General features: G+C 37.0%; 133 protein-coding genes, 3 pseudogenes and 1 riboswitch (1 of these 137 running past the window's edge). Of the genes and pseudogenes, 113 read left to right on the top strand and 23 right to left on the bottom strand.

Annotated elements, in window-relative coordinates:
- A protein-coding gene (locus tag ACQKII_RS14365) for an amidohydrolase family protein (RefSeq protein WP_427460316.1) crosses the window boundary here: on the top strand, positions 1-635 show its 3' portion. It extends 109 nt beyond the left edge of the window; the window shows 635 of its 744 coding nt (coding positions 110-744); its start codon lies off the left edge, out of view; its stop codon occupies positions 633-635.
- Between the two features lie 218 nt (positions 636-853).
- On the opposite strand, the gene ACQKII_RS14360 is transcribed toward ACQKII_RS14365, so the two are convergent.
- Positions 854-2,053, bottom strand: coding sequence for a Ger(x)C family spore germination protein (locus ACQKII_RS14360; RefSeq protein WP_427460314.1), 1,200 nt, complete (start codon positions 2,051-2,053; stop codon positions 854-856).
- Between the two features lie 134 nt (positions 2,054-2,187).
- On the opposite strand from ACQKII_RS14360, the gene ACQKII_RS14355 reads away from it, so the two are divergent.
- Positions 2,188-2,349, top strand: coding sequence for a hypothetical protein (locus tag ACQKII_RS14355; protein ID WP_427460312.1), 162 nt, complete (start codon positions 2,188-2,190; stop codon positions 2,347-2,349).
- A 326-nt stretch (positions 2,350-2,675) separates the two neighbouring features.
- On the opposite strand, the gene ACQKII_RS14350 is transcribed toward ACQKII_RS14355, so the two are convergent.
- Positions 2,676-3,440: a GNAT family N-acetyltransferase gene (locus tag ACQKII_RS14350; protein ID WP_427460310.1), complete on the bottom strand. Its 765-nt coding sequence runs from the start codon at positions 3,438-3,440 to the stop codon at positions 2,676-2,678.
- A 262-nt stretch (positions 3,441-3,702) separates the two neighbouring features.
- Here ACQKII_RS14350 and ACQKII_RS14345 point away from each other — a divergent pair, with 262 nt between their 5' ends.
- The 9 genes from ACQKII_RS14345 (at position 3,703) to ACQKII_RS14305 (ending at position 11,942) form a co-directional block, all read left to right on the top strand.
- Positions 3,703-4,263 carry a cysteine hydrolase family protein gene (locus ACQKII_RS14345; RefSeq protein WP_427460308.1) on the top strand — a complete coding sequence of 187 codons (561 nt, stop codon included), beginning with the start codon at positions 3,703-3,705 and terminating at the stop codon, positions 4,261-4,263.
- A 182-nt stretch (positions 4,264-4,445) separates the two neighbouring features.
- Entirely contained in the window at positions 4,446-4,871 is a 426-nt protein-coding gene (fabZ, locus tag ACQKII_RS14340; RefSeq protein WP_427460306.1) for a 3-hydroxyacyl-ACP dehydratase FabZ, read from the top strand.
- A 260-nt stretch (positions 4,872-5,131) separates the two neighbouring features.
- Complete coding sequence (locus tag ACQKII_RS14335) at positions 5,132-5,425, top strand: hypothetical protein (RefSeq protein WP_427460304.1); 294 nt, start codon at positions 5,132-5,134, stop codon at positions 5,423-5,425.
- Positions 5,426-5,864: 439 nt separating this feature from the next.
- Entirely contained in the window at positions 5,865-6,605 is a 741-nt protein-coding gene (locus ACQKII_RS14330; protein ID WP_427460302.1) for an N-acetylmuramoyl-L-alanine amidase, read from the top strand.
- A 372-nt stretch (positions 6,606-6,977) separates the two neighbouring features.
- A complete protein-coding gene (locus ACQKII_RS14325; protein ID WP_427460300.1) occupies positions 6,978-8,471 on the top strand; it encodes a S41 family peptidase in 1,494 nt (497 codons plus the stop codon).
- Between the two features lie 85 nt (positions 8,472-8,556).
- A complete protein-coding gene (locus ACQKII_RS14320; protein ID WP_427460298.1) occupies positions 8,557-9,465 on the top strand; it encodes a CobW family GTP-binding protein in 909 nt (302 codons plus the stop codon).
- Positions 9,466-9,659: 194 nt separating this feature from the next.
- On the top strand, positions 9,660-10,211 hold the full coding sequence (locus ACQKII_RS14315; RefSeq protein ID WP_427460296.1) for a hypothetical protein: 552 nt from the start codon (positions 9,660-9,662) through the stop codon (positions 10,209-10,211).
- A 204-nt stretch (positions 10,212-10,415) separates the two neighbouring features.
- Positions 10,416-11,087 (top strand): CAP domain-containing protein, encoded by a 672-nt coding sequence (locus tag ACQKII_RS14310; protein WP_427460294.1) that lies wholly within the window; start codon positions 10,416-10,418, stop codon positions 11,085-11,087.
- 219 nt (positions 11,088-11,306) lie between these two features.
- Entirely contained in the window at positions 11,307-11,942 is a 636-nt protein-coding gene (locus ACQKII_RS14305) for a Ger(x)C family spore germination C-terminal domain-containing protein (RefSeq protein WP_427460292.1), read from the top strand.
- A gap of 27 nt (positions 11,943-11,969) precedes the next feature.
- On the opposite strand, the pseudogene ACQKII_RS14300 reads toward ACQKII_RS14305, so the two are convergent.
- The 4 genes and pseudogenes from ACQKII_RS14300 to ACQKII_RS14285 all read right to left on the bottom strand — a co-directional run.
- A pseudogene (locus ACQKII_RS14300) lies at positions 11,970-12,482 on the bottom strand (MATE family efflux transporter); the annotation flags it as partial.
- A gap of 26 nt (positions 12,483-12,508) precedes the next feature.
- Complete coding sequence (locus ACQKII_RS14295) at positions 12,509-14,386, bottom strand: recombinase family protein (RefSeq protein ID WP_427460290.1); 1,878 nt, start codon at positions 14,384-14,386, stop codon at positions 12,509-12,511.
- 112 nt (positions 14,387-14,498) lie between these two features.
- Positions 14,499-14,924, bottom strand: a complete 426-nt coding sequence (locus tag ACQKII_RS14290; protein ID WP_427460288.1) for a helix-turn-helix domain-containing protein — start codon at positions 14,922-14,924, stop codon at positions 14,499-14,501.
- Positions 14,925-14,942: 18 nt separating this feature from the next.
- Positions 14,943-15,413: a helix-turn-helix transcriptional regulator gene (locus ACQKII_RS14285; protein ID WP_427460286.1), complete on the bottom strand. Its 471-nt coding sequence runs from the start codon at positions 15,411-15,413 to the stop codon at positions 14,943-14,945.
- Between the two features lie 163 nt (positions 15,414-15,576).
- Between ACQKII_RS14285 and ACQKII_RS14280 the strand changes: the two genes are divergently transcribed.
- The 30 genes from ACQKII_RS14280 (at position 15,577) to ACQKII_RS14135 (ending at position 30,624) form a co-directional block, all read left to right on the top strand.
- Complete coding sequence (locus ACQKII_RS14280) at positions 15,577-15,771, top strand: helix-turn-helix transcriptional regulator (protein ID WP_427460284.1); 195 nt, start codon at positions 15,577-15,579, stop codon at positions 15,769-15,771.
- A gap of 98 nt (positions 15,772-15,869) precedes the next feature.
- Positions 15,870-16,058, top strand: a complete 189-nt coding sequence (locus ACQKII_RS14275; protein ID WP_427460282.1) for a hypothetical protein — start codon at positions 15,870-15,872, stop codon at positions 16,056-16,058.
- A gap of 203 nt (positions 16,059-16,261) precedes the next feature.
- Positions 16,262-16,504 carry a hypothetical protein gene (locus tag ACQKII_RS14270; RefSeq protein ID WP_427460280.1) on the top strand — a complete coding sequence of 81 codons (243 nt, stop codon included), beginning with the start codon at positions 16,262-16,264 and terminating at the stop codon, positions 16,502-16,504.
- A gap of 151 nt (positions 16,505-16,655) precedes the next feature.
- Positions 16,656-17,405, top strand: a complete 750-nt coding sequence (locus ACQKII_RS14265; protein WP_427460278.1) for a phage antirepressor KilAC domain-containing protein — start codon at positions 16,656-16,658, stop codon at positions 17,403-17,405.
- Entirely contained in the window at positions 17,402-17,833 is a 432-nt protein-coding gene (locus ACQKII_RS14260) for an AbrB/MazE/SpoVT family DNA-binding domain-containing protein (protein ID WP_427460276.1), read from the top strand. The genes ACQKII_RS14265 and ACQKII_RS14260 overlap by 4 nt, the downstream gene beginning before the upstream one ends.
- 248 nt (positions 17,834-18,081) lie before the next feature.
- A complete protein-coding gene (locus ACQKII_RS14255) occupies positions 18,082-18,345 on the top strand; it encodes an AbrB/MazE/SpoVT family DNA-binding domain-containing protein (protein ID WP_427460274.1) in 264 nt (87 codons plus the stop codon).
- A gap of 6 nt (positions 18,346-18,351) precedes the next feature.
- Entirely contained in the window at positions 18,352-18,507 is a 156-nt protein-coding gene (locus tag ACQKII_RS14250) for a DUF6906 family protein (protein WP_427460272.1), read from the top strand.
- A gap of 21 nt (positions 18,508-18,528) precedes the next feature.
- Entirely contained in the window at positions 18,529-18,942 is a 414-nt protein-coding gene (locus ACQKII_RS14245) for a hypothetical protein (protein WP_427460270.1), read from the top strand.
- 8 nt (positions 18,943-18,950) lie between these two features.
- A complete protein-coding gene (locus ACQKII_RS14240; RefSeq protein ID WP_427460269.1) occupies positions 18,951-19,148 on the top strand; it encodes a hypothetical protein in 198 nt (65 codons plus the stop codon).
- 38 nt (positions 19,149-19,186) lie between these two features.
- Positions 19,187-19,750 carry a hypothetical protein gene (locus ACQKII_RS14235; protein WP_427460267.1) on the top strand — a complete coding sequence of 188 codons (564 nt, stop codon included), beginning with the start codon at positions 19,187-19,189 and terminating at the stop codon, positions 19,748-19,750.
- Positions 19,750-21,000, top strand: a complete 1,251-nt coding sequence (locus ACQKII_RS14230) for a DUF2800 domain-containing protein (RefSeq protein ID WP_427460265.1) — start codon at positions 19,750-19,752, stop codon at positions 20,998-21,000. Before ACQKII_RS14235 ends, ACQKII_RS14230 begins: the two co-directional genes overlap by 1 nt.
- Before the next feature lie 37 nt (positions 21,001-21,037).
- A complete protein-coding gene (locus ACQKII_RS14225) occupies positions 21,038-21,283 on the top strand; it encodes a LexA repressor (RefSeq protein ID WP_427460263.1) in 246 nt (81 codons plus the stop codon).
- Between the two features lie 14 nt (positions 21,284-21,297).
- Positions 21,298-21,528 (top strand): hypothetical protein, encoded by a 231-nt coding sequence (locus ACQKII_RS14220; protein ID WP_427460261.1) that lies wholly within the window; start codon positions 21,298-21,300, stop codon positions 21,526-21,528.
- Positions 21,529-21,541: 13 nt separating this feature from the next.
- Positions 21,542-22,216, top strand: a complete 675-nt coding sequence (locus ACQKII_RS14215) for a DUF2815 family protein (protein ID WP_427460259.1) — start codon at positions 21,542-21,544, stop codon at positions 22,214-22,216.
- Between the two features lie 6 nt (positions 22,217-22,222).
- A complete protein-coding gene (locus ACQKII_RS14210) occupies positions 22,223-22,489 on the top strand; it encodes a hypothetical protein (protein WP_427460257.1) in 267 nt (88 codons plus the stop codon).
- A gap of 136 nt (positions 22,490-22,625) precedes the next feature.
- Positions 22,626-23,144 carry a hypothetical protein gene (locus tag ACQKII_RS14205; RefSeq protein ID WP_427460255.1) on the top strand — a complete coding sequence of 173 codons (519 nt, stop codon included), beginning with the start codon at positions 22,626-22,628 and terminating at the stop codon, positions 23,142-23,144.
- On the top strand, positions 23,128-23,391 hold the full coding sequence (locus tag ACQKII_RS14200; RefSeq protein ID WP_427460253.1) for a hypothetical protein: 264 nt from the start codon (positions 23,128-23,130) through the stop codon (positions 23,389-23,391). The genes ACQKII_RS14205 and ACQKII_RS14200 overlap by 17 nt, the downstream gene beginning before the upstream one ends.
- Positions 23,384-23,896 carry a YopX family protein gene (locus tag ACQKII_RS14195; protein ID WP_427460251.1) on the top strand — a complete coding sequence of 171 codons (513 nt, stop codon included), beginning with the start codon at positions 23,384-23,386 and terminating at the stop codon, positions 23,894-23,896. Before ACQKII_RS14200 ends, ACQKII_RS14195 begins: the two co-directional genes overlap by 8 nt.
- Positions 23,874-24,152 (top strand): hypothetical protein, encoded by a 279-nt coding sequence (locus ACQKII_RS14190; RefSeq protein ID WP_427460249.1) that lies wholly within the window; start codon positions 23,874-23,876, stop codon positions 24,150-24,152. Before ACQKII_RS14195 ends, ACQKII_RS14190 begins: the two co-directional genes overlap by 23 nt.
- 7 nt (positions 24,153-24,159) lie before the next feature.
- Positions 24,160-26,157, top strand: coding sequence for a DNA polymerase (locus ACQKII_RS14185; RefSeq protein ID WP_427460247.1), 1,998 nt, complete (start codon positions 24,160-24,162; stop codon positions 26,155-26,157).
- A 10-nt stretch (positions 26,158-26,167) separates the two neighbouring features.
- Entirely contained in the window at positions 26,168-26,443 is a 276-nt protein-coding gene (locus tag ACQKII_RS14180) for a hypothetical protein (protein ID WP_427460245.1), read from the top strand.
- Positions 26,430-27,035: a hypothetical protein gene (locus ACQKII_RS14175; RefSeq protein WP_427460243.1), complete on the top strand. Its 606-nt coding sequence runs from the start codon at positions 26,430-26,432 to the stop codon at positions 27,033-27,035. The genes ACQKII_RS14180 and ACQKII_RS14175 overlap by 14 nt, the downstream gene beginning before the upstream one ends.
- A gap of 31 nt (positions 27,036-27,066) precedes the next feature.
- Complete coding sequence (locus ACQKII_RS14170) at positions 27,067-27,363, top strand: hypothetical protein (protein WP_427460241.1); 297 nt, start codon at positions 27,067-27,069, stop codon at positions 27,361-27,363.
- Between the two features lie 42 nt (positions 27,364-27,405).
- The gene (locus ACQKII_RS14165; RefSeq protein WP_427460239.1) at positions 27,406-27,603 is read left to right on the top strand and encodes a hypothetical protein; all 198 of its coding nucleotides are present in this window, start codon (positions 27,406-27,408) and stop codon (positions 27,601-27,603) included.
- Between the two features lie 229 nt (positions 27,604-27,832).
- Positions 27,833-28,030: a hypothetical protein gene (locus ACQKII_RS14160; protein WP_427460238.1), complete on the top strand. Its 198-nt coding sequence runs from the start codon at positions 27,833-27,835 to the stop codon at positions 28,028-28,030.
- A 15-nt stretch (positions 28,031-28,045) separates the two neighbouring features.
- The gene (locus ACQKII_RS14155; protein ID WP_427460236.1) at positions 28,046-28,597 is read left to right on the top strand and encodes a hypothetical protein; all 552 of its coding nucleotides are present in this window, start codon (positions 28,046-28,048) and stop codon (positions 28,595-28,597) included.
- A complete protein-coding gene (locus tag ACQKII_RS14150; protein WP_427460234.1) occupies positions 28,575-29,627 on the top strand; it encodes a dUTP diphosphatase in 1,053 nt (350 codons plus the stop codon). Before ACQKII_RS14155 ends, ACQKII_RS14150 begins: the two co-directional genes overlap by 23 nt.
- 52 nt (positions 29,628-29,679) lie before the next feature.
- Positions 29,680-30,060 (top strand): hypothetical protein, encoded by a 381-nt coding sequence (locus ACQKII_RS14145; protein ID WP_427460232.1) that lies wholly within the window; start codon positions 29,680-29,682, stop codon positions 30,058-30,060.
- Positions 30,045-30,431: a hypothetical protein gene (locus tag ACQKII_RS14140; RefSeq protein ID WP_427460230.1), complete on the top strand. Its 387-nt coding sequence runs from the start codon at positions 30,045-30,047 to the stop codon at positions 30,429-30,431. The genes ACQKII_RS14145 and ACQKII_RS14140 overlap by 16 nt, the downstream gene beginning before the upstream one ends.
- The gene (locus tag ACQKII_RS14135; RefSeq protein WP_427460229.1) at positions 30,412-30,624 is read left to right on the top strand and encodes a hypothetical protein; all 213 of its coding nucleotides are present in this window, start codon (positions 30,412-30,414) and stop codon (positions 30,622-30,624) included. Before ACQKII_RS14140 ends, ACQKII_RS14135 begins: the two co-directional genes overlap by 20 nt.
- Before the next feature lie 30 nt (positions 30,625-30,654).
- Here ACQKII_RS14135 and ACQKII_RS14130 read toward each other — a convergent pair whose 3' ends face one another.
- A complete protein-coding gene (locus ACQKII_RS14130; protein ID WP_427460227.1) occupies positions 30,655-31,386 on the bottom strand; it encodes a hypothetical protein in 732 nt (243 codons plus the stop codon).
- Positions 31,387-31,502: 116 nt separating this feature from the next.
- Positions 31,503-32,327, bottom strand: a complete 825-nt coding sequence (locus ACQKII_RS14125; protein WP_427460225.1) for a hypothetical protein — start codon at positions 32,325-32,327, stop codon at positions 31,503-31,505.
- An 89-nt stretch (positions 32,328-32,416) separates the two neighbouring features.
- Between ACQKII_RS14125 and ACQKII_RS14120 the strand changes: the two genes are divergently transcribed.
- The 36 genes from ACQKII_RS14120 (at position 32,417) to ACQKII_RS13945 (ending at position 63,484) form a co-directional block, all read left to right on the top strand.
- Positions 32,417-34,924: a VapE domain-containing protein gene (locus ACQKII_RS14120; protein WP_427460223.1), complete on the top strand. Its 2,508-nt coding sequence runs from the start codon at positions 32,417-32,419 to the stop codon at positions 34,922-34,924.
- Between the two features lie 356 nt (positions 34,925-35,280).
- A complete protein-coding gene (locus tag ACQKII_RS14115; RefSeq protein WP_427460221.1) occupies positions 35,281-35,565 on the top strand; it encodes a VRR-NUC domain-containing protein in 285 nt (94 codons plus the stop codon).
- Positions 35,562-36,929 carry a DEAD/DEAH box helicase gene (locus ACQKII_RS14110; protein ID WP_427460219.1) on the top strand — a complete coding sequence of 456 codons (1,368 nt, stop codon included), beginning with the start codon at positions 35,562-35,564 and terminating at the stop codon, positions 36,927-36,929. Before ACQKII_RS14115 ends, ACQKII_RS14110 begins: the two co-directional genes overlap by 4 nt.
- Positions 36,922-37,377, top strand: a complete 456-nt coding sequence (locus tag ACQKII_RS14105; RefSeq protein WP_427460217.1) for a sigma factor-like helix-turn-helix DNA-binding protein — start codon at positions 36,922-36,924, stop codon at positions 37,375-37,377. The genes ACQKII_RS14110 and ACQKII_RS14105 overlap by 8 nt, the downstream gene beginning before the upstream one ends.
- Positions 37,378-37,578: 201 nt before the next feature.
- Entirely contained in the window at positions 37,579-38,316 is a 738-nt protein-coding gene (gene terS, locus ACQKII_RS14100; RefSeq protein ID WP_427460215.1) for a phage terminase small subunit, read from the top strand.
- 214 nt (positions 38,317-38,530) lie between these two features.
- Positions 38,531-39,805 carry a PBSX family phage terminase large subunit gene (locus ACQKII_RS14095; RefSeq protein ID WP_427460213.1) on the top strand — a complete coding sequence of 425 codons (1,275 nt, stop codon included), beginning with the start codon at positions 38,531-38,533 and terminating at the stop codon, positions 39,803-39,805.
- A gap of 12 nt (positions 39,806-39,817) precedes the next feature.
- Positions 39,818-41,203: a phage portal protein gene (locus ACQKII_RS14090; protein WP_427460211.1), complete on the top strand. Its 1,386-nt coding sequence runs from the start codon at positions 39,818-39,820 to the stop codon at positions 41,201-41,203.
- Positions 41,204-41,364: 161 nt separating this feature from the next.
- Entirely contained in the window at positions 41,365-41,943 is a 579-nt protein-coding gene (locus tag ACQKII_RS14085; RefSeq protein WP_427460209.1) for a hypothetical protein, read from the top strand.
- 119 nt (positions 41,944-42,062) lie between these two features.
- Entirely contained in the window at positions 42,063-43,082 is a 1,020-nt protein-coding gene (locus ACQKII_RS14080) for a phage minor head protein (protein WP_427460207.1), read from the top strand.
- A 4-nt stretch (positions 43,083-43,086) separates the two neighbouring features.
- Entirely contained in the window at positions 43,087-43,212 is a 126-nt protein-coding gene (locus ACQKII_RS14075) for a hypothetical protein (RefSeq protein ID WP_427460206.1), read from the top strand.
- The gene (locus ACQKII_RS14070; protein ID WP_427460204.1) at positions 43,167-43,502 is read left to right on the top strand and encodes a hypothetical protein; all 336 of its coding nucleotides are present in this window, start codon (positions 43,167-43,169) and stop codon (positions 43,500-43,502) included. The genes ACQKII_RS14075 and ACQKII_RS14070 overlap by 46 nt, the downstream gene beginning before the upstream one ends.
- A gap of 6 nt (positions 43,503-43,508) precedes the next feature.
- Complete coding sequence (locus ACQKII_RS14065; RefSeq protein WP_427460202.1) at positions 43,509-43,730, top strand: hypothetical protein; 222 nt, start codon at positions 43,509-43,511, stop codon at positions 43,728-43,730.
- Between the two features lie 42 nt (positions 43,731-43,772).
- The gene (locus tag ACQKII_RS14060; protein WP_427460200.1) at positions 43,773-44,000 is read left to right on the top strand and encodes a hypothetical protein; all 228 of its coding nucleotides are present in this window, start codon (positions 43,773-43,775) and stop codon (positions 43,998-44,000) included.
- Between the two features lie 107 nt (positions 44,001-44,107).
- The gene (locus ACQKII_RS14055) at positions 44,108-44,329 is read left to right on the top strand and encodes a DUF2829 domain-containing protein (protein WP_427460198.1); all 222 of its coding nucleotides are present in this window, start codon (positions 44,108-44,110) and stop codon (positions 44,327-44,329) included.
- A 104-nt stretch (positions 44,330-44,433) separates the two neighbouring features.
- The gene (locus ACQKII_RS14050; RefSeq protein WP_427460357.1) at positions 44,434-44,640 is read left to right on the top strand and encodes a DUF7681 family protein; all 207 of its coding nucleotides are present in this window, start codon (positions 44,434-44,436) and stop codon (positions 44,638-44,640) included.
- Between the two features lie 148 nt (positions 44,641-44,788).
- Entirely contained in the window at positions 44,789-45,451 is a 663-nt protein-coding gene (locus tag ACQKII_RS14045) for a DUF4355 domain-containing protein (RefSeq protein WP_427460196.1), read from the top strand.
- Positions 45,452-45,483: 32 nt separating this feature from the next.
- A complete protein-coding gene (locus ACQKII_RS14040) occupies positions 45,484-46,347 on the top strand; it encodes a P22 coat protein - protein 5 domain protein (protein ID WP_427460194.1) in 864 nt (287 codons plus the stop codon).
- 13 nt (positions 46,348-46,360) lie between these two features.
- Positions 46,361-46,639: a hypothetical protein gene (locus tag ACQKII_RS14035; RefSeq protein WP_427460192.1), complete on the top strand. Its 279-nt coding sequence runs from the start codon at positions 46,361-46,363 to the stop codon at positions 46,637-46,639.
- A 1-nt stretch (position 46,640) separates the two neighbouring features.
- Positions 46,641-46,967 (top strand): phage head-tail connector protein, encoded by a 327-nt coding sequence (locus ACQKII_RS14030; protein WP_427460190.1) that lies wholly within the window; start codon positions 46,641-46,643, stop codon positions 46,965-46,967.
- Positions 46,954-47,277, top strand: a complete 324-nt coding sequence (locus ACQKII_RS14025; protein WP_427460188.1) for a phage head closure protein — start codon at positions 46,954-46,956, stop codon at positions 47,275-47,277. The genes ACQKII_RS14030 and ACQKII_RS14025 overlap by 14 nt, the downstream gene beginning before the upstream one ends.
- A complete protein-coding gene (locus ACQKII_RS14020) occupies positions 47,277-47,702 on the top strand; it encodes an HK97-gp10 family putative phage morphogenesis protein (RefSeq protein WP_427460186.1) in 426 nt (141 codons plus the stop codon). Before ACQKII_RS14025 ends, ACQKII_RS14020 begins: the two co-directional genes overlap by 1 nt.
- Positions 47,699-48,142, top strand: a complete 444-nt coding sequence (locus ACQKII_RS14015) for a DUF3168 domain-containing protein (RefSeq protein WP_427460184.1) — start codon at positions 47,699-47,701, stop codon at positions 48,140-48,142. The genes ACQKII_RS14020 and ACQKII_RS14015 overlap by 4 nt, the downstream gene beginning before the upstream one ends.
- Before the next feature lie 40 nt (positions 48,143-48,182).
- Positions 48,183-48,971 carry a phage major tail protein, TP901-1 family gene (locus ACQKII_RS14010; protein ID WP_427460182.1) on the top strand — a complete coding sequence of 263 codons (789 nt, stop codon included), beginning with the start codon at positions 48,183-48,185 and terminating at the stop codon, positions 48,969-48,971.
- A 65-nt stretch (positions 48,972-49,036) separates the two neighbouring features.
- Positions 49,037-49,540: a tail assembly chaperone gene (locus tag ACQKII_RS14005; protein WP_427460180.1), complete on the top strand. Its 504-nt coding sequence runs from the start codon at positions 49,037-49,039 to the stop codon at positions 49,538-49,540.
- A 113-nt stretch (positions 49,541-49,653) separates the two neighbouring features.
- Positions 49,654-49,818 carry a hypothetical protein gene (locus tag ACQKII_RS14000; protein ID WP_427460178.1) on the top strand — a complete coding sequence of 55 codons (165 nt, stop codon included), beginning with the start codon at positions 49,654-49,656 and terminating at the stop codon, positions 49,816-49,818.
- A 12-nt stretch (positions 49,819-49,830) separates the two neighbouring features.
- Complete coding sequence (locus tag ACQKII_RS13995) at positions 49,831-53,868, top strand: hypothetical protein (protein WP_427460176.1); 4,038 nt, start codon at positions 49,831-49,833, stop codon at positions 53,866-53,868.
- 3 nt (positions 53,869-53,871) lie between these two features.
- On the top strand, positions 53,872-54,792 hold the full coding sequence (locus tag ACQKII_RS13990) for a phage tail domain-containing protein (protein ID WP_427460174.1): 921 nt from the start codon (positions 53,872-53,874) through the stop codon (positions 54,790-54,792).
- Positions 54,793-54,803: 11 nt separating this feature from the next.
- Positions 54,804-57,209 carry a peptidase G2 autoproteolytic cleavage domain-containing protein gene (locus tag ACQKII_RS13985; RefSeq protein WP_427460172.1) on the top strand — a complete coding sequence of 802 codons (2,406 nt, stop codon included), beginning with the start codon at positions 54,804-54,806 and terminating at the stop codon, positions 57,207-57,209.
- Between the two features lie 71 nt (positions 57,210-57,280).
- Positions 57,281-59,065: a phage tail protein gene (locus ACQKII_RS13980; RefSeq protein WP_427460170.1), complete on the top strand. Its 1,785-nt coding sequence runs from the start codon at positions 57,281-57,283 to the stop codon at positions 59,063-59,065.
- Positions 59,066-59,084: 19 nt separating this feature from the next.
- On the top strand, positions 59,085-59,285 hold the full coding sequence (locus tag ACQKII_RS13975) for a hypothetical protein (protein ID WP_427460168.1): 201 nt from the start codon (positions 59,085-59,087) through the stop codon (positions 59,283-59,285).
- Positions 59,286-59,368: 83 nt separating this feature from the next.
- On the top strand, positions 59,369-60,361 hold the full coding sequence (locus ACQKII_RS13970; RefSeq protein ID WP_427460166.1) for a hypothetical protein: 993 nt from the start codon (positions 59,369-59,371) through the stop codon (positions 60,359-60,361).
- A 63-nt stretch (positions 60,362-60,424) separates the two neighbouring features.
- Positions 60,425-60,829 (top strand): phage holin family protein, encoded by a 405-nt coding sequence (locus ACQKII_RS13965; RefSeq protein ID WP_427460164.1) that lies wholly within the window; start codon positions 60,425-60,427, stop codon positions 60,827-60,829.
- Positions 60,826-61,569 (top strand): N-acetylmuramoyl-L-alanine amidase, encoded by a 744-nt coding sequence (locus ACQKII_RS13960; RefSeq protein WP_427460162.1) that lies wholly within the window; start codon positions 60,826-60,828, stop codon positions 61,567-61,569. Before ACQKII_RS13965 ends, ACQKII_RS13960 begins: the two co-directional genes overlap by 4 nt.
- A gap of 132 nt (positions 61,570-61,701) precedes the next feature.
- Positions 61,702-61,923 (top strand): transcriptional regulator, encoded by a 222-nt coding sequence (locus tag ACQKII_RS13955; RefSeq protein WP_427460355.1) that lies wholly within the window; start codon positions 61,702-61,704, stop codon positions 61,921-61,923.
- The gene (locus ACQKII_RS13950) at positions 61,920-62,261 is read left to right on the top strand and encodes an aconitate hydratase (protein WP_427460159.1); all 342 of its coding nucleotides are present in this window, start codon (positions 61,920-61,922) and stop codon (positions 62,259-62,261) included. Before ACQKII_RS13955 ends, ACQKII_RS13950 begins: the two co-directional genes overlap by 4 nt.
- A gap of 188 nt (positions 62,262-62,449) precedes the next feature.
- Complete coding sequence (locus tag ACQKII_RS13945; RefSeq protein WP_427460157.1) at positions 62,450-63,484, top strand: Ig-like domain-containing protein; 1,035 nt, start codon at positions 62,450-62,452, stop codon at positions 63,482-63,484.
- 118 nt (positions 63,485-63,602) lie between these two features.
- Here ACQKII_RS13945 and ACQKII_RS13940 read toward each other — a convergent pair whose 3' ends face one another.
- From ACQKII_RS13940 to ACQKII_RS13930, 3 genes are all read right to left on the bottom strand, one after another.
- Entirely contained in the window at positions 63,603-64,244 is a 642-nt protein-coding gene (locus ACQKII_RS13940) for a cyclase family protein (protein ID WP_427460155.1), read from the bottom strand.
- Positions 64,245-64,322: 78 nt separating this feature from the next.
- Positions 64,323-65,279 carry an SHOCT domain-containing protein gene (locus ACQKII_RS13935; RefSeq protein WP_427460153.1) on the bottom strand — a complete coding sequence of 319 codons (957 nt, stop codon included), beginning with the start codon at positions 65,277-65,279 and terminating at the stop codon, positions 64,323-64,325.
- A 125-nt stretch (positions 65,280-65,404) separates the two neighbouring features.
- On the bottom strand, positions 65,405-66,604 hold the full coding sequence (locus tag ACQKII_RS13930) for an MATE family efflux transporter (protein ID WP_427460151.1): 1,200 nt from the start codon (positions 66,602-66,604) through the stop codon (positions 65,405-65,407).
- A 350-nt stretch (positions 66,605-66,954) separates the two neighbouring features.
- On the opposite strand from ACQKII_RS13930, the gene ACQKII_RS13925 reads away from it, so the two are divergent.
- The gene (locus ACQKII_RS13925; RefSeq protein WP_427460149.1) at positions 66,955-68,031 is read left to right on the top strand and encodes an undecaprenyldiphospho-muramoylpentapeptide beta-N-acetylglucosaminyltransferase; all 1,077 of its coding nucleotides are present in this window, start codon (positions 66,955-66,957) and stop codon (positions 68,029-68,031) included.
- Between the two features lie 72 nt (positions 68,032-68,103).
- Here the strand turns inward: ACQKII_RS13925 and ACQKII_RS13920 are convergent, their stop codons facing one another.
- Positions 68,104-68,652, bottom strand: coding sequence for a GNAT family N-acetyltransferase (locus ACQKII_RS13920; RefSeq protein WP_427460147.1), 549 nt, complete (start codon positions 68,650-68,652; stop codon positions 68,104-68,106).
- A gap of 533 nt (positions 68,653-69,185) precedes the next feature.
- Between ACQKII_RS13920 and ACQKII_RS13915 the strand changes: the two genes are divergently transcribed.
- The 9 genes from ACQKII_RS13915 (at position 69,186) to ACQKII_RS13875 (ending at position 81,607) form a co-directional block, all read left to right on the top strand.
- Positions 69,186-71,213: a diguanylate cyclase domain-containing protein gene (locus ACQKII_RS13915; protein ID WP_427460145.1), complete on the top strand. Its 2,028-nt coding sequence runs from the start codon at positions 69,186-69,188 to the stop codon at positions 71,211-71,213.
- A 128-nt stretch (positions 71,214-71,341) separates the two neighbouring features.
- Positions 71,342-72,016 carry a response regulator transcription factor gene (locus ACQKII_RS13910; protein ID WP_427460143.1) on the top strand — a complete coding sequence of 225 codons (675 nt, stop codon included), beginning with the start codon at positions 71,342-71,344 and terminating at the stop codon, positions 72,014-72,016.
- Positions 72,013-73,398, top strand: coding sequence for a sensor histidine kinase (locus tag ACQKII_RS13905; protein ID WP_427460141.1), 1,386 nt, complete (start codon positions 72,013-72,015; stop codon positions 73,396-73,398). The genes ACQKII_RS13910 and ACQKII_RS13905 overlap by 4 nt, the downstream gene beginning before the upstream one ends.
- A gap of 232 nt (positions 73,399-73,630) precedes the next feature.
- Positions 73,631-76,453, top strand: coding sequence for a 2-oxoglutarate dehydrogenase E1 component (locus ACQKII_RS13900; RefSeq protein ID WP_427460139.1), 2,823 nt, complete (start codon positions 73,631-73,633; stop codon positions 76,451-76,453).
- Positions 76,454-76,548: 95 nt separating this feature from the next.
- Positions 76,549-77,772, top strand: coding sequence for a 2-oxoglutarate dehydrogenase complex dihydrolipoyllysine-residue succinyltransferase (gene odhB, locus ACQKII_RS13895; RefSeq protein WP_427460137.1), 1,224 nt, complete (start codon positions 76,549-76,551; stop codon positions 77,770-77,772).
- Between the two features lie 225 nt (positions 77,773-77,997).
- A riboswitch (Lysine riboswitch) is annotated at positions 77,998-78,183 on the top strand.
- 119 nt (positions 78,184-78,302) lie between these two features.
- A complete protein-coding gene (locus ACQKII_RS13890) occupies positions 78,303-79,154 on the top strand; it encodes a transporter substrate-binding domain-containing protein (RefSeq protein WP_427460136.1) in 852 nt (283 codons plus the stop codon).
- A 199-nt stretch (positions 79,155-79,353) separates the two neighbouring features.
- Entirely contained in the window at positions 79,354-80,079 is a 726-nt protein-coding gene (locus ACQKII_RS13885) for an amino acid ABC transporter permease (RefSeq protein WP_427460134.1), read from the top strand.
- Between the two features lie 12 nt (positions 80,080-80,091).
- A complete protein-coding gene (locus ACQKII_RS13880) occupies positions 80,092-80,823 on the top strand; it encodes an amino acid ABC transporter ATP-binding protein (RefSeq protein WP_427460132.1) in 732 nt (243 codons plus the stop codon).
- A 586-nt stretch (positions 80,824-81,409) separates the two neighbouring features.
- The gene (locus tag ACQKII_RS13875; protein WP_427460130.1) at positions 81,410-81,607 is read left to right on the top strand and encodes a DUF6501 family protein; all 198 of its coding nucleotides are present in this window, start codon (positions 81,410-81,412) and stop codon (positions 81,605-81,607) included.
- Positions 81,608-81,699: 92 nt separating this feature from the next.
- Here ACQKII_RS13875 and ACQKII_RS13870 read toward each other — a convergent pair whose 3' ends face one another.
- Together ACQKII_RS13870 and ACQKII_RS13865 are read right to left on the bottom strand one after the other, a co-directional pair.
- The gene (locus ACQKII_RS13870) at positions 81,700-82,755 is read right to left on the bottom strand and encodes a toxic anion resistance protein (protein ID WP_427460129.1); all 1,056 of its coding nucleotides are present in this window, start codon (positions 82,753-82,755) and stop codon (positions 81,700-81,702) included.
- Positions 82,752-83,402, bottom strand: a complete 651-nt coding sequence (locus ACQKII_RS13865; protein WP_427460127.1) for a 5-bromo-4-chloroindolyl phosphate hydrolysis family protein — start codon at positions 83,400-83,402, stop codon at positions 82,752-82,754. The genes ACQKII_RS13870 and ACQKII_RS13865 overlap by 4 nt, the downstream gene beginning before the upstream one ends.
- 479 nt (positions 83,403-83,881) lie before the next feature.
- Between ACQKII_RS13865 and ACQKII_RS13860 the strand changes: the two genes are divergently transcribed.
- The 3 genes from ACQKII_RS13860 (at position 83,882) to ACQKII_RS13850 (ending at position 85,505) form a co-directional block, all read left to right on the top strand.
- Entirely contained in the window at positions 83,882-84,298 is a 417-nt protein-coding gene (locus tag ACQKII_RS13860) for a VOC family protein (protein ID WP_427460125.1), read from the top strand.
- A gap of 251 nt (positions 84,299-84,549) precedes the next feature.
- Positions 84,550-84,696 (top strand): hypothetical protein, encoded by a 147-nt coding sequence (locus tag ACQKII_RS13855; RefSeq protein ID WP_427460123.1) that lies wholly within the window; start codon positions 84,550-84,552, stop codon positions 84,694-84,696.
- 191 nt (positions 84,697-84,887) lie between these two features.
- Positions 84,888-85,505 (top strand): flavin reductase family protein, encoded by a 618-nt coding sequence (locus ACQKII_RS13850; protein ID WP_427460121.1) that lies wholly within the window; start codon positions 84,888-84,890, stop codon positions 85,503-85,505.
- A gap of 263 nt (positions 85,506-85,768) precedes the next feature.
- Here ACQKII_RS13850 and ACQKII_RS13845 read toward each other — a convergent pair whose 3' ends face one another.
- Positions 85,769-86,071 carry a hypothetical protein gene (locus ACQKII_RS13845; RefSeq protein ID WP_427460119.1) on the bottom strand — a complete coding sequence of 101 codons (303 nt, stop codon included), beginning with the start codon at positions 86,069-86,071 and terminating at the stop codon, positions 85,769-85,771.
- 722 nt (positions 86,072-86,793) lie between these two features.
- Here ACQKII_RS13845 and ACQKII_RS13840 point away from each other — a divergent pair.
- Positions 86,794-87,198, top strand: coding sequence for a pyrimidine dimer DNA glycosylase/endonuclease V (locus ACQKII_RS13840; RefSeq protein ID WP_427460117.1), 405 nt, complete (start codon positions 86,794-86,796; stop codon positions 87,196-87,198).
- Between the two features lie 106 nt (positions 87,199-87,304).
- Here ACQKII_RS13840 and ACQKII_RS13835 read toward each other — a convergent pair whose 3' ends face one another.
- The gene (locus tag ACQKII_RS13835) at positions 87,305-87,478 is read right to left on the bottom strand and encodes a hypothetical protein (RefSeq protein WP_427460115.1); all 174 of its coding nucleotides are present in this window, start codon (positions 87,476-87,478) and stop codon (positions 87,305-87,307) included.
- 694 nt (positions 87,479-88,172) lie between these two features.
- Between ACQKII_RS13835 and ACQKII_RS13830 the strand changes: the two genes are divergently transcribed.
- The 5 genes from ACQKII_RS13830 to ACQKII_RS13810 all read left to right on the top strand — a co-directional run bounded on the left by ACQKII_RS13830 (position 88,173) and on the right by ACQKII_RS13810 (position 91,310).
- Entirely contained in the window at positions 88,173-88,721 is a 549-nt protein-coding gene (locus ACQKII_RS13830; protein WP_427460113.1) for a hypothetical protein, read from the top strand.
- Between the two features lie 129 nt (positions 88,722-88,850).
- Positions 88,851-89,285, top strand: a complete 435-nt coding sequence (locus ACQKII_RS13825) for a GNAT family N-acetyltransferase (RefSeq protein ID WP_427460111.1) — start codon at positions 88,851-88,853, stop codon at positions 89,283-89,285.
- Positions 89,286-89,298: 13 nt separating this feature from the next.
- Positions 89,299-89,778: a nucleoside 2-deoxyribosyltransferase gene (locus ACQKII_RS13820; protein ID WP_427460109.1), complete on the top strand. Its 480-nt coding sequence runs from the start codon at positions 89,299-89,301 to the stop codon at positions 89,776-89,778.
- A 12-nt stretch (positions 89,779-89,790) separates the two neighbouring features.
- Positions 89,791-90,108, top strand: a complete 318-nt coding sequence (locus tag ACQKII_RS13815; protein ID WP_427460107.1) for a YbjQ family protein — start codon at positions 89,791-89,793, stop codon at positions 90,106-90,108.
- Positions 90,109-90,332: 224 nt separating this feature from the next.
- Positions 90,333-91,310: a helix-turn-helix transcriptional regulator gene (locus tag ACQKII_RS13810; protein ID WP_427460105.1), complete on the top strand. Its 978-nt coding sequence runs from the start codon at positions 90,333-90,335 to the stop codon at positions 91,308-91,310.
- Positions 91,311-91,361: 51 nt separating this feature from the next.
- Here the strand turns inward: ACQKII_RS13810 and ACQKII_RS13805 are convergent, their stop codons facing one another.
- A complete protein-coding gene (locus ACQKII_RS13805; RefSeq protein ID WP_427460103.1) occupies positions 91,362-91,790 on the bottom strand; it encodes a DUF5301 domain-containing protein in 429 nt (142 codons plus the stop codon).
- Positions 91,791-91,883: 93 nt separating this feature from the next.
- On the opposite strand from ACQKII_RS13805, the gene ACQKII_RS13800 reads away from it, so the two are divergent.
- The 7 genes from ACQKII_RS13800 (at position 91,884) to ACQKII_RS13770 (ending at position 98,991) form a co-directional block, all read left to right on the top strand.
- Positions 91,884-93,572, top strand: a complete 1,689-nt coding sequence (locus ACQKII_RS13800) for an AAA family ATPase (protein ID WP_427460101.1) — start codon at positions 91,884-91,886, stop codon at positions 93,570-93,572.
- A 420-nt stretch (positions 93,573-93,992) separates the two neighbouring features.
- The gene (locus tag ACQKII_RS13795; protein WP_427460099.1) at positions 93,993-94,505 is read left to right on the top strand and encodes a TetR/AcrR family transcriptional regulator; all 513 of its coding nucleotides are present in this window, start codon (positions 93,993-93,995) and stop codon (positions 94,503-94,505) included.
- 105 nt (positions 94,506-94,610) lie between these two features.
- Complete coding sequence (locus ACQKII_RS13790; RefSeq protein WP_427460097.1) at positions 94,611-95,033, top strand: DUF3995 domain-containing protein; 423 nt, start codon at positions 94,611-94,613, stop codon at positions 95,031-95,033.
- Between the two features lie 55 nt (positions 95,034-95,088).
- Entirely contained in the window at positions 95,089-95,700 is a 612-nt protein-coding gene (locus tag ACQKII_RS13785; RefSeq protein ID WP_427460095.1) for a histidine phosphatase family protein, read from the top strand.
- A 512-nt stretch (positions 95,701-96,212) separates the two neighbouring features.
- Positions 96,213-97,046 carry a D-alanyl-D-alanine carboxypeptidase family protein gene (locus tag ACQKII_RS13780; protein WP_427460093.1) on the top strand — a complete coding sequence of 278 codons (834 nt, stop codon included), beginning with the start codon at positions 96,213-96,215 and terminating at the stop codon, positions 97,044-97,046.
- Positions 97,047-97,056: 10 nt separating this feature from the next.
- A complete protein-coding gene (locus ACQKII_RS13775; protein WP_427460091.1) occupies positions 97,057-97,608 on the top strand; it encodes a hypothetical protein in 552 nt (183 codons plus the stop codon).
- Between the two features lie 114 nt (positions 97,609-97,722).
- Positions 97,723-98,991 carry a polysaccharide deacetylase family protein gene (locus ACQKII_RS13770; protein ID WP_427460089.1) on the top strand — a complete coding sequence of 423 codons (1,269 nt, stop codon included), beginning with the start codon at positions 97,723-97,725 and terminating at the stop codon, positions 98,989-98,991.
- An 82-nt stretch (positions 98,992-99,073) separates the two neighbouring features.
- Here the strand turns inward: ACQKII_RS13770 and gltS are convergent, their stop codons facing one another.
- Positions 99,074-100,258 (bottom strand): sodium/glutamate symporter, encoded by a 1,185-nt coding sequence (gene gltS / locus ACQKII_RS13765; RefSeq protein ID WP_427460087.1) that lies wholly within the window; start codon positions 100,256-100,258, stop codon positions 99,074-99,076.
- Positions 100,258-101,220, bottom strand: a complete 963-nt coding sequence (gene hutG / locus ACQKII_RS13760; protein ID WP_427460353.1) for a formimidoylglutamase — start codon at positions 101,218-101,220, stop codon at positions 100,258-100,260. The genes gltS and hutG overlap by 1 nt, the downstream gene beginning before the upstream one ends.
- Positions 101,221-101,348: 128 nt before the next feature.
- Between hutG and ACQKII_RS13755 the strand changes: the two genes are divergently transcribed.
- From ACQKII_RS13755 to ACQKII_RS13735, 5 genes are all read left to right on the top strand, one after another.
- Positions 101,349-102,233, top strand: coding sequence for a LysR family transcriptional regulator (locus ACQKII_RS13755; RefSeq protein WP_427460085.1), 885 nt, complete (start codon positions 101,349-101,351; stop codon positions 102,231-102,233).
- Positions 102,234-102,465: 232 nt separating this feature from the next.
- Positions 102,466-103,701, top strand: coding sequence for an acyl-CoA dehydrogenase family protein (locus ACQKII_RS13750; protein WP_427460083.1), 1,236 nt, complete (start codon positions 102,466-102,468; stop codon positions 103,699-103,701).
- Positions 103,698-104,474 carry an SDR family oxidoreductase gene (locus ACQKII_RS13745; RefSeq protein ID WP_427460081.1) on the top strand — a complete coding sequence of 259 codons (777 nt, stop codon included), beginning with the start codon at positions 103,698-103,700 and terminating at the stop codon, positions 104,472-104,474. The genes ACQKII_RS13750 and ACQKII_RS13745 overlap by 4 nt, the downstream gene beginning before the upstream one ends.
- Positions 104,475-104,485: 11 nt before the next feature.
- Positions 104,486-105,532, top strand: a complete 1,047-nt coding sequence (locus tag ACQKII_RS13740) for a phosphotransferase family protein (protein WP_427460079.1) — start codon at positions 104,486-104,488, stop codon at positions 105,530-105,532.
- Positions 105,533-106,246: 714 nt separating this feature from the next.
- Positions 106,247-106,462 (top strand): DUF3955 domain-containing protein, encoded by a 216-nt coding sequence (locus ACQKII_RS13735; RefSeq protein ID WP_427460077.1) that lies wholly within the window; start codon positions 106,247-106,249, stop codon positions 106,460-106,462.
- Positions 106,463-106,525: 63 nt separating this feature from the next.
- Here the strand turns inward: ACQKII_RS13735 and ACQKII_RS13730 are convergent.
- Positions 106,526-106,699, bottom strand: a pseudogene (locus ACQKII_RS13730) (tetratricopeptide repeat protein); the annotation flags it as partial.
- 132 nt (positions 106,700-106,831) lie between these two features.
- Here ACQKII_RS13730 and ACQKII_RS13725 point away from each other — a divergent pair.
- Together ACQKII_RS13725 and ACQKII_RS13720 are read left to right on the top strand one after the other, a co-directional pair.
- A complete protein-coding gene (locus ACQKII_RS13725; protein ID WP_427460075.1) occupies positions 106,832-107,407 on the top strand; it encodes a helix-turn-helix domain-containing protein in 576 nt (191 codons plus the stop codon).
- A 349-nt stretch (positions 107,408-107,756) separates the two neighbouring features.
- Positions 107,757-108,968 (top strand): CynX/NimT family MFS transporter, encoded by a 1,212-nt coding sequence (locus ACQKII_RS13720; RefSeq protein WP_427460073.1) that lies wholly within the window; start codon positions 107,757-107,759, stop codon positions 108,966-108,968.
- Between the two features lie 22 nt (positions 108,969-108,990).
- On the opposite strand, the gene ACQKII_RS13715 is transcribed toward ACQKII_RS13720, so the two are convergent.
- From ACQKII_RS13715 to ACQKII_RS13705, 3 genes are all read right to left on the bottom strand, one after another.
- Positions 108,991-110,118 (bottom strand): IS4 family transposase, encoded by a 1,128-nt coding sequence (locus ACQKII_RS13715; RefSeq protein ID WP_427460071.1) that lies wholly within the window; start codon positions 110,116-110,118, stop codon positions 108,991-108,993.
- A 271-nt stretch (positions 110,119-110,389) separates the two neighbouring features.
- The gene (locus tag ACQKII_RS13710) at positions 110,390-111,148 is read right to left on the bottom strand and encodes an MBL fold metallo-hydrolase (RefSeq protein ID WP_427460069.1); all 759 of its coding nucleotides are present in this window, start codon (positions 111,146-111,148) and stop codon (positions 110,390-110,392) included.
- A gap of 167 nt (positions 111,149-111,315) precedes the next feature.
- Positions 111,316-111,642: an antibiotic biosynthesis monooxygenase family protein gene (locus tag ACQKII_RS13705; protein WP_427460067.1), complete on the bottom strand. Its 327-nt coding sequence runs from the start codon at positions 111,640-111,642 to the stop codon at positions 111,316-111,318.
- Positions 111,643-112,030: 388 nt separating this feature from the next.
- Here ACQKII_RS13705 and ACQKII_RS13700 point away from each other — a divergent pair, with 388 nt between their 5' ends.
- From ACQKII_RS13700 to ACQKII_RS13690, 3 genes and pseudogenes are all read left to right on the top strand, one after another.
- Complete coding sequence (locus ACQKII_RS13700; RefSeq protein WP_427460065.1) at positions 112,031-112,252, top strand: transcriptional regulator; 222 nt, start codon at positions 112,031-112,033, stop codon at positions 112,250-112,252.
- Positions 112,249-112,458: pseudogene (locus ACQKII_RS13695) on the top strand (UV damage repair protein UvrX); the annotation flags it as partial. The gene ACQKII_RS13700 and the pseudogene ACQKII_RS13695, both read left to right, overlap by 4 nt.
- 947 nt (positions 112,459-113,405) lie before the next feature.
- Entirely contained in the window at positions 113,406-114,212 is an 807-nt protein-coding gene (locus tag ACQKII_RS13690) for a DUF2326 domain-containing protein (protein ID WP_427460063.1), read from the top strand.
- Positions 114,213-114,740 lie beyond the last annotated feature (528 nt).

The raw sequence follows: 114,740 nt of genomic DNA, 5'->3' as shown, positions 1-114,740 counted from the left end.
TCACTGATTTAAATGTAATAGGTGGTGCTATCGTTTCAGGTTCTTTTCAACAGTTTGATCAATCTTATTTAGTAGATGCGTTACAAACTCTTGGTAAAAACTTTGTCGGTGTAACTCAGTTACCTTATGATACGAGTGATGATGAAATTATCAAACTGAATGAACTGGGGGTGAAAGCTCTTCGTTTTAATGTGAATCGTGGTGGTTCAGAGGATGTATCTCGTTTAGATTATTTCGCAAGAAGAGTACACGAGTTAGTTAATTGGCATACAGAGCTCTACATGAATTCGAACGATTTACCAAGTATCATGAAAATCGTAGAAAAACTCCCTGCAGTTTCAATTGACCATCTTGGTTTATCAAAAGATGGACTTCCTAACCTATTAGCTTTGGTGGACAAGGGTGTTAGAGTAAAAGCGACGGGTTTTGGGCGAATTGATTTTAACGCAAGTGAAGCAATTAGGACGATTTATGCTATAAATCCTGACGCGTTAATGTTTGGAACAGATTTACCTTCAACAAGAGCGAAAAGACCGTTCCAATATTTGGATATAGAACTGATAAAAAATAGTCTTGAAGAAGAAGCAGTAAATAAGGTGCTTTATAAAAATGCACTTGATTGGTATATGAGATAAATTGAAAGTGCTTGGGAAAGAGTAGAGTGATAGAACTTATTGCATCGATTTAAAACCTGGGCATTTCGCAAGATGTTAACTTTAGGTGGGACATATAAACGCTATAAGGACTCTTTCAGCGGGTGATGTTTAGTTAAAGAGCCATTTATAGCGTTTGATTTGTTAAGTTCTCGGGGTTTAGGAATTCTGGAAAAAATGCAAAATGGATGGATTGTCCTTTAATCATATTGTAACATTGAGTTATTCATCGTGCCCAATCCTTTTGTGTTGACTTTGACTTCAATATTGACTGCCAAATCTGGAAATATTGTCGGCCATTCGTCTTTGATCTTTTTCCATTCTTTGTGATCTTCGCGATAAAGTACTTCTCCAAATCCTATTATGTCTAACTGATAATTTTTTTGAATGGTCATCAGTGTTTTTTCGATTTGATCTTTAATCAATTCTGCAGTTTTTTTATTGATGTACGTAATGGTTTGGTTTTCAGTTAGATTAATCGCACATTCAACTTCACCCACATTTTGCTCTATAGTAATTTCAACATCAATTTTTGGCGTATCATGTTCAAACTTCCCCTTAATCTTAGTTGTTGATTTTGTAATTTCTGTTGTTAGTTTCCCTTGCTCGGGGCAAGAAATAATTTCAACGGTACTTTTAATTTTATCTTTCAAAAAATTAAAACTTCTACTTTCCTCTTCTGTTAAAAATCCCATTAATTTATCTTCTTTAAATACAACTAAGCCCACATACTTCAATATGACAGGGGTTTTAATTTTTGCTACATTGGTTTTATCTATACCTAATTGTGTGTCACCCTGTATTTCAATGGCAGGTAAAACAGAACTATTTCCTATACTATTAAGGGCATTTATTAAATCTTCAACATTTACAGATAATGTAGAACCCCAAGCTTTTTCAGATCCAGCTAGAGAATTTATTATTTTATTTGCAGGTATTTTTTCGATAGGGGTTAATACATTTAAAATTTCTTTAGCAGTGGCTTGGTGAGATATGATAACAACAAAATTATTTCTAATTTCTTGGTCTCTCGATAATATATCTAGTGTTTGACTGATTCCCTCTTTAGCTAGATTTTCGCCAACTACAAGTACTTGAAGATGTGCAAAATAAGCCTTCCTTGGAGTTAATGTCGTCATTTTCCTTACCGCTTCAAATACTGAATCTCCTTTGGCATTGTAAGTGATTACTGGTGATTGTCCACTAGAAGGTTTGCTTGAAGATACTTCACTAGGATTAACAATTTGTAAAGAAACTTCATATTCCTCTTCTACTTTATCAACACCCACAGCTACTACAATAGCTAGTTCGTTTAATTCTCGTTTACTCCAACAACTACTTAACAATAAGCTGAGTGAAATAAGTAATAACAATGTTATTGATTTTTTTATCTTGGTCACCCCCAAAATAACCTCGGGTACATTTTTGTGATTTCATTATATAGAAGGATAAACATATTAATGGAACACTAATCAATATTACAAATAAAAACAATGTGTTATGTAGGGGAATTATTGGCGCACTTCCAAGGTGTGTGAGTGACAGAAGAAAAAAACTAGAAGCACTTAAACCCAAAATAGCGATAACTGGACATGGCTTACCGATGATTGGAGAAGAACTAACAAATAACTTACAAAAATTAGCGAATAACTTCGAACAGATTGCTCTACCTAACCATAGCAAATATCTGAATTAACGTAATAACAAAATAAGTCCCTAGCAATTTACTAGGGGCACACACAATCTACATGGACTCGTAGTGGAACAAGCAAAACTACTGATTAGTTAATTTGAACCTCCATTGGTGTTTGTCATTGATAGAATAGGGTCCTACCACAATTTGTTCTGTGTCTACCTTTTTCTCGATGATTAACGATTGAGGTGTTTCGCCTGTAAGCGTAGCAGAACCATTATCACCATGTCCTTTAAATTGAAGAACGGCTCCTCTGTTAAAGGGTAGATTATTATAGACCAGGTTTTTATTTTTGAGCCTGGTCTCATGTATATTTTTTGGAAAAAACCTCATTGTTCTATTTGTAGTTTTGACAGTAATTTATCAAATTTATTAGGACTCATTATTTCATGCGTAATAAATTTTCCATTATAAAACAAACCAAAAGTTGTCCATAGCGTCGGGGCATTTTGCGCTTGTTCTGTCGTTGTTATCCGATGAGTCTTGAAAGGCACCTTATGATTTTCTGCGACTTTTTTAAGCTCGTCCACAATACCAACTGCAAAGGGGCATTGAGCTGTATAGTAAATTGCGATACCTTCATTATTTACATTAGAAATTTTCAATTGCGTTTTGAATGAAGGTTCAACTGCATAATCATGCCATTTTAAAGCCATTAATTGAAAATACGGTTCGGCTTGATCTACGACTTCAAATCCTAAATGTTCAAAAAAGCGATTATCACTTAAATACGGTAGCTTTTTCTTACCAGTGATATGTACAATCCCATCCATGTCCCGGGAAATAGCATCTTCTTTACAGTAATCTATTAATTGTTTTGCATAGCCATTCTCTTTATATTTACCAGAAACCCATAAACAATTGATATACATATAATTAGGTGCTTGGATAGGCACCCATGCCATTTCAGCTGGTATATATTCGATAAATACTTTGGCACGTTCATTTAAGCGATAGAACACTAGCCCCTCATCCATTCGATCCGTCAACCATTGTTTCTTTTCTAAAACGGCCTTGTCATATTGTTTGGCCCCTAAAGCACAACAAATATGTTCATTTTCAATATTGTTTTTAGTGATTTGAATGTAGGACATTTTCTCATCGCCTTTCACAATCAGTTATTACTATCTTATAATTACGATTTTATAAAATCCATCTAACTAAATGGATACTTTTTTTCATAGCTATAGAAAATTGAAATTGATCGTTATAAATCTACAAATTACATTTTTTAATTCTTATGCTGTTATTTCTCACCATGTGGTAAAATCATTTTAAACAAATAGTAGTTCTTTTTCAAATAACAGGCAATTTTTATGGTTACTAAAAAATTGAAACGTAGAGGAGATAAGCATATTGAATCAAGCATTATTAGTGATTGATGCCCAACAACAATTGATGGATGGCAATCAAGAAGAAAAAGAAGTGTTTCAGAAAAAAAGATTAATTGAGCATATTAATCGCGTTATCAATCAAGCATTAGAAGCAGGTGCCTCGATTATTTTTGTTAGAGATAAGGATGTAGCAAATGGTCAAGGGCCTGGTTTTCAAGTTCACAATGAAATAAATATTCCAACTAGTACTGCCATTTTTATAGACAAAGAGGCCACTAATGCTTTTTACAAAACGGAATTGCTGCAATATTTAAAAGAACAACAAATCACTCATTTAGTTATCATGGGCTGTAAGACAGAACACTGTATCGATACAGCCGTGAGAACAGCTACGGTTCATGCTTTTGATGTAACGCTCGTAGGGGATGGACATTCGACGACAGATTCTAAGGTTTTGTCTGCAGAAAAAATAATAGCCCACCACAATGATCTCCTTCATGGACATTACAATGTAGACAATTTTTCTGTTGTCAGAAATGCACATGAACATTTATTTGAGCCTAACCATGATCAATATCGTTAATCCCTTTCAAGTCTTCTACAGTATTTAAATGCTGAATGAAAATTGAGCCACGTTCTAAGAGCGTGGCTTTTTATTGTGTAAAATCGTCTTATCGAATAATCTGTAGAAAGAAAACATAAAATTAGTACCAACTATTGATATCAAGTGATAAAATGTGATGTAAGGTTAAAAGGAGGTTTACAATGCTAGATAGTCAAAACATTAAGGACGTTATTTTGCATCGCTACCCGTTTCTTTTAGTAGATAGAATTTTAGAATTAGAAGCAGGAAAGAGAGCTATTGGTATTAAAAATGTCACTATTAATGAAGAATTTCTAAAAGGTCATTTTCCTAATTATCCAATTATGCCAGGTGTGTTAATAGTAGAAGCATTAGCGCAAGTAAGTGCGATAATCATGTCAACAAAAGAAGGAAATCAAGGCAGGTTAGGTTTATTAGCAGGTATCGATAATTGCCGTTTTAAAAAACAAGTAAAATCAGGGGATCAGCTACGTCTTGAAGTGGAGATTACACGACTTAAAGGTCCTATTGGTAAAGGAAAAGGAATGGCAACTGTGGACGGAGAATTAGTATGTGAGACAGAACTGATATTTGCATTTGGTCATTAATCATCACTATTTAAAGGAAGGATCAGTAGTGCTACATTACACTGCTGATCCTTTTTATATGTGGATGATGTAAACCTAAGTTTTCTGGCAATAAATTGATGACAGGCCTAGTCAAAAAGAAAGTATGTCCTGCCTTGTTTTTGGATTGCTAAACATCTTGGGCACCAAGTAAGGATATCTTTTTAAATAATCAGTTCACAGTAGTTGATACGGCTCCATATGATTTTGAATTACTTACTTATAATTTTAACACTGGAACAGTGAATCCTTATTTTCCTCATGATTGGAGTGAGCGAACGAAGAAATTCAATAACTTAACGATTCTCCGTTCCTTTCAATGCCCATATGTAGATATCGCGACTGAAAATATGGTTGCAGGTGCAAATAAATTAGGCATTGATTTTGACATCATCGACATTAAAAATAGACAAGAGCTAATGGCACTATCGCCGACGCCATATGGTATTTTTTCAGTAGTTTTTAAGGGCCAACTAATTAGCTTTCATCGATTAACCGTTCATTCGGTCGTTAAAAAATTAAAAGAACTCATGTAATGCTATGTTAACAAGCAAAGTTTTTTAACTCAAAAAACTGGATGAATATATATCTTGCTCGTATTTAATGAATGACAAACCATGTTAGCAAAGATGGAGGGATAGTATGCAACCACCTTTCTTGAAAGGAATGGAAGGAGTATTTATTCTAATTAAAGATTCACAAGTGAGAGGGTTCAAAATGTCGATAGAGTCAGCTATTTATTTGTTTAAGAGTAGTGCTTATAAAAACACAGCATCAGCTAGTAAAGATGCATAAAATAGAAGTATCAACTCCTGAAAGGTTGGTTAGAAATACTTACGGCAAGTGACGACACGGTTAGCAGTAAGTTGAATAGAAGTGCTCGTTACAAGGCCGATTACAGTTTATTGTAATCGGTTTTATAATGAGCAAATCTAGTAGAGGACATGGTATTACGAATAGGGAGGAGGGAAATGCTTGGTAACAATTCGACAAAAATTAGTGTCGGCTACTCAGGCAGCTAAAATAACGAATGGTAAAAACAATGCTAAAAAATATATTGTTGTACATGAAACTGACAATACCAGTGTAGGGGCCGACGCAGATGCTCACGCAAGGCTACAAGTAAATGGGAATAGCCGAGATGCCAGTTGGCATTGGCAAGTAGATGATAAGGAAGCTGTGCAATCGTTTGCGCATCATTGGGAATGTTGGGGAGCTGGAAATTATATAGGGAATAATCAAGGGATTCAGATTGAAATTTGTGTGAATAGCGATGGAAATTACGTTAATTCTGTGGAAAATGCTGCGATTCTTATTGCAAAAATAATGAAAGATGAGCACATTTCAATCCAGAACGTTGTACAGCATAACTATTTTAGTGGGAAAAATTGTCCGAGAAATATTCGAGCTGGAAAAATTTCTTGGTCCAATTTTTTGAAAATGATTACAAACGCAGGTACACAACAGCCAGAGAATCCATCAGTAGAGGCGTTGAAATACCGTATTTTAACTGGCACATACAGTACACGGAAAGCTGCAGAGAGCGTTTTAGATGTGATGAAGAAACGCTTTGGTTGGGTTGCTTATATAGAGCAGGATGGAACTAAATATCGAGTGAAAACAGGTACGTTTACAGGCATGAACGCTGCACAGAATGCAGAAAATAAAATTAAAACTACGAAATTGGCGCAAGTTACGTATATTGTCGCTGCATAATTATCATTCTTGGAAGTTATTATTTGACTGCTTTAAAGAATTGAGTACAATAGTAAAGCAGTATCATTATATTTTACACTTAACAGAGGTCAGTGGTACACGATGATTTTTTTATTGTGCTCCTTTCTTTGGTGAAATGCATAACGACAACCTTTTCAACATTCCTTTAGGAAGAGCTGTCTATAAATAGGTCCTTCACTTTTTGACAGCGTGGTGAGAGGTTATTTATTAAGCCGGGTATATGAAGATAGTTTGAAAGGAAGGGCTGTCATGAAATTTTGACAGTCTTTTTCTTTTCGTCTACTCTATAACCTGTTAAGATGGTAATAGTGTGACAACAAGTTAGTGTATATGAGAGTGGTGACAATCAAGATGGATGAACAGAAAAAAGATGATTTAGAACAGCAGGAACAAACACCGCAAGTAGAAGTAAAACCAGCGGGACAATTTATTCAGATGAAACCGTTTAAATTTATTATGCTGATGTTCTTTACAATCTTAATTACCGCAGGTTTAACGATTTTTGCGTTAACATTTGGTGAAAAGAAAGTAGTAGAAGTGAAGGTTCCGATAGAGCGTGCGGAATTTACAAAACTATATGAAGCATTTGATATGCTAAAAAGCAAATATTACAAAGATATTGAAGATGAAAAAGTGGTCGATGGTGCAATCAATGGCATGTTCGACGCGTTAGACGATCCGTATTCTGATTTTATGGTGAAAGATGAGGCTGAAAAATTCAACACAGGTCTTTCGTCAAGTTTCCAAGGAATTGGTGCGGAAATTCAAGAACGTAATGGCTTTATAACAGTAGTGTCACCAATAAAAAATTCACCTGCTGAAAAGGCAGGACTATTACCGAAAGATATCATTTTAACGGTCGACGGGAAAAGCATTCAAGGATTTAGTGCTTCAGAGGCTGTAGCACTCATCCGAGGTGAAAAAGGGACGCCCGTGAAGTTAACCGTAAAACGCGGTGAAAATGCAGAGCCAATCCAATTGACGATTGTTCGTGATGATATTCCTGTCGAAACCGTTTACGGTGAAATGCTTGATGGGGATATTGCTCATATTCAAATTACTTCATTTAGTGAACAAACTGCAGATGAATTGGAAAAAATACTTGCTGAGTACGAAGGAAAAGGCATGAAAGGGATTGTTATGGATTTACGACAAAACCCGGGTGGCTACCTAGATGCTGCGCTTGAAATTTCGAATTTATTCGTTGCAGAAGGAAAGCCGATTGTTCAAGTGCAGGAAAAAGATGAGGAACCGGCTATCAAAAATGCCATCGGTGGTAAAAAATATAATTTACCAGTGACGGTTCTTGTTGACAGTGGTAGTGCATCTGCCTCTGAAATTTTAGCAGCAGCGTTAAGTGAATCCGTCGGGGCAAAAATTGTTGGGGAAACATCTTTCGGTAAAGGTACCGTGCAAAATGTTACGCCATTAAAAGATGGCTCTAATCTAAAATTCACAACAGGCAAATGGCTAACACCAAAAGGCAACTGGATTAATGAAAAAGGGATTGAACCAGATGTGAAAGTGCCATACCCATCGTATGCCTCACTACCATTTTTAGATGCTTCATTTGAAATGAAAGAGGGCTTACAATCAGAAGCTGTGAAAGCGGCAGAAGAAATGTTAGAAGTTCTAGGCTACGAACCAGGAAAAGTTGATGGCGTTTTTGACCAATATACGGAACGTGCAGTGAAGAAATTGCAAGCAGCGAGCAAGCTTGAAGAAACAGGTGTTTTAACGGGCGAAACAACTTATACTTTAATGGATGCTATACGTACAAAAATGAAGTCAGATGATCCGCAATTGTTAAAAGCAAAAGAACTGCTTACTGGTGGTAAAGAGTAAACTAAGGAAACAATAAACTAACAGCTGTCGCAGAAGTCGTCTCGTACGGCCAATGCGACAGCTTTTTTCATAGGAGGGTACAATTGTGAAAGACGTATACTTATTTAGTGGATTTTTAGGGAGCGGTAAAACATCCATGTTGACTGATGTCATTCGTCAACTAAAAGAAAAGGGATTAAAGCCCGCTGTCATTATGAATGAACTTGGAAAATTACCATTCGACTCACAAGCTGTTGAGGAAGATGTACCGCTTAAAGAAATGCTAGATGGCTGTATTTGCTGTTCCGGAGCTGAAAAAACAGAGGCTCAAATTCAATCTCTTCTATTAGATAGTGAATTTGATGTGCTCATAATTGAAACAACTGGAGCGGCACATCCCGTAGAAGCACTAGATGCTGTCTATTCACCGTTATTTGCAGAACAGTTGCATGTAAAAGGCATTGTCACAGTGGCTGACTCAAAGTTATGGCTTAATCGTGAGACGTTAACCCCACAAATACGTTCATTATTTATGGAACAAATTCGTCATGCTCATTTATTGCTTGCCAATAAAATAGACTTACTGACAGAAACAGAGCAAGCTCAGGTAGTATATGAGTTACAAGGCTTTAATCCACATGCCTTTATTTTACAAACGACAAATGGCCGCGTGCCATTACATTTACTAGAAAACTTAACAGCAACGACACAAGTGGATAAACGCGATATTGTGAGCGCACCTATTTCATCGACCCACTTGGGCTCACGGTTAGTAGAATTTAACGAAGAAATTTTTACGCAGGAACAGTTTGAAGAGTGGGTTCGTCAATTACCTGATTCCGTGTACCGTATGAAGGGCTACGTGCCAGTAGAGGGAATAAGAAATCCAATGCTATTCCAATATGCATATGGCATGGTGCAGTGGCTCCCAGAATACGTAAAGATGCCGGCAAAACTTGTAATTATAGGAGAAAATGTTGGAGCAGTGCCTGTGATTGGCGTGGATAATTCATAACAAGCTGTCAGTATAAAGTATTAACTGCCGCTTCACTTTCTATAGCAATATAAAGTTTTTTCGCAAAAAGGGGGCGTCTTAGATTAATTCTGAGGCACCTCCTTTTTAAGCACATACATGCTAAAGTCTTTGCACTAAAAATGATGAATTCTATGTTGTTATTAATTTTGCATGTTATGACAGGGGGTAGTAGATTGAAGAAAGCATTCTCCATATCATTTATCATGTTGCTTATATTGATTGGTTTATGGTTATATCGCTATTATTGGGACGCACCAATAGAACAAGATATATTGTCCGGTAATGGTTATAGAACAACTATTGGTGAAGATTATAGAGCTGTAAACTTCTATATAAAATCTGATTGGTTTAAGTTAAGTTCTAAGGGACCGCAAAGCATGCATGAAGTGGTCGCCCGTATTGGCAACTCTAACATCGTTTTAACAGAAGTGATAGTGCGGGAAGAGGTGCAAGATATTTATTTCACCTTGACCATTGACAATAAATTACCTAGACTGCAAGGTTATTTCTTAACGCAAAACTTAAAGAATGCTTCAACTGCTATAGAAATGCCATTTATTGAACTTCGTGGTGATAATGAACAAGTGATCGAACTTGGCCAATTTACACAAGGGCCGGGAGATTTTTTTAGTTTTGGTATTAAATTAGAAGAAGCTAAAACAAGTACACATGGATTTTCTGTAGGCGCAAGTATTTATTATGGTGTTCAATATGAAAAATATTAGCATAGAATTCACTAGTTTTTGAGGTATGTCAACCCTATTTAAAACGTAAGTATTTCATAGATTGGCGAAACTTGCTAAAATTTATTGCATAAAAACTCCTGTATAACTGGAATCTACTCTTTTGTTGGCGAAGCTAGCAGATGTTGGTAAGAATTTTTATAGATTCATCCTTTACGATAGGTTGCAGAGAGGAGAGATTGCAAAATGAAAAAAACACTCACTGCAATTTGTGTCACATTTCTATTAGCAGCTCCAATTCAGTTGGCTTCTGCTGCATCTAATACTACAGAGGGGAATACAGTCAAACAAACAACAAACTGTACAACTTATTACTATAAATGGTCAAGTAACAATTGGCAGGTGAAAAAACCAGCACAGGCTACAACACCATCAAAACCAACACAAACACAAACAACTACTAATAATACACAAACAACGCAAAAAGAGAATACAACAACAGCACCATCTACTACAACACCGACAACAACAACGTCTGATGTCAATGCATTTGAACAAGAGGTAGTAAAATTAACGAATGCAGAACGTACAAAAGCTGGATTATCTGCACTTCAAACGGATTCAAAATTAATGGCTGCAGCTCGTGAGAAATCACAAGATATGCAATCAAAAAACTATTTCTCACATACGAGTCCAACATTTGGTTCACCATTTGATCGCATGAAAGCATTAGGTATTACGTATAAAGGAGCAGGTGAAAACATTGCCAAAGGTCAACGTACAGCACAAGAGGTTGTGCAAGCTTGGATGGATTCACCAGGTCACCGTGCTAATATTTTAAATGGCAAATTTACGCATATTGGTGTAGGTTATGTGAAGTCAGGTAACTACTGGACTCAACAATTTATTCAAAAATAATCATTCGTATATTACTAGAAAATCTTATTTTAATAACTTCATTCACAGAAATGAATGGACGTCCAAAAAAGTCTTTTATGGCTTATTTGGACGTCTTTTTATGTTGAAAAGACGTTAAGCTGTGGGATAAATAATGCTACAGCAAATTGAACTGTTTGGCGGTCGGAACGTTTGAAAAAAGCTGTTTTTGCCTATACTTCCCTCTATAGGAGGCGTTTTATGGATAAAGTGGAATTAATGATGAAAAGTATGCAGAAAGCCTTTTATCATTCATCTGATTTTACAGTTAGACAAGTAGATTGGCGGAATGGATCATCTGCGATATTATGCTTTTATGCCTCACTAGTAGATGCAAAAGAAGTACAAAGAATTCTCGATACTATTTATGCACGCCTAGATACGGAGAAACCCTATTGGAGTGAAACCTTAGTATCGACGCTTGAACAGTTCACAATGCCGCAAGCAGTTGAACGTATATGTAAGGGAGAAACGCTGATTGTGTTAACTGATTCAGGTGAGATGCTTTCTCTCACTATATTGAATGAGGTAAACCGAAAAACAATAAAGATGGACTATACGATTGATATAGAAGTTGATGAATTTTCGCATGATAAACTTTACGAAAATAACATTCGAGATGATGTTCAAGCGATGATACAAAAAAAAGTACAAGCTGATTTTGAAGAAGTTCTAAAGATATTACAAGAACAAAAATCAGATACTTTAGGAGTTGGACGACATATTCGTTCCTATCATCCAAAAATGTTTAAGGAAGATTGGCACGAGCAATTTGCTTCGCTTACCTTAGAGCCAAAGGTCAAGGTAAAGATTATTCGTACAGGAGTTTTACGTTAAAAAGGAGACGCAAACGCATCTCCTTTTTTATGTCGCGAATTTTCGTTGCACGAGTAGTAAGCGAATTAATAACGTGATGGCGCCTGCAGAAAGGCCTGCTACAAGTCCAATCCAATAGCCGAATGGACCAAAATCTGTATAGGTTGCAAGTGCATATCCGACAGGTAGACCAATAATCCAATACGATATGATTGCCATCATAAAGGTTATCGTCACATCCTTATAACCACGCAATGCTCCCTGAACAGGTGCCTGAATAGCATCTGAAAGTTGGAAAATGGCTGCGAACACTAAAAATTGCACTGCATACTCCAGAACTTTTGCATCTGTTGAATACATATTTGCAACTGGTTCACGTAGCATGAAGAGGATACAAGCGGAGATAAAACTAAATACAATCGCAGTACCTACACAAATAAAACTATAGATTTTTGCACTTTGCATTCGCCCAGCACCTATTTCAAAACCAACTAAAATCGTTACGCCCATTGAAATACTAAGGGGTACCATATAGAGTAGGCTCGTAATCTGTATAAAAATATACTCTATATACATTGATGGGTGTATTAACGTAAATTGAACTCTTTGATATACTTGAGTACAGTCTTTTCACTCATTGAAAGCTCTTTGGCTATTTTTCGTGCACCAATGTCAGGTTGATTAGCTAGGATTCTGCTAATCTCTTTAGCAAGTATTTCCTTGCGTTCTAGGCTACCTTTTCCAAGTTGAAGGTTTTTGTATTGACCGAACCTTTCCTCATCTTTACGAAGCGTACGAGCGTTAAAAGGTGATAGTTTAACTAGCTCAGCGAAAGTTATCATTCTGCCTTGCGAGTTAATAAGTTTTTGTGTTTGCTTGTATCTATCCAGTTGTTCCTCAAGTTTTTCAGCTTCTTGTTTTGCATTTGGGGGATCCAAAATAAGCGGTACGTCCCATGAAATGCCTTCTGAAGCAAGCCTTAATCTTAGATTTAAGGTTTCTGAAGCATCGTCGTATATAGCTTTTTCAAACATGCTATCTATCAAATCCTGGATATCCTGTTCTGGCGCAAGGCCTAGGGAAAGAGCGCTAATAGCGAGAGCATCAGGGATAATATCTTTGTGTTGGATTAACACTTCAAAAGAGTACTGGTTACTTTTTATTAATTTTATCTTTTTAAGATTAGCTTCATAAAGCTCTGTAAGCTTAGATGTTTCGTTTTCAATTTCTTGTTTGTTTTTATCTAGTACATCTTCAGACCATTTGCCACTTAAATAAAGTCCTAAAAGTTTATCTATTTTCTCATTATTTTCTTTAATGTTATTTTCAATTTTCTTCGTTTCAAGCTCCAGATGGTTTAACTTTTCATCGTCCTCAAACTCTAAATCAAAATAGTTCTTAACTGAATCTTCACCAGTTAAATACTTCTCAGCAAATGTTAGCAAAGGGACCTTAATCCTGTCAGTATTAATGCTAGGCAAACTAGGGCAGGGGTTAACATAATCATTTGAATGGCGCAAATAGTGCTTATATTCTCCTTCAACATAGCTACCTTTTCGGATACTTAAAATGTTCCCACAATCAGCACATCGAATCTCAAGTGATTTTAAGAAATGGGGCTCACCTGAACCAATCTTGGTATGACGTTGTTCTAACATTTCTTGTATCCTGTCAAAAGTTTCTTTTGTACGAATAGCAGGGTAGACGTTATCTTCAACAATTGTCTCACCATTGCCAAAAGACTTTCTCAACTGACCGTGATACGCTGGATTCCTTAATTTATTTCGAACCTGAACTGCGGTCCATTTTTTACTTTTTGCTGTTTTACTTATACTGTTTAAATGCACAGCTATCCTTTGCAAACCCATCTTTTCATCAAGATAAAGTCGATCAATGAGCGGTATAATCCATGCGCGATCTTGGTTAACTGATATCTCTTTAGTCTCATGATTGTAAACATACTCTTCTGGCTGCCTTCCCCAAACATTACCTTCACGTGTATATTGGCGTAATCCACGGCCCATTTTTCCAAGTAAATCACGTCTTGATCTACGTGCTAATAGATTCTTTAAATCAGAGAAGAATTCATCATCGGCATTTGCTAAATCTGACATACGTCCAGGCTCTGCAATTTTTACATTATTTTCACGTAACACATCTTTTAAATACTCCCATTTTATCGTATCTAAACGCGATAGGCGATCTTGTTCGATACAAAGGACTATGTCAACTTGTCCATTTTCAACACAATCTAAAAGAGACTTCAGACCGTTTTTATCAAGTTTAGTACCACTATCAACATCTCTGAAAATCTCAACAATTTCCCAACCCTGCTGATTAGCGTAACGAGTTAATTCAACTGTTTGTGCACTTAAACTATATCTATCTTCTTGTAATTTAGTAGATACTCGAATGTAAATAGCTACTCGTAATACTTTAGATGCTTTGGAATCTTTTTCTACCAACTGCTACACAACCTTTCTATAAATTTTCTGAAATTATATTTGGGAACACTTTACAAACACCTGTTCTCATGATATTATTATGACATAAATAAGCGAATGTGTGTTCTGTTTTTTAGAAAGTTTTGTTCTGTTTTATACGCATAGCTTTAATAAACTCAGTTGCTTTCTCTAGTTCTTCAGCAGTAAGAGGTTCACCATCAATAGTGATTTGTGGTTCTCTTAGAGAGAGAACTACATACTCATTTTTGATTGCAGATGGGGTATCATCACCTAGAATTTTTGTAGTGTCAATGATTGCATCTTCTCTTACTTTTAAAGCATCTTCCTCGTCCACATTATAGAAAAAAGCTAGCTTAGCCATAGCGTTAACAGACGGGATACGTTTTCCTTTTTCATACAAGCCTATTGCTTGTGGAGTCATAGCTGTCTGCGACGCAACGTCAGCTAAAGATAATTTTCTGTTTTGACGAAGCTGGAGTAGGTAATCAGCAAGGATAGTACTAAACTGTTTTCGAATATCTACTTTCTTAGGATTCATAAGAGCACCTCCAGTTGATTATTTATTATTAGAATTTTGGTTTTTCATAATACGCAGTGCACGAATGTACTCAGCTGCTTTTTCAATTTCTTCAACGGATAGGGGTTCACCATCAATTGAACTAAGAATGTTTTTAGATTCAATACTAATAGGCATATCATCTTTATAGTAAATCATGTCTGGTTGATAATCTTTTAATTCCTCTGGATAATGGTGAGCAGATTGAACATCTGGAGATTCTTTTGAAATTACAGCATCGTTTCTAATTTTAAAGAATAAGTCTTCATCAACACCTAAAATTTTCGCGTATTCGGGGATTAATTTAACAGAAGGAAACTTTTTGTTATTCTCCCAACTGTTTATTGTTTGTTGAGACACACCTAATTTTTCAGCTAACTGAGCTTGTGTAAGATCTATTTTATTTCGCATTGTTTTTAGGAACGATCCCAAATTTTTATACTTTTCATCGAAAAAGAAGAAAAAGAACATTTTAATTTCCACCTTTCAAAATATTGATATAACGCGTTTTATACGACTTTTATTCCAGAAGTTAAAATTAATTGGTATAAATATGTTGCATTAACAGCTGAAAGCTGTTAGATTTTAAATTAACAAAACAACTTTTGGGTGTTAAAGAAAAAGAGGTGAAACTATGGATACTCAAAAAAGAGAGAATTTAAAATCGTTAAGAATCACTAAAGATTGGACGCAAAAGGAACTTGCAAATAGAATAGGTGCTAGCCAACAAACAGTATGTGCATGGGAGCAAGGTATTAGATCTCCAACTTTAAAGAAAGCTAAAAAGCTGGCTGAACTTTTTGAAGTTCCAATTGAATCTATTTTATAATATGCATAACATCTTTTTGATGTATTACTATATTTCAATGCGTAATTACAGCCAAAAGTTGTTTATTATAGCAAAAAATAAGGAGGTAAATTACCGCCATGTTCAATAAAGATTTAGCAAAAATGTATGCGTACCTGCCAATAAAGCTTAGTCAGCTTTCCAAAGTAAACCCAAATGCAGCCATTGGGATAATCCAAGATTGGGGAGAGGGAAGAAAAGATATCCGTAAACTTTGGAAAGAAACAACTGATTTACTTGATGCGCCAACATCAGATAAATCTGCATAGACTATAGTCAATAAATAGCCTTAAACCTTGTTTATAAAATACAACTCTCAGTTGTTTATATCCTAACATAAACGTGCGTTTAGGTTCAAGTGATTTATGTATTTATTTAATTAATTTTAAAGTGTTTAAAGATATTATTAAAGTCTTTAAAACCTAAAAGCGTTTTTTTTATTCAGTATTCTATTCGAAAGTTAGGTGTATAAATGACCAAATTCATTCAATTCGTATCCAAAATTTTAACAAAGCAAGAGATAAACAACACTTCAGCTAAAGTACTCCCACTAAAAGCAAACATGCTTGAAGCTGTAGCAACTAATGATTATGAAAAAATTGATGCAGTTGATTTTAAGGTTGGAGGGTACATGCTTAGGCAATCAAGACCTGAACACCACAGATATCAAGAGATAGTAGGTTCAACAGCAATATTAGAATCAAAAATCAGTTAAATAGATTGCGAGACACTGTTCTCGCTTTGGGAACTTTAAAGTATTAGAGCTTCCAAAGCGGTACCAGAAACCGTAGGGCTATCAATAGCTCGCAAGGAAATGGACTAGAAATACCTTGCACAGAATCTATTCACCAGAGAGGAGAATGTTAATGAGCGAACTAATCAAAACAACTCAAAATGAAAATGGTGACATTATTGTAAGCGGTCGAGATTTGTATGAATTTTTAGGTGTAAAGGACAACTACACAGATTGGTTTAAACGAATGGTCACTTATGGATTTACTGAAAACGTTGATTTTATTAGTTTATCGGAAAAATCCGAGAAACCTACTGGGGGTCGCCCAAAACTAGATCATGCTATAAAACTAGACATGGCAAAAGAGCTTTCAATGATTCAACGAAACGAACAGGGTAAACAAGCTCGACAGTACTTTATTAAAGTGGAGAAGTTCTGGAATAGTCCTGAAGTGATTTTAAAAAGGGCTATGGACCACTTAAACGCAAAAATTGATTCATTAAGAGCTAATACATTAGTGTTGGAGCGACAGGTATCAGAGATGCAACCGAAAGCACTATTCGCAGATTCTGTGTCAGCAAGTCACACTTCTATATTAGTAGGTGAATTGGCTAAACTACTTAAACAGAATGGAATCGACACAGGGCAAAAAAGATTATTTGATTGGTTACGCGAGAATGGTTACCTGATTAAACGTAAAGGTGCAGATTACAACATGCCAACACAGAGAAGCATGGACTTAGAACTCTTTGAAATTAAAGAGAGAACTATTTCTAATCCAGATGGATCAGCGAGAATCACTAAAACGTCTAAAGTAACAGGTAAAGGCCAGATTTACTTCATTAATAAATTTCTAAAAGAACAGGAGAGTGAAATATCATGAAATCAACAGCCATAACACGGAAATTGGACGAGCTTGGCCGTGTTGTAATCCCAGTAGAACTTTTCCTCAACTTAGGAATCGAGGAAAGGGATTCACTAGAAATTTTCACAAAAGAGAATAACATCATTCTACGCAAGTACGATGCTGCAAGTGTAAGCAAGGTGGGTACACAATTTGACTCTGAAAAACCATTAGGTGTTCCAGCATTAAATGAACAAAAGCAAGTAGCACTAACTCCTTTCGAGTTACCTATCGGTATGGAAATCGTTACAATTGTTTCTAATTTACCGAAAAAGATTAGTCAGTTATCAAAACTTAATCCTGCAGCAGCAATTGACATAATGCAATCGTGGGGCGACGGTAAAAAAGATGTTGAAAAACTTTGGAAAGAAACAAATGATTTACTCGATGCACCAGACAAGGTTTAGTAAAAGGGGTAGCCGAAAAGTCGGCAGACCTATTTTACTACTTGTTACAGAAACGTTGATGGCTGAGAATTCAGCCAAGAAGGTTTTGATGTGCTGAAATTTCAGCAGATGTTCTTATCTAAAAAAGGGGAGGGTGCGCAATTTTGAGCAGACCCATAAGAATTATGGCTGACATCGGGAAATACGACATCAGGATAAGATATAGGTAGCAGTACCCTACTAAATTTAAAAACAAGGAGGATTTAATTATGCAATCAACAGGTATCACACGTAAGCTAGACGAGCTAGGTCGCGTCGTAATTCCAAAGGAACTTCGCGACAATTTCGACATCAAAGAGAAGGATCCACTAGAAATCTTCACAGAAGGTAACAACATTATTCTTCGCAAATTTGAGCCAGTAAGTGAGAGCAAAATGCGTACTCAGTTTGAGTTAGAAAAGCTTCTTGGTGAACTAACTTTGGACGAGCAAAAGCGTGTAATTGAAGATGCTATCAAGCTTTTAAAAAGGTAATAGTTTATGAAGAACGGAAAACGTTTAACAGTTGCCCAACGTAAATACCTAGAATCATTGAACTTGAATAGCGAGAACTGGCTTATCTCAAAATGCACTTCTGAAGAGTGGGAGCTAATACACCGCTATACAGGACAGCCCAAAGTAATACCTGCACCTTAAAACTGAATAGGAGGAAAGCTTATGAATGATTTACAAATCAACACACAAATTCAGCAATCAGAAGCTAACGGTTTATATCAGCAAATCGAAGACATCAAGCGTAAACGTGCAAATCTAAAAGATGAACAGGACAAACTTGAAGGTAAACTGTTTGATCACATTCAAAAGCATGGCAAAGTACTAGCTTATAAGAATAACTTGCCTTATGTACTGACTGTAGGAAACGTTACAAAATCTGTTTTGAATAAAAAGGAGCTTGCTGCAGAACTTGAAGTTCCTCAAAAAGATTTGAACACTCAAGGAATTGCTGAACTTGTAGAAGAACAACGTCTCACTAGTGACATGATTCGTTCAGCTACCTACAGTGAATCAGATGTGAAGTTGAAAGCTCGTAAAGCTAAAAAGTCTGATATTGAATTAATCTTTGGAAAGTAGGTGAGAAGATGAATCAAAAACCACCAACAGATATGTTTGGGAAAGAGATTAAAGAGGGCGATGCTTATTTCGTAGTGAATGACAGAGCAGTCCATCTTGACTCGATGGAAGATTATTTTATTGAGGTATTAGAGGCAACAGTCCATGAACGTAAAAAACCGCTAACTGCTGGAACAGTTAACGGCAATGACAAATCACACCAATGATTCAGTGCTATTGTAGCACAAAAGGAGAGAAAACAAAAATGAAAATTGAAGTTACTCACGTTATTAAAGCAGATTCACAGATTGTAAGTTTAGTTAATGCATTCCTTTCAGCACTTGGTACACAATCAGAAAACTTATCAGTTGCAGATGCAGTTGAACTTACACCTAAAACTTCAGTTGAAAAAGAAGAAACTACAAAGGCATCTAAACGCACATATCTTTTCCATGAAGAATCGGGTGCAGCTATTGTGGTGAATAAGGGTGAGGAATTAACTGAGCATCTTGAAAAGGGTTTAGTTGAAATCTCAAAAACTGAATATGATCGTATTCAAGCTGAAAAACAGACTCGCATCGATAAAGCAAAAGAGCAAACTAATGTCGCTGCATCTCAATCCGGCGATGGACAATCATCTGAAACAGAGGACCACGGTATCACAATGGAAATGATTCGTGCTGAAGCTACAAAGTTGACATCGAACGGTCGTCAAGCTGATTTCAAAGCAATTTTAACATCATTCAATGCGCCAAAGCTTTCAGCTGTACCTGAAGAAAAGTACCCTGATTTACTAGCTGCTATTAAAGAAGCTGTAGGTGAAGTTTAATGACGGGCCATAGCGAGAGAGCGCATGCGCTACTTAGCGCTAGCGGCTCAAAACGATGGCTAACATGTACACCTTCTGCACGAGCAGAAGGGATATTCATGCAAGAACTTGAAGCCCAAGGTATCAAAGAACCTGAAAGTCCATTCGCTGAAGAGGGTACACAAGCACACGAGTACAGTGAAATTATTCTTGATCGTGAGCTTGGCAACATCACGAAAGCTCAAGCAACTAGACGTCTGAATAAGTTCAAAAAAGAAAAGCAATATTACGGTCCTGAAATGGAAGAAATGATTGAAGTCTATACCGACTTTGTCATGGAACGCGTTAATGCTGCAAGGCTTGAAACACCAGATGCACTTGTTCTCATTGAGCAACGATTAGATTTCAGTCAGTGGGTGCCAAACGGTTTTGGTACAGGTGACGTACTCATTGTACGAGACGGTGTACTAGAAATCATCGACTTAAAGTATGGAAAAGGCGTTGCAGTCGATGCCTATGAAAATCCACAGATGAAACTATATGGCTTAGGTGCTATCACCGCGCATGACGTACTTTACGATATTCAAGAAGTGCACATGACAATTGTACAACCAAGGCTTGACAGCATTTCTACTTTTGAAATGTCAGCTGCAGATTTATATAAATGGGCAAATGAAGAAGTGAAACCTAAAGCAGAAATGGCAGACAAGGGTGACGGTGATTATGTACCTGGTGAACATTGCAGGTTCTGTAAAATCAAATCTAGTTGTCGAGCTAGAGCTGATGAAGCACTAGAAACAGCCAAAGCAGAATTTGCAGACGATGGCACCATTGATGTGAACACACCTGAACCAGCAACACTAACGAGTACTGAGCTAGCTGAAATCCTATTTGTTGTCGATGATATCGAGAAGTGGTGTAAGGACATTAAAGCTTACGCACTGGATCAAGCTCTTAGTGGTACATCTTATGAAGGCTTTAAATTAGTAGAAGGTCGCAGTAACCGAGCTATTACCAATGAAGCCGAAGCTGTAAAGCGACTGCTTGAAAAGGGCAGTGTCAAAGAAGATGATTTATATGCACCACGTAAGCTAGAAAGTATTACCAATCTTGAAAAGAAAGTCGGTAAGAAAGCATTTGCCGAAATCTTAAAAGGGGTTATCGTCAAACCACCAGGTAAACCTGTACTTGTCACAGAAGATGATAAACGCCCTGCAATCCAATCAGCTGAATCTGCTGCAAGTGATTTTGCTGAAGATTTACTAGATTAATACCGAAACCGTTGGTTGATAAAAGTGAGGTGACACAATGAACACAACAGCAAAGGGCTTAGGTGATCGCAAAAAACAAATCATTCATTTCATCAATGAATTTAGACAACAGCATACGTTTGCACCAACAGTTCGAGAAATTGCAGATGGTGTCAACCTCACTTCAACTTCCACGGTACAAAAACATCTAATTGGATTAGTTGAAAAAGGTTATATCGAAATAGAACAGTTCAAACCTCGTACAATTCGGTTAACTGAAAAAGCATTAGATACTACAAATTGAGAGGTGGTGGAAACATGAAACGGTATTTAATCACAACAAAAGATGTAAGTGAATTTATCGAGCCTGAGCATACAAGTTTAGCAGCAGATAAAAGTAAAGCATTACTACTGTTAAGTAGCATTACAAACAATGGAGATCAACAACTTGTTTCAGTAATTGAGGTTGACATTGATACTGCAAAGGCTGTAATGCTTGAGCCTTTCTTAAATGAAAAATTCAAATTAGATTTACGTGAAAAACAATAGGAGGGTTTAACTGATGGGTGAGATTGCAGATTGGCATATTGAGCAGTTCACAAGTGGGCGATGGGCAGTTAGCTCTCACAGAACAAAAACAAGAAAACCAACATTGGAGGAATTTATAATGGCAAAACGTGAAGGTACTAAAGTAATTACAAATGAGGCTCGTATGAGCTATGCAAACGTGTGGGAACCATCATCAATTGAAGGTAATGAACCAAAGTATTCGGTTGCAGTACTTATCCCGAAATCGGATACAGATACAATCAAGAAAATTAATGAAGCTATCGAAGCTGCTAAGCAAGAAGGTAAAGCAAAATGGAACGGTAAAATTCCTGGCAACCTTAAAACTCCTCTACGTGATGGTGACGAGGAACGACCTGATGATGAAACATACGCTGGACACTACTTCTTTAATGCCACTTCTAAAAACAAACCTGGCATCGTGAAAAAAGGTACTGGTGCTGTTGTTGAAATTACAGATGAAGATGAGTTCTACAGCGGTTGCTACGGCAAAGTGGCTGTGAACTTCTATCCATTCAATGCTAATGGTAACCGAGGTATTGCTGCTGGACTACAAAACTTATTCAAAACTCGTGACGGTGAACGTCTTGCTGGTGGAGCATCTGCTGAATCTGACTTCGCTGATGAAGTAGATAATGACTTCTCTGAAGATGAAGATCTATTGGATTAATAAATCATGAAAATAGCTGTTGTTAATTTTCCTAGTAGTCTAAGTGCCACAGGTTTTGGAGAAAAAGAGTATCACTACAAAACTTATATAGAAACTCTAAACGAAAATAATTTAGTCGTTGTCGAGACAGCTACAGGATATACCGTTGCTAGATTCAAAAGGTATGTTGATGAAACAGAAGTTAAAGATTTAAAGTACATTGTTCAATTAGTCGGGTTAAAACGCCACAAGCGATTAAAAGAACAATGTGAGATAGATGCATTGCTTGATTAAAACTGCATAAGGAAGGTCTATTTTTGGGCCTTCTTTTCTTTATACCTAAAACACCTATTAAATAGGAAGAAATACAAGATTTTAGGTATAAAGAAGGGAAGGAAATACCTTTAAAAATAATAAGGAGTTGAACTGAATGGAATTCTACAGAGTAAAACCTGAAAGCAAGTACTTCGAAGCTATTCTTGCTGCACGTGAAGCTGAAAAGAAGTTATTAGAGATTACTCATGCTGTTTGTAAGGAATTTAATTTACCAGAATGTGACCAATACAGTGTGTCACCTAACTACTACTATCATGATGTAGATGTACTAGAGGGAGAACAACTAAAAGCATTCACTCAAAAAGGTATGCCGAAGAAGAATAGCAAACTTGGCAAACAGATTATTGCATTCTATGACAAACTTGTTGAAGAATCTAATCTCAAAGCAATTGAACCTGAAAGATTAGTTAACTTTTCTTATGGCGTTATGAGACGCCAAGGTGAGACACTTGAACGCTTAAATGGTGTAGATACTATGTACATCAAATCCGATGCTGAATTTAGATTTGGGGCTTTGGATTACTTAGAAGAAGTCACTGAAGCTGAATATGTTAAAGCTTATCTTGCTGCTCTTGAAGCGAAAGAAGGTGTTAAGAATGAAACCAAAGTTTGATATCAATCAACGTGTATGGGTATCAGTTCGAAACACTGTAGAACAATCTAAGCCCTACATTACTGAACACATCATCACTCGTATTGAAAAAGGTGCCATTTACGCTCAACCTGTGAATCATTTACACGAACGTCGCTTTCATATTCATACACTAACAAACAAGCACAAAAACAGTAAGTATGAATTTAAGCTATGGGCTAGTGTGGAGGACTTCTGGAAAGCTGTAGAGGAGGGGTTTTATGCGTGAGATTAAATTTAGAGTATACGGCGAAATTTACAGTTATGAAAATCAAATGGTTTATTTAACTGACGATGATAACTTATTCATAAGTAGCGAAGGTAAGCTATGTGAGGTCATACAGACGGAAGGTGGCTGCCATTACACAGAACCTGATCATCAAGTATTAATGCAATTTACAGGAATTAGAGATAAGAACGGCAGAGAGATTTTTGAGGGAGATATTGTTAAGTATACATTCATAGATGGAGAGCATGAGAATACTAGAGTTGTAAAAATTTATAACGATGGAATGCATTTCAAAATGTATGAACTGTATCGAGATTATTGGTTAAAGAAAATTAATGGTGTCCTTCAAGTAATACATGGTCACTTAACTATTTATAAAGGTCAAACCCAACTGCTCTCTAATATAACGGGACTTGTAATCTATTCTTACGAAGTCATAGGCAACATTTACGAAAATTCTGAACTACTGGGTGGTGACAGAAATGGCTCGATTAAAGTCCATTAGGATAAGCACTATTAGTTGGAATGTACAATTTGAAGATGTTGATGGTAGCTATTATGACTATGTTGCATCGCTGTATTCCAACAACAATGAAAGTCACCTAAATATTATTCGAGAATTACAAAATAAAGGTTGGCGTTCAATAAATACTTCCGATAACGATATATCAATTCTCGAAAAGGATAGACATATTATTCGATTATCAAAGTTATGGGTTGATGAAGAATCACACCTAGCGCTATTGGAAGATTGGGGGTGAAACTTAAATGCAAACACTCAATATCGACATAGAAACCTATTCAAGCTATGACCTAAAAAAGGTTGGTGTCTATAAATACTGTGAAGCACCTGACTTTGACATACTCATCTTTGCTTATTCCGTGGATGGGCATCCAACAAAAACAGTCGAGCTTGCTAGAGGTGAAACTATCCCGCCTGAAATTATTGAAGCTTTGGTAAATCCGAAAGTTTTGAAGAAAGCATTTAACGCACAGTTTGAGCGTGTTGCTCTTAGTGCATATCTTGCAAAAGAATACATCGACTTAACTGAAGGTTTTGGAGAAGGAAACTACCTAAATCCTAAACAGTGGCGCTGTACGATGGTTGACGCTATGAAAGCCGGATTGCCAGCAACACTTAAAAATACTGCTCTTGCATTGGAGCTCAATGAACAAAAAGACAGCGCAGGTACACACTTGATTAACTTTTTCAGTAAACCACGTAAGCCGACAAAAAACGACAAGCGTACTCGCAATATGCCAGAGGATGATTTGGAAAAGTGGAATGCTTTCGTTGAGTATTGCCGACAGGACGTAGAAACCGAAAAGGCAGTCGGCTATGCAGTTGATCCGTATCTTAATCTCGGCAGTAAGTCAGACCGTTTCGAGATGGCGCTGTATCATTTGGATCAAGAGATTAATGATCGTGGTGTCCTTCTAGATATGAAAGTTGTTGAAGGAGCTCTTGCAATCGATGAAGCCTACAAAGCTACATTGATGAAAACTGGACAGGAAATCACTGGATTAGAGAATCCCAATAGCCCTAACAAATTGCAAGCATGGTTCAAAGAGCAAGGCTTAGAGCTTCCTAACCTTCAAAAAGAGACAGTGAAAAAAGCAATTAATGAAACGGATGGCGACATCAAAACAATGCTTGAAATCAGGCAGGAACTATCTAAAACGAGTACTGCCAAGTTCGTAACCATGAAAGCTGCTGTTTGTTCAGATGGAAGAGTAAGAGGATTATTACAGTTTTACGGTGCTAGCCGGACTGGTCGTTGGGCTGGACGCTTGGTACAGGTGCAGAATCTACCACAGAACAAGATCACAGATTTAGATATTGCTCGGGAAATAGTTGAAAATTCCGACTTGTTCACTCTTGAAATGCTGTACGATCAAGTGCCATTTGTTCTCTCACAATTAATCCGAACAGCATTCATCCCCTGCGAGAAAAAAACATTTGCAGTAAGTGACTTTAGTGCAATCGAGGCTCGGGATATAGCGTGGTTAGCAGGCGAGAAATGGCGCCTAGAAGTGTTTAATACACACGGTAAGATTTATGAAGCATCAGCAGCACAGATGTTTAAAGTACCAATTGAAACGATTGATAAGGGTTCACCATTACGCCAAAAAGGTAAAGTGGCAGAACTAGCACTCGGTTATCAAGGTGGAGAAAATGCATTAATAACAATGGGTGCACTTGATATGGGTATCACACAAAAAGAACTTAAACCATTGGTTGATGCATGGCGCAAGGCGAACCCTAAAATCAAAAAGCTTTGGTGGGACATTGAAGCTGCTGCAATGAGAGCTATCGAAAATCCTGGTGAAATTATTCCTTTCAACAAAGGTATGAAGTTCTTCATGCTTCATGGTTCTCTCATGATGCAACTGCCAAGTGGTCGTAGACTTTGCTACTACAAAGCTAGATTACGAGATCATCAAAAGTTTGAAGGCAAACAAGAAATCGTCTTTTGGGGTGTTGATGGTACCACAAAAGCTTGGTGTGAGACGTCAACATACGGAGGGAAATTAGTCGAGAATGCGGTACAAGCAATCGCTAGAGACTGCTTAGCCTTGTCGATGCTACGCCTAGATAGAGAAGATTATCCAATCGTAATGCACATCCATGACGAGGTTGTCGTGGAATCAGAGCCGGATACGATTGCAATCATTGAGGAAATCATGGGCCGACCTATCAGTTGGGCTGAAGGGTTACCTTTAGAAGCTGACGGCTTCGAAACCACATTCTATAAAAAAGATTAGGAGGATTTATATGTCAATGGATTTTGGGTTGGTAGGAGTAAATTGTAAAAGCTCACAAATAACAGATAATTATAAACTTATTGACCTGGTAACTGCTTATAACCAAATCAGTTTTGATGCATCTCAAGATGAAATGGACGGGGCTGTCCTAGGTGCTGAAATTGCAAACCTTGAATTTGCAATGGACAGGGTGCTTGATGAAGGTGATAGATATATGTTCCTTGTTCTATCTGGAAAACTGAAACTGTTGTTAGCAAAGGCTCGTGAAGCAAATGAAGCGTTTTGAAACACTCCTGAAGCACGCTAAGAATTTTACTGATTTAGACGCTGAAAAAGATGCATGTCATGTCGTTCATATTGATGCTGAAGGAAATTTGTTTATGACGAGTGCAGTTACTGCTGTTCTAGCTAATAATGTGTGCCCAAACGAACCAAATCGCACAATTACGATAAATGGCAAACCTTCAAATGTGCCAGTGTATGAATACTCGAAGTTCTTTAATTTTGAAATTACAGAAACACTCGAATTAGATGTGAAAGAAATGCTGCTCTTAACTCAAGCACTTGAAGCAGTGAAAAAGGTTGAGGGTGCTTCACCTTTAGGGGTATTTCGGTTTGAAACAGAGGGCGACCAATACAAAATCTACTACCAAGGAATTGAGTTTACTAGCACTTATCATCTGATGGGTAAAGGTCCTAACCAAAGCGAAGTTAACATCCATTTTGATGTATCGCTGTTAGCAAAGACGTTCAAGCTTTTGAATGACTTAGGTTTATTGTCTTGTAAAATGCAGTTTACTGACAAGATGCATCCATGTTATTTCAGTTCAAATGATGAGGCAGTAAAGGTTGCTATGATGCCTTGTAGGACTTATTAGATAAAAAATGCGAAGTAAGGGAGCTACTAAAATGAGAAATGTAATTTTTGACGTAACACCAGAAACTGTTCAAAAGGTAGCAGAACAGATTACTGAAAATAATCCTGATAGCATGGCAGTTTTAGCGCCAATGTCTGGTAATTGCTCTGTACATGCACCAAGTAAATCGGGTAAACACAAAGGTTATCATCGAATTAAATTAGAAGTGTGGATACCAGAGGATGCGATAAAAGGTGAAAATGCATTGCATGATTTTGGATTAGTAACTTTGCTACGATTGCCAAAATCCAGAGTGCAACCACATTTAATTCGTAATGAAGATGAATGACCACTGGATAAATTTTGTTCAATACGAAGGGAGAATGAAATGATGGAAAAATGGCAATTAGATGCTCTTAATTTTGAAGTAAAAGCGATTGAAACGTTTTTAGGTTTTAAATTTGAAGGTGAAACAATTGAAGAAAAACAAGAGTTTGTAGCAGCCCATAAAGATAAGCGTACAGAGGTTACAAGTGAATTATTAAGACAAGCCTATGAGGATTATGTTAAAAATCCAACACAATCATAATGAACATTTTGAGTAAAGATTTGAGGTGATAATTTAATGGTTTACTCAATAGTATTTTTCGTCATCATACTATCAATTTTCATCCAAGATTTAGGTCTTATTTATGCGCTGATCGCTTTTTGTGGTTTGGCGGTATATAGCGAATTATTTCGAATTAGAATCGTGTTGCAAAAAAAATCTAACTAAATAATCTGAACAACAATCCTATAACCATAAAGGGGCTGAACCTATGAAACAGATGATAAAAATCATCCGCAAAATTGATATTGAACGTGAGTATCGACACATGTTAGAACTTGAACAAGATTACGAGCTTGCTAGTTTATCTAAAGCACTGAAAGATAGCGATAATGCTGAAATCATTCGCAGTAAAAAGCGACTGTCAGAAATTCATAGTGATCTTGAGGAAATGGCAAATTACAGTTAGAAAGTGGGTGGCTTTATGGATCGCAAAGAGGCTAAAGCCAAACGTAAAAAGCTTGGATTACAAGAACGTAGATTGAAAGAGAAGCATTGTGACGATTGCTCAATGAAAGGTCAAGATGTAACAGCTTGTGAAGGCTGTCCTATTTTTAACAAAATAACTGTGCTTGGTGAAAAGTATATAGCTGTTACACGCCAATACCGTAGAGCTAACAATATTAAAGAGATTGATGATTCCATTATCGCACCAATAGAACCTAGGGTTATAACGGCAATAGGACAGGCTTGGAATGAGTGGAAGCAAACCGCAAAAGAGCATGGTGTAAGTAGAAGTCTTTTTAACACTCGTATGAAGAAGGGCTTGAGCCCTGAAGATGCAGCAACTCATCCTGTACGACAAAGACGATTTACTGATGAACAAATTGCTATTGCGCTGAAGAACGGATTACCGTATGGAACAATCGTCACTCGTCTAAAGAGAGGTTGGTCAGTAGAGGATTCCATAACAGTACCAGCGCAAAGAGCACAGGCAGGAGAGGATATTGCCAATGAAATTAATAACTTTGCATAACCAACGTTTATCGATGCTACGGCAGGTCGATAAGCTGACTGATAGTAAAAGTGAAGACATATTAGCGTACAGTACTATCGGTGATTCGTTAATGGATAATCTGAACCAAATAAGAACATTCCGTGTTGCACCTGTCCAGCCAGAGCCTGTTTACACAGTGAAAAAGCAGTCGGTAAAAATGAGAATTAATGAAAGCGAAGGTGTAATGATGACTAAGCAATTAACGGCAGAAATGTATCATGATTTCAAAGCACAAAGGTTAACAGATAGAGCGATTCGTGAAAAAGTAAAGCTTGATAACAATAAGTTCTATAAATTTAAACAAGATAACGGACTTATTGGCGTTTACGGCAAAGTAGCTGAATCAGAAGACAAGCAAGAAAGTGCTTCAACTTCACAAGAAAAAAGCGTTAAGGTGCCTGCTGTTGATTCCGACCGTATCACAATTCTTGAAAAGGAATTAAATGATTTTAAGGCACAGTTAAAAGATGCTATGACATTCATCGAGTCGTTAAAAACTGAAAATACTTCACTGAATGAACAATTATGGGGCAATCGTCTTCAAGTGTTGTATGCGAAACAGGCTGAGCTTGAAACCTTTATTGCTAACAAACATGGTATTTCAATTCATGACTACCTAGATGAACAACAGCTTGCTATCCTAGTGGAACTTGCTGAATCGGCTAATGAGTGGCAAGGCTTCAAGTATTGGAAGCAGAACAAGAATATAGATCGCGAGAAGTTACTTGAGGAAACAGTCGATGTACTACATTTAATCTTAGCTCGCGGGATTGTTCTTGGTTGGCAGGCTGCAACTGTTAAAGCGATGAAGAATCAATCCATTACAGGTCAATACAAAGCACTTATGCAGTCTATTGTAACTGATGAAGAAAGCAAAATTACGTACGCTATAGCAGTTAACTTGTATATTGGATTAGTTGAAATGCTTGGCTTCACATGGCAAGAAGTTGAAACAGCTTATGCCAAAAAACATCAAGAGAACATTGATAGACAAAACAACGATTACTAGTTTTGATAGGATGATTTCGTAAACCGTTGGTTGATAAAAAGGGGCTGAAGCCATGCACCAAAAAGAATATGACAACCTGTTACTTGATGTAAAACGGCTTCGAGAAAAACTTGTACAAATGGATGCTGAACTACGACATTACCGTACTCGTACTTACAAGGGGTGCGGTAATGAGGGCATAGAAGCTTATGAGGAGTTTAAACGTCGCGAAAAACTACGCGCTGAGGTCCGAAATGAGCTTAAACATAAGAACGTACGTATCTCAGAGCTTCAAAGACTGATAAACCAAAAACGCCAAAAGAAAAATGAAAGACGTTCAAATCTGTTTCTACAACGATTTAAAGACAACACAAGATTGGTCATTAGTGATGATCAATACGAGCTTATTTTGAAAATGACAATGGATGGTGAAAACCAATGCTTGAACAAATGAAAACGTGGCTGTCGGATAAGTTGAAGCCCAACACAAAACAATCGGCAACAGCGGTAGCAGAGCATTATACAACTGATTATTTCCGAGAGCTTATTCAATCTCAGACGCATCAGATTGTACAGTTGGAGGCAAAGGTTGCTGCTTTTGAAGCACAGCAATCAAACGATATTCTATCAGAGGTTCAGTCAATCTTCATGAAGCAGACGGAAAAAGGGATCCGCAAGTATGGTGAAACTGTACGAGTCAATAATCTTTCACAAGTGGAATGGTGCCAGCATGCTTTAGAGGAACACGCTGATAGCATGGTTTACTTAATGGCTTTGAAAAAGTCTTTAGAGGAGAGTGAAGCTAATGGACTTGAAACAAGCTGAAGCTGTAATTGAAGGTCACGAAAATGGAGATTCCGTGTACGAACAAGAGTACATTGACGCTTTGGAAGTAATAAAAGATTACATGGCTAAACAGGTTTCACATTGGAAGACAGAAGCCCTGTCGGCTCGTACAGCATTGAAATATGCACAAATGTATAGTCGTACGAGCTTTCAGGACTGGAAAAAAGCTTGATAAATAGCACTAAATCGAATAACAAATATATTAATTAAAATTAAATTGTAGTTCTTCCAATATGAAGTTTTCTCTTCTGAAGTCTAAACTAGCCATTAATAAAAAGGCTCTTAAATAATAAGCAAATACATCTCGTTCGTTGGGTGTAACTTTGATATTAATTTCTTCAGTAGCATCTGAAAACGTAATATTTATTGAAATATTTGGAGTTTCTTCAAAATTATATTTAAATGTCAGGGAGTCAAAAGAGTTATCAGTTGAAACTAGCCAAAGTTTGTTGTGTCCAGTTATATTGGCAGTTGCCGATTCTATTACTGAAATACTTGCTGAAACTAAATCATAATAAGACTCTAAATCTTGAATAATGGGCACTTTATATTCATGCTCCATTCTATTTCTAAGTTGGTTTAACCTAGACATTGATCTAGATTCGATAATTCCTGAGTTCCTTAGGAAATCTAATTTATGATTAAACCTCAAATTATTACTTTTTGAAAAATTGAATAGATTTATCTGATATAAAAATAAATCAAATTGGCAATCTAAAGCTCTTTTCAGGTGAGAGACACAATTTATTATATGGATAGAATTGTTTATATCATGTGAAGTTATACTATTTAATTCTATTCTTGCAAATCTTAAAAAGTCACGAGGAAATATTTCGAAATTAGGAAACTCAACCCCTATGCCACCTGAACCATCATATTGGATATTATGAAAGTTAGATGTTAGAAAATCTCTTAATATTTTAATTTTGTCCATTTATTGATAATACTCCTTTAATTAAGGTAACTGGCCAATTCTTTAGACTATAGAATTGAAAGAAAGCGATGAGAGAGTTATTAACAAACTTTACTAAATTTGTTTTTACAATCGTATTATTTTAATATTGTTGCTGCTATTGAATTTAAACTTGTTTTTAGCTCTTTGGTTTTAGCTTCCTTTTCTAACATAACAAGTTTTTCATCAAGAATTAGCTCGATAGCATACTTCGTAATTTCGAAATATTCTTTACATTCATCTTCGCTTAATTCATGGATACCTTTACTCAGTATTCCATATAATTGAGGAGTTTCAATTAGTATGCTCGGCAATTTATGCTTTAACTCTTTAATCTTTTCTTTCATTCGTAAGTTACTGAAATCTTTAACATCCCAGTCATCATCATTTTGGGCTTCTAGGTGTTTTTCTTCAATTAAGTCTTCAAAGATTCTACGTAAATAAACGTAGGACCCAGCTCCGATACCGTGAGAACGAAGCCCAATTGCTGTATTAAGGTTAGTGTAGTCTTTCTTCAATAGCTTTTTATATCTTTCTATATCATTTTTTTCCAAAGCAGCAACTGCAGGAAATTGTCCGATTTTAAAAACACTAGTTTCATTAAATTTTAATGTGAAAACGTAACTGTGTTTGATATCCCTGCTACAGCTAAAATAAAAATTATAAACATTTCCATCAAGGTAATTATTTTCTATAAATGATTCGTGATAAGGTATTACAAATTGATAGCTATCTATTGCAGTGGGCTTATTAGTCATATGAAAAGTTGAATCTTTCTTACAATGAATACAGTGCATATCAACATTTGTTTCTAATTTATTTTGTAAGAAAATTAATAATTCTTCGTTAGTATCATTTTTAAATGAGACCTCTTCATATAGCCCTGTTTTTGTTATTAAGTCTTCAAAAGTATGAGTTTCCATTGAGTTACCACCTTATTTGAAATAATAGTTATATTATACTAACTGTTTCCAAATAAGGCACTATTAATTTTAAGAAAGGGTTGAACCTCATGCAAGAGCCAGTAGACAACGAGAAAAAAAGAATAAACATACAACATGATGGGTTAGTTACAATCGCAACGGCAACTAGCCGTAGAAGTACAGCATGGAAAAACAATGACATGTCGTACAGTGACTTCCTGAAAAAGCTGTCTACGACTGTAAGAACAAAAGAATCGCTAGCTGAGTATATGAAGCTCTCAAAGGATGAACAAGGCTCTATTAAAGATGTCGGCGGATTCGTGGCTGGTAGCTTAAAAGGTGGTAGACGTAAGGCTGATACCGTGGCTTGGCGTCAACTCATTACATTAGATGCTGACTTCATCCAAGGCGACTTCTGGGACGGTGTGACAGCCTTTTTCGATAATGCCTGTGCAATTTATAGCACGCACAAGCACATGTCTAATAAGCCTCGTATCCGTTTAATTATTCCACTGTCACGTCCAGTGTCAGCTGAGGAATATGTAGCAGTAAGTAAGAAGTTGGCTGAGCAATTTGGTATCGATTATTTCGATGATACAACCTATCAACCACATCGTCTGATGTACTGGCCGTCTACTGCAAATGATGCTGAGTACGTGTTTGATTATCAAGATGCACAGTGGTTAGACCCGGCTGAGATTCTAAAGCTTTATAAAGACTGGCGTGATCCTAACGAGTGGCCTGAGTCCAGTCGTCAACGCGAAAGCCGAAAGAAAATGGCGGACAAGCAAGGTGATCCATTAACAAAGCATGGTATGGTGGGAGCGTTTTGTCGGACCTATTCAATTACCGAAGCCATTGAGACATTCCTGTCTGATGTTTACACAGATGCAGGGGATGGACGCTATACGTTTAATGGGGGTTCAACTACTGGTGGCTTAGTCTTGTATGATGATGTATTTGCCTATAGTCACCATGGCACAGATCCAGTCAGTGAACAGCTTGTAAACGCCTATGATTTGGTACGGTTGCATCTATTTAATGATTTAGATGAGGATGCCAAAGAAGGTACGCCAGTCAATCGTTTACCTTCAGCAAAAGCCATGAATGATAAAGTACGTGCGCTTGATAGTGTGAAAGTGATGCTTGCAGATGAACGGATTAAAAGCGCTGCTGAAGACTTTGACCTTGAAGATGATGTATCGGATAGAGAAGAAAAGTCACAAGATGACGGATTATGGAAAGCTAAATTCGATATTAATAAAGCTGGTGAGCTTGAAGTTACAGCAAAGAATCTCAAGCTGATTTTAGAAAATGACCCGCACTTAAAAGGTTGTTTTGCTTTCAATGAGTTTAGTAGACAACCTGAAGTTCTAAGAGACTTGCCATGGCGTAAGAAAGATAAAGGTGTCGGCTGGTCCAATGGTGATGATGAGGATTTACGCAACTATTTAGATATGGTGTGGTCGATTACAGGGAGTTCTAAAGTTGCGGATGCACTTGGCGGCGTGCAGCGTTCGAATACGTTCCATCCTGTGCGTGACTATTTAAATAGTCTAGAGTGGGACGGCGTAAACCGTACGGATACTCTACTTATCGATTTCTTAGGGGCTAGTGATACGGAGTACGTTCGAACAGTGACTCGCATGACGATGGTTGCAGCAGTTGCACGCATCTACGAGCCTGGTTGCAAGTATGATTTCATGCTGACACTTGTGGGTCCCCAGGGTCTTGGTAAATCCATGCTGTTTAACATGTTAGGTCGCAATTGGTTTAGCGACAGCTTGACATCTATTCATGGTAAAGAAGCCTATGAGAGTTTGCACGGAGTGTGGATTATGGAAATGGGAGAGCTTGCTGCAACTAAGAAAAGTGAAGTCGAAACAATTAAACAATTCTTGTCTAAACAAGTGGACCGTTACCGGGTTGCTTATGGTAAACGACCTGAAGAGTTTCCACGCCAATGCATCTTTATTGGTACGACGAATGAGCATGAGTTTCTTCGTGATCGCACAGGAAACCGTAGATTTTTACCTATAGAAGTACAAACAAATAGTAAGCGTAAGTGGAAAGAACTTGATAGTGAGAAGGGACTCCTTGAAATCGATCAGTTATGGGCAGAGGCAGTACATCTGTATAGAAGTGGTTCGCCTTTATACTTGGATGAGGCGATGGCGTCCGAGGCACTTAATATGCAGTTAGCCCATACAGTAGAGTCGACGTATGCAGGACAAATTCTGAGTTTCTTAGAAAAACCAATTACATCAGATTGGTATAAAAAGTCGATTAACGACCGCAAATTAGCCATGCGTGAAAATGAATTTGCTGACGATTTTACAGAGGAAGAGGAGGAGCTTCTAGAAGAAAATGAAGCACTAGAAACGCAAAAATCAGATGTGAAATTACGTGAAAAAGTATGTGCATTAGAAATTTGGTGTGAGTGTTTAGGGAAGGATAGAGGGTCATTTCCTATGCATGAAAGTCGGGAAATAAATTCGATTTTGGCGACCTTACCAGGTTGGAAACCTCATAAATCTACACTAAAATTTGGTGCAGATTACGGCACACAGAGAGCATTTATACGGACAGAAAAGTAACAATTCTTACAGAATGTAGGGTAAACAAACTCTAAAATTAACGGCAACAAAGTCAGAAAACGGCAACAAATCACAATGCACTAGTTCGTTAAAGTGAGTAAACAAAGACAACAAGGGTAAACAGTCTTTGTTGCCGATTCTTGAAGCCGAAAACCCTTGGGGTTACTGGATTTATATACTAAGGTAAACAAAGTAAACAAATAATATCTATTGAGATGTATTTTATATATTAGGTATATAGTATAGGTAATATATGTAAATAGCATATACCTAATACGCCTAATTCAATAATACTCTATATACGTATGTGTAATTGTTGCCTTGTTTACCTTTCAGCTTGGAGGTAAAAATCAGATATGAGAGAATCGCAAATTGAAAATTATTTGAAACGAGAAATTGAAAAACTCGGAGGACTTTGTCTTAAATTCGTCAGTCCGGGAAATAAAGGTGTGCCTGATCGAATCATTATCTTGCCAAACGGCCAAGTGATTTTTGCAGAATTAAAAAATGAAACAGGAAAGCTTTCAGCACTACAAGTTAAAATGCAAGAAACATTAAAGCAGTTAAATTGCAGAGCTTTGGTGTTGACTTGTAAACCGTCGGTTGATAAACTAATAGTCGAATTGAGGGATGAACTATGACGAACTTCATTCCACACGCATACCAAAAGGTTGCAATTGAGCGCATTATTGAAAACCCAGCATATGCCTTACTACTGGATATGGGATTGGGTAAAACAGTATCAACGTTAACAGCGGTTGATGAATTGAAAAATGACTACTTTGATGTCGAGAAGGTGTTAGTCATTGCACCTAAACGTGTTGCAGAAGATACATGGACACGTGAGGTTGCCAAATGGGAGCACCTGAGACATTTAAAAATAAGCAAGGTTCTTGGAAACGAGCAACAAAGACGAAAAGCCCTTCAAAAACAAGCCGACATCTACGTGATTAATCGTGAGAATGTAGAGTGGCTTGTATCTTACTACGAAAACGGCAAGACTTGGCCTTTTGACATGATGGTCATCGATGAGTTATCGAGCTTCAAGAATCCCAGTTCGAAAAGATTCAAGGCACTACGAAAAGTGCGTACACGTACAAAACGAGTGGTGGGTTTAACTGGTACACCAGCACCAAATAGCTTGATAGACTTATGGTCACAAATCTATCTAATCGACATGGGCGAACGATTGGAAAAGACGTTTACGGCATATAAGCGAAATTATTTTATTCAGGATCCATATCGTATATATCACACGGAATTACGTGAAGGTGCTGAACAGCAAATCTACAGCAAGATTGATGATGTCTGTCTGTCCATGAAAGCAAAAGACTACTTGAAAGACTTACCTGCTGCGGTCATGAATGTGGTTGAACTTGACTTAGCGCCAAAGGAAAGAGAACTCTACAATCAGCTAGAAAAAGATTCACTACTGCTATTTGCAGATGGTGATATTGTTGCAACGACAGCTGCTGTTTTAAGTAACAAACTATTACAACTATCCAGTGGTGCAGCATACAACGATAACGATGGTGTGCAGATTATTCATAGTGTAAAACTGGATGCGTTAGAGGAAATCGTTGAAGGCGCGCAAGGTAAGCCTGTATTAGTTTTTTATAACTACAAGCATGATGTAGAACGCATAAAGAAGAAGTTTAAACAAGCAAGGGAGTTAGTAGATTCTAGCACAATCGAGAAATGGAACAATAGAGAAATTGAATTACTTTTAGCGCACCCTGCATCAGCCGGGCATGGTTTGAATATGCAAGACGGTGGTCACACCATCGTATGGTATGGACTAAATTGGTCACTAGAGTTGTACATGCAAGCTAATGCAAGGCTTCACCGTCAAGGCCAGAAAGAAACAGTCGTAATACACCACTTAGTGTTAAAAGACAGCATCGATGAACGAGTGATGTCTGTTCTGCAAGGTAAAGAACAGCAACAGGAAGCACTGATGGAAGCCGTTAAAGCCCGTATGAGCGAGGTGTTAGGCTTTGATTGATTTAATACTTGAATATAAACGTGGCAAGAAAGAATTAACTAAACTTAAATTTGACGATGAACAAAAACAGAAGCTTGTGAATGAGATGATTGCTGACATGGATTTTGCAATTGAGTGGATGCGGATAGGAAAACGACCTAATTTCCAAAGCAAAGCCATTGAGCAGAAATCTGCCTATGAACGTAGACAGTTAATTAATATGGATTTATTCCCATGCTTAGAAATAGTACCTGAACGCACAATTAGTGAATACCGGAAAAAAGCAGTTATGCAAGTATTAATGGCCTTATCCGAACGTCAAATGAATTGTTTTTTGCTTCACACTGCACATATGAGGAGTATGGATGAGATAGCATTTGAGTTAGGAATTAAGAAAGCAACGGTTCAAAAACATATTGAACTTGCAAGATTGAAAATCGATGAAATAGCAAAAAGTATAGCAATCTAAAGTAAACGGTTATAAATCTTGATACTTGAAAGCATCATACGATAATCATACGCACCCCCTGTATTAGTGAAGGGGTATAATATCGACGAAATGATGAACGCCCTACACATAAGCCATTCACGCATAAAGCGTGGGTGGTTTTTTCGCTAAAAGGAATACATAAAAAATCCTAATCAGGAATGGAAGTGAGTTGTTTATGATATGACAAATTGGGACGTTATTCGAAACGAATGGGAAACTTCAAGAATCACATTAATTGAGCTAGCAGAAAAGCACAGTGTAAAAGAAGGCACACTTAAAAGCAGGAAGAGTCGAGAAGGGTGGAAAAAGGTTGCAACTAAAAAAGATGCATCCAAAACGAAAAAGATGCAACCATCTAAAAAAAATGCTACTTCTAATGCACCGAGAAAGCGAAGTGGCAACCCGAATCCACAGAATCAATTTTCCAGTCGGAACAACCCTAAACTAGATCACGGACTGTTTGCAAAGTATCTTCCTGACGAAACGCAGGAAATCATCGAAGCAATGAATGCAAAGTCTGCTGCTGACTTAATGTGGGATCAAATCACGATTCAATACGCTGCAATCTTACGAGCTCAGAAAATCATGCATGTTGAATCAAAAGACGAAATGATTAAAGAGCTCAAACGAGAGAAGCTGCAAGGTGGTAAAAATCCATCACAAGAAACTGAGTACGAGTTTCAATTTGCTTGGGAAAGACAGGCACAACTGCTTACAGCTCAATCAAGAGCCATTACTGAACTACGTACCTCCATTAACCATTTTATTAAATTAGCTGATGAAGCTGACGAGCGTCGCCTGAAACTAGAACAGATGCAGTTGTCCATTGACAAGACGAAAGTTGAAATTGAAAAGCTTGGTTCAGATGACGAAACAGGATCGTTCGAAATTAAAATTGTCGGCAAAAAAAGAGAATAATTTTATGCAAGAAATACCGGGAAATAAAAAATAGTAGTTCTTGTAAAGCTTGATAAATCAACAATGTATAAAATAATGCATAATCAATAAAAAGTGGAGTTAGAAGAACGTTGATATAGCAACGTTTGTGAATTGATTTACTTCCGAAAACTGAAATTATGTAAACCCAAAACGAATAATAAATTCATGAAATGTATAAGGAGCTGAGTGAGATATGACTCTTTCAGTCGAGAAAGAAGTGAATCCGCATTTTGAAGATTTCCTTTTCGACTGGCGTTGTAAAACTCAACTCCTTGTCGGTGGATACGGTTCTTCGAAATCTTATCATGTAGCATTAAAAATACTTTTAAAGTTGTTAGAAGAAAAACGTACAGCTCTAGTCGTTCGTGAAGTTTACGATACGCACAGGGACAGTACGTTTTCTTTGTTTACAGAAATCATTGAGGACCTCAGTTTATCTGGAAAGATAAAGACAAGTTCGTCACCAATGACAGTGAAGTTTCCAAACGGATCAAAGATAATTTTCCGAGGCATGGATAAGCCTGAAAAGCTAAAATCCATCAACAACATTTCACTCATCTGGTTAGAGGAATGTAGCGAGATTAAATATGCTGGCTTCAAGGAATTACTTGGTCGTTTACGACACCCAACATTAGAGCTCTTTATAATCCTTTCAACGAATCCAGTTTCAAAAGGAAATTGGGTGTACAAGCATTTCTTTAAAAACGAAATGGAAGAATACTTTGTCTTGGATGATGAGGAACTTTATAAGCAACAAACAATCATTGTAAACAACACTTATTATCATCACTCAACAGCAGACGATAATTTGTTTCTACCAGAGAGCTACATTGAGCAGTTAGATGAGATGGCTTTATACGACCCTGACTTACACAGGATTGCACGTAAAGGGCGCTTCGGGGTGAATGGTATTCTTGTCCTGCCACAATTCGAAACAAAGCCACATGATGAGGTAATGGCTGAGATAGCACTGATTAGAAAGCCATTACGTAAAAACGGGATGGACTTTGGTTTTGTAGATTCCTACAATGCTGTTTTGCGTATGGTTGTTGACCACGAAAATAAATGGCTGTATATCTATTGGGAGTACTACAAGCGTGGTATGACAGATGATAAAACTGCTGATGAACTAGAAGTAGAAGGGTTAAAGAAATCAATTATCAAAGCTGATAACGCTGAACCTAAAACTATCGCTTACTTTAAGCAGCGCGGATTTCGCATGTATTCTTGTAAAAAGCTGACACGACTTGAGAACACAAAAAAGATGAAACGTTTTAAAAAGATCATCTGCTCTGATGCATGCGTGAATACTATTCGAGAATTGAAGGAGCTTACCTTTAAAAAGAATCCCAAAACTGATGAAATTATAGAAGATGAATTCAATATAGATCCGCACACATTCTCTGCAATGTGGTATGGACTTGATGACTATGAAGTGGCTAGCGTGAAAGGTGTCAATTCAAAATAAGGAGGCGTGAGCATGAACGAATACATCACATACATCGACGAAAAAGGCGTTACGCCTCTTCTGCTTGATAAATTAGTTACAGAAACTAAAGCTGAACGAAATAAACGTTTACTCAACTACAATCGGTACAAAGTTGAACTATCTGCAGTACCAATTTTAACACGTAAACCAACTGATTATGCGCAAGGTAATGATCATGTGGTACGAGTTGACGACAAGGTGAATAATACCCTAAACAATCCACTTGATGCTGAAATTGTAGACACAAAAGTTGGCTATATGTTTGGTAATCCAATTTCATATGTGGTAGATAAACAAGCTCATAACCTCTCAAAATTAGCAGAGGTAATTGAGCTTTTTAATTTGCGAAATTCCGTTGATGATCTTGATAGTGAGTCGGGTAAGAAAACAGCTATTTGCGGCTATTCTGCACGGCTGTTGTACATTGACACTGATGGAAATGAACGAGCAATGGTAATTGATCCATGGGAAACAATTATCCTTTCACCTACAGATGTGAGCGAGCCGAAATACGGTTTCCGCTATTTTAAGAGTGCTGAACTGGATGCTGAAGGCGAAAAGGTAGAAATAGAGCAGCTCGTATTTTACGATGCGACAACTGAAAGGCTTTATACTCGCGCTGATAAAGATTCACCATTTGTACTGAAAGATGAGCGTAAGCATTTATTCGACTACTGCCCGTTATTTGGTGTTCCAAATAACGAGGAACTACAGGGTGATGCTGACAAGGTGTATAACCTGATTGATGCTTATGATCGAACGATATCCGATGCCTCCAACGAAATTGAACAGTGGCGCTTAGCTTACATGGTACTAAAAGGTATGGGAATGGATGAAGAAGATGCCCAAAAAGTAGCACGTACTGGTATTTTCGAGCTTATGGGCGAGAATGACGACATTAAATACCTAACCAAAGAAGTTAATGATCAAATGATTGAGAATCATTTAAACCGTCTTGAAGAAAACATCATGCGGTTAGCAAAGAGCGTAAATTTCAGTGACGATTCCTTTGCAGGAAATGCAAGTGGAGTTGCAATGAAGTACAAGCTCATGGCGCTTGAGAACAAATGCAAAACGATGGAACGAAAGTTTATAACTGCATTACGATACCAGTTTAAAGTATTGTGTAGCGCATGGGCCAAGAAGGGTATCTGCCAAAAGGATGATTACTTGAAAGTTTGGTATGAGTTTAAGCGTAACTTACCTGTTGATTTACTATCTGAAGCACAGGCTTCACAAGCAATGAAAGGCCAAGTGTCAGAGCGTACACGTCTTTCTAAGATGTCTATAGTAGATGATGTTGAATATGAACTTGAAGAGATGCAAAAGGACACTAAATTGTATGGTAATGGTTTGGAGCAATTAGACGATGAATAATCTACTTCTCCTACGTTAAATAGTTTCAATTAATAGACAGATAGTGAAGCACAAATATTAATACCTGAGCACTTTTAATATTGTCTGTAAAACTGTGAAGCGATATTGACGATATTAGTTAGTGAGATGTATTGAGATCATATAATTCAGGTGGTGTTGTAATGAGTAAAAGTGTAAAAGTATCGGTAGGTATTGTGCTTGGACTGGGCATTGCATTTTATCTATTAATTTATTTATATGGAGATAGATACAATGATTATAGCCGTGCTGTTGATTCATATGAGGAAAATGATTTACAGAGTGCATATCGATTATTTAAAAGAGCAGATGGTTTATTTAACTCTGAGAAGTACATGAAAGAGATTGAGGAAATCATGTACGCTTATTTGAAAGAACATGAAAATGATGAAAATTATAAACCAGAATTTGATTGGTATCAAATTGAATTGGAAGAAGTACCTAGATTTGCTGAAGAAGCAAAGATTTGGGGGAAGAAATATGATGATTATTTGGAAGATAGACATAAAACTGAATTAGATAGGTACGAATCGTCACCTCCCTATGAAGGTATGTCAGCGAATTATATTTATCAAACTTTATGGGGGGAGCCTCATGTTGTTGATAGGCACCCTATTCATGATGATTTAATAACATATTATTGGTATGGAGATGGACGAGAGGTAAAAGTGGTTACTGTATCGGATGGAAAAGTTATAAAAGTGAATGATTGGTCAGAGTAGAGCGCGAAAACAAACATTGAAAGGTGTTTGTTCTTTTTTTTATTTATTTGTAAAAAGTGTACCGTACAAGATAGTTTGTTTAATTACCGATTTGTCAGGGGTCTGGAGGCGAAGCAAAAGTGAACCAACAAGAAATCAATAATATCCTTGATGAAATGATGATGAAAGCTGAAAAGGATATTGAGGTTGTCTTTGCTAAGCGATTGAAATCCATACTCGACCAAATGCTTCAAATGCATAAGAAGTTTGGCAGAAACGGTGAAGCTTCCTGGACGGATGTAAATAAGTACAACCGTTTCAATCAAGAGATGAAACTGATTGCTGAACAACTAAATGCTGACTACAAGAAAATCATCAAGCTAATACAGGAATCAGAGGAACGACTATATGTAGAGAAATACTTAATGATGGCTTATCTTCTGCAGCAATCTACTGGTGAAGAAATGGGCTTTAAGATTCCATCAGTTGAAACAGTTGAAGAAGCACTTGTTAATCCTGTTGAGTTTTTAACTCTACCTAAGATTTTCGAATCTCATCGGAATGATATTATCAGAAGCTTGAATATTGAGATTGCCCAAAGTTTACAAGCAGGTGAAAGCTACACAGATATGGCCTATCGCATTGAGCAATCAATGGGGTGGACAAAGAAGAAAGCTATTCTTGTTGCTCGTACAGAAGGTGGACGTGTACGTTCTGAGGCTGACTTAGCTGTCGAGGAACAAGCGAGTAAAACTGTTAACCTTACTAAAGTCTGGATGTCATCACTTGATACGAGAGTACGAAAATCTCATAGAAAACTAGACGGGCAGAATGCTGATAAAGATGGCTATTTTCACTATGGGTCATGGAAATCTAAAGCTCCGAGGCTTTGGAGAGTTGCAAGTATGGACATCCAATGTCGTTGTACAGTTCTATATCTTGTTAATGGCAAGCTTCCAGAAGTTCGGCGTGGGCGAGATTATATGGACGATAAGTACCAATCTAAATTAGCTGCACGAATTGAAATGTACATGTCAGATATGGGTTTGACATACAAACAAGCATTTAATAAAGCTTACAAAGAGGTAAATCCACCAAGTGTTACAGTGCCTTTTGTTAGTTATAAGGATTGGAAAAAGAAATTTAGCGGAGAGGGTTGATTGAATGCCTGAACTAAAGCATTTAGCGTTTGCTAAAATTCATGAACGACGATTGGAAATTAAACAAGAAGTGGGTACGGTCACATGGGGGATGATGCAGTTGCCGCTAGTAATGAACTTAACGCACTGATACATCAAGCCTTGGAAGTTGTAAACGTCGAAAGAGATTATAAAGCAGAATTAGAAAAATTACACTTGCGAATAGGTGGTAAAGGTGGGCTAGTCAAAGAAATGGAAGGGCTTAACCCAAAAAAGTTTATTGGTGAGTTAAAGGCATTGAATGGGTTAACTGATGAAAATTTGAAGAAGTATTTAAAGCTCAAGAAGAAAGTGGAAAAACTAGTTAGAAAACAATACCTTGAAACTGTCCCAGTTGAAATTAGAGACGTAATTAAGAAGAAATTTAGTAGAGAGGGTTGATAGATCATGGATGAACTCCAAAAGCTCATATTATTAACAACGGCTTTAGCTGGGATGAACATAGCTGGAATAAAGCCGAAATTGAAAGCTAGTGAGCTAGCATTACTTCAATTTAAAGTAACTAAAAGTATAGAAGAGCATGGTGGAGAAGCAGAAGCTGAAACATTGTTTGAAAATGCTCTAAATGAAGCTGTTCAACAACTTTATAGCGATATTACAAAGGCGTAGTTTATACGGCTTTTTTATTTTGCCTATAAGGTGGTGATTAACATGCTAGGATTCATCGGATTTCTATTTTTAGTCTGCACAGGAGTGATTATAGCACTTATGGTTAACGGAATTATCGTGGCTGGTCGAGGACGTTCATTTTCTTCTGCTGTATTTGATCAAGAAATGTTTGTAGTGCATGAGCCAGTTCTTGCTGATGTGCCTAAACGAGTAATTGCTGACACGCATTGGCACGTAAAAGCGTTTATGAGACCAAGACGAAAAGGTTGAATCTGTTTACGGTGATATACCGAGAAGGGATTGTGATCCTTATGAGAAACATCGTATCTAGCTGCTAGAGCTTATCTAGAAAATAACTTTGAGAGTAGGAAACTGAAATGAATTTTGGTCAAGCAATTGAAGCATTAAAAGAAGGCAAGAAAGTAGCGCGAAAAGGATGGAACGGCAAAGGAATGTACGTTCAACTACACAAAGGAACTGATTTTGAACATGCCATTATCGAACCATTCTTTGTGATAAAAAATGTTAAAAACTCATTCAATACATGGGTTCCTAGTATTAGTGACCTATTAGCAGAAGATTGGGAGGTAGTTCAGTAATGAACATCAGAAATAAATGTTTTAATCCAGATTGCAACAACAAAGCTGAGACGGAATTTTGCTCTGCCTGATTAGCAAATGGTGGTTTAAAACCTAAAGATTTTATCAACCCAGCACTTGAAAATAGCTACTCATACCATCCGCCAAAAGGTGACCAAACTGCAAGATATGAAGCTATTCGGAGCAAGGCAAAAGAATTGGCACACATGATTGATGAGCTATGCCCAAATAGTCGTGAAAAATCAGTGGCTCAAACCAACCTTGAGCAAACAGTTATGTGGGCGAATAAGTCGATTGCATGCAATGAGTAAATGGGCGTAAAGGGCACTTTGAAGTAGGTCCAGACGCATTATTTTGTCTTTCCTCTCGCAGACGTTATAAAGAACGGGAAACTAATACACTTTTGAACGGTTTAGGGGCTTTACGAGGCAACTGAATTGGGCAAGGAGGAAAAATAACATGAGCAAATTCACTATTTTAGACACACCTTTTAAAAGTTACGTAATTTTAGATATTCAGCATTTTGCAGATTCAGAGCCAACGCCTGAACCTACACCGGAACCAGCACCACCAGGAAACGGTCAAGGGGCTTCGTTGACACTTGAATCGGTTCAAGCATTCCTAAATGAAAGCGCAGAAGGTAAAAGTTACTTACAGTCGTTTGCTGATACACGTGTAACTGAAGCGATTAAAACGTATGAAACTAAAACTCTTCCAAAGAAAATCGAAGATGAAATTTCGAAACGTTATCCGCCTGAAAGTGAAGAAGCAAAACAGTTACGTGAATTGAAAACGCAATTTGAGCAGTCACAAAAAGATGCTGGACGTGAAAAGCTTGTGAATCAGGCGTTATCAACTGCAACAGAAAAGAGCTTACCAGTTAAGCTAGTTGACTTCTTTGTAGGGGATGATGCAGATACCACGACAGCTAATTTAGGTGTACTGGAAGCTGAGTTTAATGCTGCAGTGCAAGCAGAAGTAGAGAAACGCTTTAAGGATGGTGGTACGGTTCCACCAAAAGGAAACCCACCAACAGCATTGACGAAAGAGGCTGTTCTGAAAATGACACCTGACGAAATCAATGCGAATTGGGAAGAAATCGTAAAAAATAAACTACTATAATTCCGCACTAGCGGTAAGGAGGAAATACCTTTATGACAATTTCAAATTTTATTCCAACAATCTGGTCAGCCCGTTTACTTGCTAACCTACAAAAATCTTTAGTATTCGGTCAAGCTGGAATTATCAATCGTGATTACGAAGGTGAAATTAAAGCTTACGGTGACACAGTAAAAATCAATGGTATTGGTGCTGTATCAGTAGGTGACTACACTCGAAATGCTGATATGACAGATCCAGAAGAACTATCAGATAACACTCGTAATCTAGTGATTGACCAATCGAAGTTCTTCAACTTCCAAATTGATGACTTAGATAAAATTCAACAAAATCCAAAGCTGATGGATGCAGCTATGAAAGAAGCAGCTTATGCACTTTCAAATGTAGCAGATCAATTCATCGCTTCTCACTATGTTCATGCGGCTAACACAATTGGTACTGATGCAACACCAATCGAAGTAACGAAAGCAAATGCTTATGAGTACCTTGTAGATTTATCTACTAAATTAGACGAATCGAACATCCCAACTCAAGGTCGTTTTGCTGTCTTACCACCATGGTTTGAAGGTTTACTGTTAAAAGATGATCGTTTTGTAGGTTCAGGTGCTTTACCAGCTGACGAGCGATTACTTAACGGTGTAGTAGGTCGTGCTGCAGGCTTCCTCTTAATGAAATCTAATAATGCTCCTTCTGTAGCAACTGGTGCAGGAGTAGTAGCTAACTCTAAAATAATTGCAGGACATAATATGGCGTGGACGTATGCAGAACAAGCAGCACAAGTGGAAGGTTACCGCATGGAGAAACGCTTTGCTGATGCTGTGAAGGGTTTACACCTATACGGTGCAAAAGTTACTCGCCCAGAAGCGTTAGCAGTGCTATCTGCTAAACGTCCATCATAAGGAGGGAATATAAATGTTAGTTAAAAACTTAAAAACTAATGTTGTGTGGGCAGTTACCGAGAGACATGGTGCTGCTCTTTTACGTTCGGAGGAATTTGAGGAAGTACAAGCACCAAATCAGAAAAAACAAGTTGAAGTTGTACCTCTTACTGAGCTCCCAGAGTACGAAAAAATTACAGCTAATCAGATAAAAGATGATTTAACTATTCGTGGAATCGCCTATGCTGAAAAAGCTGAAAAGCAAGAACTATATGCATTACTGAAAGAGGCTTTTGAGAAAGTTGGAGACTAATATGTGGCAACCAACGCAAGAAGATATAGAACAGCTAAAACTCTTAAATGGTGTTAACGGAGCTAAGCATGATGAGTTTTATCGTGCGATGGCTCCTATTCTTTATGATGTGGCAAAAGTTCATTGTAATGGGAAATGGGAACTTGAAAAGGTTCCAAGTGGAGTAATGCTGTTCATCGCTAAAGCTATTCAGTTCAATATGACACCAACAGGGTTGCAAGGGCGTTCAATGGGAACCGTATCCTATTCTTATGACACAGAATTTCCAAAAGCCATTTGGACATATCTTCGCCCGTATAAGAAGGTGAAGTTCCATGCCTTACGATGAATTTCCCCACACAGTCGAAGTAGTCGAGAAAAAGCGAATCTCAGATGGTGCAGGAGGCTTTAAAACAGATTGGAGTCCTATTGATACCATTGAGGCTTTTGTAGACACACCAACATCTAAAGAACGATATTATGCATATCAGACAGATAACCCATTAGAGCGCTATATGTACTATCCATATCGGACTGATTTAACAGCGTTCATGCGATTACGATTTGAAGGTGAAATATATGCCTTTGCTGGGCGTCCAGAAGATCAAGGTGGTATGCATGAAAAAATGCGAGTGGCTTTAAAGTTGGTGACTGAATAATGGCGAGAATAAAATTCGGTGGTCGCGAATTATTACGTGCAGCTAGACGTTTTGAACAGGATTTACTCAATGAAGTATCAGACATTGTGTTTGAAACTGCTAGGCTTATACAAACTCAAGCAAAGGCTCTAGCTCCAGTAGATGACAGTGGTCTTAAAGATTCTATTGAAATGCGTATGGAAGGCAAATATCTAGCCATTGTTACTGTGGGAGTGCATTACGCAATATACGTTGAGTATGGTACCGGCATTTATGCTGAAGGACCAGGAGGAAGTCGAGCAAAGAAGATCCCTTGGTCATACTACAGTGAAAAGTTAGGACGTTGGGTTACAACTAAGGGTATACGTGCACAACCATTCTGGGGTCCGGCTGTTGAAGCTGGTCAAGATTATTTTAAATCAGAAATGAGGCGATTAGGCTTATGACAGATTATTATGCCTTGCCTTACTTTGAGTTACAAAAAGCGATTTATCAAAAGTTAACTGCAAGTGAAGCACTAATAAGTATCACTCGTAAAGGTGATGAGGATTTAGGTGTGTATGATGCAGTAGACGAGAATACACCTTATCCATACGTAACTATCTCAGAACCGTATTCATCACCTAATGACACCAAAACGAGCAATATAGAAAAGATCACTTTTACGATACATGCTTGGTGGAAAGATAAAGATGATTATAGTGGTAAACGTAAGGTTTACGAGATGTTATCAGCTTGTCAGAGAGCTCTAATGACACGTAATTACGTTATTCCAAATGCATCTGTATTAAGTGTTGAAAGACGAGAATCGCGGGTTATAGACGACAATAGCCCTGGTGTAAAGCATGGCATTTTAACAATGCAATATATAATACAAAACATTTAACAGTCCTCAAGGGGGCTGTTTTTAATTTAGGAGTGATAAAATGGCACGTTTAAATGGTAAAGACAGTTTGCTACTAGTACAACCTTCTGATAATGCACTTGGTGCTGCAGGCTTTTTAATCGGTGATCAAACCGAACATACGCATTCATACGAACGTGAATTAACGGATGAACAAACGAAATTCGGACGTATTTTAGGTCCTGGACAGTTATCAGAATCATTAGATGTAACTTTTTACGGTAGCACTGATGATCCAGGACAAAAAGCAGTACTTGATTCAATTCGAAAAGGAACGCAACTAAAAGTATGGGAAGTCGAAAAACTTCTTAATAAAAACGGTAAACATCATTCGTTATTCGCTTACACTTACGTGGAATCACTTGAAAAATCAGCACCTACAGATGGATTTTTAGAAATATCAGCTACTTTACAAGTGTTGAACACATCTAAAGAAGGTGAAATGAATCCTCTACCTGACGATGTGCTGAACTTTGGTGATTACGAGTATGAAAATCCTGGTGAAAAATCAGGTGAATTTAATGGAGAAGAAACTGATATTAACCCACCTACACCAGTGGCAGTTACAGGTGTGTCAGCAAACCCTACGACTTTATCTGTTGCTGAGGGTGATACTGAAAATATTGTCGCGACTGTAGCGCCAGCGAATGCTACGAATAAAGCCATAACATTTAAGTCTAGTGACGAAGCAATTGCTACAGTTAATCCTCAAGGCGTTGTAACTGGTGTTGAAGAAGGTTCAACAACTATTACAGCAACAACAGCAGATGGTGGATTTACAGCCACTACAGCAGTAACTGTAACTCTATAGATAAGAAAGAGGGCTAATCAGCTCTCTTTTTTTAATGAAAACAAACATGAAAAGGATGATTATATATGGCTCAATTAATGATTGGTGAAGACACTCTTACTGCAAAATTCACTTTTGCTTTTAAAAATAAGGCAGATAAAGAATTCAATGAAATAGACGCGAAAGGTAACCGACCAGGTGGGTTTAACCAAATATATCAAGGGATATTGCAATTTGATTTAGATGCATTACGTGCATTTTGGATGTGTGGACTAGCACATATATCTAAACAACCAAATCGAGCTGATATTGAAACGGCGTTGGAAAAACGAATTGAAGAAGATGGGGATGTTGAACCTCTATTCCAAGAGGCATTTCGTGAAATAGATGAATCGGGTTTTTTCAAAAAAGCTGTCAAGACGTTCTGGGAGAACTTAGAACTATTCGAATCAGTAGCATCAGAGGAAGAAAAAGAGCAGGCCAAAGCAGGAATCGAAATGATGAAATCAGCGAGAATCGAATTATTAGGGAACAAACAGATCGAGTTGGAGAAATCCAACAAATCTATCGAGATGCAGCAAGATATCTAAAGGTCTATGATCCCGAGTTAATTCTATCTTGGCGTCCAAGTGAGTTTCGGGCTTTCTTAGAAGGTGCTCAAGATGCTCGTATTGACTATTATCAAACGCTAGCAGACGCAGCTATGTTTAATCGAGTGGCTAGTAATAAAACACGTATCAATCCAAAGCGTGACTTATTTGATGCTGAAAAGATGAGAGAGCCTTTGAAACATAAGGAACTTAGCGCAGAAGTTAAAAAACGACAACATGCAAAAGCAGTTCTAGCACTGAAAAATTGGAAACCATAGGAGGGAGATTGCATGAACGGTAGCTTCTCAGCTAGAATTGGCGCTAAAATCACAGAATTTATGGCACGAATGCGTCAAGTGCGCGAAACAATCCGTAGTTCAGCTAACGACGTGCGAATTGATATTGGCGCTGATATTAGTGCATTTCGTCGTCGTATGGCTGAAATTCGTGCTCGTATAGCAGCGTTAGTTCGTGAGCGAGTCATTATTAAAATTGAAGCAAGAATCGGAAATTTCCAACGTTCGATTCAAAGGATTGCTACTAACATACGTGCGTTTGGCGAATTAATGCAACACACCTTAATGGGGACGTTAATAGCTATTCTTCCAATGATTGCACCACTAATTGCAAATATTGGTGTCGCTATAGCTAACCTCGGACCGATGATTGGAACCGTAGCTGGTTCAACTTTTGCATTGGTTGGGGCATTTGCGGCAGCAGGTGCAGCAGCAGTGGCATTTGGTGCAGTTGCAATTCCTACTATCAAAGATTTATTTACTGAAACAGGCCCTCCATTCACAGCATTACAAAAGAATGCCTGGAACGCTTTTGAAAGTGTAAAGAAAACATATCGATCTCTTGTAAAAGAGACTGAAAAACCAGTCTTGCAAGCATTCACAAGTGCTATGCAAGCAACAAATACCATACTCCAAAAGTTGCGACCGTTATTTTTATCAAGCGCACAAGCAGTAGCAAACTTGATGGCTCAACTCAACACAGCAATTGCATCTCCGCCAATTCAAAAGTTTTTGGATTATCTGAATACAACAGGCGGACCGATGTTAGAAACCTTATCACGTTCAATTGGCAATGTGTTCAAAGGTCTCGCAAGCATGTTAGTAGCCTTTGCTCCATTAACAGCAACCACTGCAAAAGGTTTTGAAGAAATGACTGCACGTTTCGCTGAATGGTCAAACGGTCTATCAGGTAGTGCGAAATTCCAATCTTTTATGGATTACGTGAATACAAACATGCCGAAAATTAGAGCGATATTCCGTGATGCAACGGCAGGAATCATGTACTTCTTTGCTGCATTTGGTAGTTCGTCTAGTTCGATGATGGATGGTTTAGTCAATATGATGGCTCGTTTCAAAGAGTGGTCAGCTAGTCTATCGCAAAATCAAGGATTCCAAACTTTCTTATCTTATGTACAACAAACAGCACCAAGTGTCTTAGCGTTAATTGGCAACCTCATAACGTTCCTTGTGAATTTAGGTATTGGCATGGCTCCTGTGGGCGCTGGGTTAATGAATATGGCCAATTCAGCATTAGAATTTATGAATAGCTTAATGGAGAATAACAGAATCATTGGCGTTCTTATTGCGACATTCATTTCATTTGGTGGTGTAATGCTTGCATTCTTGCCTAACTTTATTGCATTCAGAGAGTTATTTAAAGGGTTAGGTCCAGCTATCACAGGTGGTATCGGAAAAGCTTTACCTATTGTGAAGGGTTTATTCACTGATTTCAGTGGAACCATGGCCTCATTGGGAACTAAAATTACGAATTCCGCTAAATTAATAGGGAAAGCGTGGGGTTTTATAACGGGCCCTATTGGATTAGTATTACTAGCAATCGCAGCCTTTATCGCAATCCTTGTGAAAACCTATAAAACCAACGAGGAATTTCGTAACAAAGTCGATACAGCCTGGAAAGCCATTGTTAAAGTAATTACTTCGGTGGTTAAAGAAATCCAAGCAACAATCGTATCTGTATGGAGCAAGATTACTAAGTTTTGGGAAGATAACCAAGAGAACATTAAACGAATTGTTGATACAGCATGGAAAGTTATAGGCATTCTTATAAATACTGTAATGAGTAACATTGTAGCAATCTTCCAAGTTGCTTGGCCAATTATTTCAGGTGTAGTTACAATCGCGTGGAACGTTATTAAAACAGCTGTAGAAATCGGTATTAATTTAGTGATGGGGATTATCCAAACGGTCATGCAATTAATTAACGGAGACTGGGAAGGCGCATGGAATACCATAAAATCAACAGGTGAAAGCATTTGGAATTCAATCGTCGGATTCTTCGAAAAAGTGAATCTTTGGGATATCGGTGTAAACATCATCAAAGGCCTGCTAGATGGTATTAATTCAATGTGGGAAAACGTCAAATCTGCAGCTGCTGGCATAGCTGATTTAATTCCAGATTGGTTGAAGAAAAAGTTAGGTATCCATTCACCATCAAGGGTTATGGCAAGTGTGGCTAAATGGATTCCAGCGGGTGTAGCAACTGGTATTTACGGCAACATGGACTATATCAAGCGTTCTGCTGATGCAATGGCCAAAGCTGCTATTCCTGATTTTAGACAAACAATTGGTGCCACAAACGCTATGATGGACGATGCCCGAAAACTCGTATCTGCTAAACTTCGTGAAGTAGAAAAAGAAGTGAAGGCAGTAGAGGACGAATACGCGAAGAAACGTGCAGAAGAAACGAAAAAATCTATTGATAAAATCGCAGAAATTAAGGCGAAAGCTAATGATAAAAATAAAAAGCTAACGGCTGCACAACAACGACAAATCCTGAAAATTCAACAAGATGAAAAAGTAGCGCTTGAAAAAATCGAGAAGGAAAAAGGCAAAAAGGTTAATGAAATTCGAGCGAAAACTGAGAAGGAAAAGTTCGATTCATTAAAAGAGTATGCTGAACGTCAAATCGCACTTGAAAAGTGGTCTGCTAAAGAACAAGCTTCTTATTGGCAATACATTACGAAGACGTTTAAAGAAGGTACAGACGAACGCATACAGGCTCAAATCGAGTACAACAAAGCAATGTCTGATTTAACGAGCGAACAATTCGGTAAAGAACAGGACTACGTCGAACGTCGTAAAAAGTACAACTTGATGTCATTAACACAAGAGTTAAAAGCCTATGAAAAATACGTGAAAGCATACGCAGTTGGAAGCGAACAACGCATTCACTACGAGGACAAAATTGCTGAAACAAAGCTAGCGATTCATGAGCGTTTAATGACTATTAATGAGGAATATATCTCAAAAATCAAAGAAACCCAACAGGCTGAAATTGATGGTGTAAAAGAAATAAAAAAGGCTTATCAAGATGCCGAAGATGCAAGAACACAATCTATTGCTAGCGCTATTGGTACCTTTGATGAATTTGAACGTAAAACAGATGTGGTGGGATCTAAATTAGTTGAAAACTTACGTAGCCAAGTGGATGCTATGCGCGATTGGGCAACCGATCTACAAATGCTTGCCGCTAAAGGTGTAGACAAAGGCTTAATTGAAGAATTACAAGCTATTGGTCCAAGTGCTCAAGCCGAAATTGCAGCTTTAAATAAATTAAGTGCAGGCGAATTAAACGAGTACGAAAAATTGTGGCAAGAAAAAACAAAGATTGCCCGAGAACGCGCTCAATTTGAATTAACTGATTTACGTAAAGATACTGCAGATCAAATTACAAAGCTTCAAAACGACACGAAAACACAACTTGAAACTTATCAAACAGAGTGGGTAGAGCAAATTAAGAAAATTCGTGAAGGTACTAAAAACGAATTTAATCCTATGATTAGTAGCATGAAAGAGATAGGGATTAATGCGATTGAGGGCTTACGTAATGGACTTGCTAGTCAAGTACCAGCTTTACAAACGCAAGCAAATGAAATTGCTAATACCATTGATAAAACAATTCGCAAGGCTTTACAAATCAAGTCACCTTCTAGGGTTTTAATGAAGTTAGGCGGTTTTGCTGGTGAAGGACTTGCTGAAGGGTTAGCGGATACGAAGGCATTAATTTCAAATGCAACATCTATGTTGACGGATTCTATACAAACTGACATTTCAGCAGCTACGGTTGGATTAAATACATCATTGAGTGGCGGAATGGATACAAATGCATTTAACAGTTATGAAGTTACAACAGGTCAAGATCAAGTAAGTGCATTACGTCAAATCGCATCATTAATTAGTCAATTAGACTTTAGAGTAGAGCTTGACGGTGATGTTATCAGTGAGTATGTAGATGAAAACAGAGGTCGTCGAGTATCTTCTAGAAGGACAACAACAGGAAATGGAGTGTAGTCAATGGATACATTTATTGAATATGTTACAGGGGCTACACTTTCCCTTGTTAAAGAGGGCTATATTACGCAAGACATGGTGATTAAACCAATTGAAACTAAAACATCAAGTATTGACGTTGATGGACGGCCAGGTGTGGTCAGGGAATCAGTCAACCATGGTGTAAGGGTTATTGTTGTACCAATTACTTTTATAGCAACAGATGAATTAGATTTTGCTCTAAGACGCGACAAATTGTTTTCAATTTTTAGCGACTTGGAGCCTTTTTATATCTACGAAGGACGGCCAACCTACAAGACAAGTACTTATGAGTTTGAGTTACCTGGTCAAACGTGGGGCGAGAATCCACAACTACCAACCAATATCGAGATATTGAAAGGTAAACGCTACAAAGTAATCCGTACCAATATGAATGAAGTTGATCAACGTGGATTGTTAGGCAAGGTTGATATTGAATTTGAAACATATCAATTACCATACGCTGAATCACCAGGTACAACGTTAGACGAACTAACATTTAATAAGGCTGTATGGCAAACAGGGCAGGGTTTAATTGCTGTGGATCCTACAACCTTAAAATATGTATTTCAAAATCAAACGACCATTCAAGTTTACAACGCTGGTGATGTTCCTTTGAAAACGAACATACGAGACATGCTTTTTGAAATTGAATTTCGTGGTGCTAGTAACAACTTAAATATTAGAAACGCTACAAACGGTTCGACGTGGCAATACACAGGTGCAAGCAGTACCAATGACATGATTAAGCTAGAAACGCCTACTAGATTTACTAAGAATGGTTTAAGTATTTTCAAAGAAACAAATAAAAAAGCCCTGACATTATCACCAGGTTGGAACACTATACAAATTTCAGGCGCAACCCAATTCTTAGTTTCTTTTAAATTCAAATTTTATTACAAGTAAGGAGGGCTACAATGGCACGTATGCGTACAATCGGAATCTCTTTAGATAAAGGGTATCGGGACGATTTAAACTATAATTTCGGGCTGTTAGAAGCCTTAATCGGTGAAGCAAATGAACTGACAGATGCTTTACGTGAGGAAATGTTAGGTCAAATCAATAATTTACAACAGCAAATCGACATGTTAACCGGTGAGAACATTGGTGAATTACTTGCTCGTCTGAACGATTCAATTCAACAAGCTCTAACAGCTGCACAAGATGCAAGAATGGCTACGTCTGCAACGGAACAAGCAACAGCTTTAACGATAACTGCAACAGAGTTAGCGAAGGCAAGTGCAACACTGGCAGAGGAAAAAGCGAATTACGCAGAAGGGAAGGCTATTTTAGCACAAGAGGCTGCCGACAATGCCAACCAAGAAGCCTCGAACTTGTCTCAATTAAAGATTGATGTTGTACAAGCTACACAACATGCCAACACAGCTACAGGTAATGCTAACCAAGCTACACAGGCAGCTCAGACAGCTACAAACGCTATTAATGTAGTTTTGCCGAATGTAACAGGCCTTGTCAATTTAAAAGAATGGACCATAGACACTCAGTATAAAAAGAATAACTTTGTTACTTTAGAAGGCAACGGTTATATGGCTCTACGTGACAATAAAGGTGTTAGACCGCCTTCATTGCCAGTGCTCTCAAATGCCGATTGGGCAATGTTTGTTCAAAAAGGTGAAAAGGGTGAACAAGGTACAGGTGTAAGGATATTAGGAACGCTTGGTGATGAAAGTGCGTTACCACCTACTGGCGAACCAGGGGATGCATACTTAATTAATGGTGACTTGTATGTATGGTCAGAAACCACAAATGATTGGACAAATGTAGGGACGATTAAAGGTCCAAAAGGAGATACAGGACCTCAAGGACCAGAAGGACCACAGGGACCGCCAGGACAAGATGCTGACCTTACAGAAGTTAATCAGGAAATAGCAAATTTACAGCAAGAGGTCACTGATAATAAATCAGAAGTTACTGCGCATTTGGCAGAAATTGCTACGGTAGATAATCTTGGTCACATTAAGCCAGATGGTATTACAATCTTAGTAGACCCGCTCACAGGTGTTGCAAGTTCGAGTGGTGGTAATGGAGATATTTATCAAGATGGCGTAATACGAGGTGAAAAATCGAATGCAATAGGTTCATATACATTTGCAGATTCAGCAGTTTTTGCTACGGTAGTAACAGGGGTAAATCCTACTCAGAAATCCTTATCATTACTTAGTTCTACGGGAAATGGATTATCAATAGGTGACTCAGTTAAGTTAAAAAAAGAAGAAACAGGAATTTTATTTGACGCTACGATAAATGCTATAAATGGAGATATAGTAACCTTGAATGAGGCATTTGAGCTTAACCCTAGAATATCTCATGTTATTACTTTGGGAGGTACTAACACTAATCAAACCGCTATAGGACATAGTACGGTTGCTACTGGTTCCTATTCTGTAGCTCTAGGTCATAAAAGTACATCTACTGGAATGTATTCATATTCAGACGGATGGATGAATGTGGCTAGTGGCACAGTTTCTGCTGCTAGAGGGGCAAATACTAAAGCTACTGGCAATACAGCAATTACTGAAGGGTATGGAAGTCACGCTAGCGCAACTTATTCTAAAGCAATGGGATATTTTACTACAGCAAATGTCTATGCCGCAGTTGTTATGGGGTATTTTAATAAACAGTTAACAGGGAGTCCATACTCTTCCTCTGTTACAGCTGACCTATTCGTAATAGGTAATGGAGCAAATTTAAACTCTAAAAGTAATGCATTCAGAGTAACTGCTGATGGTAAGACTTATGGACTGTCTTCTTTCAACTCCGCAGGAGCAGACTACGCTGAATACTTTGAATGGATAGATGGGAACTTCGACGTGGAAGACCGAGTTGGATATGTCGTTTCTTTAGAAGGTTCTAAAATAAGAAAATCGAAAAATACAGATGATTTTATTTTAGGAATAATATCATCTAATCCATCTGTTATAGGTGACAGTTATCAGGATAGCTGGCAAGGTATGTATCATACAGACGAGTGGGATAGGATTAAGTATGAATGGGTAAATAAGCCTTACGAGGAAGTTGGTGAGGACGGTAACATTACTAGTATCAATAGACCTACTTATTGTCCGGTTATTAATCCCGACTTTGACCCTGACGACATTTACATTCCTAGAGAGCAAAGAAAAGAATGGTCTGCTGTTGGCTTAATTGGTAAGTTATTAGTTCGTGATGACGGTACTTGTATTATTAACTCATATGCTAAGGTTAGCTCAGTAGATGGAGAAGTTACTGCATCTACTGAAATTACAAATATGAGAGTCATAGAACGAGTAAATCCTAATATTATACGTGTTTTTATTAAATAATCGTTCCATATTGTTCAGTAAGCGCTACTCTTTTCGAGTAGCGTATTTTTATTAAAAAAGAAGGTGATGCGATGCTATCAATCACTAACTATGATGGCACATCAACAGAGGCATTGGTTTGCAGAGGAAAGCCTATAGCCAGAAAAAACATTGATGGAGTATTCGAATTAACGTTAGATGCAAGTGAACATGATAATCCGTATTCATTCCACCTCATTACAGAAGAAGGCATAATCGAGGCTGGTGGTTTCAAATTCCGGATTAAACAGATGCAAAGGAAATCGAGAGGAAATGTAAAGTCTGCACTTGCTCAACATATCTTCTTCGATAACATTTGGCGCAGGCAAGAGGGTACAAACGGAGGGCATCGAACCTTGAATGAATTTGCCACTTTTGCATTGCGTAATACTGGATGGACATTCACAAGTGATTTTAATGGAGACGGCCATATTGAGTCTTTTGGTAACGACAATGTAGTGAAGTTAATCAATCAGATCTGCGCAGCTTTTGAATGCGAATTTGAAATAACATCAAATAGCAACATTCATTTTAGTAAGATGCTTGGTCCTGACAACGATTTTGTATATCAATACGGTGATAATATCATTGAATTATCTAGAACTGTGAATACAGACAATTTAAGGACTCGTATTAGCGCTAAAGGAAAAGATAATTTAGTGCTACGCTACACATCTCCACAACACGAAAAATGGGGCATCCGTGATGCTGATGATATAAGTGATGAACGATTCTCTGACGAAGAAAACTTACTTGATAAAGCTCGTAAATCTTTAATAGATCAACCAGAGGTATCGATTGAAGTGGACTCTATTGAACTCTTGGATAGAGAACTTGGGGAACGTGTATGGCTGATCTATGAGCCTTGGAATTATGAGATGCAATCACGTATTTTAGAAGTGACGCAATTCATAGATGAAACGACTGACACATTCCACACAGTTTCCGTTGTCATTGGCAATGCTTTACCTAAGACACTAACTGACGAATTAACAGAGACACAAGAAGTAATAACTGAAGCGATTAAAGAGTATCGATCAGCCATTATACAGACAGACTCAAACATCCGGTTAGAGGTTGAACGTATCGGTAAAAGTATTGCTGCCATTGATATCAAAGCTGACAACATTAACCTGAGTGTTAATGACCGAATTACTAATGAGGTTGCTCAACTCAACATACGAGCCAACAGCATTTCTGCCGAAGTTACAAGGGTTGACCGTAAAGCAGACAGTACTCAAACACAGGTGTCCTCTTTGGTTATTGAAGTTGGTCAAATATCAAGTCGTGTATCTAATGTAGACAATCGATTAGGCAGTACGGAAAGTACAATCGTGCAACAGGCTTATCAAATTAGTCAAAAAGTTAGCACAACAGACTATAACGGAAACACGATAGCATCTTTAATTAATCAGACATCGACAACTATCGACATCCAAGCATCTAAGATTAATTTAGTTGGTGCAGTGAATGTCTTGTCTGACATTACAGGAAATTTAGGGACTATAACATCTGGAAATATTGACATATATAATGATGTTAAAATAGGAAACGATCTTTATCTTAGAGGATCTGGCGGTAATGCAATTATATTTGGTGAAGGTTCTAGATTAGTTTCTTACAATGGTGATCTAGAATTAACGACTAATAACAACCTGAATATACAAGGGCAAAATATAACGTTTTATGGTTCGTCTGTTGATTTTTCTAATGTAGGTTTTATCAATGGGGTAGCTAAAGGGCACACGCCTGGTATCGGTATTGCATACAGCTCTGCTGCGAAACGTTTATACGTGCGTATGAACGGCTCAGATGTGGGCTATGTAACATTAACATAATTAAAGGAGAATGATAGATATGGATTATCAAGTACAACTAAACAACGGACAGGCAATAAACTTAGCAAATGCGGAGTTTGATGCTGCAGCATTTACAGCAACATTAAATGATCAAAAAATTAACTTTGTAAATATCGGTGGGGCTATCATTAATAAACACATTATTGTGAGTGTATTACCAGTTACAGCTACACAATCAGAAACAGAAACGCAAGCTTAGGCTTAGCGTTATTTTTATTGTCTAACAAAGAAGGGAATCCTTTCCTTTTGTCGAATTGAAGTAGATGAAGGAGAGGGATTTAGATGGATTATTTATTAACTACATTGCGACATTTAAAAATAGTTAATTACAAAGAGAGCATACTTTTTCCGTTTGAAACGGATAAAGATTACTTTACTTTATTAAATAATAGCGATGAAGATCTAGAGGGAATAGTAAAAAGTTATGGCTATATAGAAAATTTTGGTTTAATGCACTCAATGCAGGTGAAGGATAATTTCGCATGTGTAGTAAAGTATAAAGATTGTCCTTCGGACTTATCAATAAGAACTCAAGAAATGCATTATCATCATTTGAAAAGTAAATACTTCACAAATTCTCTTTGGTTCATTAAAGATAACTCGGTAATGCCGTATTTTACAACAATATCTAGTGATGGGGTGATTCCTCCTCAAATTCTTAGAACTGGTGATTACTACAGTTGTTCTGATGGAGGAATTAAAGATGTTTCCTTTACTTATGATGAAATCAAAGAGGCTGAATATTGGGTTCAAGTACTTATAACTCATGCTATTAAGTTAAGTGGTAAGAGAGAAATAAAAGCCGATAAAATTGAAAATATTAGTTTATTTCCTTACAGCGAAACTACTAGTATAAGTAGAGCATTTTTGTATTTAGATATTGTTAGAAGAGAAACGTTTTTACCTGCGAAAATTGCCAGCTATATTACGATATTAGAAATATTATGTGCAGTGAATGGTGAAAATACTTATAAAGTTTCTGAAAGAGTAGCAGCTATATTAGGAGGGAATTCTGATGAGAAAATGAGTCTCTTTTACAGTGTGAAAAAGGCATATGATTTTAGATCAAAGTTCGTTCATGGATCACATATAAATTATAACGACATTTCAAAAGTAAGTGAGATAAGTACAGGTTTGGATGAAATAGTAAGAAAAGTTATAAAAAAAATTATAAAAGATTATTCAAATCTAAATTATTCAAATAAAAAGAAAGAAGGATTTTCAAATTTTGAAGAAGTTGATAAAGAATTTGTAAAATTAGTATTATCTAATTAAATCTAAATAATTAAGCACTCTCAATTGAGGGTGCTTTTATTATGCAAAAAAGGAAGTGTTGTAATGGAAAAATGGATTGCTGCAGTAAGTGGATTAATTGGTACGTTGGTGTCTTATTCTGTGGATGGATTAGGAATGGCAGTAACTGTTTTAATCGGATTTATGGCGATTGACTACTTTACAGGAATTATGGGCGGAATCGTGAATCGAAACTTAAACAGCCGTATTGGTTTTAACGGCATCATAAGAAAAATTTATTACTTAATGCTAGTCGGCTCAGTGTATTTATTATCAATAGTTATTCCAGGTATCGAGTACGCAGGTGATGGTGCAGCCATTGCATTCTGTGTACTCGAATTTATTTCTATCACAGAAAACGGTACAAAGATGGGCTTACCAACACCGGAGTTCATTAAAAATATTTTATCAATTGTAAAAGATAAATCAGGGGAGGGAGAAACAAAATGAGTACAATTCGAAAAAAGTTACTGACTGACTCACAAGCGAATAAGGTCACTTATGGCAAGGGTAATGCTAAAAAATATATCGTTGTTCATGAAACAGATAATACACGTTCAGGCGCAGATGCAGACGCACATGCACGCTTACAATACAATGGGAATAGTCGTTCTGCATCGTGGCATTATACAGTTGATGATAAAGAAGCTGTACAATCTTTTGAGCATACATGGAAATGTTGGGCTGCAGGAAGTAATACAGGAAACAATGAAGGAATCCAAATCGAGGTTTGTGTAAACAGCGATGGCAACTATCAAAAAGCAATGCAAAACGCTGCAGAATTAGTTGCTAAGGTTATGAAAGAGGAAGGGATACCAATTAGTAAAGTGGTCCAACACAACCACTTTAGCGGTAAAAATTGCCCTCGTAATGTACGTGCTGGTAGAATTAGTTGGAATCAGTTTATTGCAATGGTAGTCGCTTGCACTGGGAGTGTTCAGCAACAAAAGCCAATCGCAGACAATAATAAATATCGCGTCATGACAGGCACATACAGCACGATTCAAGCTGCAGAAAATGTACTTGATGTATTAAAACATCGCTTTGGTTGGGTAGCTTATATTGAGCCAGACGGTAAGCTATGGCGAGTTAAAACAGGAACTTTTACAGGAATGGTAGCAGCACAGGCAGGAGCAAATAAAATAAAGACAGCTAAGCTTGCACAAGTTGCAAACGTTGTAGCTGCATAACAGCAAAGCCCAGGTACTCAATTAATTTTGAGCCTGGGCCTTTTTTATTTCCACAAATTTCACTTGATAAAATACAAACATTTGTTCTAAAATAATACAAACGAATGTTCCAGTATCGAGGAGTGTGGAATGATGAAAGAACAACTGATTAAAGCAATGCAGCGTAACCAATTTTTAAATATGATGTATATGGCCAAAGATGGCACCGTGTCAAAAAGGCGTATCAAGATTATTAAAATTGTTGGTAATTCGTTTCAGGCATATTGTTTTACAAGGCAAGCCAAGCGTACATTTACTATCATTAATGTTTTAGCAATTGTTCCAATCATCCACAAGGGGCGCTCAGTTGTATGATAAGTTTCGAGCAAAGGCGACTACTTCATAAATTTGTGGTTTATGATATGGCTGTTCAATCATTACAGCGTGACTACAAGGTGATTGAAAACCTTAAAATGAGCAAAGTCTATTTGCCGATACTTGATAAGCTTTTAGACGACATATCTCAAGAATGTTATAACTATAAGAGATTGTTGGCCAAAGATAAAATTAGAGTCGTGAAGTGGGAAAAGAATAGTGAATACTTTAGTGATTTGACTGTTGCTACAGCTGGGGAAGACCTAGTTTTGACGTATGCTAATCAAGCCTTGAAAACTCAGGTTGAAAAATTATTAATCAGTCACCAAAATAAATAACCAGGCGCTCATTTTAAAAGTGGGTACCTGGTTTTTTTTGTTTCTATGAAGGAATTACCAATCGTTTGAGAAGTGGTATTATTATTGTTTAGTTAGTTTTTAGGAAAAAATACATTGAATTGAAATATATGAGATGTTATATTATTTTATAGTTCTTTTTACATAAAAAAACATTAGGGGGAGGAAATATGAAAAAATTTTTAGTAGTTTTAACAGTAATCGTAGCTATCTCATTTAGTTTTAATGTAGGTACTTTCAACAAAGCTGAGGCAGCAACTGTAAATCAGCAATTAACACAACCAGAGGAAGGTTGGAAAAGGTTTAATAATGATTATAAATCTTTTAAGTATAGCAGTAATATGATTACATCCACAGATTCAAAATCATTTCAAGGAGATCATCAATTAGTCCCTGATACAAACCCTGGAAACGGGCGTCTTGAATTTAAATTCAAAGGTACACAATTTAGAATAATATCTCTAAAAATTCGAAACGGTTATACTTTTGCTAGTTCGAATGTGAAGGTTAATATTGACGGTAAAACAGAAACATATAACCCTATAAATGGTAATGATTCTTATGAATATCAAATACTATTATACGAGAAAACTGGTTTGGAAGATGCTGTGCATTCAGTGGAAATATACACGGATGATAATAAAACTCTAGTAATAGATGCAATAGACATAGATGCTGATGGTGAAATTTATCCTCCAGATACAATTGCTGAATCTTTAAAATTAAACAAAGAAGCCCTTGAATTAACAGTAAGTTCAAGTGAATCCTTAGTTGCAACAATCACACCTGAACATGGAACAAACAAAGTAATTCAATGGACAAGCAGTGATCCTGAAATTGCTTCTGTAGATGACAATGGGAATGTAATTGGTAAAAAGCCAGGTAAAGTAACGATTACAGCAGAAACTACCGATGGTAGCAACTTATCAGCAACAGCAGAAGTAACAGTAAAAGAGTCTGAAACAGCGGAGATTGGAACTAGAGCAATTTTAAGACTTACAATGACAACTAAAGATATTCACGAGTATGATTTATCTTTATCAGAAATTGATCAGTTTATGAATTGGTTAGATGGCCGTGAAGTTGGACAAGGGAAACCGTACTATAAATTTAAATTAAATGTAACGATTGGAAATATAGTTTCAAGAACAGAGTACATTATGTATGACAAAATTGTTAGTTTTACAGTTGATGATTATAAATAATTTAGTATTTTGCAGTTAGTCTTTTAAAGGATTTAGTTTTGATAAAGTTTATTCAAAATAACCAGGCTCTCATTTTCAAGTGAGTACCTGGTTTTTCACGTTTTTAAACTTTGAATAGCTAGCCATTTAATATTGCGATTGCACGTACAGGAGCACCATCTGCATTCTCGTATTTCATTGGTAGAGCACAAAACGTGAATAGTTCATCACCGAGTTCTCCAAGACCTGTTAAATTCTCAATGATGACAAAATCAGTATCAGCTAATACTTTCTTATGAATTTTTAAACTTGTCATTGAGTCAATGCTTATGACATCTAGACCAACACCTTTTTTCTTACTCTGAAGCAAATAATCAGCAACTTCTTCAGTCATGTATGGGTAGTTACCAAAATACTTCTCTGTTCCCCAGTATTGATCCCATCCAGTATAAAATAAAAGAAATTCAGCTTGATCAGCCTTATCTTTTACTTTATTGATTCGATCTATTGTTATTCTCTGACCATCTTTAAGATCACTGCAATCGATAACTAAACCTTTACCTACAAATTGTTCTGCTGGGATTAAATCTAAAGTAGTTCTGTGTGCGAAAATGTGGTTAGGCGCATCCATGTGAGTGCCAGTATGTGATGCCATCGATAGCGAGGTTTCTTTAAATCCATCAGTTTCATGATTACATATTATTTTTAATGATGGTTGGTCTGTTCCAGGGAAGACTGTCATTCTTTCTGTTATTGTGTGAGTTAAATCGATTATTTTCATATTAAAACCTCCCTGTTATTGATTAAGATTTAATAATTGTACCATTTAAAAAAGCCACCTATACAAAGCGGCTTAAATTTATATACCTAAAAGCTGTTTCTTTTTTGTATCAAATTCATCTTGAGTTAATATACCTGCATCTACAAGTTCTTTTAATTTAATCAATTCTTCAGTTGGAATTGATGTTGTAGGAAGGGGAGTGACTGTTGCTTGGATAATCTCTTCCTCTTCAGCAACGATTAATAATGAAAGCTTCTCTAAATCCTTTTTGTCACATTTAATAACTAGAGGTACCTTGTCTCCATTTTCTCGCTTTAGGAATAAAGTGGCTACAGATTTATCCTTCCCAATATTAGCTCCCATTGCTCCTGCAATAGCTCCAGCATTCCCGAAAGCACTACCGATTACCGCCCATCCAGCAATACTAGAAGCACTCTTTTGAACATTTTCAACTCGTTCCCATTTAACAAGCTTAAATGTCTCAGCCTCATGATGATCAACTGAAATCGCCACAGTACCAGGCTCATTTTGTGCTAATTTATAGCCAAAGCCTTTTTCTTTCAACTGTTCTTTACCATTGAGTATTTCAATATTCATTTTGATTGCCTTCATTACACGAACAACTTTTCTTTGATCAGTTTCTTCTTTAACTTCTGGTAGTATTTCTAAAGCATTTTTAACATCAGATAAAAAATTCATCCTTAACTCTATATTATCGAAAACAAGTGTTTGTTCTTCGTTTTCATAAGTAAAACTCATTACAGTAGTGGTGAATTTTTTTGTAAAATTAACATTACTAATATTATCTAAATCAAAAGATATAAATTTCTTCTTTTTATCTGTAGTTAATATTCTATTCGGTGTCAATACAGCTAAGTACTCTTTTAGTAATCCTCTTGAAGCTACACCAGCTTTTTCTACTGTCTCATCATCTTTAATTTGTTCTGCAATAAGGTTTATTTCTTTTTTAAAATTGCTAATAAGGATTCGACCTTCAGGTTTTAAATATTCCTTAATTTGTTCTATTGCGTACATTGAAAAGCCACCTTCCACATCTGTATTTTCATGCTTAAACTATACCACTTTTTACAGATGTTAGGGTAAACAAACTTTGAAAATAAGGGGCAACAAAGTGCAAAAGGTAAACAAATGTTAGTGCTTTAAAGTGTTAAAGTGGGTAAACAAAGGCAACAAGGGTAAACAGACTTTGTTGCCGTTTCTGTGTATACCAAACCCTTGCGGTCAATGGATTCTTTTATATAAGTAAACAAAGTAAACAAATAATATCTATTGAGTGTATTTATATTATATAGGTGTATATAACGTATATAATATAAGCCTAATACGCCTAATACACATATACTATATACGTGAGTGAATATTTGTTGCCGGATAAAATAAAAATAACCACCAAGCGGATAACACAGACTCGTTATCGTCAGCTCAGCGGTTATAAAGTAACTACGCCCATAAAAGTATAAAGAAGATATATGTATAACATTAAGGCTCGTAAAATTTAATGCAATTTGATGTGCGGCAATGATTTCTGTACTAAAACGGCTCATCATCATGGTCACTGCAGAAAAAATACTGGTTTCAGCAAATAAGGATATGCCTATGGGTACACCGATAATTAAGATTTCCTTCCAACGTAGCCATTCAAGCTTTGGCCACTCATGAAAAATACGAAAGCGTTCAAAAGGTAAGCGCTTCGCAACAATCCATATGGTGATAAAGAAAATTAACCAGTAGGTAATAGCAGTGGCGACACCAGCACCAATGCCACCTAGTTCAGGTGCACCAAACTTACCAAAAATAAATAGGTAATTTAACAAAATATTAATCGGTGTAGCGAGCAAAGTAATTATCATCGTTATCCTTGTTTGACCAAGTGCATCGATGAAGCAACGTAGTACAAAAAATAAAAATAGTGGTAAAAGTCCAACACACATTGCATAAATATAAGATTTAGCGATGTGATGCACTGTAGCTTCTAATTGCATAATGCCTAGAAATCGGTCAATGCCTGTGATTAAAATAATTAAAATAATAATTACGATCAGTATGGCTACATACAATCCTTGTTGTACGGCCTTTTTCGCATCCATTGCTTTTTTAGCACCAACAAGTTGTGAGACAATGGGTGTAATTGCCAATAAAATGCCAGAAAGTCCTGTATAGACAGGCATCCAAATAGATGAACCGATTGAAACACCGGCTAAATCAGATGTGCCATAGCGACTAGACATTAAAATATCGAAAAACGAGATTAAATAAATGGCCACTTGCGTTACTAAAATAGGTACAATCATTTTCAGCATTAATGCATATTTCTCTTTTAACGTAGTTGTTTCGTACATAGTATATCTTCCTTTTATTTTATTCAGTTGAAAATAATGCTGTCTTATAAGTCCTTATAAAAAGAATTTAAAACAGTAAATATAAAAAACTGCTCATTTCGCGCGGGTAATCTGTAAGTATGTATTTCTATGCATACTATAAATACGCATTCTTACTTGAAGGGGAGAGATACCAGTATAGTTGCTGAAGAGCTTTTAATCATAATGAACTAGTATAGCATATAGATAGTGCAATGGAGGAAAAATAAATGGCTTCATCTATATCTTTTCGTCCGCATATAGTAAAATAAAAGACTGTAAACGAAAAGTAGCAATTGCTACTATGGCTTTTTAGGAATAGGAGAATTTACGTGAAACAACAAACAATCATTTTAACCGGTGGTGGGACAGCAGGCCATGTATCACTCAACCAAGCGATACTACCGTCTTTACTTGAACTAGGTTATGATGTCCACTATATTGGTTCAGAGCAAGGTATTGAAAAAGAATTAATGGGCGAGGCGTTTCCCGATGTTCCGTTTTATGGAATATCAAGCGGGAAATTGCGTCGTTATTTCTCAATGAAAAACTTTACGGATCCTTTTAAAGTGCTTGCTGGAATCATGCAGGCTTTTCGTATTATCAAAAAAGTAAAACCTCAGGTCATTTTTTCAAAAGGTGGCTTTGTCTCGGTACCAGTCGTGATGGCTGCAAAAGTTGCAGGCGTTCCGGTCGTTATTCATGAATCAGATGTAACACCTGGGTTGGCCAATAAAATCGCCTTACCATTTGCCTCACATATCTTCACTATCTTTGAAGAAACGCTGCAGCATTTACCACAAGAAAAGGCTACTTGTACAGGTTCGATTATTCGCCAAGAGCTCTTTACGGGTAATAAAGCAAAGGGGTTATCAATTTGCGGCTTTACAACGTCAAAACCTGTACTGCTTGTCATGGGAGGGAGTCTAGGATCGGTTGTCTTAAATGATGCCCTCCGTCAAAACTTACCGGAACTTTTACAAACCTTCCGAGTGATACATTTATGTGGCAAAGGAAATAACGATCAAGCACTGGAGTCACTACCAGGCTACAAGCAGTTTGAGTATGTTACAACGGAATTACCGGATTTATTACATGCGGCAGATTTTGTCGTATCGCGTGCAGGATCTAATTCGATTTTCGAATTTTTAGCACTTCATAAGCCAATGTTGTTAATCCCACTTTCTGCACAAAAAAGTCGTGGTGACCAAATTTTAAACGCCAATTTATTTAAAAAACAAGGCTATGCAGAAGTATTACAAGAGGATGAATTAACAAAGGAATCGTTTATAAAATCTGTGCATACGTTATCAGCTCGTAAATCAGAAATGACTGCAACGATGGAGAAAACGCAAAGACCGAAAACGCCAGATGAGATGGCAAAATTAATTTTGCAATTTAAAAAATAACAAAAGCTATGTGTTCCGTCATACTCGACAGAATACATAGCTTCTTTCGTTGGTAAAAATCAAATTTTTAAATTACATGGCTTGTTCTTCGCCTTCTTGCAATTGATTTGCAGTTGTAAGGTAGAACAAATCACGTGGGATTTTATATAAAGTAAATTGTGCTTCTCCACCATTTACTTGTGCTAATAATGTCGGATGACTTTCGTTAGCACTGATGACGTAGGGGAGTTTTAAAGCTGCACGCTGAGATTTTATATTTTCAACTCGAATACGGAGAAAGACCGTATGAAAATTATAATCAAAGAATAATTCATTCAAAAAAAGCATTTTAGCCTTTTGGTTATAACCTTGACCCTGATAAGGAAGTCCAATCCACGTTCCGAGAAAGCCAGCACCGTCCTCTACATCATGAATGCTAATGGTGCCGATTGGTTGACCCCAATCATCAGTTATTGTCCTAGAAATAGCGAGTCCTCTCGCTTCTTCTTCAATCAATTGTTTTGTCATAAACCAGTACTCGTCAGCAGATGTGGCTTTTTGACGGACAAAAGGGAAAACAGAAGGCTGTGATAATAGCTCATAAAGCTCTGTACATTCATGTAGGTCTCGATGTTTAAGCATACGAAACGCCTCCTTTACTAGGGTAGTAAAACAATTCCGTTGAAGCATAAAGAAGAAAACTAAAAATCGTACTGGAATTAAAAACCCAAAGAACTAGACGTTATAACTATGAAATCCATAATCTCCCGCTGTCTTACTGATTTTGCGACCATACCGAAAAATGGCTAGTTTTTTTAATATAATATAACATACCTACTGCTTGATGCAATAATTTTGCTCGTTAAAACAAAAATTAAGTTTAATAATTTATGAATTCTGAAAATTATCAAAATTCAAAAAGTGTTATGGGTGTAAAGTCCATAGTAGGTATTCTATCCAATTAATTGATTAATATAACAATTCTTTTGTATTATATAATAAACTTAATAAACTGGATATCATCAAATTTCATCCAGAAAAGGATAGAAATTTTCTGATTAAAGAAAGTAATCTTCTGTAAATATGTTATAATAGTAGCATTGATTTTTTTGTATAAATTAGTGGTTTTATTACGATTCTATAAACAACAACGACTCTTTATGGGAGGTGACAGCATGGAGTATTATTTAAGTGAAGCGCAATTTAATCAACTATTCATCGGCAAAGATTTTGTCTATCTCATGAAAAGAGTACAAGATGATTATCAATATATTCGCTTAAATCAAACAGCGCAATCTCTGTTATCAAAAGAAGCCATAGGAAAAATGCTTTCTGCAATCTCCTCTAGTCGTAATTTTGCAATTATTCAAGAAAATTATCATCTAGCAATTGCGCTAAATAAACAGATCGACTATGTGGATTATGCATATATTGAATCTGAAGTTCGGAAATATGAGACATCTGTTCGACCAATTATGTTCGGTGATGAACACTATATTTTAGCTATTACAAAAGAACTCTTATATGACCGAAATATTGAAGATAAGTTTTTGATTATGCGATCTATGTTTGATCATGCTTTCTTTGCGACGGTCATTTTATCAACTGATGGTGTTATTTATGAAGCGAACTCTAGCTTCATGGAGGATTTCGAGTTAGGTAACGAAAAATTGAAACATCAACTTTTTATTGATTTACCAATTATTCCGAAAGACGAAATTGAAAAAATACAAAATTATTTAAAAAGAGCCGCTTTGGGTGAAAATATCGGGGAGAAACTTATTAAGCTTCATACATTGGAGAAAAAAGACCGCATTTATTTAGTTTCACTTTCTCCAGTTATGCAGGGAGATAATTCTTTTGCGATATTTCTCATCATGCAAGATTTCACACAATTTACTGAGCAAAAGGCGGAATTGCGTTCGAAATCCCATGGACTTGAAGAATTTAAGGCCGCTTTAAATTCCGCAACATCTATTGCGATATTAGATATTGAAGGTAACATTGTTGAAGTAAATGATTTGTTGTTAAACGCTTCGGGATTTACAGCGGATGAGCTTATTGGTCAACCCTATAATTTAATTGAACCGCGTTATCATACAGAAAACTTTTTACAGACTATAAACGAAACACTTGATGTGGGGAAGATTTGGCGAGGAGAGTTGTGCTACCGTACTAAATACCATGCTGATTACTGGGTAGAGGCAGCTATTGTACCATTGAAGAATGAATTTGGTAAGGTCGAACAATATTTATCCATTAACTATGATATTACGGACAAGAAAAGAATGTTAACGGAATTAAAAAATATTGAAAGAACATTTCGTCTTATCACTGAAAATACAAATGATTTAATTGTTATTACGAACGAGGATGGCATTATTATTTATGCGTCGCCTTCTTATCGGATTTACTTAGGCTACGAAATTGTGGAATTACAAGGTCAGTTTTACAGTAGCATTGTCGATGAGGAGAGTAAGAAGGCATGGCAATCATTTTTAAATAATTTTACTGGTCAAACAGATACACAGCTTGAACTTTTACTGAAGGCAAAAGATGGTACACCTGTTTGGACGGAAGGGAATGTGACTGTTGTTCATGATCCAGAGCGTGAAACGGTTTCGCAAATTATGATGGTTTCACGTGAAATCACCCACCGAAAAGAGCGGGAAAATGACTTGCTCTATTTAGCCTATCATGATAGTTTAACGCAGTTACCGAATCGTCGCTATCTATTGAAGGAATTCCCGAAAGTATTAGCAGAAGCGCATACCAATAATGTGTGTTTAGCCATGCTTTACATTGATGGGGACGATTTTAAGGATGTAAATGACCAATTTGGACATGATACAGGCGATGAGTTTATCCGTAATGTTGGCAATGTATTAATCACATCGGTTCGTAGTCATGATTTAGTGATCCGCATTGGTGGGGATGAATTTATTGTCGTTTTAACAGGGTTAACGAGAGATACTGAGGCAAGAAATGCCCAGATGATGCATATTATTAACCGTATTCGTCATGAATTGAAAAAGGGGTGGACAATTGATAATCATCATTTTGCTCCAACTGCTTCTATAGGAATTGCGTATTATCCAGATCATGCCAAAACATTGGACTCACTTATGGACTTAGCGGACCAAGCATTATATAAAGCGAAAGAATATGGGAAAAATAAATTTTATATAACAGAGACTCATTAAAAAAGTCTGTACGAACGAGTATTTACTTGTGGTACAGACTTTTTACTTGGTGTTATGCTATAGCTGTGGTAATACCAACAATCCTCTTTGTTGAAAGTATCAGTTATTTTGAATAAGAAGGTGATGACATGCCTAAAAAGATATTATTAGTAGAAGATGAGAAACATATTGCACGTTTCGTTGAGCTAGAGTTGCAGCACGAAGGATACATCGTCACAGTCGCTTCTGAAGGTCGCGAAGGATTGGCTCTTGCTACTTCTGAAGATTTTGATGTGTTATTATTAGATGTTATGCTTCCTGGCATAAATGGTATAGAAATCTGCCGCCGTGTACGCACGCAGTCCAAAGTGCCGATTATTCTATTAACAGCACGTGATGCCGTAATGGATCGAGTAGCAGGCTTAGATGCAGGAGCCGATGACTACATTGTAAAACCATTTGCCATTGAAGAATTACTAGCAAGAATACGTACAATTTTGCGACGTATTACACCGGAAGAAAAAACAGGTGTTACGTTAGATTTTCGTGATATAGAAATTGACATTGCGGCTTATGCAGTTTTTGTACAAGGTGAAAAGCTTGACCTAACAAAAACCGAATATGATTTGCTTAAACTATTAGTAGAGCATAAAAACAAAGTATGTACACGCGAACTGATTTTAACTTCCATTTGGGGGTATGATACAGATATTGAGACGAATGTGGTTGATGTCTATATCCGGCACTTACGTACAAAACTGCCGGGAGATATGAATGCCTATATCGAGACGGTCCGTGGAGTAGGGTATGTGATGCGTGAATGAAGAAATTAAAAGAATATGCTCTCAATCTATCATTGCAGAGAAAATGGATGCTCACTTCTAGTGCTGTTATTTTTTTTAGCTATGCGATTATTTGTATAGTTGTGTATGTCTCACTACATACATGGTTATTAAATGATGAAGAAAGTAAAGTGAAACGGACAAGCGATGATATAGTGTCTTTTTTAGAGTCACAGGGGCCAAATATTTCGATTCAACAAATACAGCAAAACACTGGTTTATTAAACTCGATTGTGGACCGAGATCAGTCCGTGAGACTATTTAATATAGATGGTATTGAGGTCTTGCGCATCAATGATGCATCTTCAGCAGCACCACTTACTTCAATGCGAGAAATCGTACAAATGACAGTTGACAAAAAAGATGTCTTTGTAGCAAATGAACCTATTCGGCTTGGCTTTTTCCAAGGCTATATTCAAGTCATTCATCCGCTAACAGGCTTTGAATCATTAATGAATTATTTGTTGACAGCTATGCTGATTGCGGGAGTTGGAGCTCTGATATTATCAGGTTCAATTGGTTTTTATCTCGCGAATTATTTAATGAAACCACTTCATGCACTACGCTCGTCAATGAAAACGGTAATGGATAAGGGGTTTAATGAACCAATACAACTTTCGTATACATCACAGGATGAAATTGGTGATTTGTTGAAAATGTACAATGCGATGATGAATGAACTACAAATCTCATTTACGCAGCAGCAACAATTTGTTGCAGATGCTTCACATGAGCTTCGTACGCCTATTCAAGCAATTGAAGGACATCTTTCCCTCTTGAAAAGATGGGGCAAGGATGATCCGGAAATTTTAGAAGAGTCCATTGATACTTCACTAACGGAAATTGCACGTATGCGTAAGATGATTGAAGAGCTGCTAGAACTTGCGCGTCGTGAGGACAAGGACGACATGAGTGAGGCCGATGCAATGGTAGTATTAGAAGGAGTCATTGCTGAAATAGAGCGATACCATCCAGAAGCTCGAATAACGCTGTCGAACGATGGAGAAATAGGTCTTTTATTTATAACTGAAAATGCACTTAGTCAAATTGTTCGTAATATAATAGAGAATGCTATTCGTTATTGTGAAAAAACTCCTGAAGTCAATATTTCGGTTTCGGCAGATCACAAAGAAGCGCATATACAAATAGCTGATAATGGGATCGGTATAGATGAGGAAAACCTTCCCTATATTTTTGATCGTTTTTATCGAGTGGATGAGGCAAGAAATCGCCAAATTGGCGGTACTGGCTTAGGACTAAGTATTTCAAAAATGTTACTTGAGAAATATAATGCATCTGTAGAAGTCAAGAGTGAGAAGAATGTTGGAACCGTTTTCTTTGTGAAAATACCGCTGAAATATTAAGGGAAATATGCACTTTATTCCGTAATTCTATTCTTTGGGAAAAAAATTGCTTAATTTACTGAAAAGAGTTGTATTTTCTGTGAAGAGTAGTAAGATTGAGATGGAAAAAACGTTCTTTAAATTATGGATAAGTTGTGTCAAACATCCTTTTAATGAGCGAAGAAATATTATATAATTAATTGTAATTTAATTAATGGAACTGCCGATAGGCAAAATTTGGAGGTCATTTTTCATGTCGAACAACGTTACAACTGTAAGTTCTCCATGGTCAGCTTTCTCAGGTCCTAACCTAGGATATGTGATGGAGCAATACGACTTATTCTTACAGTCTCCTGAAGAAGTAGAACCGGAGTTAGTATCATTATTCCAACAATTTGGTGCACCAGTAGTAGCAGATGGTGAAGTAGCTGTAGTTGGTAGCTCAGCCGCTCCTGCAGGCGACTATAAAAAAATATTAGCAGCTGTTAAATTAGCTGATACAATTCGTGCACACGGTCATTTAGCAGCAGATATCTATCCTCTAAAAAACCGAGCACTTCAAACCGCTCAAATTGAAGAAAGCGCGTTCAACTTAAGCTCAGCAGATTTAGCTGAAATTCCTGCTGCTATCTTCTTCAAAGATGTACCAGCAGGCGTGAAAAATGGTAAAGATGCAATCGATTACTTAAAATCTGTTTATACAGATAAAATGGCATTTGAATATGGTCATGTAGTAGTGACAGAAGAACGCGATTGGATTCAAGCACAAATTGAATCTGGTTCTTTAAAACAAACATTAGCTTCTGACGAGAAAAAAGCGTTATTAGACCGTTTAACACGTGTTGAAAACTTTGAAAAATTTATTCATAAAACATTTGTTGGTCAAAAACGTTTCTCTGGTGAAGGTCTTGATACACAAATTGTCCTTTTTGATGAAATTTTAAAAACTGCAGAAACAAGCAACGTTGAAAATGTGCGTATCGGTATGGCGCACCGTGGTCGTTTAAATGTACTTACGCACATCCTAAATAAACCATATGATATGATGTTTTCTGACTTTGCACACGTTTCAAACGAGCTATTTTTACCACAACATGGTCGTCTTGAAATTACAAAAGGTTGGACTGGCGACGTGAAATACCATATGGGTGCTTCCTATAGCCGTGAGTCAGGTATGAATGTAAAACTTGCCTATAACCCATCTCACTTAGAAGTTGGCAATCCGGTTGTTTTAGGTTCTACTCGTGCAACGCAAGATGATACGTCAAATCCAGGCCAAGCTGTTCATAACCCAGGAAAAGGATTAGGAATCCTTGTTCATGGTGATGCGGCGTTCCCAGGTCAAGGGATTGTAACAGAAGTGTTAAACTATTCGAAAACAGAAGGTTTCTCAACTGGTGGAACAATTCATCTCATCGCCAACAATATGATCGGCTTCACTACGGAGTTGCATGACTCTCGTTCATCTGTTTATTCTTCTGACCCAGCAAAAGGTTATGAAGTACCTGTTGTACACGTTAACGCAGATAGTCCGGAAGCAGTTGTACAAGTGGGACGTTTTGCTGCTAGCTACCGTCAAAAGTTTGGGAAAGATATTATCGTCGACTTGATTGGTTACCGTCGTCATGGACATAACGAAACGGATGATCCAACTGTAACAAATCCAGAAGTATATAAACTTGTCTCTAAACACGAAACTGTACGTGCATTATATGGTGCACAATTAGTTGCTGCTGGTGTCGTTTCTAAGGATGACGTAACTGCACTGGATACAGCTATCTATGCAGAAATGCAAGCTGCTTATGATCATGTGAAAGAAATGGCAGATAAAGATGAGCATAAGCATTTGGAAATGCCAGAAGAGTTAAAAGTGGAATTCCCACAAATCGAAACAGCTGTAGGTGCTGAACGATTAGGAAAAATTAACGAAGAACTTCTAGTATTTGAGCAAGACTTCCAACCACAAAATAAACTTGGCAAAATTTTAGAAAAACGTCGTGATGCTTTTGCATCTGCAAAAATCGACTGGGGTCATGCTGAAACTTTAGCATATGCTACAATTATTCAAGATGGCACACCTGTACGTTTTACTGGTCAAGACGCACAACGTGGTACGTTCTCACAACGTCACTTAGTGTTACATGACAAAAACAATGGTAATGTATTCACACCACTTCACCATATTTCTGGTGCAAGTGCATCATTTACAGTTCACAACTCACCGCTTACTGAAGCAGGGGTAGTAGGATATGAATATGGTTACAATTTAGAAAGAGGTAATGTCTTATCAGTTTGGGAAGCACAATTTGGTGACTTTGCCAATATGGCACAAGTGATGTTTGACAACTTCATTTCAGGGGCACGCTCTAAATGGGGTCAAAAATCTGGTTTCGTTATTCTTTTACCACACGGTTATGAAGGTCAAGGTCCTGAACACTCTTCAAGTCGTATGGAACGTTACTTACAAATGTCAGCTGAAAATAACTGGTTTGTAGCAAACTGCTCGAATGCAGGGAACTACTACCACTTACTACGTCGCCAAGCAGCAATGCTAGAAACTGAAGGGGTACGTCCACTTGTTGTTGTATCACCAAAATCACTACTGCGTCATCCATTGGCAGCAGCGAATGCTGAACAATTAGCAAATGGCTCATTCCAAGAAGTAATCGAGCAACCAGGCTTAGGTGCAAAAACTAAATCTGTAGAACGTATTTTACTAGGTACTGGTAAAGTAATGATTGATTTAGCAGACCGCATAAAAGATGGAGAAGGCTTCGATCACATACACATTGTACGTGTAGAACAACTTTACCCATTCCCATCAGCGCAAGTAGCTGATATTATAGCTAAGTACCCAAATACAAAAGAGATTGCTTGGGTACAAGAAGAGCCTAAAAATCAAGGTGCTTGGAATTACGCATTAGAAACATTATATGAACTTTCTGAAGGTAAAAAACTTCGTTATGTAGGTCGTCCTGCAATGAGTTCGACTTCAGAAGGCGATGCAGATTCTCATAAAGCAGCTCAGGCAGCAATTATTGATGAAGCAGTTGCTGAATCGGTAAAAGTGAAATAATCATATAGTTATTACTGAAAGCTGGGCTATTTGCCTTAGGCGGTAGCCCTTTTATGTGCATACTTTATGCACGTTAATCAAAGGAGGAAATGAAAGTGGCTGAAATTAAAGTCCCTGAGTTAGCAGAATCGATTACAGAAGGTAGTATTGCACAGTGGGTAAAAAAAGTGGGCGACCGCATTGAAAAAGGTGAATTCATCGTTGAACTTGAAACAGATAAAGTAAACGCTGAAATCATTTCTGAAGAAGCGGGTGTGTTAACACAAATTTTAGCTGAAGAAGGCGATACTGTTCTTGTTGGTCAAGTTATCGCAGTTGTAGAAGCTGGCGAAGGTGCAGCTCCTGCTCCAACAGCAGCAGCAACACCTGCAGCACCACAAGCAGCTCCTGCCCCTGTAGCAGCAGCTCCAGTTGTAGAAGAAACTTCTGGTGAGCGTGTAATCGCATCTCCAGCAGCTCGTAAACTTGCGCGTGAAAAAGGCATTGACCTTGCTGCTGTATCTCCAGTAGACCCACAAGGCCGTGTACGTGTACAAGATGTTGCAGCTCATGGTACAGCACCAGTGGCAACACCACAAGCAGCTCCTGCAGCACCTAAAGCAGTGGTAGCTGTGGACGAATCACGAGTGACAGTTGAAAAAATGAGCCGTCGTCGTCAAACAATCGCAAAACGTTTACTTGAAGTTAAGCAATCAACAGCTATGCTAACAACATTTAACGAAGTCGACATGACGAACGTTATGGCATTACGTTCTCGTAAAAAAGATCAATTCTTTGAATCAACTGGCTCTAAACTTGGATTCATGTCATTCTTCACAAAAGCAGTAGTTGCAGCGCTTAAAAAATACCCATATGTGAACGCACAAATTGCTGGTGATGAAATTCACTTAAACAACTTCTATGATATCGGTGTAGCTGTATCAACGGAAGAAGGTTTAGTAGTACCAGTTGTACGTGATGCTGACCGTAAAAACTTTGCTGAAATTGAAGATTCAATTGCAGACTTGGCGAAAAAAGCACGCGACAAAAAATTAGGTTTAAGCGACCTATCTGGTGGGTCATTCACAATCACTAATGGCGGTGTATTCGGCTCATTAATGTCAACACCAATTATGAACGGTACACAAGCAGCGATTCTTGGAATGCACTCTATTAAAAAACGCCCTGTTGAAGTTGATGGAGAAGTAGCTATCCGTCCAATGATGTATCTAGCGTTATCTTACGATCACCGTATTATCGATGGTAAAGATTCTGTAGGTTTCCTTAAAACTGTTAAAGAATTACTTGAAAATCCAGAAGATTTATTGTTGAATTCTTAATAATAGTAGTATACTCCTCCATCACTTTGGAGGAGTTTTTTATCATGGATGAGTAAATATATGGTATTTTTTTAACTAACAACATTTGGATATAATAGAAAAATACTAGAAAATATCCGTTGGAATTAAAACATTAGTCTGAAAAATGATAAAACTTTCTTGACGCATAGACTATTTTTATAGTAGTATCTAATTATCAATTAAATAAACAAACCTCACGTTCCTTTGTGAGGTAGAGGCGCGATATTTATTAGTTCATTGTTGAGTTTAAGCAAGCGAGGACGCAATGGAGAAGGAAATGTCGCCGAAGTATAAAAGGAGCTCATACTTTTATGCTGGGTCTGCAGTGAATAAGTGCAGGACTGTCCTAGTAGATATAATTCCAGTTTACTAGGTTGTGCTATCTCGGATACATGGAAATTATAGTGAGGATTTGGGCAACTGTCAATAAAGGTACGACCTAAGTTCTGAACTTAGGTCGTTTTTTTGTACAGTTGCTTTATTTTTTTACAGAAAAGGGGGAGTTTTACATGAAAAGAAAATGGTTGTTATTTATGTTAGCCGCTATGACTGCAATTTTATTAGCTGCATGTGGTACTAGCGACAAAAAAGATAAGACGACTGGAGATGCTGGTACAGATGAAGAAGGTGGCGAATTCCGTGTAGGGATGGAAGCTGGCTATCCTCCATTCAATTGGACACAGCAAGGTGATGCAAATGGTGCTGTGAAAATCGCTGATAATGCTGAATATGCAGGCGGTTATGATGTACAAATGGCGAAAAAAATGGCTGAAGGTTTAGGAAAAGAATTAGTAATTGTGAAACTTGAGTGGGACGGTCTAGTGCCAGCTTTACAATCAAATAAAATTGATGCCATTGTAGCGGGGATGTCTCCTACAAAGGAACGTAAAGAAACAATTGACTTCACAGAAAACTACTATACATCAGATTTTGTTATGGTTATTAAAAAGGGTAGTAAATATGAAAATGCCAAATCAATCCAAGACTTTTCTGGTGCAAAGGTTACATCTCAATTAAATACTTCTAACTACGAAGTTATCGATCAAATCAAAGGCGTTAACAAACAAACAGCAATGGAAAACTTCTCAGCAATGCGTGTGGCGTTACAAGCTGGAAAAATCGATGGCTATGTAGCTGAACGTCCAGAAGGTATTTCAGCTGCAGCTGCAAATGAAAACTTTGCATTTGTGTCATTTGAAGAAGGATTTGATACAGATATCTCAAATACGTCTATTGCAGTTGGTTTACGTAAAGGTGATGCTAATTTAGATAAAATCAACGAAATCCTAAAAGGTATTTCTGAAGATGATCGACAAAAAATTATGGAAGATGCAATTCTTCAACAACCAGCAGCACAATAATATGGATGCACGGGCTAATCAGTAGCCCGTGTAATCTATCTTTACTTCTATTCAGTGAATCCACATTGAATAAGTAGTAATGTCTTGGGTAATTGTCACATAATTTGAAAGAAGCATGCACAATTCAAATTTAAGACTCGATTAAGACCAGGGCATAAATGATATGAACAAGCAACAAGAAGTTGTTAGGAGGAGCATCATGAGTTTTGAATGGATTATTTCTATAATAGAAAACAACTGGCAAATGTTTTTACGGGGCGCTTATTATACGTTACTTATTTCAACAATTAGTACAATTATTGGTGCATTCATCGGATTTTTCATCGGAATTATGCATACCATTCCGACACGTAAAAAGAGCGTAAAGCATTACATTTTAAAGCTTTTAAACTTTATACTGACATGCTACGTTGAGTTTTTCCGTGGTACACCAATGATTGTACAAGCAATGGTGGTATATTACGGATTAGATATTGCTTTTGGTATTGATATGCACTTTATTACAGCTGGTATTTTAGTAGTTTCGCTCAACACGGGTGCATACATGGCTGAAATCGTGCGTGGTGGGATTGTCTCTGTTGATAGAGGACAGTACGAGGCAGCATCTGCAATTGGTATGAATCATTTCCAAATTATGATGCATGTCGTATTACCACAAGTTGCTCGTAATATTTTGCCTGCTACAGGTAATCAATTAATCATGAATATTAAAGATACAGCGGTATTAAATGTTATTGGTGTTACGGAATTATTCTTTCAAACAAAATCTGTTGCCGGCAATAATTTCCGATATTTTGAATCGTTCTTCGTCGCATGTGTGCTGTACTTTATCATGACATTTACAGCATCTCGTATTTTACTATATGTAGAAAAAAGACTTGATGGCCCAGATGCTTATCAAAAAGAACAGAAAGAGACATTATAGGGGGACGCACAAATGGCAGTCATTCAAATTGAACATTTAAGTAAATCATTTGGACGTAACCAAGTGTTAAAAGATGTGAATTTTCAGGTAGAAAAGGGAGAGGTAGTTTGTTTAATCGGTTCTTCAGGATCAGGCAAATCAACACTACTTCGTTGTATTAATTTACTGGAAATACCAAGTGGTGGCGAAATTATCTTCAAGGGCGAAAATATTTTAGATGAGAAGCACAATATTCAAAAATATCGTACACATTTAGGCATGGTGTTCCAGCAGTTTAATTTATTTAATAATCATAATGTCCTTAAAAACTGTACAGTTGGTCAAATAAAGGTGTTAAAACGCTCGAAAGAGGAAGCGGAGAAAACGGCTTTAAAATACCTTGAAATCGTTGGTATGGCGCAATATGTTAATGCGAAGCCTCGTCAGCTATCGGGTGGCCAAAAGCAACGTGTCGCAATTGCACGTGCTCTATCCATGAATCCTGAAGTAATGCTATTTGACGAACCGACTTCAGCACTTGATCCAGAAATGGTAGGCGAAGTATTGAAAGTAATGCGTCAATTAGCCGATGCGGGCAATACAATGCTTATCGTGACACATGAAATGGAGTTTGCGAAGGAAGTTGCAGATCGTGTCGTATTCATGGATAAAGGTGTCATTGTAGAAGAGGGCTCACCATCTAAAGTATTAGTAAATCCAGAACACGAACGAACAAAAGAGTTCTTAAAACGAACTTTGAAATAAAGTGAAAGTTTTCATCGGATGTTGTCAAGGGATAACCAATACCTCGGTGCCGATTTAGCGAGACGGGTAACATGAAAAATATGAATAAGTGAGCCGTTTTACAGGCTCACTTATTTTCTAGAATTCCATTCTGAATACAAAACAAAGCAAATCACAAATGCAATAGCAATGATAAAAAACCATTGCGGTACACCACCAAAGCTCATTAACAAACACCTCTTGTATGAATTGTATCAGGTTTAAATGGACATGCAAACAGTCTTTGCAGACAAAATATGAACTTCTATGGTTTTTTTCTCCACAAAAGCACGAAAATCGTATAAAATAGAGTGAAACATAATCGATGGGGTATTATTCATCACTCCAGCGATTATATTTAGGAACTTAGGTGAAGAACGCCACATCCGGTGGCACCACCTACGTGACCAACATCTTGTTGGCCAGAACCAATTCGGTACTAAGGGGTGTTTGATTGCCCAGTTCGAAGTATTACTCATACTTCGTGTTAAGTGAGCACTGAACACTCATTCGTGCAGGATAAAAATTTGACGTTAGCCAAGTGCTAGTAAAGAGAGGTAAAGAGATTATGTTACATTTAAAATGGAAAGATGCACCAACACTACGCACAGTCACTTGCAAACATACTAATGCATCAAAATACTTAGTTTCAAACGTATTAACAGTAGGAAAAGAATATGAAATAAAAAATGAAACAGAAGAATTCTTATTCATTATCGACAATACTGGGAATATTGGCGGATACTATAAAGATTATTTTGGATGAGTAAATAAGAAGGGGTGTCTCAAATTTAATGTTGAGACACCCCTTCTTTCTATTTAAGGTGTATATGCACTTATGATGATTACGTTGCGCTACTATCTCTTCAGTTCAGTTACATCCTGGAGCTGCTGCTTTTCTTTTTCTGTCGCTGTATGCAGTGCAAAGACATCTTGAATAGCTGATCGAAGCTCGCGTTGTGTTTCTTTAAACTTCGTTACCTGTTGTTCAAAGCTAGAGCTAGTAATGCGATCATTTGTACGTGCCAGTCTTTCCTCTAGTTGTGCATAATGATTATCCATATTCATCGATAACATCATTGCCAGTTGATTTTTCCAAAGTGGAATCAGTGTGACAATTGAAAATTCAATTTTTTCTGCGAGTGTATGATTCGCTTTCTGAATCATACGTATTTGTGGTGCTGTTTGTAGGGCTACCTGCTGAGAAACCTGTAAATCATAAATTCGTTGATCAAGACGTTCAATTTGTTCAGCAAAATCATTGAGCTGTTGGATAATAAGCGGTTGTTTATTCGTTTCAGCACTTGCTACTTTTGCTGGCAATTCTTTTTCGATAACTTGCTGCTTCTTCATTTGCCCTGCTGCAATGGCAGTGGCTAACTCCTCAAAAAATCCTTTATTATGCGAATATAATTGTTCGAGCATGTCTACATCATCAAAGAGTTGGAGCTGAGCACGCTCCAGCTGCACACCAATACGCTCCACTTGAATACTAATGCGTTCAAACTCAGTTAACGTTTGTTTAACTGTAGGACCCGTTTTACTAAACATTTTTTTAAAGAAGGACGGTTTCTTAGGTTCTAAGGCAGCGGGATCGACACGGTCCAACGTTTGCATTAAAGAATCAAGCATTTGGCCGATCTTTGTGACGTCCTTTTGTTTAACCTGCGCAAGCATGCGATCGGCAAATTGAGAGAGGGAACGCTGGGAACCTTGCCCTAATGATAAAACAGATTCGAAATTAGCAAGGTCAATTTGACTAGCAGCTAGCAGCGCGCGACTTTGCGCAAGAGGCGATAGCGTTTCATATGTCGCCATCGCCTCCTCAGTTGTTGCTTCTAAATAGGTATGCACTAGTGGTGAAACACCTTGTAAGGTATCTAAATGAAAAATACGCTCGCTATTTGCTGTCACTTATCATCGCCCCGCCATTCTAGCTGTGCTTTCCGTTTACTAGTGGAACGATTAGCGAATTCAATTTCCATTTGAAGATGATCGATATCATTTGAAAGCGCATCTTTTAAGTCAATTTGAATGGTATCATTTAAATCCGTTAATGTTTCTCGTGTCTTTGACAAGGTGATTTGGATTTCTTTATCCTTTACAGGTTGTTTTGAAAGCATTGTGTATTTATCAGTTAATTCTACTGCCGAAGGAAGGTGCGCATAAAAAAATTGTTCAACATTATAAAACTTACGAGGGTCTGTCTTGACCATTTTGACAATATTTTTTGAAATTCGTGTCATTTCAAGTAATTGTTTAAAGGCTGCAACAGAACGAACGCGTAAATAGTTTTGACTTAATGATTGAATATGCTTATTTGCTGTTGAAATTTGTGAATCAATATGTTTGTATTCTTCCTTTGAAATACCTGCTAATTGCATGACTTTCTTTTTTTGGCTATGTTTCAGCAACTTGGTACTCGTTGCGTAAGTTCCAGCGAACAATAAACCACCAAGGAAGATTCCTGGATTTGCCGCAATTGCTGCGATAGAAACAGTTGATAATGATAAAATTAAGCTAGCGGTATGTCTAGATAAAAACTGTCCGACACTGAGCATAGTTTCTTCCTCCTTGCTTTTCAATATGTCTAACTAGTTATACGAAAAATTCGACATAAAGTTTCAATGAAATAACCCTTACATAAATTTTACTTCTATTTGCTGAGTTTCTCAATGATAATACCTAATATAAAAATGAAACTTTCACCTAACAACCATAATATCCAATTGGACAAATCTAACTTTTATATGTAAGTAGTAATACTATCACGTGACTAACTGTTAAATACAGCTTCATTGGCTGGTGAGTTAGCTGCTATTGCCGCGATGGAATTAGTGCAAGTTTGCCATAAGAAAGAAACAACTAACATTGAATTGGACCATCTATTTCAAAGCAATTATTGCCGCATGCTTTAAGTGATTTGCTAAAGCTTATTATTGAATCGTAGTGTGGTGTTTCTGCAATATATGAAAAAGCTCTTTCACAATTTTGACAGAGCTTTTTTGCCTGTGATAATGTTAACAGGAGGTGATAATAAATGGCATTTCAATCCCAAAATATCTTTATCAATTTACCGGTGAAAGACCTGAAAAAGTCTACTGATTTTTTCAAAGCGCTAGGTTTTGCGTTCAACTTACAATTCACCACTGAGGACACAGCAAGTATGATTATCAGTGACAATATCTTTGCTTTGTTAATGCTGGAAGAACGTTTCAAAGCGTTTAGTAAGAAAGAAATTGTGGATACTACTACTTCGGCACAAGCGATTTTCTGTTTATCAGCTGAAAGTCGAGATCAAGTGAACGACTTGGTTAATCAGGCACTGTCATCTGGCGGTAAATCTTCGAGTGACCCTCAAGATCACGGATTTATGTATGTATGGGGTTTTCAGGACGTAGACGGTCATTTATGGGAAGTGGCGTATATGGATGAAAGCGCAATGACTCAAGGATAAAACGCGGGTTTTATTTGCTAAGGATGATGTCTTAACAGGTATCATCTTTTTTCTTTGTATTTTTGGATGAACAGTCTTTAATAATAAAAAAAGACCTGCAATAGCAAGTGCTTGTCAAACATCTCTCCAAAAATCCATAAATCAGGTAACACAACATCCTTTTTTGGCTATGAACGAAAACATACATCCTTACATAATATAAATATGAAATATTTTTTAAAAGGATGATGTAAAATGTCATTGATGAAATTATGAGTATTGCAGTCAAAAGAACGGATACCTTGGTTCTTGGTGGAGAAATACCTGATGGCTGGGGCGATGATGGTTGGGACATTGATCGTTGGGAGAATGACGGTGGTAGAAGTCTTAATACAAGACATGGCAGCGTTCGTAAGTGATAAAGTTAATTTACTACATTTAAAATTTTGGACTGTGAGGGAGGCGACCTGTCTCCCTTTAAAACATTGTACGCACAAATTTCCATTGACGACTGTTCATATTTCTTATGAAATCCATATTTCGATGATAATCTAAATGTTTATATCCTATTATAAATATTGAAGAAGATATGGATAGGAGAGAAGTAAAAATGGAAAAAATGACGCAGGTTCCTCACACAGAAATTATTAAGCCTAAAATTCTCTACTACGGAACACCCGTGATTTTATTAAATTCGCTAAATGAGGATGGATCCGTAAATATTAGCCCCCTTTCATCATCATGGGCATTAGGAGATTATATTATTTTAGGAATTGGCCTTGGGGGAAAAACGATTGAAAATTTAGAACGACATCCTGAATGTGTAATTAATGTTCCAAGTCCTTCTTTATGGGAAAATGTTGAGAAATTAGCTCCTTTTACAGGGAAAAATCCCGTTCCAGAATATAAGAAAAAGAATGGATTTACATTTGAAAAAGAAAAATACGCTATTAGTAAATTAACTCCAGCTGAATCTAAAACAGTAAAACCTACACGGATTAAGGAGTGCCCTATTCAAATTGAGGCGATAGTAAAACATATTCGTATGCCTGATTATTCCACTGATTTTGCAATTGTTGAAGTACAAGTTATACATGTACATGCGCATAAGGATATTCTGACTGGCGAAAATTATATTGACCCCAATAAATGGAGCCCGCTTATCTATAATTTCCGTCATTATTTCGGTCTTGGTAACCAGTTAGGTAAAACCTTTAGAGCTGAATGATAAAAATATATTTTCTTTAAAGTAGTGCAGATAATATCACAAAAAGAGCAGATCCTCAATTACATTTGAGACTGTTCTTTTTTTCATCTCTTCTTTCCGCTCATCAAAATAATTTGTGGAGAAGAGGGATTTCACATGGAACAATGTTAGGATATCAGCACTGAGATTACGATGAAGGATGGGTGAGTCTTATAGCTTTAGAATTACCACTGGTTGGAATACGTTTTTAATCTAAGATGGAGGGGCAAGTGACCAGAAGACTCTTATTTAGGTGATGATATTGATTTTTTGTTTTTTTGTCTGTAAGCAATGAGCGTAGTTTTTAAGGATGCGTAACTTCCAATAGCTGAGTATCCATAAAACCAACCCATAAATATGCCTGCGAGTAGATTATGTCGATGACTAATAAAAATTGAAATAAGTAAACCAATTATTAATGCTATTGAAGGAACCCAAATTGGTTTGATATGAAAAAATTTCTTTAAAAGTTGAGTAAGGATCATAATCACAGGGATAGCTATTACGGCATCCCAAAAATTTGTATGTATAGTTGGAAAGTGTTCCATAAATACACCTCAATTTTATTTTTATTATTCATTGTTTGTTTTTATCAATTTTTTATACTACTCTAATTTAGAAAAAGAAATATGGTTTCTAATATTGACTAATCGAAAAATTAAGACATTTTAGGGAATTCTTCTGGAGTAATGTTTTTAGCCTCATATGAAATCACTTTATTCTTATTTGTAAAGTCATCAGCAGGGAAATGAACAGGCTCATAGTAAGCGCCTAAGGACATCCATTTCAAACGACTATTATCGGAATGGTGAATATAAGGCGTATGCCGAAATTTCTTTATCCTTGTGAAAGTAGGGGAACAGTACGAATGAAGCGAGTAACGATCGTGGCGGCATAGCCCTACATCTTACCCTTTGAAAACTAAATCAACTAAATGAAACTCACAGGGTCGAGTAAGATGATGGGACTTTTGTTATGAAAGGAGTACCAATCCATCGGTGAGTACAACACTACGACATGCGGAATATGTATGGTAAACAATTAAAGAAATTAAACCAATTTCGTTGCTTTAGTCTAAAGGAATAAGATGGAACGCCGTATGAGGGGAAACTCTCACGTACGGTGTGGAGCAGGGGAACAGATGGAGAACTTCAAAGTCTTACCTATTGCTATATAATGCAAATATTTATAGAAAATCAATTCAATGTAATATTTTTGGATTGATAATTAATAATAGAACCGTATTATTAAAAATAAGGAGAAATAAAGAATGAGATTATGGCATGTGGATTTATTAGCGTATCTACCAAAAGGACAACTACTTTCACAGTGGAGAGAATTAAATAGTATATTTGCCAAAGAAGATAAGCACATATTAATTAATTATATATACGAATATCCTAAAGACGATTTGTATGTTTATACAGAAAAAATAATTGATGAAATGAAGAATCGTGGTTATAAAATTAGGACATATGAAAAAATGAATAAATACTTTGAAGATTTAGAATCAGTTAAGAATGTTAAACCTTTTAAAAATCATCACGACAAGGAATATCTTCAAATTTGCTATTACAATCTAAAGGAAAAATTTATGCGTGGTCAGAAAGATTATGAAGAGGATAGGTACAATAGTTTATGTAGGTACGTAAATGATACACTGTTGTCTCAGTAAAGAATTATGCCAATTGTAACATAAAAAAGCCGCAGCTTCTTCACATGCTACAGCTCAGAAAAAATATTGCAAAGAAAAGTAGAAAGTGGGTTTGTATGAAAAAGCCTCAGCATTGAACTGGCAACTTACAGAGTTGTTTAATCGCAGCAGCAATAATGGCTAAAGCTCCAGGCAACGACTTTACTAAAAAAGAAGAATCTTTTTTTACAAGCCACCACGTAATCGTCAAAATTAGAATTCCAGGTATAAGAGCCATCAGTAAAGGTCCTACAAGCATCATTAAAAAATCAACCTCACTTATTTTTTGGTGTTATTTAATGGATTAAATCTGCCTAATGTTTATCTTAACGACTATCAAAATTCATTTATGGTAAGATGTTCTATTTAATATCTCTACTATATAGGGCAGCAACAATCTTTTAGAAAACAGTTTATGAAAAAGACTTATTTCAGCTTATTTTTTCAAGTTCTTCAATTCTTTTTTCTAATTTCTTAATCTTCATGTCATTAAGCACAGAAATGACCGAAGCAGTCATAGCAAAGGTAAAAGCTGCGAATACACTCATTGGAATACCCCCTAATATTTGTTAAAATAATGATAACATAAAAAAGCCACAGCATTTGTAGATCGAAGGACGAACTCGATTCTTTAACGAATGCAGCTGCCAGGATAATTTGGTACCTCAAGCATCCAGAAAAAAATTGAGTGTACCCTAAATTCCCCCCACATAACAATACAATGAATGACATATAAATAAAGTAGTGAAAAATTAGGAGCTTCTAAACGTTGATAGAATCGAATCTATCATTTACTAAATACGTGCAAATATAGGTAAAACTTAAGAAAATCTTCAGGTTCTCGAAAGGAAAAACTTAAGATTTAAATTGTATGCTTGAAAAAGTAGAAAATACGAAACCAAATGAAGTGCTAATACGTATTTGTAATAGCTGAGAATATTGGAGTAGGTGAAGATATGGCATATACCATTTACATAGTTTTAACAAAAACAGGTACATTATTGTCAAAAGCTATTGGCATGTATACCGGCAAAGAGATGAATCATGCATCTGTTTCATTTGATGACGGCCTCTTTGAAATGTATAGCTTCGGGCGAAGACAACTAAATAACCCTTTAAGCGGAGGATTTTTACGAGAGGATGCAGAATCAGGATTGTTTGAAGCCGCTGACTGCGTTATTTATCGTTGCAAGGTATCACATTATCAGTATTTAGAAATGATGCAAATCGTCCAGTATATGCATTGGAATCGAGATCGTTATAAATACAATTTTATTGGGTTATTTGGTGTTATGGTACAAAAGGAAGTGAGAAGAGAGCGTGCTTACTTTTGTTCTCAATTTGTAGCGATGCTTTTAAAAGCCGGGGGGTTGAAGGTCTATCAAAATCCGGCGTTAATGACACCGCATTGCATCGCACAATTGCCTTATTTAGAGGAAGTATTTGCTGGGAAACTTGCAGAATATTTACAAAGTGTACGTGTACCAGCAATGTTATATGGTTAGGGAGAATGCTGTATACTTTTCTAGCCTAGCTATCAATTACGCCTCGGCGTAATTAGCAAAATTCTTTGCCCACGAAGAAAAAACCCTTTTCTGCTATAATTAAGATGATGAAGATAGGGGTGATAAAGAATGCATATCGTTGCGATAGAGGGTGTACCATATGCTTGGCTGAACCAATTGCAGAGCATTCATGCCCATGTATTTAATGGAGCAAATCTGCCTCTAGCGAAACTAGAAAGTAAAGAAGGGTTACTTTGTTTATTCGCAGTAGAGAATGAGCATATAATAGGTTTTAAGTTAGGTTATACACATCCCGATGGTGTTTTTTATAGCTGGCTAGGTGGCGTTCATGAAGGCATGCGTGGTCAAGGAATTGCAAGTCAGTTAATGAAAAAACAACACGAAAGAATACAATTACTTGGTTATAAAATTGTACGTACATATGGTAGAAATGTAAGGAAAGCTATGCTCATAACAAATATTAAGCATGGTTTTGACATTGTTTCTACATTTATTGACGACAAGGGTCGACATAAAATAATTTTTGAAAAATCGCTACTTTAAGGAGTTAATAGTTATGAAGGCATATTTAGCAAACGGGTTATTTTCTTTAGGAGATCGTTTAGTCAACGAGCAACTCGCAGCAGCAATTCGACAGGCTGTACCAGGCATTGAATTATACGTACCACAGGAGAATGATGCAATAAATGATAAAACAACATATGCGGATAGTTTAGCGATTGCAGAGGCGGATTTAACGATGCTGCAAAGTAGTGATGTATTAGTTGCGGTATTAGATGGTGTAGAAATAGATTCAGGTGTTGCAGCTGAAATTGGTGCTTTTTCAATGCTCAATCGCCCAATTGTTGGCGTATTTACGGATGTTCGTCAGCAAGGGCGAGAAAATATGATGAAAATTGAAGCACTTGTTCGAGATGGTATCGAAAACCAGTTTGTTTATCGTAATTTATTTGTAATCGGCTTGATTAAACGCAATGGCATTATTGCTTCTTCCATTGAAGAGGCTGTTCAAGCAATTGTAAAACTGAAATTATAGGGGGAGTCGCGGATGCTAATGTCTACAACGGATGTGATTATTGGAAAAGACATTGATGAAACGCTCGGCCTAGTCAAGGGGAATTCAGTGCAATCTAGAAACTTTGGCCGTGATATGATTGCAGGGCTCCGTAATATTGTGGGTGGAGAAGTGAAGGCGTATGCAGAAATGCTTGTTCGCTCCCGAGAAATTGCCACAAAGGCAATGACAGAAGAAGCCCAAAGATTAGGCGCAAATGCAATTGTTGGTGTAAGATTTTCCACATCGTCTGTTATGGATGGTACTTCCGAAGTATTAGCATATGGTACAGCAGTGAAATTAAAGCTATAATTTATACTAGGGCTTCAGTCATATTGATTGGAGTCTTTTTTTGTCTTAATATTGTTAATTATGACAGAAAAGTGGTATGTTCAGTCTGTTTTATGATGTTTTGTTGTTAAATTAGTATAGTACCAATTATACCAAAAATATAGAAATTCTATAGTTAAAAGGACTAATGGTGTCCATCTCGTTTAGTATAATGAGAACGTAACTATGGTGAAAGAGTGGGATATATGGTGGATTTACAACAAAATAAAGGCTATCGTGTCATTTCAATGTTTGACAGACTGATGGATGGCCGAGGAATAAGCAAAAAGCAAGAAGCATTTACACATAAAGTTGGTGAAAAAACCATACAACGTGATTTAGATCAAATCAGAGCGTATATTGAACAGGCTAAATTAGATTGTCATTTAGCCTATGTGCGGACAGAAAAGGTATACAAGCTAACGAATACTGGAAAAAATATTTTATCGAAAGAGCAAGTGTTAGCGATTGTTAAAATACTAATCGAATCGAGAGCATTACTCAAATCGGAAATGAGTGATATTATTGATAATCTCATTTCTATTGTAGCTGCAGATAAACAGGAGCTTATTCATAATATCATTTTAAATGAAAAACACTTATACGTGGATTTGAATCATAGAAAGTCCTTATTGCATCTAATTTGGGCTATTTCAGCGTCTATTCAAAAGAAGAAGTTGATTAAAATTGACTATTTGCGTGAAGGCGAAACAATTCCTTCTGAAATAATCTTAAAGCCACTTGGCGTTATTTTCTCAGAATATTATTTTTATTTAATAGCTTATGATAGTAAGCATGAAAAGGATTTGCCAATTGTGTACCGCATCGATCGTATACAACATTATCTTGAGCTTGATAAGAAATTTCAAATCCCCTATTCTGAGCGTTTTCAGGAAGGGGAGTTTCGCAAGCGTATTCAGTTCATGCACGCTGGTGAGCTCATGCATATGAAATTTATATTTAAAGGCTTATCGCCACAGGCAGTATTAGATCGATTACCTACGGCTAAAATGCTGTCAAGTAAAGAAGGTCAATGCCTATTTGAAGCAGAAGTTTTTGGACACGGTATTAAGATGTGGTTATTGAGCCAAGGTGCGAATATTGAGGTGCTAGAGCCACTTGAATTAAGAGAAGAAATGATTGGCATCATACAATCTATGCAACAAAACTATCGTTATATTTAATAAATGAGGGGGGCTGTCTTTACTTTTTGGACAGCCCTTTTCGATTTGTCCTCAAAATAAATCTTCGAAAAATGTTAAATCAATGTCATCTAATAACTTGTAATCCTTCATATAATTTTCCTCGTATAAAAAAACGTATAGATGCTTTGCATCATCCAGACGCATGCCAATTGATCGTTCATCATTAATACGTAGTGTTAGCCAATAAGCCTCTTCAAAGTCTGGGTTGGAAAAACGTACTTTTCTGAGGGGTTGGTCATTCAAGTGTTGCATGATTTGATCAATCCTAGCTGCATCAGAAATATTGATTGTTTTTTCGTCGGATGCTCGAATGATTTCAATTTCTTTAATATGTTCGATATCGAGTGGTTCCAATACCTCCTTATCAAAAGTTGAATCTCTTGTAAGTAGCATTGTTGCTACATAGAGAATAATAAGGGGGAGTAGAATGACGAAAAATATTTTGTATCTTTTTTTCATGTTGATCTCCTTAAATTCTAAAAATTCGCTCTTATGTATTCCATTCCACGCTATAATTGAGCATATACTGAAATGATAAAGGATGGCAATGAAATGACACATAATTATGAAGAAAAAGAACTTTTTTATCCAAATGGCATCGTAATGTATCGTGGTGGCGTCAAGAAAAATGATTTTGGTCATGACATTTATGATGGGAAGGGTACAATTTTTGATCAGGACGGTGAACGATTGTTCGAAGGTGAATTCCTCAATCATATGAAGCAGGGCAACGGCATGATGTATTTAAAAGGCCAAATGATTTATCAGGGTGAATTTATTCAAAATAAGAAACAAGGAAATGGCATATTATATAAGGATGGCAAGAAATATTACGAAGGTCATTTTCGTAATGATTTAATGGATGGTTATGGCATTTTGTATTATGAAGAAGATGTGATTGCTCCGTATAAAGAGCTTCGTACGCAATATACGCAGTTGAATCATCCGCAATTTGAGGGTGATTTTGTGCATGGCATGAAGAAGGGCAAGGGCACACAATATTACCCAAATGGTTTTTTGCAGTACGAAGGCGATTTTATGTGGAATCATATGCAGGGTGCAGGAAAGCTCTATTATACGCCCGAAACGCCTACTGCCGAGGAGCTTGCAACCGGTGTAACGAAACTACAGTATGAAGGTTATTTTTTTGAGGACATGAAACACGGTAAAGGAAAAGTCTATTCACGGCAAGGTTTGCTTGAAGCAGAAGGACAATTTAAAGAGGATGCTATGACTGGAAAAGGTACTCTCTATTATGTAAATGGACAGGCTTCCTATATTGGTGAACTTGTAAATGGAGACAAGCATGGCCGTGGGGATTATTACAATGAAGAAGGCAAGATTATTTACAGCGGTGAATTTATACATGGCGAACGTTTGCGAATTACGCCAGAAGTCGAGCGGGAGATTGAGAAGCTTCAGGCGCAGTTAGATGGATTAGTAGGGCTCCCGAATGCTAAAAAAGAATTACATAATCTCATCAATTTTATTAAAATTCAAAGTCTTCGTGTAGACCATGGTTTAACAAGTTTCCCTATTACCTATCATCTTGTATTTTCAGGTAACCCAGGGACAGGGAAAACGACAGTAGCTCGTATAATCGGCCAAATCTATAAACACCTCGGTGTACTTTCCAGTGGACATTTTGTAGAAACTGACCGAGCTGGCTTAGTAGCAGGATATGTTGGACAAACAGCGTTGAAGGTACAAGAAGTCGTGAAAAAAGCGACTGGTGGTGTGCTTTTTATTGACGAGGCTTATTCGCTGATTAATGATAAACAGGATGCATTTGGCAAAGAGGCTATCGATAGCTTGTTAAAAGCAATGGAAGATTTACGCGATGATTTAGTCATTATTGTGGCAGGTTACACAGAACTGATGGAGGATTTTTTACAAGCCAATCCTGGCTTTAAATCGCGCTTTAATCATTTTGTACAGTTTGATAATTTTAGTACAGACGAGCTATATGATATTTTTGCTATGCTATGCAAGCAAAACGATTATCAATATGGCGAAACATTTGCTCATCATATGAAAACAAAGTTACATCAAATTCCTGTTGAATCCATTACTAATTTCTCAAATGGCCGTTATATCCGAAACTTATTTGAAAAGTTGGTGACCATCCAATCGAATCGTTTAATCCAGCAGCAGCATATTTCCAGAGAAGAGCTGATGTCGTTTATTGAAACGGATATTCTTCAAGCTATAGCAGAAAACCTTTTTAATCGTACATTTTAATAAGTGCAATAGACAAAGATCAAAATGCAACTGCGTTTTGGTCTTTTTAATGATCATATATTCATATAAATAGTAGTATCGTTAGTAGATAATTTTAGATAATAAAGGAGAAAATGATGAAAAAACTAGCCTCTGTGATTTTGTTCATGGCTTGTATTTTACCAACATTTTTGCGCATAAATATTACTGTTAACAACAATATTCATATTAATAAAGAACATAAAGGTCAAGAATAGGAAACTAGAACAAGCCTCTATTTGCCCCATACTGTTTATGCTGAGCAGGATTTGTTGGTGTATCCACTATTATAGGTATTTAATGAAATGGTTTGAAGATAGATGAAATTAAATTGACAAAGTTTTGATTAAGAAGTATTCTGATAGAAACATACGCTACCGTATCTTAATGTAGAGGTGAATTATGCAATTAACGAGAGAAGATTGGGTAAAGGCTGGTTTAAACCAATTAGCCGAAGCAGGAATACATAAAGTTCGCATCGAAGCACTTTCTCGTTCACTGAAAATAAGCAAAGGGAGCTTCTATCACTATTTTCGTGATCATCAAGAACTATTAGATTCGATGATCGATTATTGGGAAATACATGCAACACAGCGAATCATTCAGAGTATGGAGCAAAAGGATGCATCATTAGAGCAGCTATTACGAATAAGTTTTTGTCATGATAAAAAAATTGAAGTTGGTATTTATGAATGGGCAAAATTCAACACACTTGTGGCAGCTCGTTTAGTAGAAATAGAGGAACAAAGAATTAATTGCGTGGCACAATTATATCAAAAAAAGGGCATAGCCGATTCACTAGCTATAGATCGAGCGAGACTTGCTTATTTAACATATGTAGGATGGATGACTAGAATTGACGCAAATCCAAATTTTGATATAGAAAAAATGTTTGAGCTATTACTAAACATATAATAACGAATGTCCCTAACAAGTTGTATAACCTGTAGGGACAAATTAAATATCATAACATACGGTAGTGTATGTTCTTGGAAACTAAATGATATTGGAGGCAAACAAATGAAACTGATGTTGATTCTATTAGCGGTAAGTGTGTTATTCCTGATTAGTATGCTACATGTTTATTGGGCTTATGGGGGCCGTTGGGGCTCTGACGTTGCCATACCTGTAAAGGAGGGGGAGCAACGACCCGCTTTTGTTCCTAAGAAAACGGGGACACTATTGGTGGCAGTCTTTATTGTCATAGCGGCAATGCTGATGCTTGTGCAAGGCGGTTATTTACAAAGCATTCAAGCAAACACCATTACCAGAATTGGCTGTATTGTTGGTTCTTGTATTTTCTTTATCCGAGCGATCGGTGATTTTAAATATGTTGGGTTTTTCAAAAAGATAAAACATTCTCAGTTTGCAAGAAACGATACATGGTTTTATAGCCCACTCTGTTTGTTCTTGGGCGTAGTATATATGTTTGTACTGTTTTGATTTAGCTGTACAATCCGATTATAATAATTTGTGAATTGTAAAGGAGGAATCATGATTGAATCAAATTATTTACTTACTTCGCCATGGAGAAACGGAATTTAATACAGAAGGGCGATACCAAGGGGCGCTTGATTCTCCTTTAACAGATGTTGGAATAGCTCAAGTACGACAAAATGCCGATATGCTGAAAAGTCTAATCGGAAATCCTAACGAGTGGAAAATAATTTCAAGTCCATTAGGAAGGGCCTTAAAAAGTACCGAAATTATTTGTGAAGCAATTGGCTATGATGTTAAAAATGTAGAGATGGACTATCGATTAATCGAAGTGGATGTAGGGGATTGGGCTGGGTTAACCACCAATGAAATTGAAAAATCTTGGCCAAGCCTTTTAAAAAATTCAGATGTCTATAATTGGTATTTTAATGCGCCAAATGGAGAAAGCTATGACGCAGTAGTAGGTAGACTAACAGATTGGCTCGTTAGCGTTAAACATGAACCAAAAGTGATTGCTGTTTCTCATGGTTTAACAGGACGGATTTTACGTGGAATCTACGCTGGGTTAGAAAAGGAAAATGCTCTAAAGCTAGAAGTAGCGCAAGATGTGTTCTTTAAATTATCAAATAAAATGATTAAGAGAATTTCCTTAGACTTCGATGATTTTTATTGATTCGACGAGAACACTAAACTGTATTTGTAGGCTTTAGGGTCTTGGCCATAATTGCAATTCATCACGCTCTTTTATCGCCCATTTTCAACTTCCCATCCTGATTGTGAATGTAAAGCTAGTGATTGCCTTACGTCAGTAATTTATGTTTTGAAATTGTCGTGTGGTTGGTAATATGTCCATTAACGAGAAGTACATAAATAATTTGCTGGTGCAATGAATGCTCACCATTTTGGAAATGCTAAGGATAGGAAGATAGGTGTTTTTACCTAATTTCTAAATTATTTGCGGATAAACGAAGTAAAGAGCGACTCAACTATCGCTCTAAAAAATTCGATAAAAAATGTTTTTGAACAAGGAATTTAGGTAAATTTTAACACGAAAAGCCGTAGCATGTGACGGCGCTACAGCAAAATTGTTTTATACCCTTTTAAGTCTTAAGAATTTCTTCATAAATTTCCTACAGGAATATTCAGATTTGTCCCCTATTATAATTAAAATGGGGGGCGTTTTTTATGAAGAAATTTATTTTACTTTGTTGTATATGTGCTGTGGCATTCTATTTTTATTCCAATCAATCGTCGGAGCAAGCTGTAATTGAGCTACCTTCGTTACATAGTAAAAATGCTTTACTACTAAACGAAAAAGGTCAAGTGTTATACGAAAAAAATGCAGACGCCATTATATATCCAGCGTCGTTAACGAAGATAATGACGGCAATTGTAGCCATCGAGGCGAGTGAGGATCTTCAAATACAAACTATGGTTGCACCACAAACAATCACGGAGTTTACCGCACAAAATGCCTCCATGGCTGGCTTTAAGGCAGGAGATTTAGTGACGATTGAAGATTTATTATATGGAACATTACTTGCTTCGGGAGCAGATGCGACAGCTACGCTTGCGCATGTTATTGCAGGTAGCGAGTCTGAGTTTGTTACACTTATGAATGATAAAGCGCGTGAACTAGGGTTAGATGATACGCATTTTGTTAATGCCAGCGGGCTACATGATGCTGCACATGTATCCAGTGTTCGAGATATTAGTAAGTTATTTCGTTATGCGATTGAAAATCCATATTTTTACCAAATTTTGACTACAAAAAGTTATACAACATATATTCCCGATAAACTTACGATAGCAAGTACGCTTTATAGTAAAATGGCAGGTGTTGAGGATGCTATTCTAGGTGGAAAAACAGGGTATACGCCTGAAGCAGGGCTTTGCCTAGCATCTGTTATCGAAAAAAATGATGAAGTATTTATTTTTGTCACGACGAATGCAACTGGTCATGTTCGGACAACACCATTCCATGTTGAAGATGCACTTGCTGCGTATGCTGCTTTATAGGAGGAAAAATATGAAAAAAATAATAACTTTTTTTATACTTTGTATCGTCTTATTAACAGGGTGCACAGCAAATGCACCTGCAATAGAGCAGGCCGTTTGGGAGCCTTATGTCGGTACTTATATTGGCGATCATCTGAATGTCAGTAAGATAGCTGGCACTGTATTCATGCTTGGGGATACAATCGACCAATTCGATTTGAGAGGGGAGGTGCTGCGCGTTATTTATCGAACAGACAATGAGGCGTTGAGTAAATGGTTTACTTCTTCTACTTCAAGAGAGGAAGCAATTGTCTATAATGCGATGATGGCTACTATTTTAGTACCAAATGCCAAGGGCTATGCTTTTAGTATCGATGGTGAGATGTTTGAGCTTTCTAGAGAGGTATTAATCAATGAGATGGAATCCATATTTCCCACATTACCTCAAGGAAATGACTTTTTTGATGGAGAAAGGGTGAAAGCATTTTTACAAAAATATGAAGGAACCATACAACAATATGCCGTTGATACTAGCTATCAAAATACATTCATTAAACAATTTTTAATAACTAAATCTAGTTGATTTATACTATTTTCTGAAATAATCTATTCTTCTATAATAAGAATCAGATCCTATGTTTTTCAGAATATTTTACACAGAAAAACGACATCAGTGATTGTAAAAAGGCGGTGTAGAATGATGAAAAATTTGTTGCCCTTTGCTCTATTTTTGACATTTTTGATAAGTGTCGTGTTTGTAGGACAGGCTTCTGCAAATGCTGAGGGTCCATCAGTTATCCAGCAAGTTATAAACAATGCGACGGTTTATGGAGAAGCTTCTACAGAAAGTGCCATAATTGGTCATGTTGCACAAGGCAGTTTTGTGAAAGCTACTCCCGTTAATGAGGAATGGACACATATTCAAATGCAACAATTAGAAGGGTATGTGGCAACGTCTACATTAACAAATCTTACGCCAGAGAAGTTAGTAGTGGCGAAAAAGGGTGGCACGAGTTTATTTACATATCCGAGTCCTAGCGCTCAAAAGACAGGACAACTAAATGAAAATACTACCGTTCTTATGTATGGAACAGCACCCGGTGGTTGGTCTTTTGTCCAATATGGACATGAAACAGGATATGCTGCAACAAATACATTCAAGAAACCCACTGTCACTAAGAAGCGGGTAAATGTTGTTAACGGTGCTGTGTTACATTTGACAGCTAGCCCAAGTGGCGAGGTTATTGGTACAATTGCTCATCAAACAATTGTGCAACAATATGCCATACTTGCAGGTTGGGCATATGTAGAAGCAGGCGAACAAAAAGGCTACATAAAGGCATCAGAACTGGCGAATCTCATGATTCTTGATAACAAAGTATATAATAAAGGTGTTACGGTAGCGAAAGGTGCAAAAAAACGAGTGGCATTAACATTTGATGATGGACCTGATGCAAGAGTAACCCCACAAATTTTAGCGATTTTAAAGAAATATGATGTAAAAGCAACTTTCTTTATGGTTGGTAAAAATGTTTCTAGAAATCCAGCGACCGTAGAGAAAGTCTATGCGGATGGTCATGAAATCGGTAACCATACTTGGAATCATCCGAAGCTAACAACTTTAACGAAAGTAAATGTTAAGCAAGAGGTTGACCGCACGAGCAATGCTATTTACGCAGCTATCGGCCAATACCCGACAGTTTTTCGACCACCGTATGGCGCGACCAGTGAGCAAGTGCGTTCTGTAATGTCGATACCTTCTATTTTATGGTCAGTAGATACGCTTGACTGGAAACATCGTAATGCAGATAAAATATTAGCTTATGTCAAAGCTTCGGTGAAAGACGGAAGCATTATTTTAATGCATGATATCCATCAATCTACAGCTAATGGACTTGAGAATGTAATACTTTATTTGCAACAGCAAGGCTATGAACTTGTAACTGTTAGTGAAATATTACAATAATCAAATACTATAAAATTTGGGCTATATTAAGCGTTAAAAAGCCGTGCAACTGTCTGTGAAGACGATTGCACGGCTTTGTTTATTATTTAAATAAATTGATTGTTGTAATAATAATCGGAATTCCGAAGACATCGATTAAAAATGCACCTACAATCGGTACAACGATAAAAGCTTTTTTCGAAGGTCCAAAACGTTGAACAACGGCGGACATATTGGCCATCGCATTCGGTGTTGCACCTAAGCCATGTCCGGCAAAACCAGCAACCATTACGGCAGCATCATAATTCTTACCGAGTAATTTAAATAATACAAAAGTACTAAATAACACGATAAATAATACTTGCACAAAAACAATAACAAATAGTGGTAGTGCTAAATCTGCAATTTCCCATAGTTTAATGCTCATTAACGCCATTGAAAGGAAGATTCCTAGTGTTACATCACCGATTAAAGAAATGCTTTTCATATTAATAGCGTCAGGTTTTACTTTGTCCAAAATATTACGGACGAATACCGCTACAAACATCGCACCCACATAGCCTGGTAGGACAAAGCCTGTAGCTTCTGAGAATAATGTTCCAACATACGTACCGACAGCCATACAAAATGTAATTAACAATACCTGTGTAAAGAATGAATCGGATGTAATTTGTTCTTTTTTATTTTCGTATTCAACTTCCTCTGTTTCCTGCTCGTCTGGTGTTAAATTATATTTACCCACTAAATATTTGACAATCGGTCCACCGATTAGACCCCCAGCTACTAAACCACATGTTGCCGCCGCTGCGCCGATTGTCATTGCTGATGATATACCTAAATCTTCTAATGTTTGTCCAAATGCTGCTGCTGCACCGTGTCCACCTTCCATAGAAACAGCGCCAGCCATCATACCGATTAACGGATGAATACCCATAAGTGAAGCAAGTGATACGCCAATCACATTTTGCATTAGTGCTAGGAAGCCACATGCCAACCAATAGATGACTAAAAGTTTACCTCCTAGTTTCACGAGTTTAAAACTTGCCCCTAAACCAATTGTTGTGAAAAATGTAATCATAAATAGGCTCTGTAAGGAAGTATCGAGCGTAATTTCTAAAACGCCAGTTGTCTTTAAAATTGTTGCTAACGCGGCGAAAAGTAAGCCACCAACAACTGGAGCTGGAATACAGAAACGCTTTAAAAAGTTTATTTTATTGATGAGCAAACTGCCCAATGCGAAAAGTGCTACTGCTAAAAAAATTGTTGTTATTTGATTCAATTCGATCATTAACCATTCCCCCTAAGTAAGTTATTAAGTGCTTCGTAGACAAAATAGGCACCTAATTTGACTGTTCGTCCATTTTCATCAAGTAATGGATTTACCTCACAAATATCAAAGGACTGTGTATTTGGATGGGAGGTTACTTGTTGAATTAGTGTTCGTACAAATGTTGGATCGAGTCCAAACGGTGATGGAGCACTTACGCCCGGTGCAACTGCCGCGTTTAGGACATCCATACATAAAGTTAACAAAATCGTATCATGACTATCCATAAATTGTTGTAAGTCATTCATTATTTGAGGTTTACTTTCTCGTGTTAAATCTTCTTCTAGAACATATTTCACTTGTAGTTCACGTGCTTTGTCAAATAACTCCTGCGTGTTACCATAACGCTGAATACCTAGTACAAAGTAATTTACGTTTGGATCTTGCTCTAAAATCTGGCGAAACATTGTGCCAGACGATGGTTGCTCATCGTATGGACGTAAATCAAAATGCGCATCGATATTTATGATGCCGATTTTGGCATCGTGTTGTAATGCAGCACGAACACCTAAATAATGTCCATAGAGAGTTTCGTGGCCTCCGCCAAGTACGATACATTTCATTTTTTTCTTTCGTAATATTTCGACAATCTCCCCAAGCTCACGCTGTGCATCCTCTAAAGCATGATTTAGGCAAAGGATGTTTCCAACATCGACAATTTGCTGGTCACCTTCGAATGTCCATGGCAAGCTTGCTAATGATTCGCGAAGTGCATTTGGCCCATTTGCGGCACCCACTCGCCCTTGATTGCGACGAACGCCTTCATCACATATAAAACCTACAATTCCTGCTTGTTGATGATTTGAAGCGCTTACATCATTAATAGGAATTCGAGTTACTTTTTGATGTAATCGGAAACTGCTCGTATTTGTTGTTGAGTCTATTCGGCCTTTCCATTGCTTTTTATCTGTCATCGTATACATAACTTTATCAACTCCATTTTCAATATTCATGTAGTGTAAATTCATTATATATTCACATAATTATAATTACTAATATATAATTATTATTAATCTATAGCTATTAGCTATAAATGAGGAGGAGTATTGTTATGGATTTTAAGCAATTGCAATATTTTATAGCAGTGATTGAACAAATGAATTACTCGAAGGCAGCCGAAAAACTACATATATCGCAGCCCTCTCTCAGTAACGCTATAAAGAAACTAGAGCAAGAAATTGGTTCGCAACTACTCGAAAGAAATACGAGAAATCTTCATTTAACAGAAGCGGGCCAGCTCCTTTATGAAAGAGCAAAAGTGATTTTAAAAAATATGGAGATATTAAAAATCGAAATGGATGAAGTGGTTGTGCATGGCACTAGTGAAATCGCTATTGGCGTGATGGAATCTATCAAGCATTGGTTACCCCAAGTTATTACTGTTTATAAGAAGGTATATCCGCAGATGAAGATTCATCTAGTAGATATATTGGGAAGTAAACGTGTAAAAAAATCGCTTAGAAGTTATAAAACACATTTAATTATTACGAATCAGTCGATTGATGAAGAGGATTATGAAGTAAAGTGCTTATATGAGGAACGACTCGTTGCAGTTTTACCATTAGGTCATCCATTAGCGGCAAAAGATAAACTAACAATTGCTGATTTAGGCAATGAGCCTTTTATTATTAGTACAGAAGGTTTTCAAACGAGACGAGATATTTTGAATACTTTTGAAAAGGCAGGTATAGACATAAATATTCAATTTGAAATTGAGCGTTTTGAAACTGCGGTGTCACTTGTTCGAGAAAGTTTAGGTATCACAATTCTACCTGAAAATTATTTGCAAGGGCCAACTGCGAAAACTATCGTACAAAAAGAAATTGATTGTCCAACTTTACGACGAAATGTTTACTTGGTGTATTTGAAAAATCGACATCTTCCTTTTGCGATTCATCAATTAATTGACGATATTAATCATTTTTTCGATGAGTAAAAGATAGTATTAATGTTATTTTGATAAAATTTTATGTTCGTTCAGCTCTTTCAATGTAAGGGGAAATCTATGCGTGTGTTTATGCTGTTTTTTGTATGGATTTTCTCTTTAATTCAAATTTTTGTTAAATAGATGATTGATTTACGAGAAATATAGCGGTAACATTTAAGGTAAGAATAAGAATGAACACTCATTCATTTTAAATCGAAGTTCAATCAAAGGGGGCTTTCCAATGAATTTTTCTTATAGTGAAAAAGTGGTGGAACTACAGGAGAAGCTGACAAATTTTATGGAGCAGCATGTTTATCCAAATGAAGCAGTGTATGCTGCACAAGTGGAGGCAATGGAGGATCGTTGGGGGGCAATTCCACCGATTATGGAGGAATTGAAGGCGAAGGCTAAGGAAGCGGGCTTATGGAATTTGTTTTTGCCCGATAGCGAGTATGGTGCTGGTCTCAACAATTTAGAATATGCGCCTTTATGTGAAATTATGGGGCGTTCACTGCTGGCACCGGAAGTATTTAATTGCAATGCACCTGATACAGGCAATATGGAGGTTCTAGTTCGTTACGGTTCTGAAGAACAGAAGAAGCAATGGCTAGAACCATTACTTCGAGGGGAGATTCGTTCCTGCTTTGCGATGACAGAGCCAGCAGTGGCGTCAAGTGATGCAACAAATATTGAGGCAAGTATCGAACGTGATGGCGATCATTATATATTAAATGGTCATAAGTGGTGGACGACAGGAGCTGGGGATCCACGTTGTAAAATTGCTATTTTTATGGGGAAACATAAAGATTCCACGAAGCCAATCCATGAGCAGCAGTCGATGATTTTGGTGCCAATGGATACGGCAGGCGTTAAAATTGAGCGGATGTTAACAGCATTTGGCTATGACCACGCACCTGAAGGACATGGTGAGGTTACATTTACGAATGTTCGGGTACCAGTAGAAAATATATTATGGGGTGAGGGTAAGGGCTTTGCCATTGCACAAGGACGATTAGGGCCAGGCCGTATTCATCATTGTATGCGTCTGATTGGTGCTGCTGAACGCGCTATAGAAGAAATGTGTGTACGTGTGCAGGAGCGAAAGGCTTTCCATCGACCACTGGCAGACCAAGGGGTAATGCGTGAGCGTATTGCAGAATCTCGAATTGATATTGAGCAAGCGAGACTCTTAACATTAAAAGCTGCATATATGATGGACACGGTTGGTAATAAAGAAGCAAAGGCTGAAATTGCGATGATTAAAGTAGTTGCGCCAAATATGGCATTACGTGTGATTGACCGTGCAATTCAAGCATTTGGTGCTGCTGGAGTGGGGCCAGATACAACCCTTGCTGCACAATGGGCAAATTCTCGTACATTGCGTCTAGCAGATGGTCCAGATGAGGTACACCGAAATACTGTTGCCAAGCTTGAACTGAAAAAGCATGCTAAAAAACAAGAGGAGCTGGTGAAATGAGCGTACTAGACCTATTTAGCTTAAAGGGTAAAACGGCTATTGTGACAGGGGGCGGGCGCGGACTTGGCGCACAAATTGCACAAGGTTTTGCAGAGGCAGGGGCTAATGTCGTGCTCTGCTCACGTAAGGTTGAGGCGTGTGAAGAAGTAGCGCTAGAACTAGCAGCACTAGGCGTACAAACATTAGCACTTGCATGTGATGTGACAAAACCAGAAGAAGTTGCGAATGTAGTCGCAAAAACGAAAGAAACGTTTGGCCGTATTGATATTTTGGTCAATAACAGCGGTGCATCTTGGGGCACACCTGCTGTAGACATGCCATTTGAAGCTTGGCAAAAGGTATTCGATGTCAACGTCAATGGTACGTTTTTAATGAGTCAAGCAGTTGGAAAAGAGATGCTTGGACAGCAGTCTGGAAAAATAATTAATATCGCCTCGATTGCAGGGCTTGGCGGCACACTACCTGACTTCATGGATACAATTGGCTATAACGCAAGTAAAGGCGCAGTCATCACCTTAACGAAAGATTTAGCAGTGAAATGGGGGCCTCACGGTGTGCATGTCAATGCGATTGCACCTGGGTTTTTCCCAACGAAAATGTCCAGCATTTTAATTGAGCGTGGACAAGATTATTTAATGGGTGTCACACCGTTAAAACGTTTAGGGTCGGAAAATGATTTAAAAGGGGTAGCGCTATTTTTAGCAGCGGCAGCTTCCGATTATGTCACAGGGGATGTCATTGTCGTGGATGGTGGAATGAGTTCAATCATTTAGGGGGGGATATCATGGATACGATGCAAGTAAGGGCAAGTGAACGTATTGATGCAGAGAGACTTCATGCATTTTTAAAAATACAATTTCCAGATTTACCAGAGGGCAAGCTAGAAATTACACAATTTAGTGCAGGTCATTCAAATTTGACCTATTGTCTGAAGATTGGGGATTTTGAAGCTGTTCTACGTCGGCCACCTCTTGGACCAGTTGCGAAGAAAGCACATGATATGAAACGTGAATTTACTATTCTGTCGGCGTTGCAGCCATTTTTAGCCATGGTGCCAACACCTTATGTCTATGTCAGTGATGATGCTATAATTGGCAGTGATTTCTTCTTAATGGAACGCAAGAAAGGCATCGTACTTGATACTCGTTTTCCGCTTGGAACAGAAAATACAGAGGAACTAGCACGCGAGCTGTCCGAAAAGATGGTCGATTCGCTTGTTGCACTACATGCAATACCATATGCGGAAACGACGTTAAAAGACATGGTGAAGCCAGAAGGATTTATGCAGCGTCAAGTGCATGGCTGGATAGAACGTTATGACAAGGCAAAAACGGCACAGTTTGCAGAAGTAGAAGCGCTAACGACTTGGCTCAAAGAAAATATCCCGACGAACGCTGAGGTGACAATTATTCACTATGATTATAAGTTAAACAATGCGATGTTTTCCGAGGACTATACTGAGATGATTGGGCTTTTTGATTGGGAAATGACGACTGTTGGAGATCCTTTAGCAGATCTTGGTGTAGCGATGAGCTACTGGATGCATGCAGATGATCCGAATATGCTGCTATACGCACTTGGAGAACCGCCAATTACGATTTTACCAGGATTCTATTCACGACAAGAATTCATTACCCGTTATGCCGAGAAAAGTGGGCGAGATGTTTCATCCATTAATTATTATATTACATTTGCATACTTTAAATTAGCAGTGATTTGTCAGCAAATCTATTATCGTTATGTGAAAGGGCAGACGCAGGATGATCGCTTTGCACAAATGGATAAAATGGTAGCGGCACTCATCAAACAAGCATCTAAAGCCATTAACTAAGAACGATTGCATACATTTTTGGGGCACCACGCACGAACGATCAATCAATAAAAAAGTACGGTTGCTAGTTACTGAGCAGCCGTTTTTATATAGCCTTACAACAGATTATCCGACATTAATAAGTATATTTATCAATTAGCTATTCGCACCTTATTACTTTTTACAACCAAATCCTTTCACGAGAAGTACTAAAAGAGTGCGAATACATGTTCTTATTTTAACATACGTTCATTATTTTACAAGCATTTTGGGTAAATGACATAAGTTTGATTCTTATGATTCGAAAGGAGAGGGGTTTTAGGGCTGAAGTTGTTGTTTTGCTTGCACAAGCTCTAGAAGACTCGATAACAGCTTATTCTTGCGAGCAATCGATAAATATGAAATGAAATACAATAATCATTTATTGTTTTGCGATAAAAAATTATTGACTGGAGATTTATTTTTGTTTAATATAGCAATAGGAATTAAGGGAAGTAGTGATACATGAATAGAAAAAATTATTTGCTTTACTATTGCATCTATGTTGGATCAGCAACCGGAAAAGAGCAAAACGAGTGTTACAGAATGATTCGAAAAGTTAGGCATTACAATGGCTAAGTCTCAATTTTAAACTATCAAGTTTTCGACTTTAGAAAAAACATGAAGCTTTAGACTGTCAACCAGACGACATTTTGGAATATAAAAAAATGAATGATTAATGGAGGGAAATAGAGTATGAAAAAATATCTAATTGCTGCTACACCGATTCTTTTAGGAATAATCTGTTTTACTGTTAAAGCTATAATAGGGAGTGAAGTAGCACCAGACGGCACTTTGATTGAACCGTTCTTCTTAATTCCAGTGGGCTACCTATTTTTCTTTACGGGTATTATTTTGCTATTATTTGTGACAATCTTTTCAACTGTTAAAAAGATAAACCTTGCTAAATGAAAAGACAAAAAATCAGGTTCTCATAAGTGAGCCTGATTTTTTGATGATAGCTTATGTCAATTATTACGCCCAAGTTTGATCTAGCTTATCGCTGTAAAATTTAATAGCTTTGCTGTACTCTTGTATGCCCTCATGATTGGTTGTGCGTATCAAACTATTTAATAATGTTTCCATTGCCTTTGAACATTCACCTAGATTATAAAGTGTCATCGCATGGAAGACCTTCATGTGCTCTGCAATAAGCTTTTTGTTCGTAATTAACAATCATCATGTATAATAAGATTTACTTATTATTATTTTGCCGACAATAGTCGATAATATTATGCTTTTGCTTTTTTTTGTAATCTATCCTAAAAAAGGAGAGTTGAAATGACTATGGGCACTGATGATCACAAACAAGTTGTTTTACAAGTCGGGGCAGTACTAAAAAGGCTTCGTAAGGATAAGCAATTGAGTCTTGAAGACTTATCAAAAATTTCTGGTGTGAGCAAGCTAACACTTGGAAATATTGAGCGTGGAGAAACAAATCCTACATTAGGTATGCTGTGGAAAATTTCGAAGAGCTTATCTGTACCGCTTATGGAATTATTCGCTGCTGAAAACAGTGTGAGTCTATCTAGAGCCGGGCAAGGATTAAGTATTGCTGAGGAGGGAAGAAATTGGGTAATTGAGCCGATATTCCAAAATATAGGCAATGAAACAGAGGTGTTTAGAGCTTATTTACAACCAAATAGCTCCTACTATCCTGAGAAACATCACCCTAATACAACTGAACTAGCTACAGTCATGTCTGGAAAAGTTAAAATTAATGTTAACAATGAGTCTTACATTCTGAATCAATACGATGCTATTAGTTTTCGCGCAGATGGCACACATTCGTATATAAATGAGTCTAATGATGTTGTGGTCCTCCACATTATATTGAAATATGCGCCAAATAATTAACTCCTATATCAACAACTGTGCAGTACAAATATGGTGCTGTCCTAAAAGTATAAAATACTATGCATGCTAGGAGTATTCCTGGTATGCTTTTTTTTTGTAAAAAAGTAAACATTTCGCCTAGATTCCTGGGAATCGTATTTGCAGCGAAAGTGTAACGGGTTTTTACGCTTTCGGCAGATGGTCGTTATTGGTTGAAGGTCTTTTTAGATAGCTCTGTTTATAAACTATTGATATATTTTATTGTGCTTTATTAATTTTATAGTATATTATAATATACTTAATGAGGTTTAGAGAGAGTTGTTATAGTCATATCGACATTTCAATATGTAAAAATAGCAGGAGGAACATCATGCGTCAAATGAGTAATAATCAAGAAATAAAAAAATCATCAGTATGGGTGATTATTGTAGGCATCATATTTGTTGCAACCAATTTACGGGCTCCCTTAACCTCGGTAGGACCTTTAGTGGGTGTTATTAGAGACAGTCTGCATCTTTCAAATACATTAGCAGGCATGATTACTACGTTACCTTTACTGGCTTTTGCACTTTTTTCACCTTTCGTGCCTAGATTAGGACGAAAATTTGGCATGGAATTTCTTATTCTAATTTCAGTCATTTTTCTTATGATTGGTATTATTTTACGTTCTCTATCAGGGGTGGCTACTTTATATGTCGGTACAGCAATTCTTGGACTAGCTATTGCCATCTGTAATGTATTATTGCCTGGCCTTATTAAGCGAGAGTTTCCGACACAAATGGGCTTAATGACAGGTGTATATTCGATCTCTATGAATTTGTTTGGCGCAATGGCTTCTGGGATTAGTGTACCTATTGCCGTTAGCTTAGGCTTTGGGTGGCAAGGTGCTCTGGGAGTTTGGGGAATTCTGAGTTTTGTAGCAATTCTATTGTGGTTACCTCAAATGAAACGTATAAAGGGACGTACGACTTCCGTTCCAAATCAAAAAGCTGACGGTGGAGTAAATTTATGGCGTTCAGCTCTTGCCTGGCAAGTAACTTTGTTTATGGGTTTACAATCTATGGTGTTTTATGTATTGATCACATGGTTACCAGAGATTTTAAAGCAACAGGGAATAAGTTCAGATCAATCTGGTTGGTTACTTTCTATCATGCAGTTAGCTTTACTGCCAATTACATTTATAGTTCCAATCATCGCAGGACGTATGTCCAGTCAACGTTCTTTAGTTACCATTGCATCAATTTTGCTGTTAACTGGCACTCTAGGATTACTTTATGGAAGCTTGAATTTTATTGTTCTGTGGGTTATTTTACTAGGCATTGGTGGAGGATGTGCGTTTGGATTATCGATGATGTTTTTTGGCCTACGTACAGTAAATGCACATCAAGCGGCAGATTTATCAGGCATGGCACAATCAGTCGGTTACCTGCTTGCTGCTACTGGACCAACACTCTTCGGATATTTGCATGATGTATCTAATAGCTGGACTTTTCCACTGCTACTATTGGTTTGTGCGTCAGTCTTGCTCTTTATATTTGGTCTAGGTGCAGCTAGAAATCGACAGATTGGTTCTTTAAATTAACACGCGTGTTGATTAACCAAAATCATCCAGTATTCTCTTCGTGAAGCTTCCGGTAAAACGCCAAAGTTTTGTTGATGTACAAGCGCCATTCAAAAGGCAAGGCAGCACAAAGAAACAGGCGTGTAAAACCTGCAAATGACAGGGATTTTGGGCCTTTTTTCTTTTGACCTTGCTTGTGTAAAAAATTCAATAAAACATACGCAATCAATGCAGCGAATAGTTGATTAAATACCGCATTGGGCGTTGTGCCGAAAAAAGTCGGCACGTTCAAATTTTGTTTAACCCAGCGGAAAAATGATTCGATTGCCCAGCGTGATTTGTATATGTCCGCAATCTCTTCTGGTGTGATGTTCCTCAAACTAGTCACGACACGCATCGATTTGCCTTCGTAATCGATAAATTCCACGACCCGATGGCGTTTTTCCGTTTGTTTTTGCGAGGTACCCATTGTACACGTGAAATCAGCTGTAACGTGGGAATCCTTACTTGGCGTATATTTCAATGATTTTTTCTGATTCAAGTGAAGGTTATCTTTTAAACGAATGACAAAATCCTGTTTTTCTTTCACATAGCGATCGACTTTATCAATCGAAAAATACGCACGGTCACCAACCAGAATAAATCGTTTGTCTTCTAGGCTTTCGCCGATTGGACCATCATGTTTTAAGCCAGTTGTTTCCACGACTTTTAAAGGCATGGCGCTTTCATTAGTGAAACTGACATGGAGTTTGATTCCTGAGCGCTCGCCGTGATAAAGTGCCCAGGGTAATCGATTTTTCCCCACCGTAATCGTTGTCGAATCGACAGCTAACAGTTCTTTTTTCATGGAAAGAGAACGTTTCGCAGACCGATTGAGCTTGCCACTGACCACATCGAAAATGCGTTTCATGATGTGGTAATCCAGGTCTTTAAATCGTTTCGATAGCGAAGAATGATCGACCGAATCGAGCCCAACACTCGGTGCGACATCCGCTGCGTGACGCAAGCTTTTCCATTCGTGGGTCGCAGCGCCAACTAAATAGGAAATGAGTGTCGAAACGGTACATTTTCGCGCCGTATCAACGAAATCGAACTCCGCTAAAATCGCTTGAAGCTCGGTTTCCGGAAGAAAGTTTTGAAGTAGCGTAAAAATCGTGTTATTCTTGGGCAAGAGAGATTCCTCATTTCGTAAACAGTTGTTGTGGTGACTACTATTTTACATGAGAATCTCTCTTTTTCTATGCGATTTTATTGGAAGAAACTAGATAATCAACAGGCGTGTTAAATTAATAGAATATATAATTTGAATAATAACGCGGATGTAACCTTGGTGCATGTTAGTAAAAAGTCTAAATGAATAGCTGCTGAAGGAATTTCGCTAGAAACAGTCTAACTGAAAGGAAATTCTGCCTATCAAATTTAGACTATGCACTTGGTCATAATCAAAAAGAAAAAACCTCGCCGTCTTTAGGAACCCAAACAGAACGTTCCAGATTTTGTTCTTTTAGAAACTTGATAAGGTGATCTCTGCTCAATTTACAGTGGTTAATAGTATCTAAATGAACTGCAAGAAACTTGGTCTTCGGTGACAAACGGGCGATGCTTACAATATCTTCACGTGTCATAGTGATTATGGTTCCCCACATCATTTCCGCCTCCGAAGCATTTAAAATGGCTATGTCTGGTACTAACTCGCGAAAAGCTTCTTCAATAGCAGGTGTTTTAATACAGTCTCCTACGATATAAATAGATTCTTTTGTCATTGTTTTCAGAAAAAAACCAGAAACAGGACCTAGTAACTTGCCCGTAAGACCTGGAGCATGTTGCCCCTCAATGCGTTTCATTTGTATACCTTCCCATTCAAATGAATTATTAACTGGTATTGCTCTCGAGAAACCAGCAGCTTGTAATGAAGACTGGTCTTTAGGTTGACAAAATATAGGGATATTTTTATCGAGAATGGAAATAGATTTTTTATCCCAGTGGTCAAAGTGACGATGAGTTAAAAGTATAGCATCTACATCCTCGAAAATGTGGAGTGGAACAGACAACGGAATTAATGGATTTCTGCGATAATTTCGAGTGAAGGGCACAGGCGAAAGTTTACCTGCATCACTCAACATCGGATCAACCAGCATACGTTTGTCATTTATCGTTATAATCGATGTAGCGTGTCGAATATGTTGAACGGAAATAGGCATACTAAAGCAACTCCTTTAGTTAGTTGTACTAGTAATCTATCTCTTTACACAATCAAGGGTTGTGTAAAGAGATGAAACCATTGCTTGGCATGTTGCACAAGCTGTGATGTCAAAACTAAAAGGATTGAGTTCAGTACTGAATTCAGTCCTATATGAAAGGTTGACACCTACATTTCATATAGGTAATCACGTTCTACTTTACAAATGCGTAATGCAAATCGGCTATACCATTCTTTTTTGCCACGTTCTTGAGCAACTTGATGAGCTGCATGCTCTTTCCAAGCAGCAATATCCTCAAGTGTTTCCCAGTAAGAAACGGTGATCCCTAAATTTGCATCTCTTGCACTTTCGGCACCTAAAAATCCTCTTTGTTTACTTGCCAATTCGTCCATTTTTGTCGCCATTACTCCATAACCATTGTCGCCTACTGTTCGTTCTGAAGCAAAGACAACTGCATAATAGGGTAGCTTATATGTATGTGCTAAGTTACTCAATCCAACCAGCTCCTTACTGCCCGATACTCGGGTAAATCTAATATTTATTATAATACCTTCCTTAAAAAAAGCCATTATTGCTTTTGAAACAATACCAAGCATTTCTTTTTATGTGCATATGGGAACAATCGATTATGTTCCATTAAAATGCCAACGTAATCGATTGTGAATGAAAATCCAGATAACATTTCGATGATTAAAAATGGCTAATGATTCACATAAGGGCTAGCAAACTACACTTACATATAAACGCAGACAATAGCTCATTGTTAGCTGCTGCTGAATGAATGATCAATATTTAGTAAAAATCACCACTTCTAAAACGAACGTACGTGCGTATAATATAAGAACAAAGGTTCTTATATTATTTGAAAAAGGAGAAGCTGGCATGAAAGAGCAACTGGTAAAAGCAATGCAACGTGGACAGTTCATTAACATGATGTATGTATCTAAGTCGGGTGAAATCACAAAAAGGCGCGTGAAAATCATTAAAGTTGTTGGGGATTCCTTTACAGCATTTTGTTTTACAAGGCAGGCAAAGCGTACTTTTATTATGAATAACGTTCTCGCTATTGTTCCAGTAGTACGTAAAGAGCGTGGTGTGGTATGAATTACGAGGATATGCCAAATCGACCTATTATGTGCATTGATATGAAATGTTTTTATGCTAGCTGTGTAGCAATGTTGCATGGGTTAGATATTCTTGAAACGCCAGTCGCAGTAGTAGCGAACTTTGACCAACCGGGCAGCGTTGTACTTGCAGCATCACCATTGATGAAAGAGAAATTTAAAATCAAAACGGGCAGTAGACGTTATATTCATGGATTTTTCGGAGATAAATTAAAATAATTTTGTTTATCAATACTTATCTTAATTTTCCTCTAGAAGATAAAATAATTAGCGGGAAATTAACTTAAAGGGGGTAGAGTGTGCCTAAATTTTTGACGTAGATCCAGTTTCAATCAATTTGAGTAATGTAGATATATTTAGGATGCGTGAATTTTTTGCTCAACTCTGTATGGACACGAAGAAAAAAATATCTAAGGTAAATTTAGAACAGCAATTGAAAAGCTCGAGCCAAATTAGTTTGACTCGAGCTCTTCAATTGCTTCTTTAATTTCTTGGGCTACTACCTCTAATCGAGATTTGGTTTTTTTCTCCTTTTCAATGTCAGTAGGACGTTAATTTCCGAATGCTCAAACCCGACCGTAATCTTGACAACCTTCATAGGAAGTATATGAAACTATCAAAGCAAGAACTTGTCCAAAGACTGATACTTACTGAACAGTATATTTCAGAAAACGAAAATAAATGGGTTACAGCTCATTTAAAATCATTTAAATAGTAATAAGAGACAGCGATTGCTGTCTCTTATTATAGTGATAGGTAAGCCTTTGACGTTATCTCCAGCTTTTCCCCATCTTACACCATACGTGCGAGTTTTCCAGCATACGGCTTTCCCATTAATCCAATTTATTCAAAAAATTGAAAAAGATATTAATGCTATAAATATAGCGAAACAATACAATGTGAAAATAAAAGAATATAATAATCTGAAAATAGAATTGAATACCATTTAGCAGAGACTTTTTAAGTTACAACATATAAAAACACAATATCAAAATAATATTGAAAATCTTAAAAAGAAATCGCAAGACATTAAAGAATTAAACGATCTTGAAGAATTTTATAACCAGTTAATTGGATGGTTCCCAAATGATATAAAAGAAAATTATGGACAAATCACTCATTTTTATGATTTTATGGTTGAAAATAGAGGAAGCTTTTATCAATCGAAAATAATTGGTATTGAAAATGAAGTAGAAAAATTGCAATCCGAGAAAATTAAATTAGAGAAGGCTCTAAAGACTGATTATAAAATTCTAAATCAAACTAATTTAATTGAGGATATTAATGCTATTATTGGGGACCGAGAAGAACTTAATACGCAACTAGCTGAGGTTAATATTCAAATAGGAAATCATGAAAAAGTTAATACCCTAAAAAGAGAGATAGCTACTTTAAAGGGGCAACGATTGGCACTAACACAACAAAAAATGGATGAATTTAATAGCCATGAAGGTTATATTGAAAAACTTGAGAGTAAATTCCATGAATTAAGTCAAATAGCTTATGATATATTAGGTTCGTTTAATGTAGAATTTGAAACTGATGTCAGTGATAAAAAGGATTCCACCACGGGACGAATAAAAATTAAATGTACGCTTCCAGATGATCGTTCACATGGAATTAACTACATGAAGATTAATTTATTTGATTTAACTTGGTTTTTGACATCGCTTGAAAATGCGTATGGACATCAGTTGGAACTACTTATACATGATGGATCATATTCAAAATCTAATCCAACAGTAAAAGCGAAAATTTTAAAATATGTAAATACAAGTTTGGTCGAAATTGGAAAAGGTCAATATTTTGTTACTCTTAATAAAGATGAACTTTTGGCGGCAGATATTGATGAATTTAAGAAACAAGGGCTTGTTACTGTTTTATTAGAGAGAACACAAGATAATAAAAAGAGATTTTTTGGCTTTAAATTGTATGAGTAAGCTAAAGGAAAATAAATTGTTTCGTTAATGAGAATTGTAACTGCCTATAAGGCAACCTGTGAAAACGTAATAGATCAAGTATCGCTTGGTCCATTACGTTTTTATTTTTTAGTGAAGCATTTAATATAAAAATTCCAAATGTTTCCTTTGGAATATAGCTAAATTAAAAGCAACTCACAAATCCTTATTCTACAGAAAATAAAACGAATCCAATTTGAAAAAAGTTTAATCTGTAGACTTTGGAGTAAAGATTGATTAAAAAATGTGTTTTAAGCCTTATTTAATAGCTTATGTAAAAACTCCATTTTGAAAAAATTGATCAAAATGGAGTTTCTCTTTTTAACTAAGTTTAAAATTTGTATAAAAAAGTTTGATTATTTTTATACTCCTTATTCCACTAAAGCCCCCGTTACTTTAAGTGTAAAATATCACAATGGAATGGCAACAGAATTGGACAGCTTTTTTAAGGGGAATAAATAGCTCTTTTCAAGTATAAGGGGCGTATAAGTAGCTTGACAAGGAGCCTCT

The sequence above is a fragment of the Lysinibacillus sp. NPDC048646 genome (assembly GCF_050272295.1).
In the GTDB taxonomy this organism is placed as follows: Bacteria; Bacillota; Bacilli; order Bacillales_A; family Planococcaceae; genus Lysinibacillus.
The sequence above is the reverse complement of the archived record's forward strand: the minus strand, read 5'-3'. Positions and strand labels throughout refer to the sequence as shown.

Bases quoted from the DNA above. Each gene is read 5' to 3' on its own strand.
- ACQKII_RS14350 (WP_427460310.1), bottom strand. From the start codon at position 3,440: ATGTCCTACATTCAAATCACTAAAAACAATATTGAAAATGAACATATT.
- fabZ (WP_427460306.1), top strand. From the start codon at position 4,446: ATGCTAGATAGTCAAAACATTAAGGACGTTATTTTGCATCGCTACCCG.
- ACQKII_RS14325 (WP_427460300.1), top strand. From the start codon at position 6,978: ATGGATGAACAGAAAAAAGATGATTTAGAACAGCAGGAACAAACACCG.
- ACQKII_RS14310 (WP_427460294.1), top strand. From the start codon at position 10,416: ATGAAAAAAACACTCACTGCAATTTGTGTCACATTTCTATTAGCAGCT.
- ACQKII_RS14305 (WP_427460292.1), top strand. From the start codon at position 11,307: ATGGATAAAGTGGAATTAATGATGAAAAGTATGCAGAAAGCCTTTTAT.
- ACQKII_RS14290 (WP_427460288.1), bottom strand. From the start codon at position 14,924: ATGAATCCTAAGAAAGTAGATATTCGAAAACAGTTTAGTACTATCCTT.
- ACQKII_RS14285 (WP_427460286.1), bottom strand. From the start codon at position 15,413: ATGTTCTTTTTCTTCTTTTTCGATGAAAAGTATAAAAATTTGGGATCG.
- ACQKII_RS14280 (WP_427460284.1), top strand. From the start codon at position 15,577: ATGGATACTCAAAAAAGAGAGAATTTAAAATCGTTAAGAATCACTAAA.
- ACQKII_RS14275 (WP_427460282.1), top strand. From the start codon at position 15,870: ATGTTCAATAAAGATTTAGCAAAAATGTATGCGTACCTGCCAATAAAG.
- ACQKII_RS14270 (WP_427460280.1), top strand. From the start codon at position 16,262: ATGACCAAATTCATTCAATTCGTATCCAAAATTTTAACAAAGCAAGAG.
- ACQKII_RS14265 (WP_427460278.1), top strand. From the start codon at position 16,656: ATGAGCGAACTAATCAAAACAACTCAAAATGAAAATGGTGACATTATT.
- ACQKII_RS14260 (WP_427460276.1), top strand. From the start codon at position 17,402: ATGAAATCAACAGCCATAACACGGAAATTGGACGAGCTTGGCCGTGTT.
- ACQKII_RS14255 (WP_427460274.1), top strand. From the start codon at position 18,082: ATGCAATCAACAGGTATCACACGTAAGCTAGACGAGCTAGGTCGCGTC.
- ACQKII_RS14250 (WP_427460272.1), top strand. From the start codon at position 18,352: ATGAAGAACGGAAAACGTTTAACAGTTGCCCAACGTAAATACCTAGAA.
- ACQKII_RS14245 (WP_427460270.1), top strand. From the start codon at position 18,529: ATGAATGATTTACAAATCAACACACAAATTCAGCAATCAGAAGCTAAC.
- ACQKII_RS14240 (WP_427460269.1), top strand. From the start codon at position 18,951: ATGAATCAAAAACCACCAACAGATATGTTTGGGAAAGAGATTAAAGAG.
- ACQKII_RS14235 (WP_427460267.1), top strand. From the start codon at position 19,187: ATGAAAATTGAAGTTACTCACGTTATTAAAGCAGATTCACAGATTGTA.
- ACQKII_RS14230 (WP_427460265.1), top strand. From the start codon at position 19,750: ATGACGGGCCATAGCGAGAGAGCGCATGCGCTACTTAGCGCTAGCGGC.
- ACQKII_RS14225 (WP_427460263.1), top strand. From the start codon at position 21,038: ATGAACACAACAGCAAAGGGCTTAGGTGATCGCAAAAAACAAATCATT.
- ACQKII_RS14220 (WP_427460261.1), top strand. From the start codon at position 21,298: ATGAAACGGTATTTAATCACAACAAAAGATGTAAGTGAATTTATCGAG.
- ACQKII_RS14215 (WP_427460259.1), top strand. From the start codon at position 21,542: ATGGGTGAGATTGCAGATTGGCATATTGAGCAGTTCACAAGTGGGCGA.
- ACQKII_RS14210 (WP_427460257.1), top strand. From the start codon at position 22,223: ATGAAAATAGCTGTTGTTAATTTTCCTAGTAGTCTAAGTGCCACAGGT.
- ACQKII_RS14205 (WP_427460255.1), top strand. From the start codon at position 22,626: ATGGAATTCTACAGAGTAAAACCTGAAAGCAAGTACTTCGAAGCTATT.
- ACQKII_RS14200 (WP_427460253.1), top strand. From the start codon at position 23,128: ATGAAACCAAAGTTTGATATCAATCAACGTGTATGGGTATCAGTTCGA.
- ACQKII_RS14195 (WP_427460251.1), top strand. From the start codon at position 23,384: ATGCGTGAGATTAAATTTAGAGTATACGGCGAAATTTACAGTTATGAA.
- ACQKII_RS14190 (WP_427460249.1), top strand. From the start codon at position 23,874: ATGGCTCGATTAAAGTCCATTAGGATAAGCACTATTAGTTGGAATGTA.
- ACQKII_RS14185 (WP_427460247.1), top strand. From the start codon at position 24,160: ATGCAAACACTCAATATCGACATAGAAACCTATTCAAGCTATGACCTA.
- ACQKII_RS14180 (WP_427460245.1), top strand. From the start codon at position 26,168: ATGTCAATGGATTTTGGGTTGGTAGGAGTAAATTGTAAAAGCTCACAA.
- ACQKII_RS14175 (WP_427460243.1), top strand. From the start codon at position 26,430: ATGAAGCGTTTTGAAACACTCCTGAAGCACGCTAAGAATTTTACTGAT.
- ACQKII_RS14170 (WP_427460241.1), top strand. From the start codon at position 27,067: ATGAGAAATGTAATTTTTGACGTAACACCAGAAACTGTTCAAAAGGTA.
- ACQKII_RS14165 (WP_427460239.1), top strand. From the start codon at position 27,406: ATGGAAAAATGGCAATTAGATGCTCTTAATTTTGAAGTAAAAGCGATT.
- ACQKII_RS14160 (WP_427460238.1), top strand. From the start codon at position 27,833: ATGAAACAGATGATAAAAATCATCCGCAAAATTGATATTGAACGTGAG.
- ACQKII_RS14155 (WP_427460236.1), top strand. From the start codon at position 28,046: ATGGATCGCAAAGAGGCTAAAGCCAAACGTAAAAAGCTTGGATTACAA.
- ACQKII_RS14150 (WP_427460234.1), top strand. From the start codon at position 28,575: ATGAAATTAATAACTTTGCATAACCAACGTTTATCGATGCTACGGCAG.
- ACQKII_RS14145 (WP_427460232.1), top strand. From the start codon at position 29,680: ATGCACCAAAAAGAATATGACAACCTGTTACTTGATGTAAAACGGCTT.
- ACQKII_RS14140 (WP_427460230.1), top strand. From the start codon at position 30,045: ATGCTTGAACAAATGAAAACGTGGCTGTCGGATAAGTTGAAGCCCAAC.
- ACQKII_RS14135 (WP_427460229.1), top strand. From the start codon at position 30,412: ATGGACTTGAAACAAGCTGAAGCTGTAATTGAAGGTCACGAAAATGGA.
- ACQKII_RS14130 (WP_427460227.1), bottom strand. From the start codon at position 31,386: ATGGACAAAATTAAAATATTAAGAGATTTTCTAACATCTAACTTTCAT.
- ACQKII_RS14125 (WP_427460225.1), bottom strand. From the start codon at position 32,327: ATGGAAACTCATACTTTTGAAGACTTAATAACAAAAACAGGGCTATAT.
- ACQKII_RS14120 (WP_427460223.1), top strand. From the start codon at position 32,417: ATGCAAGAGCCAGTAGACAACGAGAAAAAAAGAATAAACATACAACAT.
- ACQKII_RS14115 (WP_427460221.1), top strand. From the start codon at position 35,281: ATGAGAGAATCGCAAATTGAAAATTATTTGAAACGAGAAATTGAAAAA.
- ACQKII_RS14110 (WP_427460219.1), top strand. From the start codon at position 35,562: ATGACGAACTTCATTCCACACGCATACCAAAAGGTTGCAATTGAGCGC.
- terS (WP_427460215.1), top strand. From the start codon at position 37,579: ATGACAAATTGGGACGTTATTCGAAACGAATGGGAAACTTCAAGAATC.
- ACQKII_RS14095 (WP_427460213.1), top strand. From the start codon at position 38,531: ATGACTCTTTCAGTCGAGAAAGAAGTGAATCCGCATTTTGAAGATTTC.
- ACQKII_RS14090 (WP_427460211.1), top strand. From the start codon at position 39,818: ATGAACGAATACATCACATACATCGACGAAAAAGGCGTTACGCCTCTT.
- ACQKII_RS14085 (WP_427460209.1), top strand. From the start codon at position 41,365: ATGAGTAAAAGTGTAAAAGTATCGGTAGGTATTGTGCTTGGACTGGGC.
- ACQKII_RS14075 (WP_427460206.1), top strand. From the start codon at position 43,087: ATGCCTGAACTAAAGCATTTAGCGTTTGCTAAAATTCATGAACGACGA.
- ACQKII_RS14070 (WP_427460204.1), top strand. From the start codon at position 43,167: ATGGGGGATGATGCAGTTGCCGCTAGTAATGAACTTAACGCACTGATA.
- ACQKII_RS14065 (WP_427460202.1), top strand. From the start codon at position 43,509: ATGGATGAACTCCAAAAGCTCATATTATTAACAACGGCTTTAGCTGGG.
- ACQKII_RS14060 (WP_427460200.1), top strand. From the start codon at position 43,773: ATGCTAGGATTCATCGGATTTCTATTTTTAGTCTGCACAGGAGTGATT.
- ACQKII_RS14055 (WP_427460198.1), top strand. From the start codon at position 44,108: ATGAATTTTGGTCAAGCAATTGAAGCATTAAAAGAAGGCAAGAAAGTA.
- ACQKII_RS14045 (WP_427460196.1), top strand. From the start codon at position 44,789: ATGAGCAAATTCACTATTTTAGACACACCTTTTAAAAGTTACGTAATT.
- ACQKII_RS14040 (WP_427460194.1), top strand. From the start codon at position 45,484: ATGACAATTTCAAATTTTATTCCAACAATCTGGTCAGCCCGTTTACTT.
- ACQKII_RS14035 (WP_427460192.1), top strand. From the start codon at position 46,361: ATGTTAGTTAAAAACTTAAAAACTAATGTTGTGTGGGCAGTTACCGAG.
- ACQKII_RS14030 (WP_427460190.1), top strand. From the start codon at position 46,641: ATGTGGCAACCAACGCAAGAAGATATAGAACAGCTAAAACTCTTAAAT.
- ACQKII_RS14025 (WP_427460188.1), top strand. From the start codon at position 46,954: ATGCCTTACGATGAATTTCCCCACACAGTCGAAGTAGTCGAGAAAAAG.
- ACQKII_RS14020 (WP_427460186.1), top strand. From the start codon at position 47,277: ATGGCGAGAATAAAATTCGGTGGTCGCGAATTATTACGTGCAGCTAGA.
- ACQKII_RS14015 (WP_427460184.1), top strand. From the start codon at position 47,699: ATGACAGATTATTATGCCTTGCCTTACTTTGAGTTACAAAAAGCGATT.
- ACQKII_RS14010 (WP_427460182.1), top strand. From the start codon at position 48,183: ATGGCACGTTTAAATGGTAAAGACAGTTTGCTACTAGTACAACCTTCT.
- ACQKII_RS14005 (WP_427460180.1), top strand. From the start codon at position 49,037: ATGGCTCAATTAATGATTGGTGAAGACACTCTTACTGCAAAATTCACT.
- ACQKII_RS14000 (WP_427460178.1), top strand. From the start codon at position 49,654: ATGTTTAATCGAGTGGCTAGTAATAAAACACGTATCAATCCAAAGCGT.
- ACQKII_RS13995 (WP_427460176.1), top strand. From the start codon at position 49,831: ATGAACGGTAGCTTCTCAGCTAGAATTGGCGCTAAAATCACAGAATTT.
- ACQKII_RS13990 (WP_427460174.1), top strand. From the start codon at position 53,872: ATGGATACATTTATTGAATATGTTACAGGGGCTACACTTTCCCTTGTT.
- ACQKII_RS13985 (WP_427460172.1), top strand. From the start codon at position 54,804: ATGGCACGTATGCGTACAATCGGAATCTCTTTAGATAAAGGGTATCGG.
- ACQKII_RS13980 (WP_427460170.1), top strand. From the start codon at position 57,281: ATGCTATCAATCACTAACTATGATGGCACATCAACAGAGGCATTGGTT.
- ACQKII_RS13975 (WP_427460168.1), top strand. From the start codon at position 59,085: ATGGATTATCAAGTACAACTAAACAACGGACAGGCAATAAACTTAGCA.
- ACQKII_RS13970 (WP_427460166.1), top strand. From the start codon at position 59,369: ATGGATTATTTATTAACTACATTGCGACATTTAAAAATAGTTAATTAC.
- ACQKII_RS13965 (WP_427460164.1), top strand. From the start codon at position 60,425: ATGGAAAAATGGATTGCTGCAGTAAGTGGATTAATTGGTACGTTGGTG.
- ACQKII_RS13960 (WP_427460162.1), top strand. From the start codon at position 60,826: ATGAGTACAATTCGAAAAAAGTTACTGACTGACTCACAAGCGAATAAG.
- ACQKII_RS13955 (WP_427460355.1), top strand. From the start codon at position 61,702: ATGAAAGAACAACTGATTAAAGCAATGCAGCGTAACCAATTTTTAAAT.
- ACQKII_RS13950 (WP_427460159.1), top strand. From the start codon at position 61,920: ATGATAAGTTTCGAGCAAAGGCGACTACTTCATAAATTTGTGGTTTAT.
- ACQKII_RS13945 (WP_427460157.1), top strand. From the start codon at position 62,450: ATGAAAAAATTTTTAGTAGTTTTAACAGTAATCGTAGCTATCTCATTT.
- ACQKII_RS13940 (WP_427460155.1), bottom strand. From the start codon at position 64,244: ATGAAAATAATCGATTTAACTCACACAATAACAGAAAGAATGACAGTC.
- ACQKII_RS13935 (WP_427460153.1), bottom strand. From the start codon at position 65,279: ATGTACGCAATAGAACAAATTAAGGAATATTTAAAACCTGAAGGTCGA.
- ACQKII_RS13930 (WP_427460151.1), bottom strand. From the start codon at position 66,604: ATGTACGAAACAACTACGTTAAAAGAGAAATATGCATTAATGCTGAAA.
- ACQKII_RS13920 (WP_427460147.1), bottom strand. From the start codon at position 68,652: ATGCTTAAACATCGAGACCTACATGAATGTACAGAGCTTTATGAGCTA.
- ACQKII_RS13915 (WP_427460145.1), top strand. From the start codon at position 69,186: ATGGAGTATTATTTAAGTGAAGCGCAATTTAATCAACTATTCATCGGC.
- ACQKII_RS13910 (WP_427460143.1), top strand. From the start codon at position 71,342: ATGCCTAAAAAGATATTATTAGTAGAAGATGAGAAACATATTGCACGT.
- ACQKII_RS13905 (WP_427460141.1), top strand. From the start codon at position 72,013: ATGAAGAAATTAAAAGAATATGCTCTCAATCTATCATTGCAGAGAAAA.
- ACQKII_RS13900 (WP_427460139.1), top strand. From the start codon at position 73,631: ATGTCGAACAACGTTACAACTGTAAGTTCTCCATGGTCAGCTTTCTCA.
- ACQKII_RS13890 (WP_427460136.1), top strand. From the start codon at position 78,303: ATGAAAAGAAAATGGTTGTTATTTATGTTAGCCGCTATGACTGCAATT.
- ACQKII_RS13885 (WP_427460134.1), top strand. From the start codon at position 79,354: ATGAGTTTTGAATGGATTATTTCTATAATAGAAAACAACTGGCAAATG.
- ACQKII_RS13880 (WP_427460132.1), top strand. From the start codon at position 80,092: ATGGCAGTCATTCAAATTGAACATTTAAGTAAATCATTTGGACGTAAC.
- ACQKII_RS13875 (WP_427460130.1), top strand. From the start codon at position 81,410: ATGTTACATTTAAAATGGAAAGATGCACCAACACTACGCACAGTCACT.
- ACQKII_RS13865 (WP_427460127.1), bottom strand. From the start codon at position 83,402: ATGCTCAGTGTCGGACAGTTTTTATCTAGACATACCGCTAGCTTAATT.
- ACQKII_RS13860 (WP_427460125.1), top strand. From the start codon at position 83,882: ATGGCATTTCAATCCCAAAATATCTTTATCAATTTACCGGTGAAAGAC.
- ACQKII_RS13855 (WP_427460123.1), top strand. From the start codon at position 84,550: ATGAGTATTGCAGTCAAAAGAACGGATACCTTGGTTCTTGGTGGAGAA.
- ACQKII_RS13850 (WP_427460121.1), top strand. From the start codon at position 84,888: ATGGAAAAAATGACGCAGGTTCCTCACACAGAAATTATTAAGCCTAAA.
- ACQKII_RS13845 (WP_427460119.1), bottom strand. From the start codon at position 86,071: ATGGAACACTTTCCAACTATACATACAAATTTTTGGGATGCCGTAATA.
- ACQKII_RS13840 (WP_427460117.1), top strand. From the start codon at position 86,794: ATGAGATTATGGCATGTGGATTTATTAGCGTATCTACCAAAAGGACAA.
- ACQKII_RS13835 (WP_427460115.1), bottom strand. From the start codon at position 87,478: ATGATGCTTGTAGGACCTTTACTGATGGCTCTTATACCTGGAATTCTA.
- ACQKII_RS13830 (WP_427460113.1), top strand. From the start codon at position 88,173: ATGGCATATACCATTTACATAGTTTTAACAAAAACAGGTACATTATTG.
- ACQKII_RS13825 (WP_427460111.1), top strand. From the start codon at position 88,851: ATGCATATCGTTGCGATAGAGGGTGTACCATATGCTTGGCTGAACCAA.
- ACQKII_RS13820 (WP_427460109.1), top strand. From the start codon at position 89,299: ATGAAGGCATATTTAGCAAACGGGTTATTTTCTTTAGGAGATCGTTTA.
- ACQKII_RS13815 (WP_427460107.1), top strand. From the start codon at position 89,791: ATGCTAATGTCTACAACGGATGTGATTATTGGAAAAGACATTGATGAA.
- ACQKII_RS13810 (WP_427460105.1), top strand. From the start codon at position 90,333: ATGGTGGATTTACAACAAAATAAAGGCTATCGTGTCATTTCAATGTTT.
- ACQKII_RS13805 (WP_427460103.1), bottom strand. From the start codon at position 91,790: ATGAAAAAAAGATACAAAATATTTTTCGTCATTCTACTCCCCCTTATT.
- ACQKII_RS13800 (WP_427460101.1), top strand. From the start codon at position 91,884: ATGACACATAATTATGAAGAAAAAGAACTTTTTTATCCAAATGGCATC.
- ACQKII_RS13795 (WP_427460099.1), top strand. From the start codon at position 93,993: ATGCAATTAACGAGAGAAGATTGGGTAAAGGCTGGTTTAAACCAATTA.
- ACQKII_RS13790 (WP_427460097.1), top strand. From the start codon at position 94,611: ATGAAACTGATGTTGATTCTATTAGCGGTAAGTGTGTTATTCCTGATT.
- ACQKII_RS13780 (WP_427460093.1), top strand. From the start codon at position 96,213: ATGAAGAAATTTATTTTACTTTGTTGTATATGTGCTGTGGCATTCTAT.
- ACQKII_RS13775 (WP_427460091.1), top strand. From the start codon at position 97,057: ATGAAAAAAATAATAACTTTTTTTATACTTTGTATCGTCTTATTAACA.
- ACQKII_RS13770 (WP_427460089.1), top strand. From the start codon at position 97,723: ATGATGAAAAATTTGTTGCCCTTTGCTCTATTTTTGACATTTTTGATA.
- gltS (WP_427460087.1), bottom strand. From the start codon at position 100,258: ATGATCGAATTGAATCAAATAACAACAATTTTTTTAGCAGTAGCACTT.
- hutG (WP_427460353.1), bottom strand. From the start codon at position 101,220: ATGTATACGATGACAGATAAAAAGCAATGGAAAGGCCGAATAGACTCA.
- ACQKII_RS13755 (WP_427460085.1), top strand. From the start codon at position 101,349: ATGGATTTTAAGCAATTGCAATATTTTATAGCAGTGATTGAACAAATG.
- ACQKII_RS13750 (WP_427460083.1), top strand. From the start codon at position 102,466: ATGAATTTTTCTTATAGTGAAAAAGTGGTGGAACTACAGGAGAAGCTG.
- ACQKII_RS13745 (WP_427460081.1), top strand. From the start codon at position 103,698: ATGAGCGTACTAGACCTATTTAGCTTAAAGGGTAAAACGGCTATTGTG.
- ACQKII_RS13740 (WP_427460079.1), top strand. From the start codon at position 104,486: ATGGATACGATGCAAGTAAGGGCAAGTGAACGTATTGATGCAGAGAGA.
- ACQKII_RS13735 (WP_427460077.1), top strand. From the start codon at position 106,247: ATGAAAAAATATCTAATTGCTGCTACACCGATTCTTTTAGGAATAATC.
- ACQKII_RS13725 (WP_427460075.1), top strand. From the start codon at position 106,832: ATGACTATGGGCACTGATGATCACAAACAAGTTGTTTTACAAGTCGGG.
- ACQKII_RS13720 (WP_427460073.1), top strand. From the start codon at position 107,757: ATGCGTCAAATGAGTAATAATCAAGAAATAAAAAAATCATCAGTATGG.
- ACQKII_RS13710 (WP_427460069.1), bottom strand. From the start codon at position 111,148: ATGCCTATTTCCGTTCAACATATTCGACACGCTACATCGATTATAACG.
- ACQKII_RS13700 (WP_427460065.1), top strand. From the start codon at position 112,031: ATGAAAGAGCAACTGGTAAAAGCAATGCAACGTGGACAGTTCATTAAC.
- ACQKII_RS13690 (WP_427460063.1), top strand. From the start codon at position 113,406: ATGGTTGAAAATAGAGGAAGCTTTTATCAATCGAAAATAATTGGTATT.